General features: G+C 67.7%; 103 protein-coding genes, 2 tRNA genes and 1 pseudogene. 64 read left to right on the forward strand and 42 right to left on the reverse strand.

Annotated features, from left to right (window positions below; all coding sequences use genetic code 11):
* Window positions 1-185: 185 nt before the first annotated feature.
* The 3 genes from ACQY9P_RS08845 to ACQY9P_RS08855 all read left to right on the forward strand — a co-directional run bounded on the left by ACQY9P_RS08845 (window position 186) and on the right by ACQY9P_RS08855 (window position 3,682).
* Complete coding sequence (locus tag ACQY9P_RS08845; RefSeq protein WP_421739624.1) at window positions 186-2,069, forward strand: ribonucleoside-diphosphate reductase subunit alpha; 1,884 nt, start codon at window positions 186-188, stop codon at window positions 2,067-2,069.
* A 226-nt stretch (window positions 2,070-2,295) separates the two neighbouring features.
* The gene (locus ACQY9P_RS08850) at window positions 2,296-3,246 is read left to right on the forward strand and encodes a lipid A-modifier LpxR family protein (protein WP_421739623.1); all 951 of its coding nucleotides are present in this window, start codon (window positions 2,296-2,298) and stop codon (window positions 3,244-3,246) included.
* 109 nt (window positions 3,247-3,355) lie between these two features.
* Window positions 3,356-3,682: a hypothetical protein gene (locus ACQY9P_RS08855; protein ID WP_421739622.1), complete on the forward strand. Its 327-nt coding sequence runs from the start codon at window positions 3,356-3,358 to the stop codon at window positions 3,680-3,682.
* A gap of 95 nt (window positions 3,683-3,777) precedes the next feature.
* Here ACQY9P_RS08855 and ACQY9P_RS08860 read toward each other — a convergent pair whose 3' ends face one another.
* The 4 genes from ACQY9P_RS08860 to ACQY9P_RS08875 form a co-directional block, all read right to left on the reverse strand.
* The gene (locus tag ACQY9P_RS08860; protein ID WP_421740127.1) at window positions 3,778-4,953 is read right to left on the reverse strand and encodes a patatin-like phospholipase family protein; all 1,176 of its coding nucleotides are present in this window, start codon (window positions 4,951-4,953) and stop codon (window positions 3,778-3,780) included.
* A gap of 73 nt (window positions 4,954-5,026) precedes the next feature.
* Window positions 5,027-5,686, reverse strand: a complete 660-nt coding sequence (trhA, locus tag ACQY9P_RS08865; protein ID WP_421739621.1) for a PAQR family membrane homeostasis protein TrhA — start codon at window positions 5,684-5,686, stop codon at window positions 5,027-5,029.
* Between the two features lie 70 nt (window positions 5,687-5,756).
* Window positions 5,757-6,527, reverse strand: coding sequence for a sulfite exporter TauE/SafE family protein (locus ACQY9P_RS08870; RefSeq protein WP_421739620.1), 771 nt, complete (start codon window positions 6,525-6,527; stop codon window positions 5,757-5,759).
* A 165-nt stretch (window positions 6,528-6,692) separates the two neighbouring features.
* Window positions 6,693-7,736 (reverse strand): aspartate-semialdehyde dehydrogenase, encoded by a 1,044-nt coding sequence (locus ACQY9P_RS08875; protein ID WP_421739619.1) that lies wholly within the window; start codon window positions 7,734-7,736, stop codon window positions 6,693-6,695.
* Between the two features lie 461 nt (window positions 7,737-8,197).
* On the opposite strand from ACQY9P_RS08875, the gene ACQY9P_RS08880 reads away from it, so the two are divergent.
* Entirely contained in the window at window positions 8,198-8,290 is a 93-nt protein-coding gene (locus ACQY9P_RS08880; protein ID WP_421740126.1) for a hypothetical protein, read from the forward strand.
* Between the two features lie 153 nt (window positions 8,291-8,443).
* Here the strand turns inward: ACQY9P_RS08880 and ACQY9P_RS08885 are convergent, their stop codons facing one another.
* Together ACQY9P_RS08885 and ACQY9P_RS08890 are read right to left on the reverse strand one after the other, a co-directional pair.
* Complete coding sequence (locus ACQY9P_RS08885) at window positions 8,444-8,869, reverse strand: hypothetical protein (RefSeq protein ID WP_421739618.1); 426 nt, start codon at window positions 8,867-8,869, stop codon at window positions 8,444-8,446.
* 59 nt (window positions 8,870-8,928) lie between these two features.
* Window positions 8,929-9,603, reverse strand: coding sequence for a glutathione S-transferase family protein (locus ACQY9P_RS08890; protein ID WP_421739617.1), 675 nt, complete (start codon window positions 9,601-9,603; stop codon window positions 8,929-8,931).
* Between the two features lie 133 nt (window positions 9,604-9,736).
* Between ACQY9P_RS08890 and ACQY9P_RS08895 the strand changes: the two genes are divergently transcribed.
* Window positions 9,737-10,777: a ribonucleotide-diphosphate reductase subunit beta gene (locus tag ACQY9P_RS08895; RefSeq protein WP_421739616.1), complete on the forward strand. Its 1,041-nt coding sequence runs from the start codon at window positions 9,737-9,739 to the stop codon at window positions 10,775-10,777.
* 164 nt (window positions 10,778-10,941) lie between these two features.
* Window positions 10,942-11,820 carry a 2-dehydropantoate 2-reductase gene (locus ACQY9P_RS08900; RefSeq protein ID WP_421739615.1) on the forward strand — a complete coding sequence of 293 codons (879 nt, stop codon included), beginning with the start codon at window positions 10,942-10,944 and terminating at the stop codon, window positions 11,818-11,820.
* A 208-nt stretch (window positions 11,821-12,028) separates the two neighbouring features.
* On the opposite strand, the gene ACQY9P_RS08905 is transcribed toward ACQY9P_RS08900, so the two are convergent.
* From ACQY9P_RS08905 to ACQY9P_RS08915, 3 genes are all read right to left on the reverse strand, one after another.
* Window positions 12,029-12,448 carry a DUF6491 family protein gene (locus ACQY9P_RS08905; protein WP_421739614.1) on the reverse strand — a complete coding sequence of 140 codons (420 nt, stop codon included), beginning with the start codon at window positions 12,446-12,448 and terminating at the stop codon, window positions 12,029-12,031.
* Between the two features lie 251 nt (window positions 12,449-12,699).
* The gene (locus ACQY9P_RS08910; protein ID WP_421739613.1) at window positions 12,700-13,101 is read right to left on the reverse strand and encodes a hypothetical protein; all 402 of its coding nucleotides are present in this window, start codon (window positions 13,099-13,101) and stop codon (window positions 12,700-12,702) included.
* A gap of 70 nt (window positions 13,102-13,171) precedes the next feature.
* Entirely contained in the window at window positions 13,172-14,428 is a 1,257-nt protein-coding gene (locus ACQY9P_RS08915; RefSeq protein ID WP_421739612.1) for a dicarboxylate/amino acid:cation symporter, read from the reverse strand.
* A gap of 303 nt (window positions 14,429-14,731) precedes the next feature.
* Here ACQY9P_RS08915 and ACQY9P_RS08920 point away from each other — a divergent pair, with 303 nt between their 5' ends.
* Window positions 14,732-16,186: an AMP nucleosidase gene (locus tag ACQY9P_RS08920; protein ID WP_421739611.1), complete on the forward strand. Its 1,455-nt coding sequence runs from the start codon at window positions 14,732-14,734 to the stop codon at window positions 16,184-16,186.
* Window positions 16,187-16,314: 128 nt separating this feature from the next.
* On the opposite strand, the gene ACQY9P_RS08925 is transcribed toward ACQY9P_RS08920, so the two are convergent.
* From ACQY9P_RS08925 to ACQY9P_RS08935, 3 genes are all read right to left on the reverse strand, one after another.
* On the reverse strand, window positions 16,315-17,553 hold the full coding sequence (locus ACQY9P_RS08925; RefSeq protein ID WP_421739610.1) for an acetyl-CoA C-acetyltransferase: 1,239 nt from the start codon (window positions 17,551-17,553) through the stop codon (window positions 16,315-16,317).
* A 93-nt stretch (window positions 17,554-17,646) separates the two neighbouring features.
* On the reverse strand, window positions 17,647-18,738 hold the full coding sequence (locus tag ACQY9P_RS08930; RefSeq protein ID WP_421739609.1) for a glycosyltransferase family 4 protein: 1,092 nt from the start codon (window positions 18,736-18,738) through the stop codon (window positions 17,647-17,649).
* Window positions 18,738-19,562: a UDP-2,3-diacylglucosamine diphosphatase gene (locus ACQY9P_RS08935; RefSeq protein ID WP_421739608.1), complete on the reverse strand. Its 825-nt coding sequence runs from the start codon at window positions 19,560-19,562 to the stop codon at window positions 18,738-18,740. Before ACQY9P_RS08935 ends, ACQY9P_RS08930 begins: the two co-directional genes overlap by 1 nt.
* A 274-nt stretch (window positions 19,563-19,836) precedes the next feature.
* Between ACQY9P_RS08935 and ACQY9P_RS08940 the strand changes: the two genes are divergently transcribed.
* Both ACQY9P_RS08940 and ACQY9P_RS08945 read left to right on the forward strand, forming a co-directional pair.
* Window positions 19,837-20,466 (forward strand): TetR/AcrR family transcriptional regulator, encoded by a 630-nt coding sequence (locus ACQY9P_RS08940; protein ID WP_421739607.1) that lies wholly within the window; start codon window positions 19,837-19,839, stop codon window positions 20,464-20,466.
* Between the two features lie 173 nt (window positions 20,467-20,639).
* Window positions 20,640-20,815, forward strand: a pseudogene (locus tag ACQY9P_RS08945) (hypothetical protein); the annotation flags it as partial.
* A 667-nt stretch (window positions 20,816-21,482) separates the two neighbouring features.
* Here ACQY9P_RS08945 and ACQY9P_RS08950 read toward each other — a convergent pair.
* The gene (locus ACQY9P_RS08950) at window positions 21,483-22,592 is read right to left on the reverse strand and encodes a pyridoxal phosphate-dependent aminotransferase (protein WP_421739606.1); all 1,110 of its coding nucleotides are present in this window, start codon (window positions 22,590-22,592) and stop codon (window positions 21,483-21,485) included.
* Window positions 22,593-22,640: 48 nt separating this feature from the next.
* On the reverse strand, window positions 22,641-23,108 hold the full coding sequence (locus ACQY9P_RS08955; protein WP_421739605.1) for an Lrp/AsnC family transcriptional regulator: 468 nt from the start codon (window positions 23,106-23,108) through the stop codon (window positions 22,641-22,643).
* Window positions 23,109-23,231: 123 nt separating this feature from the next.
* Here ACQY9P_RS08955 and ACQY9P_RS08960 point away from each other — a divergent pair, with 123 nt between their 5' ends.
* The 5 genes from ACQY9P_RS08960 to ACQY9P_RS08980 all read left to right on the forward strand — a co-directional run bounded on the left by ACQY9P_RS08960 (window position 23,232) and on the right by ACQY9P_RS08980 (window position 29,022).
* Window positions 23,232-23,480, forward strand: coding sequence for a DUF6356 family protein (locus ACQY9P_RS08960; RefSeq protein ID WP_421739604.1), 249 nt, complete (start codon window positions 23,232-23,234; stop codon window positions 23,478-23,480).
* On the forward strand, window positions 23,477-24,493 hold the full coding sequence (locus ACQY9P_RS08965) for a putative sulfate exporter family transporter (RefSeq protein ID WP_421739603.1): 1,017 nt from the start codon (window positions 23,477-23,479) through the stop codon (window positions 24,491-24,493). Before ACQY9P_RS08960 ends, ACQY9P_RS08965 begins: the two co-directional genes overlap by 4 nt.
* A 100-nt stretch (window positions 24,494-24,593) precedes the next feature.
* Window positions 24,594-26,015 (forward strand): amino acid permease, encoded by a 1,422-nt coding sequence (locus ACQY9P_RS08970; protein WP_421739602.1) that lies wholly within the window; start codon window positions 24,594-24,596, stop codon window positions 26,013-26,015.
* A 106-nt stretch (window positions 26,016-26,121) separates the two neighbouring features.
* The gene (locus ACQY9P_RS08975; protein WP_421739601.1) at window positions 26,122-27,270 is read left to right on the forward strand and encodes an acyl-CoA dehydrogenase family protein; all 1,149 of its coding nucleotides are present in this window, start codon (window positions 26,122-26,124) and stop codon (window positions 27,268-27,270) included.
* A gap of 162 nt (window positions 27,271-27,432) precedes the next feature.
* Window positions 27,433-29,022: a methyl-accepting chemotaxis protein gene (locus ACQY9P_RS08980; protein WP_421739600.1), complete on the forward strand. Its 1,590-nt coding sequence runs from the start codon at window positions 27,433-27,435 to the stop codon at window positions 29,020-29,022.
* A 141-nt stretch (window positions 29,023-29,163) separates the two neighbouring features.
* Here ACQY9P_RS08980 and ACQY9P_RS08985 read toward each other — a convergent pair whose 3' ends face one another.
* Window positions 29,164-29,475 carry a hypothetical protein gene (locus ACQY9P_RS08985; RefSeq protein WP_421739599.1) on the reverse strand — a complete coding sequence of 104 codons (312 nt, stop codon included), beginning with the start codon at window positions 29,473-29,475 and terminating at the stop codon, window positions 29,164-29,166.
* 287 nt (window positions 29,476-29,762) lie between these two features.
* Between ACQY9P_RS08985 and ACQY9P_RS08990 the strand changes: the two genes are divergently transcribed.
* The 13 genes from ACQY9P_RS08990 (at window position 29,763) to ACQY9P_RS09050 (ending at window position 42,649) form a co-directional block, all read left to right on the forward strand.
* Window positions 29,763-31,775: a methyl-accepting chemotaxis protein gene (locus tag ACQY9P_RS08990; RefSeq protein WP_421739598.1), complete on the forward strand. Its 2,013-nt coding sequence runs from the start codon at window positions 29,763-29,765 to the stop codon at window positions 31,773-31,775.
* Window positions 31,775-32,059: an STAS domain-containing protein gene (locus ACQY9P_RS08995; protein ID WP_421739597.1), complete on the forward strand. Its 285-nt coding sequence runs from the start codon at window positions 31,775-31,777 to the stop codon at window positions 32,057-32,059. The genes ACQY9P_RS08990 and ACQY9P_RS08995 overlap by 1 nt, the downstream gene beginning before the upstream one ends.
* Window positions 32,056-32,421, forward strand: a complete 366-nt coding sequence (locus ACQY9P_RS09000) for a response regulator (protein WP_028038734.1) — start codon at window positions 32,056-32,058, stop codon at window positions 32,419-32,421. The genes ACQY9P_RS08995 and ACQY9P_RS09000 overlap by 4 nt, the downstream gene beginning before the upstream one ends.
* Window positions 32,422-32,465: 44 nt before the next feature.
* Window positions 32,466-34,751: a chemotaxis protein CheA gene (locus tag ACQY9P_RS09005; protein ID WP_421739596.1), complete on the forward strand. Its 2,286-nt coding sequence runs from the start codon at window positions 32,466-32,468 to the stop codon at window positions 34,749-34,751.
* Between the two features lie 3 nt (window positions 34,752-34,754).
* Window positions 34,755-35,222, forward strand: coding sequence for a chemotaxis protein CheW (locus tag ACQY9P_RS09010; protein WP_421739595.1), 468 nt, complete (start codon window positions 34,755-34,757; stop codon window positions 35,220-35,222).
* Window positions 35,222-36,100: a CheR family methyltransferase gene (locus ACQY9P_RS09015; protein WP_421739594.1), complete on the forward strand. Its 879-nt coding sequence runs from the start codon at window positions 35,222-35,224 to the stop codon at window positions 36,098-36,100. Before ACQY9P_RS09010 ends, ACQY9P_RS09015 begins: the two co-directional genes overlap by 1 nt.
* On the forward strand, window positions 36,100-37,128 hold the full coding sequence (locus tag ACQY9P_RS09020) for a protein-glutamate methylesterase/protein-glutamine glutaminase (RefSeq protein WP_421739593.1): 1,029 nt from the start codon (window positions 36,100-36,102) through the stop codon (window positions 37,126-37,128). Before ACQY9P_RS09015 ends, ACQY9P_RS09020 begins: the two co-directional genes overlap by 1 nt.
* Window positions 37,129-37,132: 4 nt before the next feature.
* On the forward strand, window positions 37,133-37,522 hold the full coding sequence (locus ACQY9P_RS09025; RefSeq protein WP_010918325.1) for a response regulator: 390 nt from the start codon (window positions 37,133-37,135) through the stop codon (window positions 37,520-37,522).
* A complete protein-coding gene (locus ACQY9P_RS09030) occupies window positions 37,519-38,085 on the forward strand; it encodes a chemotaxis protein CheD (RefSeq protein ID WP_421739592.1) in 567 nt (188 codons plus the stop codon). The genes ACQY9P_RS09025 and ACQY9P_RS09030 overlap by 4 nt, the downstream gene beginning before the upstream one ends.
* Before the next feature lie 5 nt (window positions 38,086-38,090).
* Window positions 38,091-38,477 carry a chemotaxis protein CheU gene (locus tag ACQY9P_RS09035; RefSeq protein ID WP_421739591.1) on the forward strand — a complete coding sequence of 129 codons (387 nt, stop codon included), beginning with the start codon at window positions 38,091-38,093 and terminating at the stop codon, window positions 38,475-38,477.
* Window positions 38,478-38,486: 9 nt separating this feature from the next.
* Window positions 38,487-39,086 (forward strand): response regulator, encoded by a 600-nt coding sequence (locus tag ACQY9P_RS09040; protein ID WP_421739590.1) that lies wholly within the window; start codon window positions 38,487-38,489, stop codon window positions 39,084-39,086.
* Complete coding sequence (locus ACQY9P_RS09045; RefSeq protein WP_421739589.1) at window positions 39,083-39,556, forward strand: chemotaxis protein CheE; 474 nt, start codon at window positions 39,083-39,085, stop codon at window positions 39,554-39,556. Before ACQY9P_RS09040 ends, ACQY9P_RS09045 begins: the two co-directional genes overlap by 4 nt.
* A 297-nt stretch (window positions 39,557-39,853) precedes the next feature.
* Entirely contained in the window at window positions 39,854-42,649 is a 2,796-nt protein-coding gene (locus tag ACQY9P_RS09050; protein ID WP_421739588.1) for a TonB-dependent receptor, read from the forward strand.
* A gap of 81 nt (window positions 42,650-42,730) precedes the next feature.
* Here ACQY9P_RS09050 and nagA read toward each other — a convergent pair whose 3' ends face one another.
* Genes nagA through ACQY9P_RS09065 form a run of 3 tightly spaced genes read right to left on the reverse strand, consistent with a single transcriptional unit; the run spans window position 42,731 to window position 45,715 of the window.
* Window positions 42,731-43,870, reverse strand: a complete 1,140-nt coding sequence (nagA, locus tag ACQY9P_RS09055; RefSeq protein WP_421739587.1) for an N-acetylglucosamine-6-phosphate deacetylase — start codon at window positions 43,868-43,870, stop codon at window positions 42,731-42,733.
* Complete coding sequence (locus tag ACQY9P_RS09060) at window positions 43,870-44,958, reverse strand: SIS domain-containing protein (RefSeq protein ID WP_421739586.1); 1,089 nt, start codon at window positions 44,956-44,958, stop codon at window positions 43,870-43,872. The genes nagA and ACQY9P_RS09060 overlap by 1 nt, the downstream gene beginning before the upstream one ends.
* Before the next feature lie 13 nt (window positions 44,959-44,971).
* Window positions 44,972-45,715, reverse strand: a complete 744-nt coding sequence (locus ACQY9P_RS09065) for a GntR family transcriptional regulator (RefSeq protein ID WP_421740125.1) — start codon at window positions 45,713-45,715, stop codon at window positions 44,972-44,974.
* 257 nt (window positions 45,716-45,972) lie between these two features.
* Between ACQY9P_RS09065 and ACQY9P_RS09070 the strand changes: the two genes are divergently transcribed.
* The 4 genes from ACQY9P_RS09070 to nagE all read left to right on the forward strand — a co-directional run bounded on the left by ACQY9P_RS09070 (window position 45,973) and on the right by nagE (window position 55,535).
* Window positions 45,973-48,651: a TonB-dependent receptor gene (locus tag ACQY9P_RS09070; protein ID WP_421739585.1), complete on the forward strand. Its 2,679-nt coding sequence runs from the start codon at window positions 45,973-45,975 to the stop codon at window positions 48,649-48,651.
* Between the two features lie 233 nt (window positions 48,652-48,884).
* On the forward strand, window positions 48,885-51,173 hold the full coding sequence (locus ACQY9P_RS09075) for a beta-N-acetylhexosaminidase (RefSeq protein WP_421739584.1): 2,289 nt from the start codon (window positions 48,885-48,887) through the stop codon (window positions 51,171-51,173).
* A 24-nt stretch (window positions 51,174-51,197) separates the two neighbouring features.
* Complete coding sequence (ptsP, locus tag ACQY9P_RS09080) at window positions 51,198-53,738, forward strand: phosphoenolpyruvate--protein phosphotransferase (protein ID WP_421739583.1); 2,541 nt, start codon at window positions 51,198-51,200, stop codon at window positions 53,736-53,738.
* Window positions 53,739-53,741: 3 nt separating this feature from the next.
* Entirely contained in the window at window positions 53,742-55,535 is a 1,794-nt protein-coding gene (gene nagE / locus ACQY9P_RS09085; protein ID WP_421739582.1) for an N-acetylglucosamine-specific PTS transporter subunit IIBC, read from the forward strand.
* Here nagE and ACQY9P_RS09090 read toward each other — a convergent pair.
* The 6 genes from ACQY9P_RS09090 to ACQY9P_RS09115 all read right to left on the reverse strand — a co-directional run bounded on the left by ACQY9P_RS09090 (window position 55,521) and on the right by ACQY9P_RS09115 (window position 60,718).
* A complete protein-coding gene (locus tag ACQY9P_RS09090; protein WP_421739581.1) occupies window positions 55,521-57,215 on the reverse strand; it encodes a sulfotransferase in 1,695 nt (564 codons plus the stop codon). The genes nagE and ACQY9P_RS09090 overlap by 15 nt on opposite strands.
* Window positions 57,216-57,242: 27 nt before the next feature.
* Window positions 57,243-57,332: transfer RNA gene (locus ACQY9P_RS09095), tRNA-Ser, on the reverse strand.
* A 106-nt stretch (window positions 57,333-57,438) separates the two neighbouring features.
* Window positions 57,439-57,858, reverse strand: a complete 420-nt coding sequence (locus ACQY9P_RS09100) for a PaaI family thioesterase (RefSeq protein WP_421739580.1) — start codon at window positions 57,856-57,858, stop codon at window positions 57,439-57,441.
* Window positions 57,859-57,925: 67 nt separating this feature from the next.
* On the reverse strand, window positions 57,926-58,771 hold the full coding sequence (locus tag ACQY9P_RS09105) for an MBL fold metallo-hydrolase (RefSeq protein WP_421739579.1): 846 nt from the start codon (window positions 58,769-58,771) through the stop codon (window positions 57,926-57,928).
* A 117-nt stretch (window positions 58,772-58,888) separates the two neighbouring features.
* Entirely contained in the window at window positions 58,889-59,608 is a 720-nt protein-coding gene (locus ACQY9P_RS09110) for a hypothetical protein (RefSeq protein ID WP_421739578.1), read from the reverse strand.
* 93 nt (window positions 59,609-59,701) lie between these two features.
* Complete coding sequence (locus tag ACQY9P_RS09115) at window positions 59,702-60,718, reverse strand: RluA family pseudouridine synthase (protein WP_421739577.1); 1,017 nt, start codon at window positions 60,716-60,718, stop codon at window positions 59,702-59,704.
* 99 nt (window positions 60,719-60,817) lie between these two features.
* Here ACQY9P_RS09115 and ACQY9P_RS09120 point away from each other — a divergent pair, with 99 nt between their 5' ends.
* Window positions 60,818-63,169: a TonB-dependent receptor gene (locus ACQY9P_RS09120; RefSeq protein ID WP_421739576.1), complete on the forward strand. Its 2,352-nt coding sequence runs from the start codon at window positions 60,818-60,820 to the stop codon at window positions 63,167-63,169.
* Window positions 63,170-63,219: 50 nt separating this feature from the next.
* Here ACQY9P_RS09120 and ACQY9P_RS09125 read toward each other — a convergent pair whose 3' ends face one another.
* Complete coding sequence (locus ACQY9P_RS09125) at window positions 63,220-63,534, reverse strand: ferritin family protein (protein WP_421739575.1); 315 nt, start codon at window positions 63,532-63,534, stop codon at window positions 63,220-63,222.
* A 77-nt stretch (window positions 63,535-63,611) separates the two neighbouring features.
* On the opposite strand from ACQY9P_RS09125, the gene ACQY9P_RS09130 reads away from it, so the two are divergent.
* Window positions 63,612-65,327, forward strand: a complete 1,716-nt coding sequence (locus ACQY9P_RS09130) for an alkaline phosphatase D family protein (protein ID WP_421739574.1) — start codon at window positions 63,612-63,614, stop codon at window positions 65,325-65,327.
* Here ACQY9P_RS09130 and ACQY9P_RS09135 read toward each other — a convergent pair.
* The gene (locus ACQY9P_RS09135) at window positions 65,324-65,950 is read right to left on the reverse strand and encodes a LysE family translocator (protein ID WP_421739573.1); all 627 of its coding nucleotides are present in this window, start codon (window positions 65,948-65,950) and stop codon (window positions 65,324-65,326) included. The two genes, ACQY9P_RS09130 and ACQY9P_RS09135, sit on opposite strands and share 4 nt — an antisense overlap.
* 64 nt (window positions 65,951-66,014) lie before the next feature.
* Between ACQY9P_RS09135 and ACQY9P_RS09140 the strand changes: the two genes are divergently transcribed.
* Window positions 66,015-67,079, forward strand: coding sequence for an acyltransferase family protein (locus tag ACQY9P_RS09140; RefSeq protein WP_421739572.1), 1,065 nt, complete (start codon window positions 66,015-66,017; stop codon window positions 67,077-67,079).
* Here ACQY9P_RS09140 and hisI read toward each other — a convergent pair.
* A complete protein-coding gene (gene hisI, locus ACQY9P_RS09145) occupies window positions 67,037-67,435 on the reverse strand; it encodes a phosphoribosyl-AMP cyclohydrolase (protein ID WP_421739571.1) in 399 nt (132 codons plus the stop codon). The two genes, ACQY9P_RS09140 and hisI, sit on opposite strands and share 43 nt — an antisense overlap.
* Before the next feature lie 46 nt (window positions 67,436-67,481).
* Window positions 67,482-68,117 carry a GTP cyclohydrolase I FolE gene (gene folE / locus ACQY9P_RS09150; RefSeq protein ID WP_421739570.1) on the reverse strand — a complete coding sequence of 212 codons (636 nt, stop codon included), beginning with the start codon at window positions 68,115-68,117 and terminating at the stop codon, window positions 67,482-67,484.
* Window positions 68,118-68,310: 193 nt separating this feature from the next.
* On the opposite strand from folE, the gene cysS reads away from it, so the two are divergent.
* The 7 genes from cysS to ACQY9P_RS09185 all read left to right on the forward strand — a co-directional run bounded on the left by cysS (window position 68,311) and on the right by ACQY9P_RS09185 (window position 75,484).
* The gene (cysS, locus tag ACQY9P_RS09155; protein WP_421739569.1) at window positions 68,311-69,702 is read left to right on the forward strand and encodes a cysteine--tRNA ligase; all 1,392 of its coding nucleotides are present in this window, start codon (window positions 68,311-68,313) and stop codon (window positions 69,700-69,702) included.
* 180 nt (window positions 69,703-69,882) lie between these two features.
* Window positions 69,883-70,644: a 3-oxoacyl-ACP reductase gene (locus tag ACQY9P_RS09160; RefSeq protein ID WP_421739568.1), complete on the forward strand. Its 762-nt coding sequence runs from the start codon at window positions 69,883-69,885 to the stop codon at window positions 70,642-70,644.
* Between the two features lie 699 nt (window positions 70,645-71,343).
* Entirely contained in the window at window positions 71,344-71,805 is a 462-nt protein-coding gene (locus ACQY9P_RS09165; RefSeq protein ID WP_421739567.1) for an SRPBCC family protein, read from the forward strand.
* A 5-nt stretch (window positions 71,806-71,810) separates the two neighbouring features.
* Entirely contained in the window at window positions 71,811-72,272 is a 462-nt protein-coding gene (locus tag ACQY9P_RS09170; RefSeq protein ID WP_421739566.1) for an iron-sulfur cluster assembly scaffold protein, read from the forward strand.
* Window positions 72,273-72,324: 52 nt separating this feature from the next.
* A complete protein-coding gene (gene yidD, locus ACQY9P_RS09175; RefSeq protein ID WP_421739565.1) occupies window positions 72,325-72,579 on the forward strand; it encodes a membrane protein insertion efficiency factor YidD in 255 nt (84 codons plus the stop codon).
* Window positions 72,576-74,558, forward strand: a complete 1,983-nt coding sequence (gene thrS / locus ACQY9P_RS09180; RefSeq protein ID WP_421739564.1) for a threonine--tRNA ligase — start codon at window positions 72,576-72,578, stop codon at window positions 74,556-74,558. The genes yidD and thrS overlap by 4 nt, the downstream gene beginning before the upstream one ends.
* The gene (locus ACQY9P_RS09185; RefSeq protein WP_421739563.1) at window positions 74,558-75,484 is read left to right on the forward strand and encodes a glycosyltransferase family 2 protein; all 927 of its coding nucleotides are present in this window, start codon (window positions 74,558-74,560) and stop codon (window positions 75,482-75,484) included. Before thrS ends, ACQY9P_RS09185 begins: the two co-directional genes overlap by 1 nt.
* Before the next feature lie 44 nt (window positions 75,485-75,528).
* Here ACQY9P_RS09185 and ACQY9P_RS09190 read toward each other — a convergent pair whose 3' ends face one another.
* The 3 genes from ACQY9P_RS09190 to ACQY9P_RS09200 are packed head-to-tail and all read right to left on the reverse strand — an operon-like array spanning window position 75,529 to window position 78,481.
* Window positions 75,529-75,894 (reverse strand): hypothetical protein, encoded by a 366-nt coding sequence (locus tag ACQY9P_RS09190; protein WP_421739562.1) that lies wholly within the window; start codon window positions 75,892-75,894, stop codon window positions 75,529-75,531.
* Complete coding sequence (locus ACQY9P_RS09195) at window positions 75,891-76,790, reverse strand: hydroxymethylglutaryl-CoA lyase (RefSeq protein ID WP_421739561.1); 900 nt, start codon at window positions 76,788-76,790, stop codon at window positions 75,891-75,893. The genes ACQY9P_RS09190 and ACQY9P_RS09195 overlap by 4 nt, the downstream gene beginning before the upstream one ends.
* Window positions 76,787-78,481, reverse strand: coding sequence for an ArnT family glycosyltransferase (locus tag ACQY9P_RS09200; RefSeq protein WP_421739560.1), 1,695 nt, complete (start codon window positions 78,479-78,481; stop codon window positions 76,787-76,789). Before ACQY9P_RS09200 ends, ACQY9P_RS09195 begins: the two co-directional genes overlap by 4 nt.
* Before the next feature lie 56 nt (window positions 78,482-78,537).
* Between ACQY9P_RS09200 and ACQY9P_RS09205 the strand changes: the two genes are divergently transcribed.
* From ACQY9P_RS09205 to ACQY9P_RS09225, 5 genes are all read left to right on the forward strand, one after another.
* Window positions 78,538-79,275, forward strand: a complete 738-nt coding sequence (locus ACQY9P_RS09205; protein ID WP_421739559.1) for a glycosyltransferase family 2 protein — start codon at window positions 78,538-78,540, stop codon at window positions 79,273-79,275.
* A 109-nt stretch (window positions 79,276-79,384) separates the two neighbouring features.
* Window positions 79,385-79,807 carry a hypothetical protein gene (locus ACQY9P_RS09210; RefSeq protein ID WP_421739558.1) on the forward strand — a complete coding sequence of 141 codons (423 nt, stop codon included), beginning with the start codon at window positions 79,385-79,387 and terminating at the stop codon, window positions 79,805-79,807.
* Window positions 79,808-79,877: 70 nt separating this feature from the next.
* The gene (locus ACQY9P_RS09215) at window positions 79,878-80,048 is read left to right on the forward strand and encodes a hypothetical protein (protein WP_421739557.1); all 171 of its coding nucleotides are present in this window, start codon (window positions 79,878-79,880) and stop codon (window positions 80,046-80,048) included.
* A gap of 165 nt (window positions 80,049-80,213) precedes the next feature.
* The gene (locus ACQY9P_RS09220; RefSeq protein ID WP_421739556.1) at window positions 80,214-81,482 is read left to right on the forward strand and encodes an acetyl-CoA C-acyltransferase; all 1,269 of its coding nucleotides are present in this window, start codon (window positions 80,214-80,216) and stop codon (window positions 81,480-81,482) included.
* Window positions 81,483-81,631: 149 nt separating this feature from the next.
* Complete coding sequence (locus ACQY9P_RS09225) at window positions 81,632-81,943, forward strand: DNA-binding protein (RefSeq protein ID WP_421739555.1); 312 nt, start codon at window positions 81,632-81,634, stop codon at window positions 81,941-81,943.
* On the opposite strand, the gene ACQY9P_RS09230 is transcribed toward ACQY9P_RS09225, so the two are convergent.
* On the reverse strand, window positions 81,940-82,260 hold the full coding sequence (locus ACQY9P_RS09230) for a hypothetical protein (protein ID WP_421739554.1): 321 nt from the start codon (window positions 82,258-82,260) through the stop codon (window positions 81,940-81,942). The genes ACQY9P_RS09225 and ACQY9P_RS09230 overlap by 4 nt on opposite strands.
* Window positions 82,261-82,309: 49 nt before the next feature.
* Window positions 82,310-82,981: a polyhydroxyalkanoate synthesis repressor PhaR gene (gene phaR, locus ACQY9P_RS09235; RefSeq protein WP_421739553.1), complete on the reverse strand. Its 672-nt coding sequence runs from the start codon at window positions 82,979-82,981 to the stop codon at window positions 82,310-82,312.
* A gap of 217 nt (window positions 82,982-83,198) precedes the next feature.
* Here phaR and ACQY9P_RS09240 point away from each other — a divergent pair, with 217 nt between their 5' ends.
* From ACQY9P_RS09240 to ACQY9P_RS09250, 3 genes are all read left to right on the forward strand, one after another.
* On the forward strand, window positions 83,199-84,374 hold the full coding sequence (locus ACQY9P_RS09240) for an acetyl-CoA C-acetyltransferase (protein WP_421739552.1): 1,176 nt from the start codon (window positions 83,199-83,201) through the stop codon (window positions 84,372-84,374).
* Between the two features lie 101 nt (window positions 84,375-84,475).
* The gene (locus ACQY9P_RS09245; protein ID WP_421739551.1) at window positions 84,476-85,201 is read left to right on the forward strand and encodes a beta-ketoacyl-ACP reductase; all 726 of its coding nucleotides are present in this window, start codon (window positions 84,476-84,478) and stop codon (window positions 85,199-85,201) included.
* A 195-nt stretch (window positions 85,202-85,396) separates the two neighbouring features.
* A complete protein-coding gene (locus tag ACQY9P_RS09250; protein WP_421739550.1) occupies window positions 85,397-86,167 on the forward strand; it encodes a DUF4908 domain-containing protein in 771 nt (256 codons plus the stop codon).
* Between the two features lie 65 nt (window positions 86,168-86,232).
* On the opposite strand, the gene ACQY9P_RS09255 is transcribed toward ACQY9P_RS09250, so the two are convergent.
* The 3 genes from ACQY9P_RS09255 to gloB form a co-directional block, all read right to left on the reverse strand.
* Complete coding sequence (locus ACQY9P_RS09255; protein ID WP_421739549.1) at window positions 86,233-86,673, reverse strand: hypothetical protein; 441 nt, start codon at window positions 86,671-86,673, stop codon at window positions 86,233-86,235.
* A gap of 118 nt (window positions 86,674-86,791) precedes the next feature.
* On the reverse strand, window positions 86,792-87,268 hold the full coding sequence (locus tag ACQY9P_RS09260) for a cupin domain-containing protein (protein ID WP_421739548.1): 477 nt from the start codon (window positions 87,266-87,268) through the stop codon (window positions 86,792-86,794).
* Window positions 87,265-88,011, reverse strand: a complete 747-nt coding sequence (gloB, locus tag ACQY9P_RS09265; RefSeq protein WP_421739547.1) for a hydroxyacylglutathione hydrolase — start codon at window positions 88,009-88,011, stop codon at window positions 87,265-87,267. The genes ACQY9P_RS09260 and gloB overlap by 4 nt, the downstream gene beginning before the upstream one ends.
* An 81-nt stretch (window positions 88,012-88,092) precedes the next feature.
* On the opposite strand from gloB, the gene ACQY9P_RS09270 reads away from it, so the two are divergent.
* The 3 genes from ACQY9P_RS09270 (at window position 88,093) to ACQY9P_RS09280 (ending at window position 90,899) form a co-directional block, all read left to right on the forward strand.
* Complete coding sequence (locus ACQY9P_RS09270; protein WP_421739546.1) at window positions 88,093-88,869, forward strand: class I SAM-dependent methyltransferase; 777 nt, start codon at window positions 88,093-88,095, stop codon at window positions 88,867-88,869.
* 72 nt (window positions 88,870-88,941) lie between these two features.
* Window positions 88,942-89,286, forward strand: coding sequence for a P-II family nitrogen regulator (locus tag ACQY9P_RS09275; RefSeq protein ID WP_421739545.1), 345 nt, complete (start codon window positions 88,942-88,944; stop codon window positions 89,284-89,286).
* Window positions 89,287-89,387: 101 nt separating this feature from the next.
* Entirely contained in the window at window positions 89,388-90,899 is a 1,512-nt protein-coding gene (locus ACQY9P_RS09280) for a phospholipase D-like domain-containing protein (protein ID WP_421739544.1), read from the forward strand.
* On the opposite strand, the gene ACQY9P_RS09285 is transcribed toward ACQY9P_RS09280, so the two are convergent.
* Genes ACQY9P_RS09285 through metX form a run of 3 tightly spaced genes read right to left on the reverse strand, consistent with a single transcriptional unit; the run spans window position 90,835 to window position 93,472 of the window.
* Entirely contained in the window at window positions 90,835-91,632 is a 798-nt protein-coding gene (locus ACQY9P_RS09285) for an endonuclease/exonuclease/phosphatase family protein (protein ID WP_421739543.1), read from the reverse strand. The two genes, ACQY9P_RS09280 and ACQY9P_RS09285, sit on opposite strands and share 65 nt — an antisense overlap.
* The gene (gene metW / locus ACQY9P_RS09290) at window positions 91,629-92,309 is read right to left on the reverse strand and encodes a methionine biosynthesis protein MetW (RefSeq protein WP_421739542.1); all 681 of its coding nucleotides are present in this window, start codon (window positions 92,307-92,309) and stop codon (window positions 91,629-91,631) included. Before metW ends, ACQY9P_RS09285 begins: the two co-directional genes overlap by 4 nt.
* A gap of 8 nt (window positions 92,310-92,317) precedes the next feature.
* Entirely contained in the window at window positions 92,318-93,472 is a 1,155-nt protein-coding gene (metX, locus tag ACQY9P_RS09295; RefSeq protein WP_421739541.1) for a homoserine O-acetyltransferase MetX, read from the reverse strand.
* 77 nt (window positions 93,473-93,549) lie between these two features.
* On the opposite strand from metX, the gene ACQY9P_RS09300 reads away from it, so the two are divergent.
* Genes ACQY9P_RS09300 through ACQY9P_RS09320 form a run of 5 tightly spaced genes read left to right on the forward strand, consistent with a single transcriptional unit; the run spans window position 93,550 to window position 97,701 of the window.
* Window positions 93,550-94,062, forward strand: coding sequence for a SixA phosphatase family protein (locus tag ACQY9P_RS09300; RefSeq protein ID WP_421739540.1), 513 nt, complete (start codon window positions 93,550-93,552; stop codon window positions 94,060-94,062).
* Window positions 94,059-94,403, forward strand: a complete 345-nt coding sequence (locus ACQY9P_RS09305; protein ID WP_421739539.1) for a DUF952 domain-containing protein — start codon at window positions 94,059-94,061, stop codon at window positions 94,401-94,403. Before ACQY9P_RS09300 ends, ACQY9P_RS09305 begins: the two co-directional genes overlap by 4 nt.
* Window positions 94,400-95,458: a quinone-dependent dihydroorotate dehydrogenase gene (locus tag ACQY9P_RS09310; RefSeq protein ID WP_421739538.1), complete on the forward strand. Its 1,059-nt coding sequence runs from the start codon at window positions 94,400-94,402 to the stop codon at window positions 95,456-95,458. The genes ACQY9P_RS09305 and ACQY9P_RS09310 overlap by 4 nt, the downstream gene beginning before the upstream one ends.
* A complete protein-coding gene (locus ACQY9P_RS09315) occupies window positions 95,455-96,192 on the forward strand; it encodes a TVP38/TMEM64 family protein (RefSeq protein WP_421739537.1) in 738 nt (245 codons plus the stop codon). Before ACQY9P_RS09310 ends, ACQY9P_RS09315 begins: the two co-directional genes overlap by 4 nt.
* Before the next feature lie 9 nt (window positions 96,193-96,201).
* Window positions 96,202-97,701 carry a sensor histidine kinase gene (locus tag ACQY9P_RS09320; protein ID WP_421739536.1) on the forward strand — a complete coding sequence of 500 codons (1,500 nt, stop codon included), beginning with the start codon at window positions 96,202-96,204 and terminating at the stop codon, window positions 97,699-97,701.
* Window positions 97,702-97,771: 70 nt separating this feature from the next.
* On the opposite strand, the gene ACQY9P_RS09325 is transcribed toward ACQY9P_RS09320, so the two are convergent.
* Together ACQY9P_RS09325 and ACQY9P_RS09330 are read right to left on the reverse strand one after the other, a co-directional pair.
* Window positions 97,772-98,497, reverse strand: a complete 726-nt coding sequence (locus ACQY9P_RS09325; protein ID WP_421739535.1) for an ABC transporter permease — start codon at window positions 98,495-98,497, stop codon at window positions 97,772-97,774.
* Entirely contained in the window at window positions 98,497-99,441 is a 945-nt protein-coding gene (locus tag ACQY9P_RS09330) for an ATP-binding cassette domain-containing protein (RefSeq protein WP_421739534.1), read from the reverse strand. The genes ACQY9P_RS09325 and ACQY9P_RS09330 overlap by 1 nt, the downstream gene beginning before the upstream one ends.
* Window positions 99,442-99,537: 96 nt before the next feature.
* On the opposite strand from ACQY9P_RS09330, the gene ACQY9P_RS09335 reads away from it, so the two are divergent.
* Both ACQY9P_RS09335 and ACQY9P_RS09340 read left to right on the forward strand, forming a co-directional pair.
* Complete coding sequence (locus tag ACQY9P_RS09335; protein ID WP_421739533.1) at window positions 99,538-100,038, forward strand: DUF2975 domain-containing protein; 501 nt, start codon at window positions 99,538-99,540, stop codon at window positions 100,036-100,038.
* Window positions 100,038-100,277, forward strand: a complete 240-nt coding sequence (locus tag ACQY9P_RS09340; protein ID WP_421739532.1) for a helix-turn-helix domain-containing protein — start codon at window positions 100,038-100,040, stop codon at window positions 100,275-100,277. The genes ACQY9P_RS09335 and ACQY9P_RS09340 overlap by 1 nt, the downstream gene beginning before the upstream one ends.
* An 830-nt stretch (window positions 100,278-101,107) precedes the next feature.
* On the opposite strand, the gene ggt is transcribed toward ACQY9P_RS09340, so the two are convergent.
* A complete protein-coding gene (gene ggt / locus ACQY9P_RS09345; RefSeq protein WP_421739531.1) occupies window positions 101,108-102,856 on the reverse strand; it encodes a gamma-glutamyltransferase in 1,749 nt (582 codons plus the stop codon).
* A 255-nt stretch (window positions 102,857-103,111) separates the two neighbouring features.
* On the opposite strand from ggt, the gene ACQY9P_RS09350 reads away from it, so the two are divergent.
* From ACQY9P_RS09350 to ACQY9P_RS09370, 5 genes are all read left to right on the forward strand, one after another.
* Window positions 103,112-103,188, forward strand: a tRNA-Arg gene (locus tag ACQY9P_RS09350).
* Window positions 103,189-103,595: 407 nt separating this feature from the next.
* Entirely contained in the window at window positions 103,596-104,180 is a 585-nt protein-coding gene (locus ACQY9P_RS09355; protein WP_421739530.1) for an RNA polymerase sigma factor, read from the forward strand.
* On the forward strand, window positions 104,146-105,105 hold the full coding sequence (locus tag ACQY9P_RS09360; protein WP_421739529.1) for a FecR family protein: 960 nt from the start codon (window positions 104,146-104,148) through the stop codon (window positions 105,103-105,105). The genes ACQY9P_RS09355 and ACQY9P_RS09360 overlap by 35 nt, the downstream gene beginning before the upstream one ends.
* Before the next feature lie 201 nt (window positions 105,106-105,306).
* Entirely contained in the window at window positions 105,307-108,114 is a 2,808-nt protein-coding gene (locus ACQY9P_RS09365) for a TonB-dependent receptor domain-containing protein (RefSeq protein ID WP_421739528.1), read from the forward strand.
* Window positions 108,115-108,174: 60 nt separating this feature from the next.
* Window positions 108,175-111,348, forward strand: a complete 3,174-nt coding sequence (locus ACQY9P_RS09370; protein WP_421739527.1) for a DPP IV N-terminal domain-containing protein — start codon at window positions 108,175-108,177, stop codon at window positions 111,346-111,348.
* The last annotated feature ends 213 nt before the right edge of the window (window positions 111,349-111,561 follow it).

Below are 111,561 nucleotides of genomic sequence, written 5' to 3' on the forward strand. Positions count from 1 at the left end.
TGCCCAGCAAGTTCAGGGCGTTCACAGCTTGTTAACGAAAAACTCGCCCCGGAGGCGCATCTCGCCGTTGACGAGTCATTAGCCACTGTGGCCCCATATGTGGGCTGAGGGGGCTCCTCGGCCACAAGATGTAGCGGCTGGGCGGGGCGTTCCCTTCTCCGGAACACGCTGATTGATTATGGATTTTGGTCATGAACGGCAGTGAAGCGGCGAAGACGACTGCGCTCCCCCAGGGTCGCACCGAGGGCATGCGGGTCTCCGAGCGTCCGAAATTGGCGCTGGTGCGCAAGGTCGAGGTCGATCGCTCGCGCGACGCCCTGCTGACCGACTTCGGCAAGACCACGCTGGAAGATCGCTATCTGCTGCCGGGCGAGTCTTATCAGGACATGTTCGCCCGCGTGTCGACGGCCTTCGCCGACGACGCCGACCACGCCCAGCGCGTCTATGACTACATGAGCAAGCTGTGGTTCATGCCGTCGACCCCGGTGCTCAGCAACGGCGGCGCCGAGCGCGGCCTGCCGATCAGCTGCTTCCTGAACTCGGTCTCCGACAGTCTGGACGGCATCCTGAGCGTCTGGAACGAGAACGTCTGGCTGGCGGCCAATGGCGGCGGCATCGGCACCTACTGGGGCGGCGTCCGGTCGATCGGCGAGAAGGTCAAGGGCCAGGGCCAGACCAGCGGCATCATCCCCTTCATCCGCGTGATGGACAGCCTGACCCTGGCCATCAGCCAGGGCAGCCTGCGCCGCGGTTCGGCGGCCGTCTATCTGGACATCCACCACCCGGAAATCGAAGAGTTCCTGGAAATCCGCAAGGCGTCGGGCGACTTCAACCGCAAGTCCCTGAACCTGCACCACGGCATCTCGATCACCGACGAGTTCATGCACGCGGTCCGCGACGGTCTGAAGTTCGGCCTGCGCTCGCCCAAGACCAATGAAGTGCTGCGCGAGGTCGACGCCCGCGCCCTGTGGCAGAAGGTGCTGGAGCTGCGCCTGCAGACCGGCGAGCCCTATCTGATCTTCTCCGACACCGTGAACCGCGCCATGCCCCAGCACCAGCGCGAGCTGGGCCTGAGCGTGCGCCAGTCCAACCTGTGCAGCGAGATCATGCTGCACACCGGCGTCGACCACCTGGGCAATGACCGCACGGCCGTCTGCTGCCTGTCGTCGGTCAACGCCGAGACCTTCATGGAATGGCGCGACGAGCCGATGTTCATCGAGGACATCATGCGCTTCCTCGACAACGTCCTGCAGGACTTCATCGACCGCGCGCCGGACGCCGCCGCCACCGCCGCCTACGCCGCCATGCGCGAGCGTTCGGTGGGTCTGGGCCTGATGGGCTTCCACAGCTTCCTGCAGAGCCAGAACGTGCCGTTCGAGAGCGCCCTGGCCAAGAGCTGGAACATGCGGATGTTCAAGCACCTGCGCCGCGAGGCCGACAAGGCGTCGATCACCATCGGTCAGGAAAAGGGCCCTTGCCCCGACGCCGCCGACCGCGGCTCGATGGAGCGCTTCTCGCACAAGCTGGCCATCGCCCCGACCGCCTCGATCTCGATCATCTGCGGCGGCACCTCGGCCGGCATCGAGCCGATCCCGGCCAACATCTATACGCACAAGACCCTGTCGGGCTCGTTCGCGGTCAAGAATCCCTATCTGGAAAAGCTGCTCGAGGAAAAGGGCCACAACACCGACGCGGTGTGGGGTTCGATCCTGGAGAACGAGGGCTCGGTCCAGCACCTGGACTTCCTGAGCCAGGACGACAAGGACGTCTACAAGACCGCCTTCGAGCTGGACCAGCGCTGGGTGGTCGAACTGGCCGCCGACCGCACGCCGGAAATCTGCCAGAGCCAGTCGGTGAACATCTTCCTGCCGGGCGATGTCGATAAGTGGGACCTGCACATGCTGCACTGGCAGGCGTGGGAGCGGGGCGTCAAATCGCTGTACTATCTGCGCTCCAAGTCGGTGCAGCGCGCCGCCTATGCCGGCGCGGACGTGGCGATGGCGGGACCGGTCAACGGCTTCGACGCGCCCGACAAGACCGACTACGAGGAATGCCTCGCCTGCCAATAGGCCAGGCCTTTCCCTGAATAGTCCGGCGGCCGCGCGAACAATGTTCGCGCGGCCGTTTGCTTGAGCGGAACTGTTCGGTCCGGGCGCTGTTCACCATGCGGGCTTTCGTCGCGGTAGACAGCCGCGAATTACCCGATAGGCTGAACTTCAGAGGATTGGGGAATCCAACGTGCGCGTCGTGGGAACTGGGACTTCCGCGCTTTGCCTTACGGTCATGACGCTGGTCATGGCGGGAGCGTCCACATCCGCCGCGCTCGCCGCCCCAAAGGCCGGCAAGGCTGTTTCGTCTTCCAAGCCCTCAGATAAGGCCGCCGCGAAGCCAGGCAAGGCCCAGGCCGTCAATTTCAAGCTGACCCCGCCCGAGCCGATCAAGCTGACCCTGCGCGACGTCGCGCCCTCCGGCGCCGGCTTCGCGCCACGCGAGGTCGGCTCGCCCCAGGCCCAGGTCGAGGGTGAGTTCGCCCTGTCGCCGGCCGCCGCCTTCGGCGACGCCCGCCTGCTGGACGCGGACCGCTATTATGGCGGCCGCGGCCCGGTGACCTGGCGCTCCAACGCCTTTGTCGTCGCCCAGAACGGTCGCGCCGTCGATTCCGTCCGCGTCTCGATCGCCGAGGTGGCCCGTAACGCCACGATCACGCCCCTGGCCCTGGTGCGGCCCGACAGCGACGCCTTCGACGCCGAGAACATCGATGTCACCCTGACCCGCGGCTGGCCCTCGGCCGTCAAGTTCGCGGCCGGCAAATACGCCCTGGATGTCACGCCCCACGCCGGTTTCGGCTTCGGCGACGCCGGCGGCTCTGCCGAGGCCGGCGCCACCGTGCGTCTGGGCAAGAACGTCGAGGATCGTGTCGCCAGCTCCCTGGGCCTGCGCGATGGCGACGAGGCCTTTGGCCAGCGCGGTCGTTGGTACGTGTTCGCCGCCGCCAGCGGCCGGGCCGTGGGCCTGAACATGCTGCGCGGCCAGAACGGCGACTGGAGCCGGGCGGGCATGACCTCCGACGTTTCCAGCAAGCTGATCGGCGACTCCCAGGCCGGTGTCGCCTGGCGGCGCGGTCCGATGCAGGCGTCGCTGGGCTATATCCATCGCGAGATGAAGGCCAAGGATCAGATCATGGGCATGGCGACCCAGAAGGATTCGATGGTCGCCCTGTCGTTCAGCCTCAAGCCGCACTGGTAGACGGGGCCGGTTTCGGTCTCCGTCGAGGCCGTGAATGTCTGACGGCGCTTGAGTTTAGCGCCGCGATCATGCAGCTAACGCCCGTCCTGTCCACGAACTGTCTGCCGTCATGAGCGAGAGCGAGCCCCCGCGCCGCAAGATCCTGAGCCTCAAGAGCGGCGTCGCCGCGCCGGGAGGCCCCCCGCCGCTTGAGCGACTGGCCAAGCCCGCGCGGGCGTTCATGGCCGAGCCCGCGCCGCCGCCGCCTCCGCCGCCCGTGGGCGACTGGAAGTGCAAGCCGTGCGGCACGCGCTTTGACCCTTCGCCGGATCTGGCCGACGAGGACTCGGTCCGCTGTCCGTCGTGCAACGCCCGCCTGGGCCTGGCGTCCGACTTCCGCGCCGACCCGCCCAATGTCGAGAAGCTGCGCGCCCGTCACCTGAAGAAGCCGGCCTAGAGCATTTTCGAGCGAAGTGGCTTCCGGTTCGCGTGAAGAAAATGCGTTGAAAATAGAGCTAGAGCTCCGAACTGACGCAGTCAGGACGGAAAGCTCTAGGCTTCAGGCTCTTCCAGGTCCGGGGCGATGGCCACGCGGGTCGGCTGTCGCTTGAACAGCCCGCGCCAGCCGGTCGGTTCGGCCGAGGGGCTGGACCACAGGGCCTCGCCCAGCGCCAGGCCCGCGCCCACGTCGAAGATCTGGCGCATGGTGGCCGTGTCGAACTTCAGCATGTTGAAGTGGTCGAAGCTCGATGGGATCGACGCCACGCTGAGCGGCAGGTTGTGGCGGGCGCAGAAGCCCGAGGCCAGGCTCAGGGCCTGGCGATACGAGAACCGCAGCATGGTCTCGAAGCTGCGGCCCATGATCGAGGCCACGCCCGGCGGGGTCGAGCGGGGCGAAGGCTCCAGCACCGTATTGACGATCACATAGACCCGGCCCCGCCGCAGACGGGCGCCCAGATTGCGCCAGTGCAGCAAGGCCTCGGGCATCAGGAACAGGGGCGCGGCGACGCCGCCGTCCACGTGCATCTCCTGATAGGTCTCGGTCCCGGCCTCGACGTCGAACAGCTTGGGCGGAAACAGGCCCGGCACCGTGGCCGAGGCCACCAGCACCTTGCGAAACAGCTGCACGGCCGCGTCGCCGCCCTGGGCGGCGATGGCGCCCATGTCCCAGATGGTGGCCTTTTGGCTGTCGAGATTGGTGGTGGCGATCAGCAGCCGGCGACCCCGGGCGTGCTCGCGGGCCACGGCGTTGATCAGGATCTCGTCGATGAACGGCGCGACCAGCGCGTCCAGGCCCTCGCCCTTGAACAGGCTGGGGCCCAGTCCGCCCGAAAAGCCCTTCAGGCTGAGCAGCTCGGCCGCGTGGCCGCCGACATAGGCGTCGGTCAGGCGCTCGTCCCAGGCGGGGCCGAGGAAGGCCATGGGGGCGATCAGGGCCCCGGTGCTGACGCCGGTGACGATGGCGAACTCGGGCCGCTTGTCGGCCTTGGACAGGCCCACCAGCACGCCGGCCCCGAAGGCGCCGCCCGCCGCGCCGCCCGACAGGGCCAGGATGTTGAACTCGTCGCGGCCCAGCAGAGACCGCGTCGGGGCCAGGCGGTCGGCGACGGCGTTGAGGGCCTGGTCGGCCTGGTCGACGGTCAGGCGGACGCCCGGGAAATCGACGGCCTCGGCCTGAATGTCGCCCGGCGGCGCGGTCAGCCGCTTGCCGCGCATCGGGTCGGGCATCTTGCGGTCGCGGAACAGGGCCTGGATCGAGATGCGGTTGGGGTCGAGGATGGGCGGCTTGCTCAACCGGGCCTCACCCGTGGGCTCCGGCCAGGACCACGCCCACCAGCACGGCGGCGTAGTGCAGCCCAGCGCCGCCGATCACATGGCCGTGCCAGATGGCGCGGCGGAACTTCAGGCGACGCATCAGGTAGAAGATCGTGCCGGTCGAATAGACCACGCCGCCGATCGCCAGCAGCAGCAGGGCCACCCACGACATGCCGTTGAACATCGGCTTGATGGCTACCAGCACCAGCCAGCCCAGGGCCAGGTACAGGCCGACCCAGAAACGCTTGTCCAGGCCCGGCAGCAGCAGCTTGGCCAGCACGCCGATCGTGGCCACGGTCCAGACCGCGCTGGTCATGCCGATGGCCCACCAGCCATGCAGGTTCTGGGTGGTGAAGGGCGTGTACGAGGCGGCGATCATCACGAAGATGCCGGCGTGGTCGAAGCGGCGCAGCAGCGGCCGCCAGCGGGCCTTGGCGAAGTTGTAGGCGGTCGACAGCGACAGCATCAGGATCAGGCCGACGGTATAGACCGACACCGCCGCCACCTGGCCCAGCGACCCCAGGCCAAAGGCCAGGCCCAGCAGGATGCCGCCGCCCAGCAGGGCGCAGGCCAGTCCGGCCAGGTGGACCACCAGATCGGCGCACTTGGCGGCCGGCGTGGGGTAGTGGGTGGCAAAATCGGTCATGAGCCCAGTCTAATCGCGTGGCGTGACGTATGAACGACGATAATCATGGCGCCGAAAGGGCGGCCGGTCGTCAGGAAAGCAGACCTCGGGCCCCGTCGAACACCAGCTTTCCGCCGACCGCGACCAAAAGGACATAGATCACCTTGTAAAAGCCCTCGGCCGGAACCCGTCGCACCAGCCAGACCCCGGCCCAGGTCGAGGCGATCGCCAGCGGCAGCAGCACCCCGGCCGTCGCCAGAACCTTGGGCGTGAAGGCCCCGAGCGCCAGATAGGCCGGCGCCTTCATCCAGTTCACGACCGCGAAGAAGATGGCGCTGGTGCCGATGAAGGCGTCGCGCGGTAGGCGGCGCGGCAGCACATAGATCTGGAAGGGCGGGCCGCCGGCGTGGGCGATCTGGCTGGTGAAGCCGGCCGCCAGTCCGCACAGGGCCCCCAGCCACGGCCGGCCCGCCGTCTGCCCAACCTGCTCGGCCGCCCTGACCGCCCGCTCGGCCCACAGGCGCTGCAGGGCGAACAGCACCGCGATCAGGCCCACGGCCAGCTCGATCGCGCTGGTCGAGACAAAGGCCGCCAGGGCCCAGCCCAGGAAGACGCCGACGGCGGCGGCCGGCAGCATCAGGATCAGCAGCCCCTTGTCCCAGCTTTTCCGGAACGCCCAGACGCTGACCACGTCCTGCACGATCAGGATCGGCAGCAGGATCGCCGCGGCCATGACCGGCGAGATGGCCAGGGCCATCAGCGGCGTCGCCACCACCCCGATCCCCGCGAACCCGCCCTTGGCCAGGCCCAGCAGGATCACGGCGGGGATGGCGACGGCGTAGAAGAAGGGATCGGTCAACATGGCGGGGAGCCTTAGCAGCTTGGGCTTTGCGGGGCCACTTGCCCCCTACGGACCGCTTCGCGGTCGTCTTCCCCCGGAGGGGGAAGATGGGATCCGCGTTTCATCTTCCCCCTCCGGGGGAAGACGGCTGCGCAGCAGCCCGTAGGGGGCAAGTCTGGCGTACGGCTATCCCAGCATCACCTCGGCGATCTGCACCGCGTTCAGCGCCGCGCCCTTGCGCAGGTTGTCGCCGGTGACGAACAGCGCCAGGCCGTGGGCCACGGTCGGATCGGGGCGAACGCGGCCCACGAAGACTGGGTCCTGGCCCGTGGCGGCCAGGGGGTTGGGCACGTCGTCCAGCACCACGCCCGGCGCGGCGGCCAGCAGGGCGACAGCCTGCTCGACCGAGAGCGGCCGCTCGAACTCGGCGTTGATCGACAGCGAGTGGCCGGTGAACACCGGCACCCGCACGCAGGTGGCCGAGACCGGCAGGCCCGGGATCTCGAGGATCTTGCGGCTCTCGTCGCGCAGCTTCAGCTCTTCCTCGGTGTAGCCGTCCTCATCGAGCACATAGTTCAGCGGTACGACGTTATAGGCCAGCGGCACGGCCCACTTCTCGGGCGGGGGCAGGGGGGCGGCGTCGCGGCTCAGGGCCAGGCCCGCCACATCGCCCTGGGCGCCGGCGGCCAGTTGCCTGGCCAGGACCTCGATGCCGGCCACCCCGCCGCCCGAGGCGGCCTGATAGGTGCTGACCGTCAGGCGCTTGAGGCCGGCGGCGTCGTGCAGGGGCTTCAGGGCCGGCATGGCGGCCATGGTGGTGCAGTTGGGATTGGCGACGATGCCCTTCTTGATGTGGTTCAGGGCGTGCGGATTGACCTCCGACACCACCAGCGGCACGTCCGGATCGCCGCGCCAGGCCGAGGAATTGTCGATCACGATCGCCCCGGCCGCGGCGGCCTTCGGGGCCAGGACGCGCGAGGTGTCGCCGCCGGCCGAGAAGAACACGATGTCGAGGCCGGTGAAGTCGGCCGTGCCTGCGTCCTCGACCACCACCTCGGTGTCGCCGAACGCCAGGCTCTGGCCGGCCGAGCGGGCCGAGGCGAACAGGCGCAGCGAGGCCAGCGGGAATTTCCGCTCCGCCAGCAGCTCGCGCATCATGCCGCCCACCAGACCGGTGGCGCCGACGACGCCGACATGGGGGGGATTGGAACGGGAAAACCTGAAGCTCACGGGGATACGTCTCCTGAAGGGGCGGAGGCGCGGGGAGCTTTGGATCTCTGGAAGATGAGAGCCGCCCCGCGCATCGGCGGGGCTGAGTTCGGATGCTGGCTAGATCGCGCGCAGACCCGAAGACGCCCCACCGAAGCGGGTCGTTTTTGGGGTCATAATAATGGTCGCGGCGATGGACATCGGCGGGGTTCTTAGCGGTGAAGGTTGGCGGCGTAAAGTGGGGGTTTGGGGAATATTGGTGCGGGGAGAGCCTGCCGCTGCGCACTGACGGGCATGGATGTGCTTGTGGGCGCCCTTTTCTCCGTCATCCCGCGCTTCATGCGCGGGACCCATCTATCCGCCGCGCGGACGGCGCCAGAACGATCTCTCACGCGAAAGCTGAACCATGGGTCCCGTGCATGAAGCGCGGGATGACGGGGATTTGTTGAGGCCCTTCTCCCTGGAGAAGGAGCCCTCCCTAAATCTCACGGCGAGACGATCGCAGGGCTGGTCGGGTTGCTCAAGGACGGCGCGCAGCGCCGCCGCGCGGCGGCCGCCCGGAGGGCGGTCCTTGACCAACCCGCCCAGCCCTGCACGCTGCAGCCTCCAAGAGATTTAAGGATCGCACCCGACCGGGGCGGTCGGCATTCAACTACGATGGACCGGAGCGCAAGTTCTGATGCCAAGCAAATGCGGAGCTTAACTTCGGGCTGAAAGTCGTAATAGGCTCACTTCGAATCATAAAATATCCCGGGCGGCTCTGCCTTGAGCTGACGGATATGTTCCTCTTGAAGCTCCGCCGTGGCGCGCATTTGCGCGAGGATGCTTCGGCGTAACGGCTCCTCCTCAGGCTTGACGTCTGTACGGTCTTCTAGGTCTGCCATTGCTAGACGGACGGAGGCGCCCACGCGGGTTGCGGCGATGATGCCTGCATCAACAAGGGAAGCTCCGGTTCGGGCTTGGGGTGAGTAGGTAGCGATCAGTCTGTCGTAATCCGCAATAGCCTCTTGATCCCGTTCAGTGGTCGCATCACGCTGCTGAAGAAGCGACTGCCGCGCAACGCGCCACACTTCGACAAGATGTTCCAAACCGGTGCGGTCATCCCGCAGTTTGCGCCGGAAACGCGCTTGGCGCTCTGAGTTCGAAAGGGTCATGGTCGTTACGTAACGCAAGGGGGGTGGAGGTGTCAACCGGCGTTACGTAACGATCGCCCTCAGGCCGGCTGCCCCAACCGCTCCCACCCGTCAAAGAACGGGAACCGCTCCGCCCAGAACGCGGCCAGCCTCGGATCCGCGTCCACCCGCCGGACCACCTGCGCCATCCTCGGCGCCACCTCGTAGAACCGCACGCGGCGAGGGCCCCAGCGGCTGATCACCGTGACATAGAGGTCGAGCACCGTCATCTGGTCGCCCAGCAGGTAGCGCCCCGGCGTCAGCTGGCTTTCCATCATCGCCCAGCAGTCGGCGATGCGGTCGGCGGTGGCGGCCTTGACCCGAGCCTGCATCGCCGCGTCGTCGCCGACCAGCCGCGAGGGCTCATCGCGCACCCAGAACAGCGAATAGATCGAGGCGGGGATGAAGGTCATCCAGCGCAGGAACTGGGCGCGCTCGGGCGCGTCGAGGGCGGGGGACAGGCCGGCGTCCGGATGGCGGTCGGCCAGCCAGATCAGGATGGCGGCGCTCTCGGTGATCGTCTCGCCGGCCGGGGTGATCAGGGCCGGGATCTGTTTCAGCGGGTTGACCACGGCCACCTTGGCCGCTTGCGACTCGCCTTCCCAGGTCGGCGCCTCTATGACCGCATAGGGCTGCCCCAGCAGGGTCAAAGTGGCCTCGACGGGCACGGAACCCGAGCCAAGCGCGCCGTAAATGGTGTATGCTGCGTTAACCATCGATTAGCAATCTACCCACAACATGTTGTGTGCTGCGACCAACTGACCACTAGATGAACCTGCTGGCTGCGGTACCAAGAGAGCCTAACTCGTCCGTCCGATTCGTGTCCGTCCGTCCCTGGAGCCGCTGCCGATGTCCGCCAAGCTTATCACCCTTCCTGGCCTCCTGACGCCCTCGGCAGCCTACAAGCCTTTCCGCTATCCGTGGGCTCACGAGTTCTGGAAAAAGCAGCAGCAGGTCCACTGGATGCCCGAGGAAATCCCTCTGGGCGAGGATCTCAAGGACTGGGCCGTCAAGCTCAATGACAAGGAACGGAACCTGCTGACGCAGATCTTCCGCTTCTTTACCCAGGCCGACATCGAGGTCGCCGACAACTACATGGAACGCTACGGCCGGGTGTTCAAACCCACCGAAGTGAAGATGATGCTGTCGTCGTTCGCCAATATGGAGACCATCCATATCGCGGCCTACGCCCTGCTGCTGGAAACCATCGGCATGCCGGAAAGCGAATTCGGCGCGTTCATGGAATACCAGGCCATGCGCGACAAGCACGACTTCATGCAGAAGTTCGGCGTCGACACCAATGCCGACATCTGCCGCACCCTGGCGATGTTCGGCGGCTTCACCGAGGGCCTGCAGCTGTTCGCCAGCTTCGCCATGCTGATGAACTTCCCGCGCTTCAACAAGATGAAGGGCATGGGCCAGGTCGTCTCGTGGTCGATCCGCGACGAGAGCCTGCACTGCGAAGGCATCATCAAGCTCTACCACGCCTTCAACGCCGAGACCGGCGCGGTGACCAAGGCCGTGGCCGACGACATCGTCGACTGCTGCAAGACCGTGGTGGGCATGGAAGACGCCTTCATCGACCTGGCCTTCGAGGCCGGCGACGTGCAGGGCATGACCCCGGAAGACATCAAGACCTATATCCGCTTCATCGCCGACTGGCGCCTGCGCCAGCTGCACCTGCCCGAGGTGTATGGCGTGAAGGAAAACCCGCTGCCGTGGCTGCAGTCGCTGCTGTCGGGCGTCGAGCACGCCAACTTCTTCGAGGCCCGCGCCACGGAATATTCCAAGGCCGCGACCAAGGGTCAGTGGCACGGCGGCGAGGGCGTGTGGTCCAGCTTCGACCAGATGATGGCCAAGCGCTCGGAACAGTCGCTTCCGGCCGAGTGAGTTCCCTGAACCTTCTCCCCTTGCGGGAGAAGGTGTCAGCCTGGGGCTGACGGATGAGGGGTCGAAAGGCTTGTCATGATCGGCGGGCGCGACCCCTCATCCGACCCGCTTCGCGGGCCACCCTCTCCCGCAAGGAGAGGGTTTTGTTTTGACCGGAGCTCCTCATGACCAGCATCGCCCTGATCGGCCCCGGCGCGGTGGGCGGCGCGGTCGCCGCGTGGCTGGCCCAGAACCCGGCGCTGTCGGTCACCGTCTGCGCGCGGACGCCGTTCCAGGGGCTGGCGATCCAGACGCCGGGCGGCGCGATCTCGGCCGACCCCGTGGTGCTGACCGACCCCGCGAAGGCCACGCCCGTCGACTGGGTGCTGATCGCCACCAAGACCTACGACACCGCCTCGGCCGAGGGCTGGCTGGACGCCCTGGTCGGACCGGAAACGCGGCTGGCGGTGCTGCGCAACGGCGTCGAGCATGTCGAGCCGTTCCTGGATCGCCTGCCGGCGACGCGGATCGTGCCGGCGGTGGTCGACATCCCGGCCGAGCGCCGGGCGCCGGGGCGGATCCTGCAGCGCCGGGACGGCTGGATCCGCGTGCCCGACGACGCGGCCGGTCGCGATTTCGCCGCGCTGTTCGCCCACACGCCGATCGCGGTCTCGACCACGCCGGACTTCAAGACCGAGGCGTGGAAGAAGCTGGCTCTCAACTGCGCCGGGGCGGTCAACGCCCTGGCGCTGAAGCCCGCCGGGATCGCCCATGACGAGGGCGCGGCCCAGGTCATGCGGACCCTGGTGGCCGAGTGCGTCGCCGTGGGCCGGGCCGAGGGCGCCGACCTGCCCGACGACCTGCCCGACGCGGTGATCGCCGGCTATCGCGCGGGCGCGCCCGACGGGATCAATTCGCTGCACGCCGACCGTCTGGCCGGACGGCCCATGGAACTGGACGCCCGCAACGGGGTGATCGTGCGGCGCGGCGCGATCCACGGCATCCCCACCCCGGCCAACGCCATGGTGGTGGCGTTGATCAACGCGGCGGCGAGCGCGGCCTAGAGCGGATCGACATTCATTTGAGACGTCTGATTTTCAGATCAAAGTTACCCAAAACACCGCTCATCCCCGCGAAAGCGGGGACCCAAGCTGAGTCTCAGGACAACCCTGCGTCGTTCTAAAATCTGTAAGCCCCGCTTGGGTCCCCGCTTTCGCGGGGATGAGCGGTGAGAAGTATGCCCACCCGCTGAATGTCGATCCGTCCTAGAGCCTACGGCCGGTCCTTCTTGGGGATCGCCGCGATCTCTTCGGGCGTCAGCTTGGTGATGGTCTTGGCGCGGATCGGGATGCCCATGCCGAAGCCGTCGGAGACCCGCAGGTCCAGGTCGATCGGCGCGCAGACGCGGTCGCTGCCGCGCACGACGCTGACGATGTGCGAGCCCGGCCAGTTCAGCTGGCTGGAGCCGTAGGCCAGGTCCAGGCGATAGACGTCCTTGTTGCGGACCTTCATGTAGAGGATGTCGCGGCTGGGCGAGCTCCAGCCGTGCCAGTCCGACAGCGAGAAGCATGGCCGGTCGGCGCGAGCCGGCTTGGCGGCGGGTTGGGCCTGGGCGGAGGCCGCCGAGGCGATGAGACCGGCCGCGGCCAGAGCTGTCAGGGTGGCGCGGGCGATAGGCATGATCGTGCTCATGATGTGATCCTAACTTGTCCCTGCCTTGAAGATTGGCCTTCGGCGGCGACCTGTCAATGGCTTATACAGTAATTACTGTATGTGCGGATGGTCGGATATCAACGAGGACGGCCCGCATCGCGGTGCGAGGCGGGCCGTTCGATCTGGCGGGCTGGCTTCGGCGTCAGGCCGTGGCGGCGCCCTCGTCGGGGACGAGGTCGTCCCGTTCGCCTTCCCACGCCGAAGCCAATGCGGGAGAGTCGCCGAAGCGTTCAGCGACGACCGCGATAGCGTCGGCCCGGCAGGTTCTCGGGGCCCAACGCGGTGACTTCCTCGGACGAGAGCCGGCTGATCCTGGTCGCGCCCAGCGGCACGTTGAAGGACGGCGTCAGGAACAGGGTCATCCGCAGGTCGCCGGCGTCGCAGACCCGGCTGCCGCTGGAGCCCACCACCAGGTTGGTCGAGCGGGAGTCCATCTGTCTGACCGGCGTGGGCAGGTCGACGCGGTAATAGTCCGCCGTATTGACCTGCAGATAGACCGCCTGATCACCGGCGGAGACCCAGTTGCGAACCTGGCCGGCGTCGAAACAGGCGCGCTCTGCGGACGCGGCGGTCGAGGCCATGGCGGCGGCGGCGAGGAACAGGGCGGAACCAAGGGCGAACTGACGGGTCATCTGGAGCTCCTGTGGGGCGGGTTCAATCAGAATGAACCTCGCGCCACAGGAGTCAACCTTTGCGTCAGCTTCAGGCCGTGGCGGTGTCTTCGTCCGGCGCGATGTCGTCCAGTTCGCCTTCCCACTTGGCGACCACGGCGGCGGCGACGCTGTTGCCGACCACGTTGGTGGCCGAGCGGCCCATGTCCAGCAGGTGGTCGACGCCCAGCACCAGGGCGATCCAGGTTTCAGGCAGGCCGAAATAGGTGAGGGTGGCCATGATGACGACGAGCGAGGCGCGCGGCACGCCGGCGATGCCCTTGGAGGTCACCATCAGCAGCAGCAGCATGAAGATCTGCTGCTGCACGCTCAGATGCACGCCGTGGGCCTGCAGGATGAACACGGTGGCGAAGGTGCAGTAGAGCATCGAGCCGTCGAGGTTGAACGAATAGCCCAGCGGCAGCACGAACGAGACAATGCGGCGGCGGACGCCCAGCTTGGGCAGGGCGTCGAGGATGCGGGGATAGGCGGCTTCGGAGCTGGCGGTCGAGAAGGCCAGAAGGGCGGGCTCGCGGATCGCGGCGAACAGCGGGACCACCCGCTTGCCCAGCACCAGCCAGCCGGCGATGAACAGCAGCACCCACAGCGTGCCCATGGTCGCGTAGAAGCCCAGCACGAACTTGCCGTAGACGGCCAGCATCGACAGGCCCTGCGTGGCGATGGTCGAGGCCAGGGCGCAGAAGATCGCCAGGGGGGCCAGCTTCATGACGAAGTTGGTGACCTTCAGCATCACCTGGGCGCCCTGTTCGGCCAGTTCCAGGATATGCGGGGCCTTGTTGTCCAGCGAGGCGACGGCGGTGCCGACGAACAGGCTGAAGACCACGATCTGCAGGATCTCGTTCTTGGCCATGGCGTCGAAGATCGAGGCCGGCACCAGGTGGGTCAGGAAGCCCTGCAGGGTGAAGGTTTCGGTCGAGGCGGCCGGGGCGCTGGCGGCGCTGGTCACTTCGGTCAGGTTCAGGCCCGCGCCGGGGTGCAGCAGGTGGACCATCAGCAGGCCCAGCAGCAGCGACACGGCCGAGGCGCTGATGAACCAGCCCATGGTCTTGGCGCCGATCCGGCCCACGGCGGCCGCGTCCTCCATGTGGGCAATGCCGGCGACCAGCGTCGTCAGGACCAGCGGGGCGATGATCATCTTGATCAGCCGCAGGAACAGGTCGGTCCCCATCTTGAACCACTTGACCGCTTCTTCGGTCTGGGCCGGGTCGAGGAACTGGTTACAGGCCCAGCCGACCGTGACCCCGAGGATCATGGACGCGATGATCAGATAGGCGAAGCGCTTGTTCATGCAGTTTCCTCGGGCGCCGGGCAGGCGCGAACAGTCTTTTTCGGCGCCCGGCGGTAGGTATGACGTACGAGGGCGGGCGATCCGCACCCTCTGGGCATTTCAACCCTTTTGGCCGACGCGCGCGGGTTCGTCCATGCCCTTGAGAGAGGCGGCGCAGGCCGGCGTTCGTCAAGCTGGAGAAACAGGCTGGGTTTGCGGGCAGGAGAGGCGGTCCGGCGCCCTCAATCAAGCTAAGTAATAAATCATTCCCATTTGCGCGGCGCCCCATCTCGCAAATGTCGCGAAACGCCGCTATAAGAGCCCATGTCAAACCAAGAAAAAGCAATCGCTGTCGTCGAACAGCTGAACCAGGAATACGAGCGCGCCGTGGGCGCCCTCCGGACCGCCCTCAAGGCCTATCTCGAAACCGGCGCGCGGCCTGATCCGCAACAGCGCTTCGATGGGACCTTCGCCTATCCCGAACTGCGCCTGATCTATGATCCCGAGGCCCTGCCGCCCAAGTTGGCGCGATCCTACGCCCGCGTCAGTCGCCCGGGGATCTATGCGACCACGGTCACCAAGCCGGCCCAGTTCAAGGACTATCTGGTCGAGCAGCTGACCCTGCTGCTGAACGACTTCGACGTCGAGATCGAGGTCGACCGCTCGCGCCAGGAAATCCCCTATCCCTACGTGCTGGACGCCAGCATCGACCTGAACCAGGCCGATGTGCGGTCCGAGGACATCGCCCGGTTTTTCCCGACCACCGACCTGGCCTTCATCGGCGACGAGATCGCTGACGGCGTGTGGGACGCGGCCCTGGAAGAGACCCGGCCGCTGGCCCTGTTCGACGGCCTGCGCACCGACTTCTCGCTGGCCCGTCTGAAGCACTACACCGGCGCCCCGGCCGAGCACGTGCAGCAGTTCATCCTGTTCACCAACTATCACCGCTATGTCGACGAGTTTGTCCGCTGGGGCATCGAGCAGCTGGCCTTGCCCGACAGCCCCTATGAGGCGCTGTCCTGCTCGGGCGGGCTGGTGATCACCGCCGACACCGTCAATCCCGAACTGGCGGTGGCGGAGTCGACCTGGCGCAAGCACCAGATGCCCGCCTACCACCTGATGGCCAAGGGCGGGAACGGCATCAGCCTGGTCAATATCGGCGTCGGTCCGTCCAACGCCAAGACCATCTGCGACCACCTGGCCGTGCTGCGTCCCCAGGCCTGGCTGATGATCGGCCACTGCGGCGGCCTGCGCGACACCCAGACCATCGGCGACTATGTGCTGGCCCACGCCTATCTGCGCGACGATCATGTGCTGGACGCCGTGCTGCCGCCGGAAATCCCGGTGCCATCGATCGCCGAGGTGCAGCGCGCCCTCTATGACGCCTCCAAGGCGATCAGCGGTGATTCCGGCGACCAGCTGAAGAAGCGCCTGCGCACCGGCACCGTGGTCACCACCGACGACCGCAACTGGGAGCTTCGCCACAGCCTGTCGGCCCTGCGCTTCAACCAGAGCCGCGCCGTCGCCATCGACATGGAATCGGCCACGATCTCGGCCCAGGGCTATCGCTTCCGGGTGCCCTACGGGACCCTGCTGTGCGTGTCCGACAAGCCGCTGCACGGCGAGATCAAGCTGCCGGGCCAGGCCAACGCCTTCTACGAGCGGGCGATCAGCCAGCACCTGCAGATCGGCATCCTGGCCTGCAAGCTGCTGCTGGAAGAAGGCCCCAACCTGCACTCGCGCAAGCTGCGGGCGTTCGACGAGCCGCCGTTCCGTTGATGAGATCCTCCCCCTAGCGGGGGAGGGGGTCGCGTAGCGACCGGAGGGGGAAGTGTTGCTGAAATTCTCCAGCGACTTCCCTCTCCGTCGCCTGCGGCGACACCTCTCCCGCTAGGGAGAGGGTCTTTCTACATCCGCTCGATAATAATCGCCGGCGCCATGCCGCCGGCGGCGCACATCGTCACCAGGCCGCGCTTCAGGTCGCGCCGCTCCAGCTCGTCGAGCAGCGTGCCGATCAGGATCGAGCCCGTCGCGCCGATCGGATGGCCCAGGGCCATCGCGCCGCCGTTCACATTGACCTTGTCGCGGTCCAGCTTCAGGTCGCGGATGAACTTCTCGGCCACCACCGCGAAGGCCTCGTTGATTTCCCACAGGTCGATGTCGTCGACGGTCAGGCCGGCCTTGGCCAGGGCCTTGCGGGCGGCGGGGACCGGGGCGTTGAGCATAAGGGTCGGGCTGTCGCCGATATTGGCCATGGCCAGCACCCGGGCCCGGGGTTTCAGGCCGTGCTTGCGGGCGTAGTCAGGCGAGGCCAGCAGGATCGCCGCCGCGCCGTCCACGACGCCCGACGAGTTGCCGGCATGGTGGATGTGCTCGATCTTGAGGTCCGGATAGACCTGCCGGATCAGGCCGCCATAGGTGGTGCCGGCGTCGTCCAGGGCGAACTCGGCCATGGCGGTGAAGGCGGGCTTGAGGCCGGCCAGGCCTTCCATCGTGGTCTGCGGGCGGGGGAATTCCTCGTGATCGAGGGCCAGGGTCCCGTCTTCCTTGAACACCGGCACCAGGCTCTTGCTGAAGCGGCCTTCGCGGATGGCCACATCGGCGCGCTGCTGGCTGACCAGGGCCAGCTCGTCGACGGCCAGACGGCTGATGCCTTCCAGGGTGGCGATGGCGTCGGCGCAGACGCCCTGGTGCGACTGGGGATGGCGGGCCCGCAGGCGCAGGTTGCCGTTGTCCATCATCGGGATCGCGCCCGGCGTCGCCGTGGCGGCGGTGTAGGACATCATCTCGGTGCCGCCGGCGATGACCAGGTCTTCCATGCCCGACATGATCGAGGCGGCGGCCAGGTTGACCGTGGTGATGCCCGAGCCGCAGAAGCGGTCCAGGGTCATGCCGCTGGCGCGGACGTCATAGCCGGCGTCCAGCGCCGCCATGCGGCCCAGGTCGCCGCCCTGCTTGCCGCGCTGGCTGGAGGTGCCCCAGATGATGTCGTCGACATCGGCGGTGTTGAGATCGTTGCGCGCGGCCAGGGCGGCCAGGACCGAGGCGGCCAGTTGCTGCGGATGGATGTCGGCCAGGGCGCCCTTGCCGACCTTGCCGATGCCGCGCGGAGTCCGGCAGGCGTCAATGATGTAGGCTTCGGCCATCTGGCCCTCCCAATGCTGTCCGCCGATCGAGCGCCGGCGGCTTGGCAGGATTAGAAAGGCGCTGCCGTCGCGGCAGTCTCTAGAAAATTTCGGTCAGGCCGCCGTCTTCTTGCGCAGCCGCGCCAGCCGCCGCAGCCGCCGCCAGAACCGGGTCTTTTCCGGCTCGGGATAGGGCTGCAGGTTGCGGAAGAATTCCTCGGCGCAGGCGCGCCACGAGAAGCCCTCGGCGAACTTGCGAACGACCGTCTTGTCCAGGTCCAGGCACGCCAGGCAGGCTTCCTTCAGCCCGTCGGTCTGGCCGGGCGCCAGGGCGCCGGCGTTGGAGCCGGGGATGATGTCGATCGGGCCGGGGGCCGAGAAGGCGGCCACGGGCACGCCGGCGGCCATGGCCTCCAGGATCACCAGGCCGAAGGTGTCGGTCAGGGACGGGAAGCAGAACACGTCGGCGCAGCCGAAATAGCGGCCCAGTTCGTCGCCGAACTTGGCGCCCAGGAACTTCACCTCGGGATATTTCTCGGCCAGCTCCTCGCGTTGCGGGCCGTCGCCGATCACCACCTTGGTGCCGGGCAGGTCGAGGCACGCGAAGGCCTCGATGTTCTTCTCGACGGCCACGCGGCCGACATTGAGGAAGATCGGCCGCGGCAGCCCCTCGAACAGGTCCGGTTCGCCCTCGGCGCGGGGGCGGAAGATGTCGGTGTCGACGCCGCGCGACCAGGGCGAGAGGTTGCGGAAGCCGTGCTTGGCCAGCTCGTCGCGCATGGTCGGCGTGGCCACCATCAGGCGGCCCGACGGCTTGTGGAACCAGCGCATGTAGGTGTAGCCGGCGGCCAGCGGCAGCGGCAGGCGGGCCGAGACATATTCCGGGAACTTGGTGTGATAGCTGGTCGTGAACGGCAGCTTCCACTCCAGGCAGATGCGGCGCGCGGCCAGGCCGATCGGCCCCTCGGTGGCGATGTGGATCGCCTCCGGCTCGAACGACTTGAAGCGATCCTGAACGGGCTCGTAGGCGCCGATCGCCAGCTTGATTTCCGGATAGGTCGGCAGCGGGAAGGTCGGGAACTGGTCGGGGCTGACGACATCGACCTCGTGGCCCATGGCGCGCAGTTCGTCGACCACCCGGGTGAGGGTGCGAACCACGCCGTTGACTTGAGGTTCCCAGGCGTCTGTGGCGAGAAGTATCCGCATCAGGCGGCGGCAGGCTCCGGCAGGGCCTCGTCTTGCGGCGCGCGCAGGGCGCGGTCGATCACCGACCACGAGCGCATCTTCGCCCATTCGAGGATTTCAAGTTGGCCGTCGGCGTGTTCGACGAGGGCGGTGCAGCTTTCCACCCAGTCACCATCGTTGACGTAGGTGATTCCGTCGATGTCGCGCATTTCAGCCTTGTGAATGTGTCCGCAGATCACGCCGTCCACCCCCCGGCGGCGCGCTTCATCGGCCACGGCGGCTTCGAAGTTCTCGATGAAATGCAACGCGTTCTTCACCTTGACCTTCAGATAGGCCGAGAAACTCCAGTAGCCGAATCCCATGCGCCGCCGAGCGCGGTTGAGCAAGGTGTTCAGCATGAGGATGGTTCTATAGGACCAATCCCCGAGGAAGGCGAGCCACTTGGCGTGCTGCACCACGCCGTCGAATTCGTCGCCGTGCACCACCAGGTAGCGCTTGCCGTCGGCGGCCTCGTGGATCACGTCGCGGGCCACCACCACGCCGCCGAAATGGACGCCGCAGAAGTCGCGGATGCGGTCATCGTGGTTGCCGGGCACATAGATCACCTCGACCCCCTTGCGGGCCAGGCGAAGGATCTTCTGCACCACGTCGTTGTGGGCCTGGGGCCAGTGCCAGCCGCTGCGCAGCTTCCAGCCGTCGATGATGTCGCCGACCAGATACAGGCGCTCGCACTCGATATGGCGGATGAAGTCCAGCAGCAGTTCGGCCTGGCAGCCGCGCGTTCCCAGGTGAAGGTCGCTGATGAAGATGCTGCGATAGCGGCGGACGGCGATTTCGGCGCTCATGCTAGCCCCCGGCTGTCTCGCCTGATCGATCCGCCCCCGGATTGGTCGCGACCTCGGCGAGTGCCTTCGCGCTTAAGCCGATTGCATGTCGCTTTAATGAAACCCTCGCCGGCCGGAGGTGGGGCGGGGTTCCGCAAGGTCAGCCCTGAAAGCGCGCAGTCTGCTCACCAGGCGGGCAGACGGGAACCCTGATCGCCCCGCCCAGGCCGCGCCTTGTCGGACCGGGGCGCGAACGGCTGTTGCGATGCAGCATGGCCCGCACTAAGTCAGGGCCATGGACGCCGCCCGCCTCGCCAAGGACACCCCGAAATCGTTGAAGACGCGGGCGCGGATTCTCGATTGCGCGATGAAGCTGATCGCCGAGGTCGGCTATCACGCCGCCACCAACCCGGTCATCGCCGACGCGGCGGGGCTGACGCGCGGGGCGATGCTGTATCACTTCCCCACCCGCGAGGCGCTGGTCGAGGCCGCCGTGGCCCATGTCCAGGCCGAGCGCTCGGCCCTGTTCCGGGCCGCCGCCGAGAACCTGCCGTCGGGCGCCGACGTCACCGAGCACGCCATCGACAGCTACTGGGACCTGCTGCACAGCGTCCCGTTCATGGCCTTCGCCGAGCTCGAGGCCGCCGGTCGCACCGATCCGGCCATCCAGGCCCTGCTGGCCCCGGCCCAGGCCGAGTTCGACCGCGCCCAGGCCGGCGACCACTTCCTGAAGATTCTGCACGCCGGCGCCGGCCCGCGCTTCCAGGCCAGCCGCGACCTCGCCCGCTTCATGCTGGAAGGCCTGGCCCGCACCACCCTGACCTATGACCGGGACGGCCGGAAGGAACGCCTGCTGGCGGTGATCAAGCGGGCCACGCACATGCTCAACCGCAAGGGCGATGTGCAGGACCTCTGGCCGGACTAGGGCGCGCTTGGAGCAGGCGTTTCGGATGTCTGTTCGGGGTGGGGAGTCGGACCAAACCCTTACCCGTCTCCCCGGCGAAGGCCGGGGAGACGGATGAAATGGAGCCTAGCGCGGACCTCCACAGCGTCCGACTGAGGTCGTACCGTCCTCAAGATCAGTATCGAAAGCCGACACTGGCGCGATGGTGGCTTGGGCCCATCCCATACCTCCCGTCATTCCCGCCCTTGTGGCGGGAACCCCTCTGTCCGCCGCAGGTGCGGGAGGGGCGAAGTGCGCGCGCACTTCGCTTGCGCTTCACGTGTCAGCTGAAACAGGGGTTCCCGCCACAAGGGCGGGAATGACGGGAGGTATGGGGATGCAGGGCGCCAAATCCCCGTTCTTTCCAGAGCAAACCCTAACCTAATCAATACCTTGTAAAATAGTTGATCGCGCCAATCCTCCGCGCTGAAACCGCCCGCATAATCAATCTCACCTGACAGCACGGGAAGGGCGTCCGGCCGGCGACCAGAGGCGGCTGTCAGGGGTGATCGAGCGGGGCCACCGGAGTCGCGTGAGCGGGACCGGGCTGGGCTTAAAGGAGGACAGAGGACGTAAACCTGTCCATCGGGGAACTCTCGTCGGAGGTCCCCGCCCGTCCGAAGGTACGTTCCGGGTCCTCCGGAATCGGCGTGGCTGCAGCTTGAGGGCTGGGTCCGTCGCGAGGAGGAGCGCTCGGATGGGGGTGAAGGGTTGAACCAGACCCGCGCGCCCCGGCCAGAGGGATAACGATCACGCGGAGCGTTCGTCTTCGTCGAAACGGTACTTAGAACTCACACATTCCGGGCGAGGCCCGGACGCTCCGCGACCCTTCCCAATAACTCGGCGGATTCCGCGCGAGGACGCTGACACTTGCCCCCTACGGACCGCTATCGCGGTCGTCTTCCCCCGGAGGGGGAAGATGGGGTCGGCGCTTTTCATCTTCCCCCTCCGGGGGAGGACGACCTGCGAAGCAGGTCAGGGGGGGGGGGCGAGTGGTCTCAGGCCTTCAACGCCTTCGGCAGCACTTGCGCGAAATAGTCCAGCTCCGCCGGGCTCGCCGTGCCCACCCGGATCCAGGTGGGATGGGCCGGGCTGTCGAACACCCGCACCTCGACGCCCATCGAGGCCAGGGTCTTCTGGAAGGTCAGGTTGGGTCTGCCGCTGTCGACGAACACATAGGTCCCGTGCGACGGCAGGGAGTTGAGCCCATTGGCCTTGCAGATCGCATAGATCCTGGCGCGGCAGCCTTCCAGATAGGCCTTGGCTCCGGCCAGATAGGTCGCGTCGCCATAGCAGGCCGCCGCCGCCGCCAGACCGGGTCGGCCCTTGTGCGTGGGGATCATGCTCTTGAGCGTCTTCACCCGATCGGGGCGGGCGACGATGAAGCCGACCCTCAGCCCGGCCATGCCGTAGACCTTGGAAAAGGTGCGGGCCACGATCACGTCGTGGCCGGCGCGGACCAGGTCCATCATCGAGTTGCGCTCGGGATCGGGGCTGATCTCGATATAGGCCTCGTCCACGATCACCGGGCAGGTCTTGGACATCTCGACGCAGAAGGCCCGCAGGGCGTCGGCGTCCAGCAGCAGGCCGGTCGGATTGTTGGGGTTGCAGATATAGACGGCCCCCGCGCCCACCGCCTTGGCCCGCGCCGCCAGGGCGGCGAGATCGATCTGCTGGTCGGCGCCGACCGGAACCCAGTCCAGCCTGGCCCCCTGGCGCTCGGCATAGAGCAGGGGCGTGGCGTAGGTCGGCACGGCGGCGACGATCGGGCCGGCCTTGGAAAAGGCGGTGGGCAGCAGCGACAGGGCTTCCAGCGAGCCGTTGCACAGCCCCACCTGCTCGGGCCGCACCTGGTCGCGCTTGGCGATCAGCGCCACCAGCGGCGGCTCCAGCGCCCAGGCGTAATAGGGCGTCTCGTCCAGCGCCTTCATGGCCGCCTTGCGGGCGGCGGGGCTGGGTCCGAACGGATTTTCGGTGACGCCGAGATGGGCGCGGATGGCCGGCGGCGGGGCGGGATCGACCGAGGTGTCGGCGGCGGCGGCGATCCCCGGCGCGAGGGCCGCGCTTCCGATCAACAGGCCAAAGGCTTCTCTGCGCGTCGCGTCCATGGTCGCTCTCCGATTCCGCCCGCTATTGAGCCGCCGTCGATGACAGGATCAAGACGTGGTGATCGGCAGCGCCGTGGTGAACTTGATCTGCTCCATCGCGAAGCTGGAACTGACGTCGGTGAGCGGGGCGGTGGCGATCAGCCGCTTGTAGAAGCGGTCATAGGCGGCGATGTCGCGCACCACGACCTTGAGCAGGTAATCGACCTCGCCGCTCATCCGATAGAACTCGACCACCTCGGGCAGGGCCCGGGCCCCGGCGGCGAAGGTGGTCAGCCAGGCCTCATCATGGCGGCCGGTTTTCACGGCCACGAACACCGTCAGGGACAGGTCCAGGGCGTCGCGGTCCAGCAGGGCGACGCGGGCGGTGATCACGCCGGCGTCCTGCAGGCGCTTGATCCGCTTCCAGCAGGGCGTCTGGGTCAGGCCCACGCGCTCGGCCAGGTCGGCGATGGCGACCGTGGCGTCCTCCTGCAGGATCGACAGGAGGCGGCGGTCAATGTGGTCGAGATCAATCATCTTCGGTTCAGGCCAATTCGAGAATGAGATTCCCCATACCGCCGAAATGACAGGTGATCCAGTAATGCCATTCTCCGATTCACCGTCATGCTTGGACGCCTGAAGTTGAATCGGGGACCCCTCATGCTGAAGTCGTTCACGCGCCATCCGGAAGCCGTCGGCGAGACCTATGGTCAGCACATGGGCATGGCCTGGAGCTTTGGCTTCACCCTGATCGGCGCGGGCCTGGCCTGTCTGGTCCACGGCCTGCTGCCCTTCGCCTTCGAGCGCACCGGCAGCAATACCGTTCGCGGCCTGCACGACCGCCTGAGCCGCCGCTGCGCCATGGCGGACAAGGCGCTGGGCCTCGACATCACGCCCGTCCAGGGATGAACACCGCCGTCGCCCGCCTGGGCGGTGCGCGGTTCGAGATCGGCAAGCTCTGGCCGGGTCTGATCGCCGGCCTCGCCATCGCCCTGCTGGCCAGACCGCTGGCCCACGGTCTTCACGCGCCGGCGCCGCTGATCGCGGTGGTCCTCGGCATGGGCGTCGGCGCCCTGGGGCTGGGCGCGCGACTGGCCGCTGGTCTTGATCTCTGGGCCAAGCCCGGCCTGCGTCTGGGCGTCGCCCTGATGGGCGCCCAGATCACCTGGAGCGAGTTCGCCCTGCTGGGCGGCCCGGCCATCCTGGCCAGCGGCGCGGTGGTGCTGGGCGGACTGACGGTGGGCGCGGCCGTCGGCATGGCGCTTGGACTTCCGCTGGCCGAGGCCCTGATCGCGGCGGCCGCCTGCTCGATCTGCGGCGCCTCCGCCGCCCTGGCCGCGTCCCAGGCCGCGCCGCCCAGTCCCGCCAACCAGCGCACGACCGCCCTGGTGATCATCGGGGTCAATCTGCTCTCCACCGTGGCCATGCTGGCCTATCCGCCCATCGCCCACGCCCTGGGCTTCACGGCCCATCAGGCGGGAGTGTTCTTCGGCCTGTCGATCCATGACGTCGCCCAGGTGGCCGGCGCGGGCTCCTCGGTCTCGCCGGAGGCTGCGGGCGCGGCGGCCCTGGCCAAGCTGGCCCGGATCGTCTGGCTGGGCCCGGCGGTGGTGCTGATCGGCGTGCTGCTGAGCCGCTCGGGCGACGGCGCGGCGAAGGCCGGGCTGAAGGGCCCGCCGGCCTTCGTGCTGGGCTTCGCCGCCCTGGCCGCCGTGCGTGGCCTCGGCTGGCTGCCGCCGATGCTGGTGACCACCCTGGCGACGGTCTCCAGCTTCCTGCTGCTGGCCGGCGTCGGCGCGATCTCGGCCAAGCTGGGACCCGCCGCCCTGCTGCAGGTCAAGCCGAAGCTGGCGGCGGCGCTGGGACTTTCGACCCTGGCGGTGGCGCTGTTCGCTTATGGCCTGACGCGCCTTTTCTTCTGACCGACGATCTTTGGCAGGAAATGCCCCGGCCAATGCCGCACGTCTTGGCGACGCACGTTGCCCAGCCCATGGTTGCGGCGGAGTATGAAGTCGGGAGGACATGACCTTGAGTTTCTGGACGCGGCGCAAGTCGATCGACGCCATGGCGGCGGGCCATGACGGCCACCAACTGAAGAAGACGCTGAGCTGGCCGCATCTGGTGGCCCTGGGCGTCGGCGCCATCGTCGGCACCGGCATCTATACCCTGACCGGCATCGGCGCGGGCCTGGCCGGTCCCGGCGTGATCCTGTCGTTCCTGATCGCTGGCGCGGTCTGCGCCTGCGCGGCGCTGTGCTACGCCGAACTGTCGACCATGATCCCCGCCTCGGGCAGCGCCTATACCTACAGCTATGTCGCCATGGGCGAGCCTGTGGCCTGGTTCGTCGGCTGGAGCCTGATCCTCGAATACACCCTGGTCTGCGCGGCCGTGGCCGTCGGCTGGTCGGCGCACGCCACCGGCCTGTTCCGGATGATCGGCACGCCCGAGGCCCTGCTGGCCGGTCCGCACATGGGGGGTCTGGTCAACCTGCCGGCCGTGATCATCTCCTTCGCCGTCGCCGGCCTGCTGGCCCTGGGCACCAAGGAAAGCGCCACGGTCAACATGGTGCTGGTGGCCGTCAAGATCATCGCCCTGGCGATCTTTGTCGTGCTGTGCATCCCGGCCTTCGACGCCAGCCACTTCACGCCCTTCATGCCCCAGGGCTTTGCCGCTACCCCCGACGCCAACGGCATCAAGGTGGGCGTCATGGCCGCCGCCAGCCTGATCTTCTTCGCCTTCTACGGCTTCGACGCGGTCTCGACCGCCGCCGAGGAGACCAAGAACCCCAAGCGCGACCTGACCATCGGCATCGTCGGCTCGATGGCGGTCTGCACCCTGATCTACATGGTCGTCGCCGCCGTCTCGATCGGCGCCTCGCGCACCGAGATCTTCTCCAAGAGCGAAGCGCCGCTGGTCTTCATTCTGGAGAGCCTGAAACATCCGAGGGTGGCGCAGCTGGTGGCCCTGGCCGCCGTGGTCGCCCTGCCCACCGTGATCCTGGCCTTCATGTACGGCCAGAGCCGGATCTTCTTCGTCATGGCCCGCGACGGCCTGCTGCCCAAGACCTTGGCCAGGGTCAACGCCAGGACCGGCACCCCGGTGCTGATGACCCTGCTGACCGGCGCGCTGTCGGCCCTGATCTCCGGCTGGCTGTCGCTGAAGGACATCGCCGAGTTGGCAAACGCCGGCACCCTGGCGGCCTTCATCGCCGTGGGCCTGTCGGTGATCATCCTGCGGGTCAGGGATCCGGGCCGCCAGCGGGTGTTCTCGACCCCAATCTGGCCGGTCGTGGCGTCGGGCGCGATCCTGGGGTGCCTGTACCTGTTCTCCAGCCTGCCGACCAAGACCCAGCTCTATTTCCTCTACGCCCACCTGATCGGCGCGGCGGTCTATGTGCTGTTTGGCCTTCGCAACAGCGTGCTGGCCCGGGCCGAGCGGACGTAGCGGCAAGGCGATTTAGGGCCGGCGTGTGGCGCGCCGGCCCTTCCATTCCTGAGCTTGGCGGCTACAGTCCGCGTCAAAACAAGTGTTTGACGCTGGAAGGAACGCCATGGCCCTGGATCTCGAAACCCGCGATCAACTGATCGACATGGTGGCCCGTTTCGTGGCCGAGCGCCTGCGCCCGATCGAGGCCAAGGTGTCCGAGGACGACGCGGTTCCGCAAGACATCGTCGAGGAGATGAAGGGGCTGGGCCTGTTTGGCCTGTCGATCCCCGAGGAATTCGGCGGTCTTGGCCTGAACATGGAAGAGGAATGCCTGGTCGGGATCGAGCTGGGCCGCGCCTCGCCGGCCTTCCGCTCGGTGTTCGGCACCAATGTCGGCATCGGCAGCCAGGGCCTGGTGATGTTCGGGACCGACGACCAGAAGGCCAAGTGGCTGCCCGGCATCGCCTCGGGCGAGATCATCACCAGCTTCGCCCTGACCGAGCCGGAAGCCGGCTCCGACAGCGGCTCGGTCCAGACCCGCGCCACCCGCGACGGAGACGACTATGTGCTGAACGGCTCCAAGCGCTACATCACCAACGCGGGCAAGGCCTCGCTGTTCACGGTGATGGCGCGGACCAATCCTGACTCCAAGGGCGGGTCGGGCGTCTCGGCCTTCCTGGTTCCCGGCGGCCTGCCGGGCCTTATCGTCGGCAAGCCCGAAAAGAAGATGGGCCAGCAGGGCGCCCACATCCACGACGTCACCTTCGACAACGTGCGTGTGCCGGCCTGGAACCGCCTGGGTGAAGAGGGCGAGGGCTTCAAGGTGGCCATGCAGGTGCTGGATCGCGGCCGGCTGCACATCGCTGCCGTCTGCGTGGGCGTGGCCGAGCGGCTGATCAAGGACTGCGTGGCCTATGCCGGCGAGCGCAAGCAGTTCGGCCAGGCCATTGCGAACTTCCAGCTGGTCCAGGGCATGCTGGCCGATAGCAAGACCGAGGCGCTGGCGGCCCGGGCCCTGGTGCTGGAGACCGCCCGCAAGCGCGATGCGGGGCAGGGCGTGACCCTGGAGGCGGCGGCGTCCAAGCTGTTCGCGTCCGAGATGGTGGGCCGGGTGGCCGATCGGGCGGTGCAGATCTTCGGGGGCGCCGGCTATGTCGCCGACTACGGAATCGAGCGGCTGTATCGCGACGTCCGTATTTTCCGAATCTATGAGGGCACCAGCCAGATCCAGCAGGTGGTGATCGCCCGGGAGACCATGAAGCAGGGCGGATAGCCGGGTTTCCCCAGGCAAGCCGGGCGTGCGTCAGCCCGGCTTGCTGGTGCGACCTTTAGGCGAGTGCGTCAACCTGCCGCGTCTGAGGCGCGAGGATTTAAGGTCGCATTAAGCATGCGAGCAGAGGGTCGAACCCGTCTTATCAAAAGGGGATTCGGCCATATGGATCAGGATCATGGGCTAGGTGATCGGTTGGCCTTCATCGGGCTGGACGACAGCGCGCGAAAGGCCCTGCGGGATCTTCGTCCCCTGATCCGCAAGGAGATCGGCGGCGCGCTGGGGGCCTTCTACGCCAAGGTCAAGGCCACGCCCCATACCCGCGCCTTCTTCAAGAACGACGCGCATATCGACGCCGCCAGTGATCGCCAGGCGGCGCACTGGGACGTGATCGCCCAAGGCGATTTCAGCGGCGACTATGTCGACACCGTTCGCACCATCGGCCAGGTTCACGCGCGCATCGGCCTGGAGCCCCGCTGGTACATCGGCGGCTACGCGGTGGTGATGGACAGGCTGCTGCGCACGACCATCGATTCGCTTTGGCCCCGGGGCATGATGTCCAAGGGTGATCCGGGCAAGGCCGGCGACGCGGTCAGCGCCCTGATGAAGGCGGCCATGCTGGACATGGACTTCGCCATCTCGATCTATCTGGAGACGATCGAGGCCGAACGTCAGCGCCTCGAAGCCAGCCGGCTCGAAAACGAGAAGTGCCAGAACGTCATGGTGGCCGCCCTGGGGGCGGCCCTGGATCAGCTGGCCCAGGGCGATCTGATGGGGCGCCTGGAGGTCGAGGTGAAGCCCGAGTTCCAGAAGCTCAAGGACGACTTCAACAACGCCGTCGGCATCCTGGAACAGGCCATGTCGCGCATCGCCGTGGCCACCGACGGCATCCGCTCGGGCTCCGACGAGATCGGCGTCGCCGCGGACGACCTGTCGCGACGCACCGAGCAACAGGCCGCGAGCCTGGAGCAGACCGCCGCCGCGCTGGACGAAATCACCTCGACGGTCCGCCGCTCGGCGGCCGGGGCCAAGCAGGCCTCGGAGGTCGTCGCGGGGGCCAAGACCGAGGCCGAGCGTTCGGGCGTCGTCGTCGACCAGGCCGTGGCGGCCATGGGCGAGATCGAGGGATCCTCGCGCGAGATCTCCAACATCATCGGGGTGATCGACGAGATCGCCTTCCAGACCAACCTGCTGGCCCTGAACGCCGGGGTCGAGGCGGCCCGGGCCGGCGAGGCCGGCCGAGGCTTCGCGGTGGTGGCGCAGGAAGTGCGGGCCCTGGCCCAGCGCTCGGCCGACGCCGCCAAGGAAATCAAGGCGCTGATCAGCGCCTCGACCCGTCAGGTCGAGGCCGGGGTCGGACTGGTGGGGCAGACCGGCGCGGCCCTGCGCGGCATCGTCGACAAGGTCGCCGAGATCGACGACCTGATCGTGCAGATCTCGTCTTCGGCCCAGGAGCAGGCCACGGGCCTTCACCAGGTCAACACCGCCGTCAATCAGATGGACCAGGTGACCCAGCAGAACGCCGCCATGGTCGAGCAGACCACGGCCGCGACCCACTCGCTCAAGGGGCAGACGGCCGAACTGGTGAACCTCATCTCGACCTTCCAGGTCGGGGCGAGCCGCGCCGCCACGCCAGCGCCCACGCGCCGGGCTCCCGTCGCGCCGGCCGCGCGTCCGGGCGGCGGCGCCGCCCGGCTTGTCGCGCGAAGCGGCGCCGCGACGGCGGTCAGGCGCGAGGAGTGGGAGGAGTTCTGAGCCCCGCGAGGGGCTGACCCTCCCGCCGACGTCCAGACACGACAATACGCCCCCGCCAGCCAGACGCGAAGCGCTCCATCCGGAACGCTTCGGCCCTGGCCAGCGGGGGCGTATGGGTCCTAGAAGTCTAGGAAATAAGGCTTACGCGCCGCCCGGGAAGCGGAAGGGAACCTTCACGGTGCCCGACTTGGCGCCCATCGGAAGCTTTTCGGCGATGCACATGGCCGCCTTGTCGAAACCCTTGCCGGCGGCCGAATTCTCAACGACCTTGCAGTCGCCCAGCTTGCCAGCGTCGGCGGTGCATTCGAGCATCACCTGAGCGGCGTCGCGCGTATTGGCGTACTGCTGCAGGCAACGGCCCATTTGGTCTTCAAAACCACCAGCCGCCGAGGCGGCCTGGGCGATGAAAAAGCTGCCAGCGATTCCCGCGGCAAAAGCGATCGGATATTTCATCCCGCTGCTCCTAGTAATGAATTCACGTCCTGTGGACGATGCGCCAACCGGACGCGTACTGAAAGTCGCAGGTTCAAGTTAAAATATTCTGAGTCAGCGAGCAGTATTCAGAATTTACTTCATAGTAACCTTGCCTGAACCTTAACGCCCTGGGGGCGATTCCTGGCCGCTTTATAGATTCAGGTGCGACCAATCGTCCCTCCTTGGGACACTTTGGGTACGCAAATCCAGTTTCCCTTAACCAAGGTCAGAGTCTGTTAGGAATCTATCGTGATGATCACCCTGGCTTGATGGCGCTCCGTGGGCACGGATCGCTACCTGGAGGGGACCTTGCGATGAAGCGCTTTCGGCTTGTCGATCTACCGTTGATTATCAAAATCGGCTTCGCGCCGGCTTTCGCGCTTTTGATGCTGGCCCTGATGGCCGGCGGAGCCGTGGTCGTGCAGCGCAGCCAGTCCGCGGCGCTGCGTCAGGTCGTTGAGACCGACATGCGCGAGAACATGGAGATCCAGGCGCTGTCCAAGCGCATCTCCAACGTCAACGGCGAGCTCTACACCGTGCTGACCCACAAGGCCGGCAACATCGATCTCGAAAAGAACGAGGCGCGCATGGCCGCTGTCCTCACCGAGACCGACGCCATCAAGAAGGATCTGATCGCGCTGAAGGCTCACCTTCCCGCGGCCGAACAGCCGAAGATCGTCGAGCTGATCAAGTCGCTCGATGAATGCCGCAGCGCCATCGATACGGTCAGCGGCATGATCGGCGTCGACTTCGGCATGGCCGTGGGCTTCATCGCGCCGTTCGAGGAACAATACGCCAAGATGACCGGTCAGCTCGACGCGGTCGTCAACGCCGCCAACAAGCGGACCGCCGAGACGGCCGCCAAGAAGCAAGCCGAAGCCACCGCCGCCATGAGCGCCACGATCATCATGTCGCTGATCACGCTGGCCTCCGTCGCGGCCCTGGCCTTCTTGACGGTGATGAACGTTCGCAAGTCGATCTCCGACATCGCCGGCGCGACCGAGAAGCTGTCGCAGGGCGACAACAGCATCGACCTGGAGAAGATGACCCGCCTGGACGAGCTGGGCGCCATCGTCCGCTCGCTGAAGGTCTTCCGCGACAACCAGCTGCACCTCGAGCAGATGCGCGCGGAGCAGGAAAAGAACGCGGCCATGACCGCCGACGAGCGTCGCTCGAAGGAAGAAGCCGCCGCCGCCATGGCGCGCGAAAGCGCCCTGGTCGTCACCAGCCTGGCCGAGGGCCTTGAAAAGCTGGCCTCGGGCGACCTGACCTTCCGCGTCAGCGCCGACTTCCCGGGCGACTATCGCAAGCTGAAGGACGACTTTAACGGCGCCATGGGCTCGCTGCAGGAGACGATGAAGGTCATCGCCGCCTCGACCGACGGCCTGAGCACCGGCGCCGACGAGATCGCCCACGCTTCGGACGACCTGTCGCGCCGCACCGAGCAGCAGGCCGCTTCGCTCGAACAGACCGCCGCGGCGTTGGATGAACTGACCGCCACGGTCCGCCGCACCGCCGGCGGCGCCCGCCAGGCCTCGGACGTGGTTTCGACCACCCGTGGCGAAGCGACGCATTCCGGTCAGGTCGTGCATCAAGCAGTGTCGGCGATGGGCGAGATTGAAAACTCGTCCAAGCAGATCAGTCAGATCATCGGCGTCATCGATGAAATCGCGTTCCAGACCAACCTTCTGGCTCTGAACGCCGGTGTCGAGGCCGCCCGCGCGGGTGAAGCGGGTCGCGGCTTCGCCGTCGTCGCTCAGGAAGTGCGGGCCCTGGCCCAACGCTCGGCCGAAGCCGCCAAGGAGATCAAGACCCTGATCTCGTCCTCGACCCAGCAGGTCAGCCAGGGCGTGAACCTGGTCGGACAGACCGGCGAGGCGCTGCAACGGATCGTCGTCAAGGTGGGCGAGATCGACGCCCTGGTGACCGAGATCGCGGCCTCCGCCGCGGAACAGGCCACTGGTCTGAACGAAGTGAACACGGCCGTGAACCAGATGGATCAGGTCACGCAACAGAACGCCGCCATGGTCGAACAGTCGACCGCCGCGACGCACTCGCTGAAGGGCGAGACCGCCGAGCTGGTCCGACTGATGGCCCGCTTCCAGGTTGGTCAGGGTCAGACGGGCTACCGTCCGACCGCGGCCGATCCGGTCCAACACGCGCCGGCTCGCAACCCGGTCGCTGAACAACGGGCTCGACTGGGCGCTTTCGCCCGGCCTGGCCGCGCCGCAACCGCCACGGCCGCCGCTCCGGCCGCCGAGGGCTGGGAGGAATTCTGATGGCCGCACTCGCGCTGCCTGAAACGCTCGACCTGAAGGCCGCCGGCCCGCTGAAGGCCGCCTTCCTGCAATGTCGGGGCGAGCCTATCGAGGTCGAGGCCGGACAGGTCCGTCGCCTCGGCGGCCTGTGTCTGCAGATCCTGCTCGCGGCCAGCAAGGCCTGGGCTCAGGACGGCAAAGCTTTTTCGATCAAGGGGCCTTCGGAGGCCTTTCTAGAAACCACCCGTCTTTTCGGCGCCGACGGGGCGCTGCTTTCGGCGGATATCCATGGAGCGAACTCGTGACGCGTACTGTCCTCACGGTCGATGATTCCCGCACAATGAGGGACATGCTCCGCATGGCTCTGGCTGGCGCCGGTTTCAATGTGGTCGAAGCCGTCGACGGCGAACATGGGCTGGAGGTTCTCTCCGCTCACCGCCCCGATGTCATCATCACCGACATCAACATGCCCAAGCTGGACGGCTTTGGTTTCATCGAGGCGGTTCGCGTCGATGACGACTATCGCGCCATCCCGATCCTGGTGCTGACCACGGAAAGCGACCCCAGCAAGAAGCAGCGGGCTCGCGAAGCCGGCGCGACCGGCTGGATCGTCAAACCGTTCAATCCCGAAAAGCTGGTCGAGGCCATCCGCCGCGTCGCGGCCTGATCCTCGACCTTCATAGACGTCGGAAATTCTAAGGAACTACGGGAATGGACGAGCTAGAGGCCATCAAGGTCACCTTCTTTCAGGAATGCGAGGAACTGCTCGCCGACCTCGAAGGCGGGCTCTTGGCCATGCAGGAGGGCGTCGGCGACATTGAAACCGTCAATGCCGTCTTCCGCGCCGTGCATTCGATCAAGGGCGGCGCGGGCGCCTTCGGCCTCGAGCCGCTGGTCCGCTTCGCCCACGTCTTCGAGACCCTGCTGGACGCCGTTCGGTCGGGCGAGGTGCCTAACACCGTCGATCTGGCCGCCGTCATGCTGCGCGCCTCCGACGTCCTGGCCGACCACGTCAGCGCCGCTCGCGGCATGGGCGATGTCGACATGGCGGCCTCGGCCGCCATGGCCGCCGAACTGAAGGCCTGGACCGATCCGTCCGCCGCGCCTCCGGCTCCCGTGGCCGCGGAGCCCGAAGTTTCTGAAATCGCCGAGGTCGCCCCGGCGCCGGTCGCTCCCGTCGTGGCGCCCGACGATCTGGACGATGACGATCTGGGCTTCGACTTCCAGCCGATGACCATCACGATCGACGAGCAGGCGGCCGACGCCGAGCTGATCCCGTCGAACGTCTGGACGGTGTCGATCCGTCCCAAGTCGGACCTGTATCGCAAGGCCAACGAAACCGCGCTGCTCCTGCGCGAACTCAGCCGCCTGGGTCCGATCGTCGCCACCATGGACGACAGCGCCCTGCCGACGCTGGAATTCCTCGACGCCGAAGCCGCCTACTGCACCTGGAGCGTTCGCGTCGAAACCGACGAGGGCGAAGAGGCCATCCGCGAAGTCTTCGAATTCGTCGACGGCGACTGCGAGCTGGACATCGTCCGCGGCGAGGCGCCGGTCGAGGCGGCCCTGGCCAATCTTCTGGGCGCCATCGAGGCGCCGGCCGAGCCGGAACCCGCGCCGGCCGCCGTCGAGGCCGCTCCCGCCCCCGTCGAGATCGCTCCGCCGCCGCCCGTGGCCGTCGCCACGCCGGCTCCGGCGCCGGCTCCCGTCGCGGCCGCTCCCACTCCGGCTCCCGCCGCCCCCGCCGCGCCGACCAAGACCACCCAGGTCGACGTCCCGGGCCCTGGCCAGTCGGTCATCCGCGTCGATCCGGAACGCATCGACCGCCTGATCGATCTGGTCGGCGAGCTGGTCATCAATCAGGCCATGCTGGCGCAGCGCGTCGGCGAATATGGCATCGCCCCGTCCTCGAACCTGGCCATGGGTCTGGATGAGCTGGAACAGCTCACCCGCGAGATCCAGGACAGCGTCATGGCCATCCGCGCCCAGCCGGTGAAGTCGGTGTTCCAGCGCATGCCGCGTCTGGTCCGCGAAGTCGCCAACATGACCGGCAAGCAGGCTCGCCTGGTGATGGACGGTGAAAACACCGAGGTCGACAAGACGGTCATCGAGCGTCTGTCCGACCCGATCACCCACATGCTGCGCAACGCCATCGACCACGGGCTGGAAAGCCCCGAGGAGCGCAAGGCGGCCGGCAAGAATCCCGAAGGCGTCGTGCGTCTGGCCGCCCTGCACCGCAGCGGCCGGATCGTCATCGAGGTCCAGGACGACGGCAAGGGCATCAACCGCGAGCGGGTGCTGTCGATCGCCGTCAAGAAGGGCCTGATCGCGCCCGACCTGCAGCTGACCGACGAAGAGATCGACAACCTGATCTTCCTTCCCGGCTTCTCGACCGCCGACAAGATCTCGGACGTGTCCGGCCGCGGCGTCGGCATGGACGTGGTCAAGCGTTCGGTCCAGGCCCTGGGCGGTCGCATCTCGATCTCGTCGCGCCCCGGTCTGGGCTCGACCTTCACCCTCAGCCTGCCGCTGACCCTGGCCGTCCTTGACGGCATGGTGGTCGATGTGGCCGGCGAGACCCTGGTCGTGCCGCTGGCGGCGATCGTCGAAAGCCTGCGTCCCAAGCCCGAGGAAGTGCGCCCTCTGGGCCCGGTGGGCTCGGTGCTGGCCGTCCGCGACAGCTTCGTGCCGCTGATCGACGTCGGCCTGACCCTGGGCTACCGCACCACCTCGCCATCGCCGACCGAGGGCGTCGTCCTGCTGGTCGAAGGCGAGGACGGCTCGCGCGCCGCCCTGGTGGCCGACGCCATTCACGGCCAGCGCCAAGTGGTCATCAAGTCGCTGGAGCAGAACTACCAGCAGGTCGAGGGCGTGGCCGCCGCGACCATTCTGGGCGACGGCCGCGTGGCCCTCATCCTGGATGTCGACGCCGTGATCAACCTTCGCCGCCGCGAGACGCCCCGTCCCGTCGAACCCACACTCATTGCAGCGGAGTAAGTCATGACTGACGAAGCTACCGTCACCAGCACGGAGCGCAGGGAACTGATTTCTTTCCGGGTCGGAGACCAGGAATACTGCGTGAACATCATGGCCGTGCGCGAGATCCGGGGCTGGAGCCCGGCGACCTCGCTGCCGCAGTCGCCCAGCTACATGCGCGGCGTGATCAATCTGCGCGGCGCGGTCCTGCCGATCATGGACCTGGCCGCCCGCATCGGCATGCCGATGGTCGAGCCGACCGTGCGCAGCGTCTTCATCGTCGTTCAGGCGGGCGACCGCACGGCCGGCCTGCTGGTCGACGCGGTGTCCGACATCCTGTCGATCAATGACGACATGGTTCAACCCACGCCCGACGTGGCCTGCGACGCCGTTCGCAGCTTCGTGCGCGGCATCATTTCGATCGAAGGCCGCATGATCAGCGAAATCTCGCTCGACCGTATCCTCCCCGAACGCGAGGCCCTGGCCGCCTGATGACCTCAGCCTCAACAACAGAACGTCGCGAGGCCATCGTCGATGGCGAGTTCGCCTTCACGACGCAGGACTTCAAGCGGATCGCCGCGCTGCTTTACGATCAGGCCGGCATCAGCCTGCCCGAGACCAAGGCGACGCTGGTCTATTCGCGCCTGGCCAAGCGCCTGCGCTCGCTGGGCATGAAGACCTTCACCGAATACTGCGCCTTCGTGGCCCTGGAGAGCAGCGTCGACGAGCAGCAGGAAATGCTGCGCGCGCTGACGACCAACGTCACCCGCTTCTTCCGCGAGCCGCACCACTTCGACGATCTGCGCGCCAATATCCTCGAGCCGATGGCCGACAAGGTGCGCGCCGGGGGCCGTCTGCGCCTGTGGTCCGCCGCCAGTTCGTCGGGCCAGGAGCCCTATTCGATGGCCTTCACGGTGCTGTCGGTGTGGCCCAACGCGGCCGACCTCGACATCCGGATCCTGGGCACCGACATCGACACCAACGTCCTGGCGACCGGTCGCGCCGCCGTCTATGACGAGAGCCTGCTGGAAGGCATACCGGCGGCCGCCCGCAACCAGTATTTCGATCGCGACGCCAGCGACCGCCGCAGCTTCCGCGTCTGTGAAGCCGCTCGCAGTCTGGTGGCTTTCCGGGAACTGAACCTCAATGGTCCCAGCTGGCCGATGAAGGGGCCGTTTGACGCCATCTTCTGCCGCAACGTGGTGATCTATTTCGACGAGCCGACGCAGGAGCGGGTCTGGAACCGTTTCGCGCCTCTGCTGGCGCCCGGCGGCAAGCTGTATGTCGGGCACTCAGAACGAGTCGGAAGCTCGATCACGGCCTTTGAAAGCGCGGGGCTTACCGCCTATCGCAAGGTGGGAGGTCGCTGATGGCCAAGATTCGCGTTCTTGTCGTCGATGACTCCGCCACGATGCGGAGCCTGATCACGGCCGCCCTCAATCGTGATCCGGACATCGAGGTCTGCGGCGCCGCCGGCGACCCCTTCGAGGCCCGGGGCATGATCAAGGCCCTCAATCCCGACGTCGTCACCCTCGACATCGAGATGCCGAACATGAACGGCATCGAGTTCCTCGAGAAGATCATGCGCCTGCGGCCGATGCCGGTGGTGATGGTCTCGACCCTGACCCAGGCCGGCGCCGAGATGACGCTGCGGGCCCTGGAACTGGGCGCGATCGACTGCGTCGCCAAGCCCGCCGACGCGCTCGGCACCCAGGACGCGCTCAACGAGATCGTGGTCAAGGTGAAGATCGCGGCCCGCGCCTCGGTGCGAACCAAGGCCGACGCCGCCCCCGCCGCGGCCCGCACCAAGAGCTACATGCCCTCAGGCGACATCGTGGCGATCGGCTCGTCCACCGGCGGCGTCGAGGCGCTGCTGGCGATCCTGACGATGTTCCCCGACACCTGCCCGCCCACGGTCATCACCCAGCACATGCCGGCGACCTTTACCGCCAGCTTCGCCGCGCGGCTCGACCGCGCCAGCGGGGCCAAGGTGCAGGAAGCCTCCGACGGCGCCCTTCTGGAGCCGGGCAAGATCTATGTCGCCCCGGGCGGCGCCACGCACCTTGAGGTCGTTCGCTCGGCGGGGCTCCGCTGCCGCCTGGTGGCCGGCGACCCGGTCAGCGGCCACCGTCCGTCGGTGGACGTGCTGTTCAACTCGGTCGCCAACGCGGTCGGCGACAAGGCGGTCGGCGCGATCCTGACCGGCATGGGGCGCGACGGCGCCCAGGGCCTCCTGGCCATGCGCAAGGCGGGCGCCAAGACACTCGGACAGGACGAGCAGAGCTGTGTCGTTTACGGCATGCCCCGCGCGGCCTTTGAAATCGGCGCCGTGGAGAAGCAGGTTTCCCTGTCCTCCATGGGCCAATCCATCCTCGATCTGGCCTCCGCGAGGCGATGAACCCATGCCCCAAGCAAGCACCATTTCCGTTCTCGTCGTCGATGACCAGCTGACCATGCGGGCCTTGATCCGCAATGCGTTGCAGCAGATCGGGTTCAAGGACATCCGTGAGGCGCCGGACGGCGAGGAGGCTCTGAAGAACCTCCTGGCCAAGCCGGCCAACCTCGTCATCTCGGACTTCAACATGCCGAAGATGGATGGCCTGGCCCTGCTGCGCGCCGTGCGGTCACACCCGCCGATCCGCCAGACGGCCTTCGTCATGCTGACCGGCCGGGCCGATCGCGAGCTCGTGCAGCGCGCGGTGCAGTTCGGCGTCAACAATTATTGCGTCAAGCCGTTCACGGTTCAGGGTCTCAAGGAAAAGATCGAACAGGTCTTTGGGCAGCTCACATGACGACAGGTCACCACTCCGAAGATCTCGAACGCTCGGTCAAGGTCCACGTGACGCAGGGCGAAAGCCATGTGTCGTCCGATCCCAACGTGGTGATGACCACGGTGCTCGGCTCGTGCATCGCCGCCTGCATCCGTGATCCCAGCACCGGCATCGGCGGGATGAACCACTTCCTGCTGCCCGACTCCGGCGATGGTCGCCGCGACGGCGACGCGGTGCGTTACGGCGCCTACGCCATGGAGCTGCTGATCAACGGCCTGCTCAAGCGCGGCGCGCGTCGCGAGCGCATGGAGGCCAAGATCTTCGGCGGCGGCAAGCTGTTCGACGGTCTTTCCGACGTGGGCGCCAGCAACGCCGCCTTCGCCGAACGTTTCCTGCGCGACGAAGGGATTCCGATCGTCTCGTCCAGCACGGGCGGCGTCTCCGCCCGGCGGGTCGAGTTCTGGCCGGCCTCGGGCCGCGTCCGTCAGCGCCTGGTGGCGGTCGACAACGCGCCGAGCGACGTTCGCCGTCCGACCCCCGCCCCCATGCCGGCCGACACCGGCGGCGATCTGGAGCTCTTCTGATCCGTATGACCGCCCAGCCGCAGCCGACATCCCCGATCGCCCTGCCGGAGAACCTGCTCCCGCTTGGCGAACTCTCGCGCCGTCTCGCGGCCGAGTTGATGTCGGCCGCCGCCGTTTGCCGCGACTGCGAACATATCGCCGGCGATCTGGCCAAGGGCGGCGCGGCGCTGGAGAGCATCTCGCGCCTCCAGGCCCTGGACGAACTGAGCCAGCGCCTGCATGGCCTGTCCGACGTTCTGCAACGCATTGGCCTGCACGCCTCCGGCGAATGGAGCCTGTCGATCGAACCGCTGCTCGAAGGACTTGGCCTTGCCGACCTGGTGGTGCGTCTTCGCGCCGCCGAGGCGCAAACGGACTGGGCCGTCGAGGCCGGCGAGCTCGATTTCTTCTAGGGACGTGGCATGGACGTTCTCCAGCCCTCGACCCGGATCAATCTGGAGAAGGCCACCGTCCTGGTGCTGGACGACAATGGCCCGTCGCTGGACATTCTCTCGCAGGTCGTGGCCGGCTTCGGCGTCAACCAGCTGCATCGGGCGGAGTCCGTCAAGGACGCCCAGGAGCTGGTGAAGACCAAGACCTTCGATCTGATCATCAGCGACGTGCAGATCCCCGAGGTCGACGGGATCGAGTTCATCAACTGGTTGCGGCGCGACGCGCCCGAGAACAACCGTTACGTGCCGGTGATCCTGGTGACCGGTCACACCCGCACCTCGGACATCTTTCGAACCCGGGACGCGGGCGCCAATTTCACCGTCGCCAAGCCGATCACGCCCAAGGTGCTCCTTGAGCGGATTTTCTGGGTGGCGCGGGAAGAGCGCGCGTTCATTGAATGCGACGCCTATGTTGGTCCCGACCGGCGGTTCAAGTACGAGGGGCCGCCCGTCGGAATGGACGGTCGTCGCCGGGACGATCTGCCAGCCGAGGTGGGCGACGCCCAAGAAGCAAACATGTCTCAGGATGAGATCAACAGTCTGATGAAGGTCGCGAAGGTGCAGATATGAGCGTCGTTCGCAAGTTCCGCCCGCCGAACCGCCTGGCCCGCCTGATCAAGGATCGCGGCGGCCTGATGGCCAAGGACGCCATCGCCGCCGCCGAACTGGGTGTCGAGGGCCTGCGCGACGTGTCGCTGGCCGCGCTCGACGCGGCCCTGACCGAGATCGAGGCCCGCTTCGGCCCGACCAGCGCCACGCGGGACGCCGAGAGTTTCGAGACGCTCTACGCCCTCACCCTCAGGATGATCGACGTCAGCATGTTCGTCACCGACTCCGGCGTCGACCAAGCCGCCATCTCGCTGGCGGCCCTGGCTGACAGCTGCATGGAGGCTGGGGTCTGGCGATGGGACGCGGTTGATGTCCACCTGCACGCCCTGCGCCTGCTGCGGAGCGTCGGCGCCAGCCTGCCCGAGGCCGATCGCCAGGCCATGCTCGAGGGGCTCTACAAGGTCAGTCATCGGAAGGCCGACGAGGCCTAAAGCCCCGGCGGGGCAGTCTTTTCGCGCGCGTCTCGCATGTCTTTCCGATGTGTCGGAAAAGCCACGCCACCGACTTCTCCTGAAATGCGGAACGATCACGCCTTGTAGGCCAATCGCGGGTTTGTTAGCCCTTTGCCACCGGTGTCACAGTTGCGCGCTCACGGGCGGGCTTATCTGACACCGGTGTCAAAAACATAGACGGCCTAGAAATGGCCGCGCGGGAAGAGAAGCGCGCTTCGTTTCGAAGTCGGCGATGCGAGAGCATCGTTACAAGTTTGTCGAACGGGAGGAGGATACATGTCTAAGGTTTCCAAGGGGCGTCTCGACGTCTTGAAGCTCGGCGTCTCCACCGGCGCCCTGGCGCTGGCGCTGGCGATCGCCGGCAACGCATCGGCCCAGACGGCGCCGGCCGCGCCCGCCGCCGATGACGGCGTCGTTGAAGAAGTCGTCGTCACCGGCTTCCGTCGCTCGCTCGACGCCGCGCTGAACGTCAAGCGTCAATCGGTTTCGGGCGTCGACGTGATCGTCGCCGAGGATATCGCCAAGTTCCCCGACCAGAACCTCGCCGAGTCCCTGCAGCGGATTCCGGGCATCTCGATCGTTCGTGACGGCGGCGAAGGTCGCGCCATCACCGTTCGCGGTCTGGGCTCGCAGTTCACCCGCGTGCGCGTCAACGGCATGGAAGCCATCGCCACCACCTCGGACGGCGCCAGCGCCAACCGCGAGCGCGGCTTCGACTTCAACGTCTTCGCCTCGGAACTCTTCAATTCGCTGGTCGTGCACAAGACCGCCGAAGCCTCGCTGGACGAAGGCTCGCTGGGTGCGGTTGTCGACCTGAACACCGGCAATCCGATCGCCGGCAAGGACGGCTTCACCCTCGCTCTGAGCGCGCAGGGCCAATACAACGACCTGAGCAAGACCGTGGGTCCGCGCCTGGCCGGGCTGCTCAGCTATCGCGCGCCCAGCGGCGTGTGGGCCGCATCGGTGTCGGCCGCCTATTCCAAGCAGGAGCAGGTCGAGGCCACCAACAACACCGTTCGTTGGGCGCAGGCGCGCTTCAACTCGGTGGGCGGCACCAACTGCTTCACCACCCAGAACTCGGGCGGCGTCTACGTGCCCAGCGCGTCCTGTAACCAGGCGGCCCTAGCCTTCCACCCTCGCATTCCGCGCTATGGCGAAGTCACCCACAATCGTGAGCGCCTGGGCCTGACCGGCAGCTTCCAGTACCAGCCCACCGACCGCACCAAGCTGTCGGTCGACGGCCTTTATTCGAAGTACAACGCCGTCCGTAACGAGAAGTGGGCCGAGGTCCTGTTCCGGTCGAACGAGCGCTCGATCAGCGTTCGCGACTTCACGGTCGACAGCGACAACAACATGATCAAGGGCACGTTCGACAACGCCTGGGTGCGCATCGAGCACTACGAGCGCGAACTGGACACCACCTTCTACCAGTTCAGCGCCAACCTGACCCACGAGTTCAACGACCAGTTCAAGATTCAGGGCCTGGCCGGTTTCTCGAAGTCGGACGCCGATATCCCTTACGAAACCACGGTCATCTATGACGACCGCGACGCCACCGGCTACAAGTACGACTACACCGACATGAAGAAGCCGGTGCTGACCTTCGGCACCAGCGTCAGCGAGCCGACGAACTTCCAGTTCGCCGAGTTCCGCGATCGTCCGTCCAACAACACCAACAAGTTCAAGACGGTCGCGCTGAACGCCGATTATGCGATCACCAGCGAACTGACCTGGAAGACCGGCGCGGTCTATCGCGAGTTCGAGTTCAACCTGCGCGAAGGCGCCCGCGACTCGACCTACTGCGCCGCCTTCACCTGCGCCGCCGGGACCTATGGCGCGCCGGTCACCGCGGCCCTGGCCAGCAACTTCAGCCTGTCGGGCGCCAATGCGCCGTCCGGGACGACGACCAGCTGGGTTGTTCCCAACCTCAAGGCCGCGACGGACCTTGTCGGTCTCTACAATCGTCCCCTGATCGTGCAGGCCGGCAACACCCGCGCCGTCACCGAGAAGGACACCGGCGCGTTCCTGCAGTTCGACGTCAAGAGCCAGTTCATGGATCTCGACTACGCGCTGAACGCCGGCGTGCGTTACGTGAAGACCGAACAGTCCTCGACGGGCATCAACAACAGCCAGAACGTCACGGTCGAGCGCACCTATGAAGACTGGCTGCCGGCCGCCAACCTGGCCCTCTATCCGATGGACAAGGTCATCCTGCGCGGCTCGATCGCCAAGGTCATGACCCGCCCCAGCCTGAGCAACCTGAGCCCCGGCGGCAGTGTCGACGGCTTCAACTACCGGATCACCTCGGGCAATCCGAGCCTGAACCCGTTCCGCGCCACGGCCTATGACGCGTCGGTGGAATGGTACTTCGCCCGCGAGTCGATCTTCTCGATCGCCGTGTTCCAGAAGGACATCGCCAGCTTCCCGATCACCGCCTCGACCACGGGCAGCTATGCTTCCACGGGTCTGCCGACCTCGCTGATCCTGGCCAGTTCGCCGGCCGCGGCCAATCCCGAAGGTCAGCCCTGGACGATCAACACGACCGTCAACGGTGAAGGCGGCAAGCTGAAGGGCGTCGAGTTCGCCGTGCAGGGGCCGTTCAGCTTCCTGCCGGGCCTGTGGTCGAACTTCGGCGGCATCGCCAACCTGACCCTGGTCGATTCCGATGTCGACTACACCGTGGCGGGTCCGGCGACCAATCCGCTGGGCACCTTCCCGACCCTGGTGAACCGCACTGAAACCGAGCGCCTGTTCAACCTGTCGCGCAAGGCGTTCAACGTCACCCTCTACTATGAAGCCGACAAGTTCAGCGCCCGCGCCTCGGCGGCCTATCGCAGCGGCTTCATCGACGCCACCAGCGGCACCGGCAACGTGTTCGAGGGCTATAACAGCTCGATCAACGTCGACGCCTCCATGCGTTACCGTCTGAACGACAACCTCGAGTTCTCGCTGGAAGGCGTGAACCTGACGGATGAGTATCGTGATCGCTTCACCGACCTCGAGGCTGATCGCAACTACGAATACAACCACTTCGGCCGCACGATCATGTTCGGCGTCCGTTACAAGATGTAGTAGTAGGTCACTGTAGCGACGAAGGCCGCCGGCTCGCGCCGGCGGCCTTTTTCTTTGCCCGCGCGCCACGCGGCGGCATGCTCAGGTCGGGAGCTTGCCGTCGATCCAGGTCTCGCGGACCTCAAGCGCCTCGTCCAACAGCACGAGATCCGCCGCCTGGCCCATGGCGATGCGGCCGCGCTGGCCCGTCAGGCCCAGGAAGTCGGCGGGCGAGGACGAGGCCATGGCGACGGCGTCGGGCAGGGACAGGTCCAGCATGGCGACGGCGTTGCGCACCGCGCCGATCATGTCCAGGTCCGAGCCGGCCAGGGTGCCGTGATCATCGACGCAGACGCCGTCGACCACGTGGATGCGGCGGCCCTGCAGGTCGAAGCTCTTGTCGACCATGCCCACGGTCGGCATGGCGTCGGTGACCAGCATGAAGCGGTCGCGGGGACGGGTGCGCAGGGCGATGCGCAGCACGGCCGGATCGACATGGCGGCCGTCGACGATCAGGCCGCACCAGGCGGTCTGGTTTTCCAGCGCCGCGCCGACCGCGCCGGGCTCGCGGCTGGTCAGGGGCGACATGGCGTTGAACAGGTGGGTGAAGCCGCTCAGGCCCGCCGCCAGCGCCTTGCGCATCGTGGCGTAGGCGGCGTTGGTGTGACCGGCCGCGACGATGACGCCGGCCTGCGTCAGCCTGCGGATCATCTCTGGGGTGGTGGTCTCCGGCGCCAGGGTGACCAGGGTCTTGCCCACCTTCAGCGAGCTCAGCAGAGCCAGGGCCGCCTCGTCGATGACCCGGAACTTGCCGGCGTCGTGGATGCCCTTGCGCTTGGCGTTGAGGAACGGGCCCTCGATATGCAGGCCCAGCACGCCGGGCACGCCGGCCGCGATCGCGGCCTCGGTGGCGCGCAGGGCCGCGTCGACCACGGCCAGGTCGTCGCTGATCAGGGTGGGCAGGAAGCCGGTGGTGCCGAACGGGCGGTGGGCCGCGCCGATGGCGGCGATGGTCTCCACCGTCGGGGCGTCATTGAACAGCACCCCGCCGCCACCATTGACCTGGGTGTCGATGAAGCCGGGAACCAGCAGGCCGCCGCGCAGGTCATACCGGGTCGCGCCGGCGGGCGCGTCGGCGGCCGGCGCGATCGCGGCGATCCGTCCAGCCTCGATCACGACGCAGCGGTCGAGGGCGACGCCGTCTTCCGTCAGGACGCGGCCATTTACGAGAACAGCCTGCATCAGACGGTTTCTGTGACCTTGTTGAGATGGGGCGGGCTGTCGGGATCATAGCCGCGCGCCACCGACAGGGCATTGGCCATCCGGTAGAAGCTCTGGATCATCAGGATCGGCTCGATGGCCGGGTGAGCGGCCAGGGCGGGGAGGGCGCCCTCACCCGTCTCCCCGGCGCGGGCCAGCAGCACCTCGGCGTCGCGGGCCGCCAGGCCGGCGGTCATGGCGTCGACGCTGTCGCGGCTCTCGTCGTTCTGGGCGAAGACCAGCACCGGGAAGCCGGCCTTCACCAGGGCCATCGGGCCGTGCAGCACCTCGGCGGCGCTGAAGGCCTCGGCGTGCAGGCCGCAGGTCTCCTTGAACTTCAGGGCCGCCTCCTGGGCGACGCCGAAGCCGACGCCGCGTCCCAGCACATAGAGGTTGCGGGCCGGCTTCAGGCGCTCGACGGCGGAGGTCCAGTCCAGGGTCCAGGCCTTGGCCAGGCCGGCGGGCAGGGCGGCCAGGCCGTCGGCCAGGTCGGCGTCGCCGGTCCAGGCCGCGACCAGATGGGTGATGGCCGACAGGGCGGCGATATACGACTTGGTGGCCGCCACGCTCAGCTCGGGACCGGCGTGCAGCGGCAGGACCTCGTCGACCAGCCGGGCCAGGGGCGAGGTCTCGTCATTGACCAGGGCGAGGGTGAAGGCGCCGGCCGCCTTGGCGGCGCGCACCGAGGCCAGCAGGTCGGGGCTCTTGCCCGACTGCGAAATGGCCAGGTACAGCACCCCGTCCATGGCCTGGGGCGCGGCATAGACCGAGCTGACCGACAGGGCGGCCGACGAGGTCAGGACGCCGACGCGGGTCTCGATCAGGTACTTGGCGAAGGTGGCGGCGTGATCGGAGCTGCCGCGAGCGCAGGTGACCACGGCGCGGGGCGGGCTGGCGCGCAGGCGCGCGGCGATGGCCTCGACCCGGGCGGCGTTGGCCTCCAGCTGGGTGGCGACAACCCGCGACGCCTGACCCGCTTCCAGGAACATCCGGGTCGATTCCGGCGTCAGCCGCGACGGGGCGGGCTCGGGCGCGGGGGCCTCGGGACGGGTCAAGATGGGCGCCTCCAAGGCCAGTTTTCCTTCAACTCAGGGCATTCAGTTCCGCGACGAAGTCGTAGGCGTCGCCGCGATAATAGGATTGGGTCACTTCCACCGCCCGACCATCCTTCAGGAAGCCGCGCCGCTCGATCAGCAGGCCGGCGTCCTTGGCGGGCACGCCCAGAAGGTCGGCGTGCTCGGCCGTGAACAGCACCGCGCGAAGGCGCTGGAGGGCCCGCACCGGTCGATGGCCCGTCGCCTCCAGGGCTTCATAGAGCGACGTCCCGACGGCCTCGGCCGACGGCAGGGCGAAGGCGGCGATGGTGGTGTATTCCACGGCCATCGGCGCGTCGTCGGCATAGCGGATCCGCGCGAAGCGATAGACCGGCGTGCCGGGCGACAGGCCCAGGGTCATCGACTCCTCGGGCGTGACCGAACCTTCGCTCTTGCTGATCCATTCACTGCGTGGCGCGCGGCCGCGCGAAATCATGTCCTCGGTAAAGGACGAGAGCTTGGAGAAGCTCTTTTCCACCCGAGCGGCGACGAAGGTGCCCGCGCCCTGGCGGCGGGTCAGCAGGCCCTCGCTGACCAGGCCGTCCAGCGCCTTGCGCACGGTGATGCGCGAGATGCTGAATTCCTCGGCCATGTCCCGCTCAGCGGGCAGGGCGTCGTCGGGCGCCAGGATCTTCTTGTGGATCGCCTCGCGCAGGGCGCGCTGCAGCTGCTTGTAGAGCGGGGCGTGCTCGGCGCCGCCGGCGTCCAGGCGGCCAATCCGTTCGGAAAACATCGTCAAATCAGCCTCCCCGCGCAAATCGGCGTCACCGTCTGGCCGCCTCGATAGCATATGACCATTTTCATACCAATATGTACTTGGTCTGCAATTGGTTTCTTTTTGGCCTTGTCATATGACAATTTTCCGTCACAGTCTGGCTCCGAGGCCTGAGAAGTACCGCAATCCACGACCTTCCGCGGAGAATTGGTACCAGATTGGGCTTGGGGTTCGGCTCCGGGCCCAGGCCCGGCGAAATGGGGAGAAGCCGAGTTATGAGAAGCTTTCACAAATCCATCCTGACCGCGTCCGCCAGCGCCCTGGCGGTGATGGTCGCAATGCCCGCCTTCGCGCAGGACGCAAAGCCGGACGCCGTCGACGCCGTTGTCGTCACGGGTATCCGAGCCTCGCTTCAGAAGGCGATGGAGCAGAAGCGTAACTCCGATCTCGTGTCGGAAGTCGTCACCGCCGAAGACATCGGCAAGTTCCCGGACAAGAACGTGGCTGACTCGCTGTCGCGTGTCTCGGGCGTCAATGTCGTCACCGGCTCGGCCGCGGCGGGCGGCTTTGGTGAAAACGAGCGTGTCAGCGTTCGCGGCACCGATCCCAACCTCAACCTGACCCTGCTGAACGGCCACAACATGGCCACCGGCGACTGGTTCGTCCTGGATCAGACCAGCGGCGGGCGCAGCTTCAACTATTCCATGCTGCCGTCGGAAGTCGTCGGTCGCATCGACATCATCAAGAGCTCGGCGGCCAACATCCCCGAGGGCGGCGTCGGCGGCACGGTGGACGTGCACACCCGCATGCCGCTGGACCTGCCCAGCATGACGGCCAACGCCTCGGTTCAGGGCCTGTACGCGACCCGCGCCGAAAAGTGGACGCCGCAGGTCTCTGGCATGCTCAGCTGGAAGAATGACGCCCACACCTTCGGCGCCCTGATCGGCGCCTTCTATCAGGAGCGGGAATTCCGTCGCGATGGCCAGGAAATCCTCGGCTACGCGTCGTACGACAACTTCGCCGGGACCGGGCAGACCGTGCTGGCGCCGAACCTGATCGGCAACGCCTTCTTCCAGCAGACCCGCAAGCGCAAGGGCGTCGACTTCGTCACCCAGTGGCAGCCCAGCGAGAAGCTGGAACTGGCGTTTTCGGGCCTCTACACCAAGATGGACGCCGACAACACCAACGTGAACCACATGGCCTGGGTCAGCAATCTGATCAGCGCCAACACGGGTCCCGCCGGTTCGGCGGGCAACGCCCTGACGTCCTACAAGATCAGCAACGGCATCCTGACCTCGGCCACCTGGGCGGCGGCCTCGCCGAACGGAACCAAGAGCCGCGGCCTGGTGCAGGACGACATCTTCCGCACCGCGCACTCGACCTCCTGGGACCTGAACCTCGACGGAACCTATCACGCCAGCGACAACCTGAAGATCAGCGGCAACATCGGCTACACCAAGGGCGAAGGCGCCACCGACGATACCGAGGCCTGGGAAACCTACTGGGAAACCGGCATGAGCTACGAGCTCGGCGCGCCGGTGACCAAGGTCAGCTATCCCGGCCTGGCCGCCGTCGGTTCGGCCGCCTACCTCAACAACGACTATAGCTGGTCGTGGGGCGGTAAGGTCGAGAGCCCAGACGAGGAATTCTACGCCAAGGGCGACGTCGAATACACGGTCGACAGTGGTTATCTGAAGACCCTGCTGTTTGGCGGCCGCTATACCGACCACACGCGCGAAGTGAACTACACGGCCTATTCCTGGGCCGGCAACGGCGTCAATAGCGGCACATCGCTGGTCGATCTAGGCACGGTGGCCGGCGGCATGACGCCGTCGAACTATGGCGAGGATATCGGCCTGTCGGGCCAGGGCTACACCGTGGCTGATCGCGCCAAGGTTCTGGCGACTCTGAACGGCACGAATGGCGGCCGCAACTTCGCCTACTACCCGCCGCTCAGCTTCGCGGTGCAGGAAAAGACCCAGGCCGTCTATGCGATGGCCAAGGTGGGCGGCGATCGCTGGCGCGGCAATGTCGGCGTCCGCGCCGTTCACACCGACCAGGACACCACCCAGTACTCGGCCTCGGTCACGCCTTCGACTGTCAGCAACCAGTTTGGCAGCTTCGGCGCCCGGAACGTCAAGCGCGACTACTGGGACGTTCTGCCTAGCGCGACGCTGGTGGTGAACGCCGATGACGATGTGGTGGTGCGCCTGTCGGCGGCCAAGGTGATGTCGCGGCCGGGCTATGCCCAGCTGGCGGGCGCCTTCAGCCTGAACGACACGGCCGTCACCGGCAGCGCCGGCGGCAACCCAGAGCTGGATCCCTTCCGCGCCTGGCAGTTCAACGCCGCCGCCGAGTGGTACTATGCCCCCGAGGCCCTGCTGTCGGTCGGCGTCTTCCTGCTCGACATCGACAGCTACATCACCAGCACGACGTACAAGGAATATCACGTCACCGAGCAGACCCAGAAGCGCCTGGGAACCGGCAAGGGTGACACCTTCACCATGACCGGGCCGATCAACGGGGACGGCGGCACCAACCGCGGCTTCGAAGTCACGCTGCAGCAGCCGATCGGCGGCGGCTTCGGCTTCATCGGCAACTACACCTATTCCGACGCCAAGACAGACCTGGGCAAGCCGATCGATGGCTCGTCCAAGCACACCTACAACCTGACGGGCTATTTCGAGAACGACCTGATCTCGGCGCGTCTGGCCTATAACTACCGGTCCAAGTTCAAGTCGGGCGTCGATCGCGGCACAGACATGTTCCAGGACAATTTCTCGTCCCTGGACGGATCGGTCAGCGTCAACATCAGCAAAAACGTCGCCCTGACGTTCGACGCCCAGAACCTGACCAACGAAAAGCTGAAGTACTTCGTGGGCACACCTGACGTGCCCCGGGCGATCTATGACAACGGCCGCACCTTCTATGCGGGCGCTCGCCTGAAGTTCTAAAGCCCGGATCGGGACTTCCGGCCCCTCTCCGGAAGTCCCGATCTATCTTTCCTGCGGCGATTGCATCGGCCACGGCATGGTTCAGGATCGCCTGATGACCCGCCCGCTCCGCGTCGCCCGACACATCCTCCTGACTGCAAGCATGGAGCTGGGGCGGAGCGCATCGCTCCGCCCGCTTTTTGCCGCGCCCTCGTCGCGCCCGTCCTCGTGTCCGTATCCGTGAGCGCCTGTCCATGACCCTCGCCCGATCCGCCGTCGCCGCCCTGGTGTCTCTCGCCGCCCTGACCGCCGCCATTCCTGCGCTGGCGGGGCCTCTGGCCCTGACGCCGGCCCCGGCCAGGCTGTCGACCGCCGAGGGCGCGTTCGCCCTGTCGGCGAAGACCCGGATCTTCGTCGCCCAGGGCGATGTCGAGGCCAGGGGTGTGGCCCAGCAACTTTCCGACCTGCTGTTCCGGGCGCGGGGCCTAAGGCCCGCCGTCGTCGAGGGCGCGCCGCTCGCCGGCGAGGCCGCCATCGTGCTGGCGCGCGGCGGCGCGACCGGCGAGGCCTACGCCCTGACGACCGGTCCGTCAGGCGTGACCATTACCGCCGCCAAGCGGGCAGGCCTGTTCTACGGCGCCATGACCCTGTGGCAGCTGGCGACGCAGGACGATGCGCGCGGCCCGGTCGCCCTTCCCGCCGTCAGCATCGAGGACGCCCCGCGCTTCGGCTGGCGCGGCCTGATGGTCGACAGCGCCCGCCATGTCCAGAGCCTCGAGACCCTGCGCGGCGTCATCGACGCCATGGCGGTCCACAAGCTCAACACGCTGCACTGGCACCTGGTCGACGATCAGGGCTGGCGGCTGGAGATCAGGAAGTATCCGAGGCTGACGCAGGTCGGCGCCTGGCGGAAAGATCCTGGCGCGGCGGCGAACTATCCCCCGTACGGCGGCTTCTACACGCAGGATCAGGCCCGAGAGCTCGTGGCCTACGCGGCCGCGCGCAACATCACCATCGTGCCTGAGATCGAGACGCCGGGCCACGCCCTGGCGCCGATCGTGGCCTATCCGCGACTGGGTGTGGCCCCGCCCGACGCCAGCAAGATGGGGGACTGGGGCGTCTTCCCCTGGCTCTACAACACCGACGACGCGACCTTCGCCTTTCTCGACGACGTGCTGAACGAGGTGATGGACATCTTCCCGTCGACCTTCATCCACGTCGGCGGCGACGAGGCGGTCAAGGATCAGTGGAAGGCCAGCCCCGGCATCCAGGCCAAGATCAAGGAACTGGGTCTCAAGGACGAGCATGACCTGCAGAGCTGGTTCATCCAACGCGTCGGCAAATCGCTGGAGGCGCGCGGCCGCCGCCTAATCGGCTGGGACGAAATCCTGGAAGGCGGTCTCGCGCCCAACGCCACGGTGATGTCGTGGCGGGGAATCGACGGGGCGATCGCCGCCGCCAGGCAGGGTCACGACACGGTGCTGTCACCGCATCCGGTGCTCTATCTCGACAACCGCCAGAGCCCCTCGCCCGACGAGCCGACCGGCCGGGGCAAGGTGATCAGCCTCAAGGACGTCTACGCGTTCGATCCCGCGCCGGAGCAATTGTCGGCCGAGGAGCGCAAGCACATCCTCGGCGTCCAGGCCAATGTCTGGACCGAGCACATGCAGACCGACGAACGCCTGCAGCAGATGGCCTTTCCCCGCGCCGTGGCGCTGGCCGAGCGCGCCTGGACGCCGGAGACGGTCGTGAGCTGGGACGATTTCGCCCGCCGCATGCCCGCCGACATGGCCCGGCTGAAACTCCTGGGCGTGGCGGCCAACACCGTACCCTTCGAACCGCAGGCGACCCTGTCGGCAGGCGAGGGCGGCAAGACCCGGCTGGCCCTGTCCAACGGTCTTGGCATCGGCGAGATCCGGTACACCACGGACGGCAGGGCGCCGACCGCGACCTCGACGGCCTATGCGGGCGCCCTCGAGTTGCCCAAGGGGACGGTGGTCAAGGCGCGCGCCTATGTGGACGGCAAGGCCCTGGGCCGCGAACGCGCCGTAACGATCGATCCCGCCGCGCTGTGGACCCGTAGCAGCGGCCAGCTGAAGCGCTGCACCGACAAGGTCACGCTCAAGCTGATCGACGACGCGCCGCGCGACTTCAACAAGCGGGCGATGTTCGACGTCGACATCTTCAATCCCTGCTGGATCTGGGAAGGCGCGGACCTGTCGAAGGGCGCGGCGCTGACCGCCCGGATCGGCCAGATCCCGTTCAACTTCCAGGTGGGCAAGGATCGCGACCATATTCCGCTGCGTCCGCCGGCCACGCCCGAGGGCGAACTGGAGGTCCGGCTGGCCCGGGCGGGGGTCTGCGACGGCGAACGCATCGCCGCCCTGCCGCTGGGCAAGGCCGCGCTAAATCCGGCGGTCTCGACGATTGCCGGACGGCTGCCGGCGAAGACGGGCAAGGTCGATCTGTGCCTGACCTTCACGTCCAGGACCCTGGATCCCTTCTGGGTGATCGACCAGGTCACCGTGAAGCCCGCGAACTAGGTCTCGAAAGAAAGTTTGAAGCCCGTGTCCAACCTTGTGCTCTCATCGCCGCTGAAGGGCTGGATAGCGCCGCTTGAGGAGACGCCGGACGCGGTGTTTGCGGGTCGGATGCTGGGGGACGGGCTGGCGATTGATCCGACGGGGTCGGTGCTGCACGCGCCGTGCGACGCGGTGGTGTTGACGGTGCACCGGGCGCGCCACGCGGTGACCCTGCGGGCGGCCAACGGGGCCGAGATCCTGATGCATCTGGGGCTGGACACCGTGGCCCTGGCGGGCGCGGGCTTCGAGGTTCTGGTCGGCGAGGGCCAGAGCGTCAGGGCCGGCGAGCCGCTGATCGCCTTCGACCTGGATTTCCTGGCCCAGAACGTCCGTAGCCTGATCACGCCGATCGTGGTGACCAATCTGGACGCCTTCCGCATCGTGCGCCGCCAGCAGGATCGCGCCGCCGAAGTGGGCGACGAGCTGATGGCGCTGTCGCCGATCGCCGCTGAGACTGCCGAGTCCGCCGCCGGCGCCTCGACTGTGGCCGAGGCTGGGGGCGAGATCGTCCGCCGGGTGGTCGTGCCGCTGGTCCATGGCCTCCACGCCCGCCCCGCCGCCCGCATCGTCGAGACGGTCCGCGCCTTCACCGCCGAGGTCGCGCTGGTGGCCGGCGAGCGCCGGGCCAGCGCCCGCAGCCCGGTCGGGGTGATGGCCCTGGCCGTGCGCCATGGCGACAGCCTGTCCATCACCGCCAGCGGCCCCGACGCTGAAGCGGCTCTGGCCGCCGTCGCCGAGCTGATCGAGGGCGGCATGGGCGAGGGCGGCCCGGTCGCCGCGCACGTCCCGACTCCGTCCCCGGCCCCCTCTTCGGTCGAAGCCGGCCCCGTCACCCTGCCCCGGGACGGCGTGCTCAAGGGCGTGCTGGCCGCGCCGGGCCTGGCCATCGGCAAGGCCGTGCGCCTGTCGTCCAGCGAGATCACCGTCCGCGAGTTGGGCGACAATCCTGGCCATGAACACACCGCCCTGACCCAGGCGCTGGAGACGGTCCGCGCGCGCCTGGAGGCGGCGGCCGCCAGAAGCGACAAGGCCCGCCAGGCGATCCTCAACGCCCACCTGGCCTTCCTCGACGATCCGGAGCTGTCGGCCGTGGCCCGCGCCCTGATCGACCAGGGCAAGAGCGCCGGCTTTGCCTGGCGCGGCGCGGTGGGCGGCTATGTCGACGCCCTGCGCGGCCTGGGCGATGCGCGCCTGGCCGAGCGGGTCGATGACCTGATCGATCTGGAACGCCAGGTGCTGCGCGCCTTGATCGGCGAAGAGGAAAGCGCCGCCGCCCTGCCGGCCGGCGCGATCCTGCTGGCCGACGAGCTGCTGCCCTCGCAGCTGATGGGCGTGGATCCGGGCCTGGTGGCCGGGTTCTGCACCGCGCGCGGCGGACCCACCTCGCATGTGGCCATCCTGGCCGCCGCCATGGGCATACCGGCCCTGGTCGCGGTGGGCGGCGCGGTGCTGACCGTGGCCGACGGCACGGCCCTGATCCTCGACGCCGACAGCGGCCAGCTGCGCGTCGCGCCCGACGCCCCGGCCCTGGAAGCGGCCCAGACCCGGCTGGCCCAGCGCCAGGAGCGCAAGGCCCGCGCCAAGGCCTCGGCCCATCAGAGCTGCGTGACCCTGGATGGCCAGCGCATCGCGGTGTTCGGCAATGTCGGCGCGCTGGGCGACGCCGTCGCCGCCGCCGCAAACGGGGCCGAAGGCTGCGGCCTGCTGCGCACCGAGTTCCTGTTCCTGGAGCGCGACACCCCGCCCGACGAGGACGAACAGGCCCGCCAGTACCAGGCCATCGCCTCGGCCCTGGACGGCAAGCCGCTGATCATCCGCACCCTGGACGTGGGCGGCGACAAGGCCGCGCCCTACCTGCCGATCCCGGCCGAGGAGAACCCGGCCCTGGGCCTGCGCGGCGTGCGGGTCAGCCTGTGGCGGCCGCATCTGCTGAAGACCCAGATCCGCGCCATCCTCCGCGCGCGTCCTGTTGGCCAGTGCAGGATCATGGTCCCGATGATCGCCAGCCTCGACGAGCTGCGCGCCGTCCGCGCCGTGCTCGACGAGGCCAAGCGCGAGCTGGGCGTCACCGAGCGCGTCGAGCTGGGGGTGATGATCGAGACCCCGGCCGCCGCCGTCACCGCCGACCTGCTGGCCGCCGAGGCCGACTTCCTGTCGATCGGCACCAACGACCTGACCCAGTATGTGCTGGCCATGGACCGGGGCAATCCCGAGCTGGCCGCCCGCATCGACGCCCTGCACCCGGCCGTGCTGCGGATGATCGCCCAGACCTGCGCCGGCGCCGCAAAACACCAGCGCTGGGTGGGCGTCTGCGGCGGGGCGGCCTCGGACCTGGCGGCCGTGCCGATCCTGCTGGGCCTGGGGGTCACCGAGCTGTCGGCGACCGCCGCGATCCTGCCCGAGGTCAAGGCCCTGGTCCGCGCCCTGGATCTGGCCGCCTGCCGGACCCTGGCCGCCCGGGCGCTGGAGCTGACCTCCTCCGAGGCGGTGCGTGACGCCGCTCAATCCTTCCTGGCCGGAGTTTAAGCGATGCGGTCGCCGCTCGAAGTCCTCCAGCCCCTGGGCCGCGCCCTGATGCTGCCGATCGCGGTGCTGCCGGTGGCGGCCCTGCTGCTGCGCGTGGGCCAGCCCGACCTGCTGGGCGCGCCGGCCCTGGCCGCCCTGACCGGCGGCCTGTCCCTGACCATCGCCAATGTGTTCGCCGCCGCCGGCGGCGCGATCTTCGGCAGCCTGGGCCTGATCTTCGCCATCGGCGTGGCCGTGGGCCTGGCGCGCGAGAACCACGGCGCGGCCGGCCTGGCCGGGGTAGTGGCCTATCTGGTCGCCACCAAGGGCGCCGACGCCCTGATCGCGGTTCCGCCCGAGGTGGCGGCCAAGGCCGTCGAAGGCGCCAGGGACCTGGTGGTCGCCGCCTGGAAGGCCAAGGAGATCAGCAAGCTGTCGATCCCGGTCGGCATCCTGTCCGGGCTGATCGCCGGCGGGCTCTACAATCGCTACAGCAACATCAAGCTGCCCGAGTATCTGGCCTTCTTCGGCGGCCGCCGCTTCGTGCCGATCGCCGCCGGCGTGGCGGGCGTGGGCCTGGCCCTGGTGTTCGGCTTCGGCTGGGGCTTTCTCGAGGCCGGGGTCGACGGCCTGAGCCATCTGGTCACCGCCTCGGGCGATGTGGGCCTGTTCGTCTATGGCGTGCTCAACCGCCTGCTGATCGTCACGGGCCTGCACCACATCCTCAACAACGTGGTCTGGTTCATCCTGGGTGACTTCAACGGCGCGACCGGCGACCTCAACCGCTTCGCGGCCGGCGACCCCACCGCCGGGGCGTTCATGAGCGGCTTCTTCCCGGTGATGATGTTTGGCCTGCCCGCCGCCTGCCTGGCCATGCTGCACACCGCCCGGCCCGAGCGTCGCAAGGCCGTGGGCGGCATGCTGACCTCCCTGGCCCTGACCTCGTTCCTGACCGGCGTGACCGAGCCGATCGAGTTCTCGTTCATGTTCCTGGCCCCGGCGCTCTATGCGGTTCACGCGGTGCTGACCGGCGCGTCGATGGTGATCATGAACCTGCTGGACGTGAAGCTGGGCTTTGGGTTCTCGGCCGGGCTGTTCGACTATGTGCTCAACTTCAACAAGGCCACCCGGCCGTTGATGCTGATCCCGGTGGGGCTGGTCTATGGCGCGGTCTATTACGGCGTCTTCCGCTGGGTGATCGTGCGCTTCGACCTCAAGACCCCCGGCCGCGAGCCCGACGAGGCCCTGGCCGCGCCGGCCGCCGACGCCCCCGGCGGACGCGGCGAGGACTTCCTGATCGCCCTGGGCGGCGCGGCCAACCTGGCCTCGGTCGACGCCTGCACCACCCGCCTGCGTCTGGTGGTCACCGGCCAGGGCGCGATCGACGAGCCGCGCCTCAAGGCCCTGGGCGCGCGCGGCATCGTGCGGCCTTCCGACCGCGCCCTGCAGGTCGTGCTCGGCCCCATCGCCGACCAGGTCGCCAGCGAAATCCGCGACGCCATGGGCGGGAGGCAGGCTCAGGTTCAAGCCCCGGTCTCGGTCCCGACCCCGGTCGTCGCCCCGCCCGTTCTGGCCGGCGACACGGCCCAGGCCGAGCGTCTGGTCGCCGCCCTCGGCGGCGCGCGCAACATCGAGACGCTGAGCAGCTGCACCAGCCGCCTTCGCCTGGTGGTCCTCGACCCCTCGGCCATCGACGAAGCCGCCCTCAAGGCCCTCGGCGCCCGGGGCCTCGCCCGCATCGGCGAACGCACGATCCATGTGGTCATGGGTCCGCAGGCGGACGCCCTGGCGGAAGCGATCAGGCTACTGCCGGCCTGATCCTTCTACCGCACGGGGAGCAGCGTACCCCAGGTCCGCGATCACCCCCGCCAGCGCTGCGGCCTGTGGGGCAAGTTGCTCGGCATACTGTCGCCACCGCCCGATCGACCGATCGTTCAGCGGTTCGCTGACCTGGGCGTAGCTGGGCGTCGGGGCATAGCGGCGGTTCTCGTGGAAGCGCAGGCACGCGGCCTCGAACGGCAGGTCCAGATGCGCCAGCAACCGCCGCGTCCAGTCCTCCTGGTCAGCCACCAGATCCTCGTAGCGCACGGCCAGCGCCGTATCGCCCAGCGCCGCCCGATAGCGCCCGGTCAGGGCGTGGACCGCCAGCATGTGGCTGGCGATGTCCTCGATGCGATAGCCGCAGAACTCGCCATGGGTCAGGTTGTGCGACAGCATCGACACCGCCGTGTCCAGCGGATGGCGGACCATGCGGATCAGCCGCGCCTCCGGGAAGGCCGCGCGGATCACCGGCGTCCAGACCTCGCTGAGCGGCATCTTGTCGGTGAAGACCGGCTGGCCGCCGTCCATCAACCCGAAGGCCCCGGCGCGGTCCAGATAGAGATCGCGCAGGGTCTCGCTCACGCCGGGTTCCCACAGCGCCGGCAGGCCGCCCAGCGCCCCCTCAAGGGCAGAGACCATCTCGGTGACGAACTGCAGCTCGCCGCCGGCCGCGATCGCCGAATGGCTGGACAGGATCTGCTCGACCATCGTGGTGCCGGAACGGGGAAAGCCGAACACGAACACCGGCTGTGGGCCCTCGCGCCGCGCGGCGCCAGGGGGCAGGCCTCTGGCCTCGACCAGGCGCGCCAGGGCGTCGAATTCGCGGGTCACCGCCGCGCCGTCGTAGGCGAAGCCATCGCGCGCCGCGAGCCGCGCCTTGCCGGCCACGAAATCGGCGAAGGCCTCGGCGGGACGGTCCAATTTCTCCTTCAGCCGGCCGCGCTCCAGAAGGGCGTCGCCGCCGGGCTGGCCGGGAACCGCCTCGATCACCGCCAGCGCCTCGGCGTGGCGTTTCTCGCGGCCCAGCTGCACGGCGCGGCGCAGGGTGACGTCGAAGCCGGCCGCCTCGGCGCGGTCCAGCAAGGCGCGGCTGGCGGGCAGGTCGCCCATCGCGTCGCGCAGGCGCGACCAGTGGGCCAGGGTCTGGCCGTCGCGCGGCGCCAGCTGGTCGGCGCGGGCCAGCAAGGGCTCGGCCGCTTCCAGCTTGCCCTGTTCGATCAGGTTGGCGGCCAGGGCCACCTGGGTCGGCGGATGCTCGCCGGCCAGGGCCAGGGCTCGCCTGAAGGACGCCTCACCGCCCGGCAGGTCGCGCCGCTGCGTCAGCAGGGTTCCGAGCATGGCGTGGGCCTGGGGATTGTTGGCGTTGAGCGCCAGCGTCGCGCGGACGGCGACCTCGGCCTCGGCCCCGCGACCCAGCCCCGCCAGCAGGATCGCCAGGTCATCGCGCGGCCAGTCCAGGCTCGGCGCCAGGGCGATGATCGTCTCCAGCACCGCGATCGCCTCGACCGCCTGACCGCGCCGCTGATGGACCAGCGCCACGATCTCCAGCGCATCGACATCCGCCGCCGCTTCGGCCAGTCGCCGCCGCGCCGCCGCCAGGGCCGACTCGGCCTGACCCTGATTCAGCAGCCCGCGAGCCTGCTCGATCAGAGGGTGGGGCGGGCGCTCCATGCTCATTGGCCGGACGGTCTGATCAGGGGGTAGTGGCGGAGAGGGTGGGATTCGAACCCACGGTGCCCTTCCAGGCACGCCGCATTTCGAGTGCGGTACATTCGACCACTCTGCCACCTCTCCATGGGTGCCTTTCGGGAGCATTTTAGCGCCGCCCGAGGTCGAGGGCGCGATACCTAGCGGTGTCGTCGCGGTAACGCAAGTCCCTGTTTCAGGCTTTCTGTCGCGGCTAGGCCGTGGGTCGCAAAACCATCTGGGTGCAGCGGAAAAGGGCGACGGTCTTGCCCGTCGCCTCGGCCGTCACGACGGCGTCCCAGACCTGGGTCTGGCGACCGCCGTGCACCAGCCTGGCCTCGCACAGGACGCCGCCTTCGCGGACGGTGCCCAGGAAGTTGGACTTCAGTTCGATGGTGGTGAAGCCGCTGGCACCGTCGGGCAGGGAGGCCACGCAGCCATAGCCGCAGGCGCTGTCGGCCAGGGCGATGACGCTGGCGGCGTGCAGGAAGCCGTTGGGCGCCATGTGATGCCGGGCGACGGTGAAGCGGCCCTTTACATAGCCCGACCGCGCCTCGAGCCACTGCAGGCCCAGGAGGTCCGGCAGATGACCCGCCTGGCGTTCGGTCAGGGTCGCGGTGAAATCCTCGGCCACGCTGTGCTCCATATGTTTCGTGCGCGAAGCATATGGCTGGCGATCCAGGGTGGACGCAAGTGGGTTTTTAAAGAGAACCGATATCGATGGGCGGAAAGCGCAGGCCGTTCTCGCCTTGCGGCGGCAGCTTGCCCGAGCGGATCGCCACCCGCAGGGCCTGGGCTGGATAGGGCAGGGGCGCGAGCGCCGAGTCGGCGGTCTGGCGCGCGGCGACGAAGGCGGAGGCGTCGATCCCGTCGCGTAGCTGGATATTGCCGGCGCGCTGCTGGGCGATGGTCGAGGTCTCGTGGCCGGCGGCGTCTTCCCAGCCGGCCAGCAGACGGGTGTCGTCGGGCAGGGACAGGAAACGGCGGGCGGCGGCGTACAGACCCTGGGCGTCGGCGCCGGGCAGGTCGCAGCGGCCGGCGCCGAGCTCGGGCGCCAGCACGGTGTCGCCGGTGAAGACCACGTCGCCGATCTGGTAGGCGCACGCGCCCGGCAGGCGACCGGTGATGGCGTGGGCGGTGATCTCAAGGCCGCCCATCGGCATGACTTCGCCGTCCTGGGCCAGCTTGTCGAAGTCCCAGCCCTCGAGATCGACGCCGTCCTCGCCCATGGCCGGAGCCAGGCGTCGGAGGCTTTCGATCACGCCGGCCCCGATGCAGACCGACGCGCCGGTCTCGTATTTCAGATGGCCGGCCGCCGACATGTGCGCCGCGTGCAGGCCCGTTTCCAGAATCCAGGTGGGGCCCATGTCGCGGGCGCGGATCTCCGCGATGATCCCGTCGACGAAGCTGGTGTCGATGCTCTGCGTCACCGGATCGAAATCCAGCACGGGATCGACGATCGCGCAGAGCAGCGTGGCCGGATCTACGACAAGGTAGGTCACCGTCCCCGTGGCGGGGTGATGGTGAGCGATAATTTCCGGCTGCATGCGAACGCCTGATGGTCCCCGATAGCGCCACCATGGCGGCGAAGCCGTTAAGCATCAGCGAACGGCGCGGACGTCCAAACGAATTATTGTCCGGTCCGGCGGGGCTGCGACATCTTGTCAGTGTACGTCGGTGAGGTCGCAAGGATTGCGGTCGCCGCGCATCTGGGTGGCCCACGGGGGTTCGACATAGCGGCCGTCGGCGCGGAAGGCCGGCGCGCAGCCCTCGGGCGGACGCGCGTCGCGATCGCCCACGGCCAGGGAGACGGCCACCGACTGGCTCTTGCCGCCGCGGCTCCAGCGGCCGGGACGACCCGGGCCATAGCCTTCGCCGCTCAGGCTGTCATAGCCCCAGCCGCGATCGGCGCCATAGCCGAAGCCGTCATAGTAGGGGCGGTAGACGGCGTTCTTGCCGTGGTCGGTCTGGGACAGGGCGATGCCCAGGGTGGCGGTTTCGCCGATCGGGATCAGGGTCGAGACATAGGCGCTGCGATAGCCGCCCGTGCCGATGGTGACGCCGGCCGAGCCGTGGATCTTGCGCTTTTCGTCCTCGGACGGACGCGCGCCGACCAGACCCTCGCCGCGCTCGATGGCGGGCGAGGTCGCCAGGAAGGCCGCGATCTGTTCCTCGGTGGTCAGGGCGCGCGGGGCGGGCGTGGCGGCGGCCCTGGCGGCCAGCTCGGCCTGGATCTTCTCGGCCTCGGCGGCGGTCTTGGCGTCGACACGGTGGGCGGCGGTGGAGACGGCCTCGTCGGCGCCCGTCGTCGGGGTCTGGGCCAGCGCGGGGGCGGCCACGGAAAGCGCGGCCAGCAGGGCGAGGATCGAACGCGTCGCGGTCATCGGGGCTTTCCGGAATGCTACGCCTCGACCCTTAGGCCGTTACGTCAGCCTAATTAGGGCGCGATTGTTGCGGGGCCGCAAGGCGCTGTTGTCTCACAGCGTCTTCAGACCCGCTTCCAGGGCGGCCATGTCGGCGGGCAGCGGCGTCTCGAAGCGCAGGGTTTCGCCGGTGATCGGATGGACAAAGCCCAGCACGGCGGCGTGCAGGGCCTGGCGGGCGAAGCCGATCTCTTCCATCACCGCCCGCACGCCGGCGGCCGGCGGACCGCCGCCATAGACGGGGTCACCCAGGCACGGCGCGGTCTTGCTGGCCATGTGAACGCGGATCTGGTGGGTGCGGCCGGTCTCGAGGCGGCAGGCGACCCGCGCCGCCACCGGCTTGTCGGCCGGACCGAAGCTTTCCTCGACCCGGTAGTGGGTGATGGCTTCGCGGCCCCCGCTCTTGAGGATCGCCATCTTCTTGCGGTCGTGCGGCGAGCGGCCCAGCTGGGTGTGCACCGTGCCGCTGGCCGGATGGGGCGCGCCGCGCGTCAGGGCGATATAGAGCCGGTCGATGTCGTGCCGGGCGAACAGGGCCGACAGGCCCTGGTGGGCGGCGTCGGTCTTGGCCGCCACCATCACGCCGGAGGTTTCCTTGTCCAGTCGGTGGACGATGCCGGGTCGCGCCACGCCGCCGACGCCCGACAGGCTGCCCCGGCAATGGTGCAGCAGGGCGTGGACCAGGGTGCCGGTATAGTTGCCCGGGGCAGGATGGGCGGCCATGCCGGCCGGCTTGTCGACCACGATCAGGTGGGCGTCCTCGTAGAGGACGGTGAGCGGGATGTCCTCGGGCGCCGGCTCGGCGGCGATCGGGGCGGGGATCTGCAGTTGGTAGAGGCCAACGCGAGCCTTCTGCGCGCCGTCGGTGATCGTCGCGCCGTCCAGGCTGAGCCGCCCGGCGGCGATCAGGGCCTGCAGTCGCGCGCGGGAAAGGCCCTCGAGCCGGGTCGCCAGCACCTTGTCCAGACGCTCCCCGACGTCCTCCGCGGCAAGCGCAACCTCAAGCCGCGCCTCGGCTTGCGGCGTCGGCGCCTCATCTTCGATCTCGTCGATCTCGTCGGTCGGGCTCAAGGGGTGTTTCACGGCTCCGTCGCAAACCTGTCGCGTGTCCGACATGGGCGGCGCCTATCCGCCGGGCCTTGTCCAGCTTGTCGTCGAAGGGGATAATCGATGCGCGCGATCCACACCACCTTGCTTCTGTCCGCCGCCAGTGTCCTGGCGCTGAGCTCCGCCTCCATGGCTGTCGCCGCCGAAGCCGATGCGCCGGCGGATTCCTCGCAGGTCGAGCAACTGATCGTCACCGCCCAGAAGCGTGAGCAGAAGGCGCTGGATGTCCCGGTCTCGCTGACCGCCTATTCGGGCGCCATGCTCGACACCCTGGGCATCCAGGAATTCGAGGAACTGTCGCTGTTCGTGCCGGGCTTCGAGGTGCAGAACCAGTCGCCCAACAACCCCGGCTTCGTGATGCGCGGCATCACCTCCGACTCGGGCGAAGCCACCAACGAACCGCGCGTCTCGGTCTATCAGGACGGCGTGTCGATCTCGAAGTCGCGCGGCTCCTATGTCGAACTGTTCGACCTTGAGCGCGTCGAAGTGGCCAAGGGGCCGCAATCGACCCTGTACGGCCGCGGCGCCCTGATCGGCGCGGTCAACATCATCCAGGCCAAGGCGCGGCCCGAGTTCTCGACCTCGGCCAAGATCGAAGCCGGCAATTTCGGCTACATGCTGGCCGAGGGCATGATCAACGCCCCGGTGAGCGATACGGTTTCGCTGCGCGTGGCCGGCCGGATCAAGCACCGCGACGGCTACGTCAAGAACCTGCTGGGCGGCGATGATTTCAACTCGACCCAGACCACGGCTCTGCGGGCCGCGGTGAACTGGCGTCCGAACGATCGCCTGAACGCCGACTTCGTGGTCAACTACCAGTCCGACAGCCCCTCGGGCACGTCGTTCAAGTCGCTGACCTATCTGCCGACCGACCCGAACACCGGCGCGGTCCTGGGCGATCTGGGCCGTAATTCCGGCGCCGCCCTGCAGACCGTCGCGGGCTTCGAAAACGACCAGAAGCTGGGCCTTGAGCGCGACGTGTTCAGCGCCACGGCCCTGGCCAGCTACAAGATCAGCGACGCCCTCACCCTGGCCTCCACGACGGCTTTCCGCCGCTTCGCGGGCGAGGAAGTGTTCGACGCCGACGGCTTCTCGCTGCCGCTGTTCACCTTCGCGGAAGACGCGACGGGCAAGTCGGCCAGCCAGGATCTGCGCCTGAACTATGACAACGGCGGCAAGATCACCGCCTTCGGCGGCGTCAGCTATTTCTGGGAAGACGGCAACCAGCGCGTTCCCCTGCTGTTCAACGAACGCGCCTATGCGGCTCGCCTGAACGGTCTGGGTGGCCTGTTCGCGGCGCCGAACGTCGCGGGCCTGAACGTGATCAACTCGATCGCGGGCTTCGCGCCCTTCAAGAGCCAACACCTCGAAAGCTACACCAACTACGGCACCACCAAGTCGTATGACGCCTATGGCGACGTCACCTGGAAGGCGACCGACAAGCTCGAACTCGCCGCCGGCCTTCGCTATACCTATGACGACAAGGAAAGCGGTTATGCCGCTCAGCTGCTGAACGGCGGCTCGGTCCTGGGCGGCAGCACCGCGACGGTGGCTCGCGGCCTGTTCGTGCAACCGACGGCGGGCGGCCTGCCCGAATATCGCAGCTTTACCGACAATGGCGTCACCTACCGCGTCGTCGGCCGCTATGCCGTCACGCAGGACGCCAATGTCTACGCCTCCGTCTCGACGGGTCGCCGTCCCAAGGTGGTGTCGGCCGGAACGCCGGCGACGCCGGGCGGCCCGGTGCGGTTCAGCGAAATCCCCGCTGAAGAAGTCACCTCGTACGAGACCGGCGCCAAGGGCGCGTTCCTGGCGGGTCATCTGATCCTGGAAGGCGCGGTCTATCACTACGACTACAAGAACTTCCAAACCTCCATCCGCACCGCCGCCGGTCAGATCGTTTCGACCAACGCCGGTGAGGCCAAGGCCACGGGTTTCGAAGGCCAGTCGACCTTCAAGATCACCCCCAACGCCTCGGTGTTCGGAACCTACGCCTACAGCCACGCCCGGTTCGGCAACGGTCTGTTCGAGGGCAACCATTTCCGCCTGTCGCCCGACAACAGCTTCTCGCTGGGCGCCAATGTCGGCTTTGACGCGCCGACCGGTCGCTTCACCCTGACCCCGACCTATACCTGGCAGTCGGAAGTGTTCTTCGACAACAACAACGACCTGGCCGCGCTGCAGACGACGGGCGACAAGATCCAGGATGAGAAGCAGAAGGCCTATGGCCTGCTGAACCTGCGCCTGGCCTATGAGCCCAACAACCGGCCGATGAAGTTCGAACTGTTCGCCAGCAATCTGCTGGAGCAGGACTACATCAAGGACGCCGGCAACACGGGCGACGCCTTCGGCATCCCCACCTTCATCGCCGGCGAGCCGCGCTATGTCGGTGTTTCGGTCTCGATCAAGCACTAGTCTACCGACCGCCACGGCCTTCTTCGCGGAGGCCGTGGCGGTCTCAATGCCTAGCTTTCGGCGCCTGTCGCCTTTTCCTCATGGCCGGCGATCGAGCCGTCCTTGAAGAGGTACTCCTTCAACTGCTCGTCGGTCTCCGGATCGTCGCGGCGCAGCCACTCCAGCACCATGGCCGCGTGCTCCAGTTCCTCGCGGGCGTTGTGCAGCAGGATCTTCTTCAGCTCGACATCGTCGCAATCGTCCGCTCGCTGACGATACCAGTCGACAGCCTCGAACTCCTCGATCAGTGAGGTGATGGCGTAGTGGCGGTTGAGGGTCTTGCGGCTGAGTTTTTCGCGGGGAACGTGAAGGCCTTCGCTCGACATGCGTCATCTTCCTGTTGTGGTATCGCCGTAACGCACGAGATGCTGAAGCGGCGCCGTGGATTTGAGGAAATAGGCCTATGAACATCGATCGTCGAGGGGCGCTTGCCCTTCTGGGTCTGGGCGCGATGACGCCGGCCGGGGCGATGGCCGCCCAGGGGCTGCATGACGGCGAGGCCCTGTTCGCTCATGGCGCCGCCTCGGGAGACCCCCTGGCTGACCGGGTGGTCCTGTGGACCCGCGTCACCGCGCCGGGGGCCACCCTGCCGGTCGCCGTGCGCTGGGATGTCGCCACCGACGCGGCGTTCACGTCGATCGTCAAGCAGGGCCAGGCGACGACGGACGCCGCGCGCGACCACACGGTGAAGGTCGACGTGACGGGCCTCAAGCCGGGCATGGACTATCACTACCGTTTCCGGAGCGTCGTGGGCGGCAAGCCCGTGGGCGCGGGGGTCTCCGGCCGGACGCGCACTCTGCCCGTAGGACCGATCAAGGACGTCGTCCTGGCCGTGGCCTCGTGCTCGCTCTATCCGAACGGCTATTTCAACGCCTATGACGCCATCGCCAAGCTGCCGCGCGTCGATGCGGTGCTGCATCTGGGCGACTACATCTACGAATACGGCGGGGCCCCTGGCGACTACGGCATGAACTCGCCGGTCGCGGCCCAGCGCATGCCCGATCCGCCGCACGAGATCGTCACCCTCGACGACTATCGCCGCCGCCATGCTCTCTACAAGACCGATCCGCACCTGCAGGCCGCCCACGCGCGCGCGCCGTGGATCGTGGTCTGGGACGACCATGAAGCCGCCAATGACAGCTGGCAGGGCGGGGCCGAGAACCATACGCCGGGCGATCCGGCCAAGGGCGGCGAAGGCGACTGGGCGGTGCGCAAGGCCGCCGCGCTGAAAGCCTATTATGAGTGGATGCCGATCCGCGAGCCCGAGGTCGGCGCCCTGGCCGAGGCCAGCTGGCGTGGCTTCCAGTTCGGCGACGTCGCCACCCTGTTGATGACCGAGACCCGCCTTACCGCGCGCTCGGTGCAACTGGACTACGCCCATGACCTGCCGATGGTCGACGGCAAGCCCGACGTGGCGGCGTTCTCGGCCAAATGGAACGCCGCCGATCGCCGTCTGCTGGGCGAGGCCCAGACCGCCTGGCTGGCCGGCCAGGTCAAGGCTTCGGTCAAGGCGGGAAGCGCCTGGCAGGTCCTTGGCAATCAGGTGGTGATGGCGCGCGTCGCCGGACCGAACCTGCAGAAGGCCATGGGGCCTGAGCGGTTCGAGGCGACCCTCGCCAAGCTGCCGGACTATATCCGCGGCCGTATCAAGCAGGGCGTGGCGCTGTCGGAACTGGGCCTGCCCTACAATCTCGATTCCTGGGACGGCTATCCCGCTGATCGCGAGCGGCTCTACGACCTTTTCAAGGACGCGGCCGCCCATCCGATCGTGCTCTCGGGCGACAGTCACTCGTTCTGGGTCAATGAGCTGTTCGACGCCTCGGGTCAGCATCGGGTGGCCGCCGAGTTCGGCGCGACGGGGATCACCTCGCCCGGCTATGGCGACATCCTGCCCGGCGTGCCGCTGGGCGAGGCGTTCGCCCAGCGCAACAAGGAAGTGCTGTACGCCGATCCTGCGGCCAAGGGCTTTGTGCTGCTGACGCTGGAGCACGGCCGGGCGACGGGCGAGATGGTCGCGGTCTCGACCATCTTCGACAAGGCCTACACGACCAAGGTGCTCAAGCGCTTCGTGGTGACGCCGACCAAGGGCGGCGGCGTCGAGGCGCTGGCGGAAGGCTAGCGCCGGTCCAGCGCCAGGCGCAGGCCGAAGGCGATAAACACGCCGCCGGTGATCCGGTCCAGCCACCGGATCACCGAGGCCTCGCGCAGCAGGCCGGCCAGGGGCGCGGTGGCGGCGATCAGCAGGCCGGCCCACATCAGGCCCATCACCACATGCATCCCGGCCAGCAGCACGCCGAAGCTGGCCGGATTGGCCCCCGCCGGCACGAACTGCGGCAGGAACGAGATGTAGAACACCCCGACCTTGGGATTGAGCAGGTTGGTCAGCAGGCCCCGGCGTAGCGAAGCCGAGGCGCCGCCGCCGGTCGGGGACACGGCGCCGGGCTCGAAGCGGTCGCGGGGTTTGGCGATCATCTTGATCCCCATCCACAGCAGGTAGGCCGCGCCGGCCCATTTCAGGGCCGTGTAGGCCAGGGTCGAGGCGGTCAGCAGGGCTCCGGCCCCGACCGACGCCGCCACGCCCCAGACCATGCACCCGACGCCGATGCCCACGGCCGCCGCGAAGGCGCGGCGCGGTCCCTCTGTGGCCGCCGTGCGCAGCACCAGGGCGGTATCGAGGCCCGGGGTGATCGTCAGCAGGCCGGCGGCGAGGCCGAAGGCGAGCAGGGCCTGGAGCGTGGTCATGCGACGCGGCCTTTCGGTCGGGTGTTGGGGGCCTTTATCAACCAATGCATGGTCCGATGCGGCCATGACTTCAACCCGCCAGCGCTTGCCCGGACTGGACGCCCTGCGCGGGGTCGCCGCCCTGATGGTGCTGCTGTTCCACGCGCGCGGGCTGATCCTGCCGATGAGCGCGCTGAGCCACGGCTATCTGGCGGTCGACCTGTTCTTCGTGATCAGCGGTTTCGTGCTGGGCCGCGCCCACGACGCTGGCCTCGCGGCGGGCGGTGGTCGCGCGTTCGTCCGTCAGCGCATCGTCCGGCTCTACCCGATGGTTCTGCTGGGCCTGGCCCTGGGCGCGGGCTTGCTGTTGGCGCGCGGCCTGGACCTGGCGACCGTGGGGCTGCTGGCCGTTCTGGGCGCGCTGTTCATTCCCGTCACCGGCTCGGCCGATATCTTCCCGCTGAACGGCCCGCAGTGGTCGCTGATGTGGGAGCTGGCGGTCAATCTGCTCTACGCCCTGATCGCGCCGCGGCTGACCTTGCGCCGGCTTGTCCTGCTGACGGCGGGCGGCGGTGTGCTGTACGCGGCCCTGGCCGTGCTGTTCGGGACCGGCTCGCTGGGCTCGCATGGCGCCGACTGGTTCGGCGGCGCGCCCCGCGTGGTGTTCGGCTTCTTCGCGGGCGTGCTGCTGGCCAGGCTGGCGGCCTGCGGGCGCCTGAAGGTCCCGATCCTGCCGATCTGGGCCAATCTGGCGATCGTGATCGCCGTGCTGACGGCGCCAGGACTGGGCGCCGGAAACGCCGCGTTTGACCTGGTCGCGGTCCTGATCGTCATGCCGCTGCTGGTCGGTTCAGCCGCCGGGGCCGAGGTCGGCGCGTTTGGTCCGCTGCTGGATGGCCTGGCGGGGATCTCCTACGCGCTCTACGCCCTGCACATCCCGATCCTGGTGTCGGCCGCCGATCTGGCGACGCGCGGCGCCCTGCCCGGCGCGCCGAGGGGTCTGGTCGGCGCGGTCGCGGTGATGCTGGCGCTGAGCCTGGCGACCCTGGCGCATCGCTATTTCGAGCCCTGGGCGGCGCGCCGCCTGCGGGGGTTCGGGCGGGAGCCTCAGTCGCGCTCGACCAGTTTGCCGTCTTCCATCACCCGGTAGAAGCACGAGCGGAAGCCGACATGGCAGGCGCCGCCGTCGCCCTGCGGCCGCACCTTGATCAGCACCGCGTCCTGATCGCAGTCGACCCGCAGCTCGCTGACGATCTGCAGCTGGCCGCTGGTCTCGCCCTTCTTCCAGAGTTCATTGCGCGAGCGGCTGAAATAGTGGGCGATCCCGGTGTCGACGGTCAGCTTCAGGGCTTCGTCGTTCATCCAGGCCAGCATCAGGATCTCGCCGGTGTCGGCGTGCTGGGCGATCGCCACCACCAGGCCGTCGGCATTGAAGCGCGGCGCCAGCTGGTCGCCGCGTTCCAGGGCGTGCTTGTCATGGGCGTGCGGGAAGAGGGGCGTGCTCATGGGTTTCCTATGGCGCCGACCGAGGTCGCGGGGAAGCGAGCCGCCCCTACTTCCGCGTCACCAGATCCATGAACCGCTGCTGCAGGACCTTGTCGGTCCTGAACACGCCGCGGAACTGGGTGGTGATGGTCGAGACGTCGTGGTGGTGGACGCCGCGGGTGCTCATGCACTGGTGCTCGGCGTCGATCAGCACGGCGACGCCGGCGGCGCTGAGGTGGTCCTCGATCGCGTCGGCCACCTGCATGGTCATGGTCTCCTGGGTCTGGAGGCGCTTGGCGTAGATCTCGACCAGGCGCGCCAGCTTGGAGAGGCCCACCACCTTGCCGGTCGGCATGTAGGCCACCCAGGCCTTGCCCAGGAACGGCGCCATGTGGTGCTCGCAATGGCTCTGCACATCGATGCCGCGCAGCATGACCATGTCGTCATAGCCCTGCACGTCCTCGAAGGTGCGCGAGAGCTCCTTGGCCGGGTCGCCTTCATAGCCGGCGAACCACTCGCCATAGGCGTCGACCACGCGCTGGGGCGTGTCGAGCAGGCCCTCGCGGTCGGGATTGTCGCCGGCCCAGGCCAGCAGGGTGCGGACGGCGGCCATGGCCTCGTCGCGGGTGGGGCGCTTGCCGGGTTCAAGATCAAGACCGGCATCAGAGCCGATCAGGGTTCGCTCGCGGGACAGGGCGTCCATGTGTTCGGGGGTCTTTCCACGGGCTGAGTTGCGCCAGGACGCCTGTCGCCCTGGAATGACGCGTGCCACCCGTTTCACAGCTACGACCGAGGGCGTCGAAAAGATGACGTGTCGTCGGCGTGTCCAATAGCTATATGGGACCCTCCCGATCCTCCGCAACACCCTCCCGTTACGTCAGGCAGACGCGTTTCTCATGACCTTGAAGCTCCACGACACCCTGACGCGCGAAAAGCGCGCCTTCGTTCCCGCCGATCCGGACCGGGTGACGATGTATGTCTGCGGGCCCACGGTCTATAACCACGCCCACATCGGCAACTTCCGGCCGGTGGTGGTTTTCGACGTTCTGTTCCGGATGCTGCGCCACATCTATGGCGAAGACGCGGTGGTCTATGCGCGCAACGTCACCGACGTGGACGACAAGATCAACAAGAAGGCCTTCGAGGAAGGCGTGCCGATCTCGGTGATCACCGAGCGCTACCTGGCCGCCTATCACGCCGACGCCGACGGCCTGCTGGCCCTGCGCCCGACCCTCGAGCCCAGGGCCACCGAGCACATCGGCGCGATCGTCGAGATGATCGGCAAGCTGGTCGAGAACGGCAAGGCCTACGCCGCCGAGGGCCATGTGCTGTTCGACACCCAGTCGTTCCCGGACTACGGCCAGTTGTCGGGCCGGCCGCTGGACGAGATGATCGCCGGGGCCCGCGTCGAGGTCGCCCCCTACAAGCGCCACCCCGCCGACTTCGTGCTGTGGAAGCCGTCCAAGGAAAACGAGCCCGAGTGGGACAGCCCCTGGGGCGCGGGTCGTCCGGGCTGGCACATCGAATGCTCGGCCATGATCGACAAGGCCCTGGGCAAGACCATCGACATCCATGGCGGCGGCATCGACCTGGCCTTCCCGCACCATGAGAACGAGGTGGCCCAGAGCCGTTGCGCCCATGACCTGCCGGTGCTGGCCAATTACTGGCTGCACAACGGCTTCCTGGATATGTCCGGCGAGAAGATGTCCAAGAGCCTGGGCAATGTCATCCTGCCCAACGAGCTGCTGAAGACCACGCCGGGCGAGGTGATCCGCTGGGCGCTGCTCAGCGCCCACTATCGCCAGCCGCTGGACTGGACGCCGGAACTGCTGGAGCAGTCCAAGAAGGCGCTGGACCGTCTGTACGGCGCCCTGCGCCGCGCCAAGGACGTGCCGATGGACCAGGCGATGGAGGCCCCCGAAGAGGTGGTCGCCGCGCTGGAGGACGATCTGAACACGCCCCAGGCGATCTCGTGCTTCTTCGAGGTCTCCAGCGCCATCGAGCGGGCCGTGACGGCCGGCGACACCGTCGCCATCGCCGCCAACAAGGCCCGGCTGATCGAGGCCGGCGCCCTGCTGGGCTTCCTGCAGGCCGATCCCGACAGCTGGTTCGAGGGCGACGCCTCCGATGACCTCAAGGCTCAGGTCGAGGACCTGCTCAAGCGCCGGGTCGAGGCCCGCGCCGCCAAGGACTGGACCGCCGCCGACGCCATCCGCGCCGAACTGGACGCCTTGGGCGTGGTGGTCATGGACGGCCCGGCCGGGGCGACCTGGCGGATGAAGGACTGAGTCCCGGGCGTCGCCATTTCCCCACCTTTGTCATCCCGGAAAGCGCGCAGCGCTTGTCCGGGACCCAGGTGAGCCGCAACGCCTTTGCCCAGTCCCCTGGGTCCCGGACAGCCTCTGCGAGGCTTCCGGGATGACAACTGAATTATTGCGTCACTGTTTGTACTCGTACGGATCCACCCGATGAACCTGAACCAACAGATCGTCCTGGTCTCCGGCGCCGGTCGGGGACTGGGCGCCGCCATCGCCCGAGCCTTCGCGGCGCAGGGCGCGTCGGTGGTCATCAACTATCGCCGCAGCGAGGCGGCCGCCCTGGCGCTCGCGGCGGAGCTTGGCGATCACGCCGTGGCGATCCAGGCCGATGTCAGCGATCGCGAGGACGTCCGCCGCATGGTCAACGAGGCCGCCGAGCACTTCGGCAGCCATGTCACCACGGTGGTCAACAACGCCCTGGGCGACTTCAGCTTCAACGGCGACGGCCGTGAGACCATCCAGTCGATCCCGTGGGAGGATTTCCAGGGCCAGCTGGACGTGTCGCTGCGCGGATCGCTGAACCTGATCCAGGCCACGGCGCCGGCCATGGAGAACGCCGGCTTCGGACGGGTGATCAATATCGGCACCAACCTCTTCCAGAACCCGGTGGTGCCCTATCACGACTACACCGCCGCCAAGGCCGCGCTGCTGGCGCTGACCCGCACGGCGGCGGCGGATCTGGGCCCCGGCGGCATCACCGTCAACATGCTGTCGGGCGGCCTGCTGCGCACCACCGACGCCAGTTCGGCGACCCCGGAAGCCATCTTCGACCTGATCGCCCAGAGCACGCCGCTGCGCCGGGTGACGACGCCGGCCGAGTTCGCCGACGCGGTGCTGTTCTTCGCCTCGCCCTGGAGCCGCGCCGTCACCGGCCAGAACCTGGTCGTCGACGGTGGTCTGGTGCGGGACTGACGGCGCGCGATCCTCCCCCTGAAGGGGGAGGCGGCCGAAGGCCGGTGGGGGAAGACCGCAATGACTCAGCGGATCACTTCCCCCTCCGTCGGCTTCGCCGACACCTCCCCCTTCAGGGGGAGGATCTATCCCCGTGCTCCCACGAGCATGGCCGCCCCTTGCCCCCAACGAATTCAACGCCCTATCCCCGCCACCCAGCGTCACGATGCAAAATCGACGCAACACCCTCCAAAACGGCCGCATACTTCTCCTCGCTCCATCGCATGGGGAGGGCGTCCAGCTGGCGACCTGACGGGTGGTGGGGGCGGTTGTACGGGTTCAAGAGGACAGGGGACGTAAACCTGTCCATCGGAGGAAGGCCAAAGCCTCCGCCCGTCCGAAGGTTCGTTCCGGGTCCTCCGGAATCGGCGTGGCTGCAGCCCAAGGCTGGGTCCGTCGCGAGGAGGGCAAGCCCGGGAGGGGTGCAAAGGGTTGAACGAGACCCGCGCGTGCCGGCCAGAGGGAAAACAACCGTGCGGAGCGCTCCGGCCACGGCCGAAACGGTACTCCTACACAAACTCATCCGGGCCTGGCCCGGACGCTCCGCCGCCTCCCCACACTTGCCGGCTTGAAACCGGCGAGGACGCGAACCCGTGTTCTATCGCCTCGCCGGCGCCTAGCGGGTTTATGTCCACCGCGCCCTGATGCTAAAAGCCCGCCATGCAACGAGCCGTAGAACATCGCACGGGCGTCCAGGCCCCCGCCGAGCTGATCTGGGAGATCATCTCGGACTTCTCGACCTGGGGTGAGTGGAACCCGCTCTACCGCAAGGCCGAGGGCCAGATGAAGATCGGCACGCCGCTGACGCTGGAGCAGGCCCTGCCGGGCGAGCCGGTGCGGGTGATCCAGCCGGTCGTCCAGGACTGGGTGCCCTATGAGCAGCTCCACTGGCGCAGCAGCCGCGCCGGCGGCTTTGTCACGGCCGTCCGCTATATCGAGATCGAGAAGATGGGCGAGACCAACTCGACCTTCTCGAACGGCGAGCTGTTCATGGGCATGCTGGTGCGCTGGATCAGCCGCGACGAGCGCCGCAAGTTGCGCGCGGCCTACACCCAGATGGGCGAGGCGCTGCGCGATCACGCCGAGGCCCTCTGGTCCAAGCGCCAGAACAGCCCCACCTAAGCCTGATGATCGACGAGCTCTACAGCGCCAAGATCCTGACCCTGGTCGCCAACATCCCGCGCGCCGGGCGTCTGGCCGCGCCTGACGCCTCGTCCGAGAAGACCGCCAAGCTGTGCGGCAGCCGGATCACGGTGGATGTGACGATGGCGGACGGCAAGGTCAGCGACTTCGCCCAGGAGGTTTCGGCCTGCGCCCTGGGCCAGGCCAGCGCCGCGATCCTGGGGGCCAATATCATCGGGGCCGACCTGGCCGAGATCGAGTTGGCGCGCGACGCCTTGCGCGCTATGCTCAAGGTGAACGGTTCGCTCCCCGCGGGCCGGTTTTCGGAGCTCGCCGTGCTGGAGCCGGTCAAGGCATACCCCGCCCGTCACGCCTCGACGCTTCTGGCGTTCGAGGCCGCGGTGGAGGCTGTCTCTCGGGCCACAGCCGCGGTGGAAACGCGAACTAGCAGCGCCGGCGCCGCTTGATCGAGCCTTTTCGCGGGTGCGATAACCACCCCGAAGCAATCGCTGCGCTGGCATGACTTTTTACGAACGCACCGTCGACCTTGGCCTCAGGGCCTACAAGTTGACGCTCTCGCCCCTTATCGGGCGTCAGTGCCGCTTCATGCCGAGCTGTTCGGAGTACGCGGCGCTGGCGCTCAAGGATCACGGACCCGCCAAGGGGTCCTGGCTGGCGTTGCGACGGATTTGCCGCTGCAATCCGTTAGGTGGATCGGGATATGACCCGCCGCCGCCGCGCGCCACGCCACGCAAGTGGAAATGTGAAGAATGATCGATCTGGTTTTCCCCGACGGCTCCTCCCGTCAGTACCCCGCCGGTTCCAGCGGGCGAGACGTGGCCGCGGCCATCTCCAAGTCCCTCGAGAAGAAGGCGCTGCTGATCAAGATCGACGGCGTGCTGCTGGATCTTGACCGCCCCCTGACCCCCGACCTGCTGACGGGCGATCGCCGGATCGAGATCGTCACGCGCGAGTCGCCCGACGTGCTGGAGGTGATCCGCCACGACACCGCGCACGTGCTGGCCCAGGCCGTGCAGGAACTGTTCCCCGGCACCCAGGTGACGATCGGCCCCAATGTCGAGGACGGCTTCTATTACGACTTCGCCCGCGACGAGCCGTTCAGCCTGGACGATCTGCCCAAGATCGAAGAGCGCATGCGCCAGATCGTGGATCGCGACGAGAAGATTCGCCGCGAGGAAGTCGACCGCGACGCCGCCATCGCCGACTTCGAGGCCATGGGCGAAAGCTACAAGGCCCAGATCATCCGCGATCTGCCGGCCAGCGACACGATCACGGTCTATCACCAGGGCGACAGCTGGAAGGACCTGTGCCGCGGGCCTCACCTGCCCTCGACCAAGGCGGTGGGCAAGGCCTTCAAGCTGACCAAGCTGGCTGGCGCCTACTGGCGCGGCGACCAGAACAACGCCCAGCTGCAGCGCATCTATGGCACCTCGTGGGCCAGCGACGCCGACCTGGCGGCCTATCTGCTGCGCCTCGAGGAAGCCGAGAAGCGCGATCACCGCAAGCTGGGCCGCACCATGGACCTCTTCCACCTGCAGGAAGAGGGCAAGGGCATGATCTTCTGGCACCCCAAGGGCTGGACGCTCTACCGCGTGCTCGAGGACTACATGCGCCGCCGCCTGGACGCCGCCGGCTATCAGGAAGTGAAGACCCCGCAGATCCTCGACCGCAGCCTGTGGGAACGGTCAGGCCACGCCGAGAAGTTCGGCCACGCCATGTTCATGTGCGAAAGCGCCGAGGGCGAGATCCTGGCGGTCAAGCCGATGAACTGCCCCGGCCACATCCAGATCTTCAATGTCGGCCAGAAGAGCTATCGCGAACTGCCGCTGCGCATGGCCGAGTTCGGCGCCTGCCACCGCTATGAGCCCTCGGGCGCCATGCACGGCATCATGCGGGTGCGGGCCTTCACCCAGGACGACGCCCACATCTTCTGCCGCGAAGAGCAGGTCACGGAGGAAAGCGCCCAGTTCATCGAGCTGTTGCGCAGCGTCTATAACGACCTGGGCATGACCCTGCATGACGTCAAGTTCTCGACGCGGCCCGAGCTGCGCGCGGGGACGGACGAGGTCTGGGACAAGGCCGAACACGCGCTGGCGACGGCCGCCGAGGCCGCCGGCGAGCGTCTGGTGGACCAGCCGGGCGAGGGCGCCTTCTATGGCCCCAAGCTTGAGTTCTCTTTGAAAGACGCCATCGGCCGTGTCTGGCAGTGCGGAACTCTGCAACTTGACTTCGTTTTGCCGGAACGACTGGACGCCGAGTACGTTTCGGAGGACGGTTCCAAAAAGCGTCCCGTGATGTTGCACCGGGCGATCTTGGGGTCCTTCGAGCGATTCATCGGTATTCTGTTGGAAAACTTCGCCGGTCACCTGCCGCTTTGGCTGGCGCCGACGCAGGTGGTGGTTGCGACCATTACCTCCGACGCCGATGATTACGCCCGCAAGGTCGTTGAGAGATTGACGTCTTTGGGGATACGCGCGGAGGTCGATCTGCGTAATGAAAAGATCAACTACAAGATTCGCGAGCACAGCCTCGCAAAGGTGCCGGTGATAGCCGTGGTCGGGCGTAAGGAAGCAGAGACGGGCCAGGTCGCCCTGCGTCGCCTGGGCGGAGAGGGGCAGAACATCCTGTCGCTCGACGAGGCCGTGCGTGTTCTGTCCGCCGAGGCCACGCCGCCCGATCTGGCGCGCCTGCGCGGCCTGACCGCCCCCGTGCCGGAGGCCGCGCTCGCCTGATGAACAGCATTCTCCCGTCCTTCACGACCCTTGCCGCCGGCGCTCGCCCGGCCAAGCCGAACATATCGGTGGTGATGGTCGTGTATCGGACGGGAGAGGCGCTGGCCGAAAGCATCCGCCACGTGCTGGACGAGCCGCTGGTCGATGAGTTCGTCATCGTCGACAACGGCTCGGCCCCTCGCGACGCCGAGATGCTGCGGGCCCTGGGCCTGACCGAACCTCGCGTGGTGGTCCTGCAGGGGCACGGCAATGTCGGCTTCGCGCGCGGGGCCAATATGGGCGCGATCACGGCCCGGGGCGAATACGTCATCTTCCTCAATCCCGACGCCAATCTGCAGCCCGGCTGCGTGGCGGCGCTGGTGACGGCCTTCCGCGGCCAGCCGACCCCGACCGTGGTCGGGGCACGGGTGATGAATGTCGACGGCACCGAGCAGCGCGGCGGCCGTCGCGGCGAGGTGACCCCGGTCTCCACCCTGCTCAGCTTCGGCCATCTGACCCGCCGCTACGCCAAGCTGGCCGGCTATGAGATCCATCGCGAGTGCGAGCCCCTGCCGCGCGCGCCGGTGCCGATGCCCACCATCTCGGGCGCGTGCTTCGCCCTGCGGCGCGGCGACTTCGAGGCCCTGGACGGCTTCGATGAAGGCTATTTCCTGCATGTCGAGGACATCGACCTGTGCTGGCGGGCCCGTCAGGCCGGCGGACAGGTGATCTTCCAGCCCAAGGCCCAGGTCGTGCATCTGGGGCACACCAGCCTGGAACACCCGGTCAAGGTCGAGTTCCACAAGGGCGTGGGTCTGTCGCGCTACTTCATCAAGCGCGCCGACACCCTGCAGCGCTACGCCCTGGCTGTGTTCCTGGCCCCGGCCATCATGCTGATGTCGGTCTGCCGGCCGCTGATCTGGAAGCTGACGGGCCGGCCGATCTAGGCTTCGGCTGGATCCCGGCCTTCGCCGGGATAGCGCCTAGGCCTCTACATCGGCGCCAGCGTCTCGAAGCTCAGTCCGTCGGGTCCGGTGATCGAGGTCGGCGCCTTCAGCGAGCGGGCCGGCAGGATCGCCTTGTAGCGCTCGAACATCGCGCGCGCGTCGCGGCCCGGCCTGGCGGTCAGGCACAGGTCGTATTCACCTTCCCGACCCCACGGCTTGCGCTCGACATGGGCGATGTCGCGATCGGCCTTCACGGCCCGGTCGACGCTGTCGGCCAGCGGCCGGTCGATGCCCATGCCGTAGCTGCCGAACTTCAGGGTGACGTCGCAGGCCATGGCGGTTTCCGGTGTCGTCGCGCAGGCGGCCAGCAGGACCAGGGCGGCGCCGGCGATGAGGGCGAAACGGGTCATGCGGGGAAGCCTCCGGCGCGGGCCAGGGACGAGGCGGGCGCCTTGCCCAGCCGCGCGCTGATCGCACGACCTGTCTCGATCAACGCGCCAAGGTCGTATCCGGTCTCGTAGCCGGCCCGTTCCAGCATGTAGACCAGATCCTCGGTGCCGATATTGCCCGTGGCGTTGGGGGCGAACGGACAGCCGCCCAGCCCGCCGACCGAGGCGTCCAGCACGTCGACCCCGGCCTCGACGCTGGCGAAGGCGTTGGCCAGGCCCGTGTTGCGGGTGTCGTGGAAGTGCATCCGCAGGCGGGCGTTCGGCGCGGCGGCGCGTACGGCCTCGATCCGCTTGCGGACGGTCCAGGGGTCGGCCACCCCGATGGTGTCGGCGATGGCGATCTCGGGCACGCGCAGGGCGGCGGCCTCGCGCACGATGGCCACCACTTGGTCTTCCGAGACCTCGCCGTCGAACGGACAGCCGAAGGCCACCGAAATCGTCGCGGTGATCGGCGGACCGCCCTCGACGGCCTGGCGCTCGACAATGCCCGCCAGGGCGTCGAGCTGCTGGTTGACGGTCGAGCCCTGGTTGCGGGTTCCAAAGCCGTCGGTGGCGCAGACCACCACATTGGCCTCATCGCACTGGGCCGCGACGCAGCGTTCCCAGCCACGCATGTTCAAGACCAGGCCGATCCGCGAGTGCTTCAGATCGGGCTCAAGCGCGGCCATGATCTCTTCGGCCCCGGCCATCTGCGGCACGCGGCTCGGATTGACGAACGAGACCACCTCCATGCGCCGGGCGCCGGCGGCTTCCAGCTGGCGGATCAGGGTGAGCTTTTCCTCGACCGAGAGGGACAGCTTCTCGTTCTGCAGGCCGTCGCGCGGACCAACCTCGACGATCTCGATGAAGCGGCTCATGGGCGATCCTCCGGCTGCGGCGCGGCGACAGGCGCCTGGGGCTCGCCGCGATAGACGGTCAGGCGCTCGGCGTCGCCGTCGGAATAGTTCTGGCCCGTGACCACGGTCACCGGACGGGGCGTCAGGCCCTGGCCGGCCAGGGCCTTGCGGAACACCGCGTCCTCGCGGGCCTCGACCACGGCGGGCCGGCCCTCGGCCACGGCGTCGGCGGCGTGCTCGCCGTCGGTCAGTTGGGTGGCCGTACCCAGCAGGAAGACCAGGCTCGGCTCGGAATAGCCGGTCACCGCCACCGGCCCCGGCGCGCCGGAGCGCGGCGACAGCCGGGCCTTGTCCAGCGCGTCGGCGATATCCTTGGACAGGAACAAGGGCTCCAGATGCGGCAGCAGGCCGCCGACCAGGCTGGCGTGGGCCAGCACGCCCAGGGCGGCGGAAAACACCAGCGCCCGGGCCGACTGGCGGCGCAGCAGCAGCACCGAACCCGTCGCGCCGGCCGCCAGCAGCAGAAGCACGGTCAGGACCGTCCAGATCAGGTCCATCCCCTGGCCAAACTGCGTCATGCCGTACACCGCCACGGCGCACAGCAGCAGGGAAACGAGAAGGGTCAGGCCCGCGCCGATCCAGCGGACCAGCGCGCCCAGCGGCGCACGCACGGCGGCGGCCATCAGCATCGCCATGCCGCCCATGGCCGGCAGGGTATAGTGGGCCAGCTTGGTGGGCAGGATCTCGAACATCAGCCAGGTCGGGATCAGCCAGCACACGGCGAAGCGGACGCCGGGCTCCTTGCGGCCGGTCCAGGCCAAGACCAGGGCGGCGGGCAGCAGCAGGGTCGCCGGATAGACCAGCAGCGGCGAAAGCAGGGCGTGATAGCCGAACGGTCCCGAATGGCCCTCCTGGCCGCCGGCCATCTTCGGGGCCAGGTCGCCGGCGATCGCCGTGCTCCAGAACGCGCCGTCGGTGGCGACGGTGATCATCATCGTCCAGGGCAGCACCACGCCGGCGAACAGGATCAGGCCCCAGCCCCAGCCAAGGTCCTTCAGCCAGGCGCCCTTGCGGTCCCAGGCCCACAGCGCCAGCGCCGCCATGATCACGGTCAGCAGCCCGACCGGACCTTTGATCAGGGCCGCGACGGCCAGGCCCGACCAGAAGGCCAGCTTGGTCCAGTTCGTGGGTTTTCGGCCCGCGAGGTGGTCGGCGTACATCCGGGCCAGGGCCGCCATGGCCAGGGTCGTGGAACCGCACAGCGCCGCGTCGGTCTTGGCGATGAAGGCCTCGGTCGACAGCAGGAAGGTCGAGCCCAGGATCGCGCCGGCCAGCAGGCCGGTGCGCGGATCAAACAGCGCCGCCGCGCCCCAGGCGCAGGCCGCCGCCGCCAGCATGGCGCCCAGCAAGGAGGGAATCCGATAGGCCCAGATGCCCCGGTCCTCCGGGGCCGAGACCAGCGACACGGCCGCCGCCTGCAGCCAGTGGATGCCGACCGGCTTCTTGAAGCGCGGCTGGTCCTGGAACTTGATCACCACCAGATCGTCGGTTTCCAGCATCTGGGCCGTGGCCTGGGCGAAGCGCGACTCGTCGCGATCCAGCGGCGGCATGGCCAAAAGGCCCGGCAAGCCGGCCAGAAACGCCAGCAGGGCGGCGAACAGGGGCCCGCGCCAACCGCGGCTCCACGCATCGAGGCGAGATTCAAGCGTCATGAGGCATGGAATAGCACGATCCTTTCGTGTGGCGACTTTTCAGGTATTAGAAGGCAATGACCACCCAAGCCGCCGCAATCCCTGACTATTCGATCGTCGTTCCCGTGTTCGACGAAGGCGGCGCCGCGCCGGCCCTGGCGCGCGAGATCGCCGCCGCCTTCGCGGGCGAAAGCTTCGAGATGATCTTCATCGACGACGCCAGCCGCGACGACACCAAGGCGCTGCTGGTGGCGCTGAAGGCCGAGATCCCGCAGCTGCGGGTGTTGTCGCATCGCAAGAACTCGGGCCAGAGCCGCGCGGTGCGCAGTGGCATCCTGGCGGCCCGCGGTCCGATCATCGTCACCCTGGACGGCGACGGCCAGAACGACCCCGCCGACGCCCCGCGCCTGGCCAAGGCCCTGGCGGCCGGTCCCGCCTCCCTGGCCCTGGTCGGCGGCGAGCGGGTCAAGCGCCAGGACAGCTCGGCCAAGCGCTTCGCCTCCAAGTTCGGCAACGGCGTGCGCAAGCGTCTGCTGAAGGACACGGCCAACGACACCGGCTGCGGCCTGAAGGCCTTCCGCCGCGAGGCCTTCCTGCGGCTTCCGTATTTCGACCACATCCACCGCTACATCCCGGCCCTGATGCTGCGCGAGGGCTATGAGGTGGCGTTCCAGCCGGTGAACCATCGCCACCGCGAGAGCGGGGTGTCGAAATACACCAACTTCGGCCGGCTCAAGGCCTCGGTGTCCGACCTGCTGGGCGTGATGTGGCTGCAGACCCGGGCCCGCAATCCGCTGGGCGTCGACGAGGCCTGAAGCGTCGCCTTTGGCCCCCTGGGGTTGAAGCGCCTTCTCCCGCCTCGAAAATGCGGTTAACCGTAGGGCGCGCGTTCTGACGGGCGCGCATCCTTGGGGGAGGCTGTCCATGTTCGCCGCTGTGCCGCTGCTGGCCCTGCCAGTGCTGGTCTACAATCTGATCGCCCTGACCCTGACCGGGGCCTTCAAGTCGACCGACGCCCACGCGCGGCTGACCGAGACCCTGTTCACCATCCACATGACCTCGCGCGTCGACTGGGCGGTCAGCCTCAGCGACCTGCTGCTGGCCGCCTCGCTGGTGGTGCTGTTCGTCGAACTGCTGAAGTCGACCACCAGCCGCAAGATCGCGATCATCAATCACTCGCTGTCGATGGTGCTGTTCATCGCCTGCCTGATCGAGTTCCTGCTGGCCCCGGCCTTCGCCACCTCGACCTTCTTCCTGCTGACCGTGATGGTGCTGCTGGACGTGCTGGCGGGCTTCATCGTCACCATCGTGGCCGCGCGGCGCGATGTGGACTTCGGCGACCACTGACTTCACGGGAACGTCACGGCCTCACCATAGTCTTCGACCGGGTCCCGGCTCAGCCGATTTAGGGAAATCCATGAAGCCGCCGATCAAACGCCTGGCAGACCTGAAGCCATCGTCCGCGCCGGCCGGCGCCTATGCGCGCCCCGCGCCCATGGTGGCGCGGCGCAAGTCGGCGAAAGTCCTGACCGATGAAGAGCGCGCGGCCTTTCTCGCCTCGCGGCCGGACCTCGCGCCCAAGCCCTGAACGGCGCGATCCTTCCCCTCGCCATCGCGGCCGTTGGTGAGGGAGAAAGGCCGTGCGTCCTTCTCCAGAGGCGCGAGGGGCCGGCGACGTCAGGGCGAATATCGACAAGACCGCGATGATCAGCCTTGATCCCCTGCGTCTCCCCGACGCTCAAGGATTCGACCCATGGCTGACAAGACCGACATCTGGCTCGCCGCCGGCGTGCGCACGCCCTTCGCCAAGGTGGACGGACCCCTGGCCGGCCATGACGCCATCGGGCTGTCGGTTCCGGTGGTGAAAGCCATGCTGGACAAGGCCCGCCCCGACTTCGCCGTCTGGGGTACGGTGATTCCCAACCTCACCTTCAGCAACCTGGCGCGGGAGGTGCTGCTGGATGCGGGCGCCGACCCGACCATCCCCGCCTTCTCGACCGTCATGGCCTGTTCGACCAGCATGATCGGCGTCATCGAGGCGGCCGGCATGATCGACGGTCGCGGCCGCGATCTGGCCCTGGTGGGCGGGGTCGAGAGCATGAGCCGCGTCCAGGTCGGCATGAGCATCGCCTTCTCCGACTGGCTCAAGGGCCTGCAGCAAGCCAAGACGCCGGGGGCCAAGCTGGCGCACCTGACCCGGTTCAAGCCGGGCGATCTGAAGCTGTGGATCCCCAAGGTGGCCAACCGCACCACCGGCCTGTCGATGGGCGAGCATACCGAGATCACCGCCAAGGCCTGGAAACTGTCGCGGACCGACCAGGACCAGATCGCGTTCGAAAGCCACCAGAGCGCCGTGAAGGCCTGGGACAGCGGCTTCTTCGACGACCTGGTGATCCCGATTGGCGCGGTGAAGCGCGACACGATCCCGCGCAAGGACTCGACGCTGGAGAAGCTGGCCAAGCTGGGTCCCGCCTTCGACAAGGTCAGCGGCCAGGGCACGCTGACGGCCGGCAACTCCTCGCCCCTGACCGATGGGGCGGCGGCGATCTGGGTGGCGTCGAAGGCCGGTCTGGCCCGATTGCCCGACACCACGCCGCGCGTGAAGGTGGTCGACTACGAGGTCACGGCCATCGACCTGCGCCACGAGGGCCTGCTGATGGCGCCGGCCTACGGCGTGCCGCGGCTACTGGCGCGCAGTGGCCTGACCCTTGGCGATATCGGCCTGTGGGAGATCCACGAGGCCTTCGCGGCCCAGGTGCTGTCGCACATAGCCGCCTGGACCACGCCGGCGTTCGTCAGGGACAAGGCCGGCGTCACGGCCGATCTGGGCGCCTTCCCGCGCGAGCGGATGAACCCCACCGGCGGCAGCCTGGCCATCGGTCATCCGTTCGGCGCCACCGGGGCGCGTATTCTGAGCCAAGCGGTCAAGGAACTGGCCTCGCGGCCCAGGGGCGAGAAGGCCATCGTCAGCATCTGCGCCGATGGCGGCCAGGGTACGATGATGCTGCTGGAGAATGCCTAGCCCGGAGGGCCTAGGTCAGCGCCGTGAAGATCAGGGTGACCACGGCGATGTCGAGGAAACGGATGGCGGCGGTCAGCATGGGAGCTCTCGTCGGCGATGAATTCACCAACGATTAAGCAAGACCGGCGCCAAGCCGGAGAGGGCGGCTGATGGCCCTGTTCTTCGACCGGGCCTGGTATGATGAGCGGCTGGGCGAGCGCGGGCTGAGCCGCGCGGTCCTGGCGGCGGTCGCCCATATGGACGAGGCGTCGCTTGATCTGGCGTTCAAGGATCAACGCGAGCTGTCCTGGAGCGAAATCACCGCTTTCGCTGAGCTTTTGGGCGTGACGCCGCCCGAGGCTGCGCTGCGGGCCGGGGTCAGGCCGCCGCCGGATCCCGCCGATGCGCGAGATCGGCGGATCGCGATGCTGGAGGCCCGGGTGGCGGCGCTGGAGGCGCGTCTGGCCCGGCTGGAGGGCTAGATCTCGGTCTTCTTCAGCAGGCCCGCCCTGGGACGGCGGTCGGCTTCGCCGGAATATTCCGTCCCGAGATAGGTCGATCGCGCCGAGTCGAGCACTTCCTGCCCACCACGCAGGCCGCGCTTCTGGCCGCTCTGACCCATCAGGTGGGCGGCGAAGGTGGCGAAGCCGTTCCGGCGAGGCGGCGGCGCGGGCGCGGGCTCCTCGTCGCGAACGAAGACGATCTCGTCTTCCTCGTCGCGACGATCGGAGTCCCGAGGCGCTGGCAGCGCCCGACGCGCCGGTCCGGCGCGGCGGATAGGATCGATGGGGCCGTTCATGGTGAAGACCCTAGGGGCCCTACCGTTAAGAACGGCTGTGTCGGCGTGGTTAAGGCTTTGTAGCCAGCTTCTCGATCTGCTGCTGCATCGCTTCCAGCTGACGCTTCAGATCGGCCAGGGAGTCCTCGCTGGGGTGGGGCGCCGGCGGGGCGGCGGGCGCGGGTTCGGCGGGAGCGGTTCCCGCCGCGGCCGCGGCGTCTTCCGGGCGGGCATAGGCGAAGGGCGAGAACATCTTCATGGCGCGGTCGAACAGCGCCATGTTCTGGCGGATCTGCTCCTCGTAGACGCCGATGCCCAGCGGCGGGATCTTGCCCGGGGTGACGCCCGCGAACTGGGTGCGCATCCGCTCCTGCTGCTTGGTGAAGCTTTCCAGCGACATTTCGAGATACGAGGGCAGGAAGGCCTGCATCGAGTTGCCGTAGAAGCCGATCAGCTGGCGCAGAAACTGGATGGGCAGCAAATTCTGGCCGCCGCCCCGGTTTTCTTCCTCGAAGATGATCTGGGTCAGCACCGAACGGGTGATGTCGTCGTTGGACTTGGCGTCATAGACCACGAAGTCCACGCCCTCCTTCACCATGTCCGACAGGTGTTCGAGAGTGACATACGAACTGGAGGCCGTGTTGTAGAGGCGACGGTTGGCGTATTTCTTGATGATCACGCGTTGGCCGGCGGCCTTTTCACGACCGGCGGTCGTTTCGCCTTTTTCAGGGTTCTCGGACATTTCGTTCCCTAGACAGCGGTGTCGCCCACTTTTCGCAACGCACTATCGCGAATGCTAAGGCATGACGCCAGTCTCCAGAACGCTTGGAGGCCGCAACAAGCCGTGAAAATGTGGCCGTGACGAACGCGGTTCGTTTATGCTTGATATTGCTGCACTGCAAAAAACACGGGCGCCGCATCGCGAAGGCGTCACGTCAGATCGTCACGGGAGCTTCGCCATGAGCGACATCGTCATCGTCTCCGCCGCCCGCACGCCGGTCGGCTCGTTCAACGGGGCGCTTTCCAGCCTGCCCGCGTCCGAACTGGGCAAGATCGCCATCGAGGCCGCCATCGCGCGGGCCGGCATCACCGCCGCCGATGTCGACGAGGTGATCCTGGGTCAGGTGCTGCAGGCCGGCGCCGGCCAGGGCCCCGCCCGCCAGGCCGCCGTCCGGGCCGGCATCCCGGTCGAGAGCCCGGCCTGGAGCCTCAACCAGCTGTGCGGCTCGGGCCTGCGCGCCGTGGCCCTGGCGGCCCAGCAGATCCAGACCGGCGACGCCAGCATCGTGGTGGCCGGCGGCCAGGAAAGCATGAGCCAGGCGCCCCACGCCCAGAACCTGCGTAACGGCCAGAAGATGGGCGACCTGTCGTTCGTCGACACCATGATCAAGGACGGCCTGTGGGACGCCTTCCACGGCTACCACATGGGCCAGACCGCCGAGAACATCGCCAGCCGCTGGCAGATCACCCGCGCCGACCAGGACACCTTCGCCGTCGCCAGCCAGAACAAGGCCGAAGCCGCCCAGAAGGCCGGCCGGTTCGACGCCGAGATCGCGCGGGTCACCGTCAAGGGCCGCAAGGGCGACACCATCGTCGACAAGGATGAGTTCATCCGTCACGGCGTGACGTTGGACGCCATCTCCGGCCTGCGTCCGGCCTTCACCAAGGACGGCTCGGTCACCGCCGCCAACGCCTCGGGCCTCAATGACGGCGCCGCCGCCCTGGTGCTGATGAGCGCCGATGAGGCCAAGAAGCGCGGCCTGACCCCGCTGGCCCGCATCGCCTCGTGGGCAAACGCCGGCGTCGAGCCCGAGATCATGGGCACCGGCCCGATCCCCGCCAGCAAGAAGGCCCTGGAAAAGGCCGGCTGGACCGTCGCCGACCTCGACCTGATCGAGTCCAACGAAGCCTTCGCCGCCCAGTCGCTGTGCGTCGTGCGCGAACTGGGCCTGGATGCGACCAAGGTCAACGTCAACGGCGGGGCCATCGCCATCGGTCACCCGATCGGCGCTTCGGGCGCGCGCATCCTCACCACCCTGCTGCACGAGATGAAGCGTTCGGGCGCCAAGAAGGGCCTGGCGACCCTGTGCATCGGCGGCGGCATGGGCGTGGCGATGTGCGTCGAGGCCGTGTGAACAAAGATTTCGCGATGACGACGCGCCGGGCGCTTGCCCCGGCGCGTCGATCACGCGAACCATAAGAAAAATCGGGCCAGCAGGACCTTTGGGAGAGACAGATGACCAGAGTAGCATTCGTGACCGGCGGCACCCGGGGGATCGGTCGCGCGATCTGCGAGCGTCTCGTGGCCGACGGCATGAAGGTCGCGGCCGGCTATTCCGGCAATGAGGAAGCCGCCGCGGCCTGCGCCAAGGATCTCGGCGTGATGGTGGTGAAGGGCAATGTCGGCTCGTTCGACGACTGCGCGGCCGCCGTGAAAAAGGTCGAGGCCGAGTTGGGCCCGATCGACGTGCTGATCAACAACGCCGGCATCACCCGCGACGGCATGCTGCACAAGATGACCTATGAGCAGTGGTCCGAAGTGATCCGGGTCAACATGGACAGCGCCTTCAACATGACCCGCCCGGTCATCGAGGGCATGCGCGACCGCAACTGGGGCCGGATCATCAATATCAGCTCTATCAACGGCCAAAAGGGCCAGATGGGCCAGACCAACTATTCGGCCGCCAAGGCCGGCCTGATCGGCTTCACCAAGGCCCTGGCCCTCGAGAACGCCAAGAAGGGCGTCACGGTGAATGTGATCTGCCCGGGCTATATCGACACCGAGATGGTCGCCGCCGTGCCGGAAAACGTGCTGGCCCAGATCATCGCCGGCATCCCGGTGGGCCGCCTGGGCAAGGGCGAGGAGATCGCCGACATGGTCTCGTTCCTGGCCGGCGAGCGCGCGGGCTTCGTGACCGGCGCCACCCTGACCCTCAACGGCGGGCAATACATGGCGGCCTAAAAGCCGCCCCTGCTGGCATGTTTGCAACGGCCCGGCGCGCATGCGACCGGGCCGTTGTCGCGACGGTTGACGACCCGGGGCGTTTCGTCGTGAAAACCATCGGTGTGAGGATGGTTGGAGCCGGACTTCATTGGCCTCGGGTCCGTCCAAGATTCGCCCTAGTCAGCGGGCATTACGGAATACATGAAGCGTTTGATGGCGGAGACAGGCGGATGGGGGGGCAGGTGCGCCCTCGCGATCATCGCCATTCTCGCGATCGCCTCCCCGTCTCACGCCCAGCAGACCGTCCAGTCGCTTCGCGACGCCCTGCTGGGTCATCATGGCCTGGCCACCTCGCGCCGGCCGCCGCCGCCGCCGGTGGCCCGCTATGTGTCCGAGAGCGGCAGCGCCTTCGTGCTGGACCGCGCCTCGCCCCTGCCGCTGCTGAAGTTCGACAACAGCACGGAGGTCTGGGTGCTGTCGTCGCAGCCCGCCTCGCGCGGCGACGTGATCTATTTCAACGAGCTGGGCGAGCCGGTCCTGCGCGCCACCAAGCTGGGCGGCATGATCCTCTTCACCGAGGAAAATCCCAACGGCGCCGCCGCAGCCCTCAGCGGCAGGGCCTCCTCGCTACAGCCGCCGGCGGTGCTTTCCGTCAGCGCGCTGTTCCTGCGCATCTACCAGGCCAGTACGCGCGTCAGTCGGGTGGCGCAGCGGCAGGTGCCGTTCGAGACGGTCCAGAACGCCCGCCCCGAAACCTCGGTGCTGATCGCCGAGACCGCGCTGATCACGGCCGAGGCCTTCGAGCGCATGGCGCGCAAGGGCGACCGCTCGAAGATCGACAAGGTGACCAAGGTGCTGTTCGCCGAGGGCGACAAACCCGGGGCGTCGCTGAAGAATGGCGCCCTGACGGTCACCTACGCGCCCAATCAGGGCATGGCCGGTCGACCCTCATCCAAGCGCATCGTCAAGGTCGTGAACCGCTGACCTGAGGTCAGGGCCGGACCTCGACCGTGTCTCGCGCCCTGGCCGGCAATCGGGCCTGCGAGCGATCAGGTCACTTCGATGCCCAGGCCCTTCAGGTCCTTGAGGAACCGCAGCAGGCTGCCGTGCGAGCGCTTGAGGCTGTTGACCATTTCCGGCCGGCTGAGCGCTTCGCCGGGGACAATGAAGCCCTCACGGCCGACCTTGCGCGCCATGCCGCGCTTGAGCATCTCGACAACCCTGCGGCGGACGGTCTCGTAGGGCAGGCCAAGGGAGTCCGCGACCTGCCGGATCGTGATCGGACGGCGCTCCTCGTCGGGCGGGACATCGTCGAGCTCGGCATAGGTCCGCCCGCGCAGATGCGAGACATTGCCCGCCCACAGCGTCGTGAAGACGAGTGAGTAGACGATGTCGACACCGTGCGTTTCGTTCGCGATTTCCACCCAACGCAAGATGTAATCCGTGGCGCTGCGCACCGCGGCGCGCGCGTCATGGTATTCGTCCGACATATTTGTTCCCACAACCCGATTCACCGAACCTAGGTACAGCGGGCGGACCTAAAATGGGTTGTGTTCGTTGCTCAGAATGGGTGCGGTAAATCGTCTCGGGGGTTGACCCCGGCGGGATTCAGGGTGCGACGCGGGATGTGGGTCGCCACTCGGGCGGCGCCATCTCGAAGCCTTCGAATCGGAAGCCGGGCGCGACCGTGCAGCCCACGAGGGTCCAGGCGCCCAGGCTGACGGCGGTCTGCCACCACAGCGTCGGGACGATCACCTGCGGCCTGCAACCGGCGCGAAGGTCGGGACCCAGGACATGGGCCTGCGCGCCGTCGCCGTCGGGTGGCGACAGGGTCAGGGAGAGCGGGGCGCCGGCGTGATAGTGCCAGATCTCGACCGCATCGACCCGGTGCCAGGCCGACATCTGCTCGGCTTCCAGAAGATAGTAGATCGCCGTCGAGGCCGGTCGGGCGCCATCGGCCGCGACGTCCTGGAAGGTCTGGCGATACCAGCCGCCCTCGGGATGCGGCTGAAGATCCAGCATCCGGATGATTTCCTTGGCGCCCAGGTCGCCGGAGATGCCCAGGGGCGTGTTCTGGCCGCTCATCCCTTGAAGCCGTCCTTGGCGGCGCGGATCTCGGCGAACGCCATGGCCGGCGACAGGCCCGGGCGCAGCAGCGGCGCGCGCAGGAACGGGTTGGTGGCCTTTTCCAGACCAATCGAGGTCGGCACCGTCGGCTCGCCGCGTTCGCGCAGGGCGAACACCTGCTCGGCCCGCGCCTTCAGCGCCGCGTCGCCGTCGACCGACAGGGCGAAGCGCGCGTTGGACGCGGTGTATTCGTGGGCGCAGTAGACCGTGGTCGTGTCGGGCAGGGCGGTCAGGCGCTCCAGAGAGGCCCACATCTGCTCGGCCGTGCCCTCGAACAGTCGACCGCAGCCCAGGGCGAACAGGGTGTCGCCGACGAAGGCGATGGCGTCGGCGGCGTCATGATAGGCGATGTGGCCCAGGGTGTGGCCGCCGGTGTCGATCACCGTGAAGCGGGTTTCGCCCAGCGCGACAACGTCGCCGTCGCCAACCTCGCGGTCCAGGGGCGCGATGCGGGTAACCTCGGCGGGACCGACGATGGTCGCGCCCGTGGCGGCCTTGATCGCCGCGTTTCCACCGGCGTGGTCAGGGTGCCAGTGGGTGTTGAGGATCAGGTCCAGCGTCCAGCCCAGCCTGGCCAGTTCCGCCAGGATGGCGTCGGCGTCGGGCGTATCGATGGTCGCGGTCTTTCCCGTGGCCTCGTCGCGCACGAGAAAGCCATAGTTGTCGGACAGGCAGGCGAACTGGTGGACGGTCAACGGCATGGGCGAGCTTGTTCTCGTTCTGGACAGTGACGCGGACGGCGCCACCGCCTACATAGATGACCTCACCGCCTCGGAGACTCAATGCGTCGCGACGTGCTCGATCTGAGAGCCTTCTACGCCACGCCCCTCGGGCGCGCGGCGCGGCTGATGCTGGAACGCAAGGTCGAGGAGGCGTGGGGCGACACGCGGGGGCTCGACGTTCTGGGCCTGGGCTATGCGACCCCCTTTCTCGATGCCGCCCGCCACAGCGCCCGGCGGGTCGTGGCGGCCATGCCGGCCACCCAGGGCGTCGAGGTCTGGCCGCAGGGCGGCCGCAACCAGGCCTGCCTGGTCGAGGAAACGGCCCTGCCGCTGCCCAACGCCATGTTTGACCGGGTGCTGGCGGTCCATGCCCTGGAAGAGGCCGATGATCCCGCCGCCGTCCTGGCCGAGATCGGCCGGGTCATGGCCCCGACGGGCCGGCTGATCGTGGCGGTGGCCTCTCGCGACGGCGTCTGGGCCGGGGCCGAGAGCACGCCCTTCGGCCATGGCCGTCCGTTCAGCCGCAGCCAGCTGGAGCGCCTCATCCGCGACGCCGAGCTTGAACCGGCCGGCTGGACCCGGGCCCTCTACGCGCCGCCGATCGCCATGGCGGCGGGTTGGGCCGAGGGTTTCGAGCAGGTCGGCGCGCGACTTTGGCCGCGTTTCGCCGGCTTGATCCTGATGGAGGCCGTCAAGCAGACCTTCGCCGTCAAGCCGCGCGGGCATCGCGCTAGGGTCCGGGTCTTCGCGCCCGGCGTCCTGGCGCCCAGTCCGGCCGGACCGGCCTCGGCCCGCAAGGCGCCTGTTCGTGAGGCGCCAGGCCGTGTCGAAGACTGAACGCTCTTGGAGGCTTCGCGTTGGAAGCCTAGCTTAGACTGCGTAACCACTGTCAGCCGCGGGAGCCGCGCCATGAAAATGATCGTCGCCATCATCAAGCCGAGCCGCCTGGACGCGGTTCTCGAGGCGGTCACCGAGGCGGGCGCGTCCGGGCTGACGGTCACGGAAGTCCGTGGCTATGGCCGGCAGAAGGGCAAGACCGAGGTCTATCGCGGCGCCGAATACGAGGTGAAGCTGCTGCCGAAGGTCAAGCTCGAGATCGCCGTGCCTACCGATGTGGTCGAGTCGGTGGTCGAAGCCCTGCAACGCACGGCCAACACCGGCAAGATCGGCGACGGCAAGGTTTTCGTCATGGACCTGGAACAGGCACTGCGCATTCGCACCGGCGAACGCGACGCCGCCGCGATTGCGGGCTAGGGTCCCGCCCGAAGCGTCGGCGACTGTCGGGAAGTAGACGCGCAAGCGGAGCCACAACGGGGCTCCGTGCGTTGTCGAGTCTCACCACGACTAGGAGCGTCATGGACGAGCGTGCCTCCGTCTTGAAACCCGGCCAGAATTGCTGGCGCGTCGAGACCGCCGACCGACTGGCCCTGTTCATCGACAATGACGAGGCCTTCGACGCGCTCAAGCCCCTGCTGCTGGCGGCCAAGCGCTCGATCTGGATCCTGGCCTGGGTGTTTGATCCCCTGACCCGTCTGGATCCAGACCGCGTCAGAAAAAGCCGTGATCCCGAAACCGCCGACCGCATAGGCCTGATCCTGCGCCGGCAGGCGGCGCTGAACCCGGCGCTCGACGTGCGGATCCTGACCTGGGCCATGCCCTTTCCGATCGCCGCAGCCCAGTTGTTCGGGCCCCAGCGCGGCGCGGCCTTCTTCGCCGGGTCGCGCGTCAAGTATCACCTCGACAACACCCTGCCGGCTTCGGCCTGCCATCATCAGAAGGTGGTGGTGATCGACGGCGCGACCGCCCTGCTCAGCGGCGGCGATATCGGCGTCGATCGTTGGGACACCTGCGAGCATCTGGACGACAATCCCATCCGTCGCCTGCCCACCGGCCGCCACTATCCCGCGCGCCATGAAGTGGCGATGCTGGTCGACGGCCGGGCCGCCCAGGCCTTGGGCGACCTGTTCATCGACCGCTGGCGCAACGCCACGGGCGAGGCCCTGATCGCCCCCCAGCGGCCGGATGAGACGCCGTGGCCGGAGGGCCTGCTGCCCGACCTGCGCCGCGCCAGCGTCGGGATCAGTCGGACCCAGGCCGCCTGGAAGCACCTGCCCGAGATCACCGAAAGCCTGATGCTGCATCTGGCCGGCATCCGCGCGGCGAAGACACTGATCTATCTCGAGAACCAGTACCTGACCTCGCCGATCATCGTCGAGGCGCTGGCCGAGCGTCTGGCCGAGCCCGACGGACCCGAGATCGTGACGGTCGGCCCGGCCCGCAGTCCCAGCTATTTCGACCAGATCACCATGGACAGCGCCCGCACCTCGGCGATCAACCGCCTGCGATCGGTCGATGTGAACAAGCGCTTTTCGGCGTTCAGCGCCCGCACCCCCAACGGCGGACCGATCATCGTCCACTCCAAGGTGGCGATCATGGACGACTGGATGCTGCGCGTCGGTTCAGCCAATCTGAACAACCGCTCGATCGGCCTGGACACCGAGTGCGACCTGGCCTTCGAGGCGAAGGACGAGCAGGACAGCCAGGTGATCCGCGCCTTCCTGGGGCGCCTGATCGGGCACTTCATCAACCGCGAGGCGGTCGATGTCCTGGCCGCGATGGAGAGCGAGGGGGGGCTGGCCGCCGCCATTCATGCGCTGGACGTCAAGGGCGGTCCGCCGCGTCGTCTGCAGCCCGTGCCGGTGCGTCACCTGACCGGCGTTCAGCAGTTCATCGCCGACTGGAACCTGGGCGACGCCATTTCGCCCGACGACGCCTGGCGGCCCTGGGGTCGCCGCGAGCGCCTCAGGCGCGATCTGGAACGTCTTGCCAAGCCGCCGCCGTCCCTGCCGGACTACCTGCAGCCGTGATCTCCAGGTCGACGACCAGCGGCAGGTGGTCGGAAGCCACCCTGGCCCTGGCGTCATAGGGCGAGCGCACGCCGACGGTCTCCAGGCCCTTGGTCAGGAAGACATGGTCGATGCGCATGAACGGGAAGCTGGACGGGAAGGTGGCGGTGGCCGGCTTTGTCCAGGCGCCGCCGGTCGTCTGGGCGTCGCGCAGGGCGGCCTTGAGCATCCGATAGGTCGCCGAATAGGGCGTGGCGTTGAAGTCGCCCAGCAGCACCCCCGGCGCGGTCCACTCGTCCGACGCCATCCAGCGGTCGCCCAGCAGGGCGGCGGCCTGGCGCTTCTGCTCCTGGGGAACGAGGCCCAGATGGGTGTTGATGATCTGGACCGGCGTGTCGCCGACCATGACCTCGACCCACAACGCCCCGCGCGGCTCCAGGCCCGGCACGCGCCGATACAGCGGCAGGCCTTCGGCTCGGATCCGGCGTTCGGGCAGGGCGGTCAGGATGGCGTCGCCGTAGAGTTCCTCTTCCACGGCCATGGCCGGATGGAAGTGGAACTTCATCTTCAGCAGTTCGGCCAGGCGATGGGCCTGGTCCACGGTCTTGGTGCGGCGACGCAGGACGTCCAGCTCCTGCAGCGCCACCACGTCCGGATTTTCGGCGGCGATCACCTCGGCCACGCGCTCGACGTCAAGCGCGCGGTCCGTGCCCACGCAGCGGTGGACGTTGTAGGTCATCAGGCGAAGCTTCATCCGTCGAAGAGATCGCCTGAAACCGCCGGAGGTTCCCTCGCCGCAGCCTGCCCTGCGTCCTCGCCCTGCGGATGGCGGCTGAGCATGAAGAGGCAGGTCTCGGCCCGCCAGTTCTCGAGCGCGCTGGAGGGATCGATCGCGCGGGCCGGGCCCTTGCCGGCGAACGCGGCGCAGGCGTCGACCCGTACGTTCAGGTCGTCGGTCAGGGCCAGGAAATCGACCAGGGTGCACAGGTGGATGTTCGGGGTCGACCACCAGGGCATCGGCAGGGCCTTGGTCTCGGGCATCCGGCCCCGACTCAGCAGCGACCAGCGAACTCGCCAGTGTCCGAAATTGGGGAACGAGACGATGGCCCGGTCGGCGATGCGCAGCAACTCGGCCAGCACGTGACGCGGCTGGCGCGTGGCCTGCAGGGTCTGCGACAGGATTGCATAGTCGAAGGTCTTGTCGGGGAAGTGGTCCAGGTCCTGGTCGGCGTCGCCCTGCACCACCGAAAGGCCGCGCGCCATGCAGGCGGCGACGCCGCTGGCGCTGATCTCCAGGCCCCGGCCGTCGACCTGCTTGTCATGGGTCAGCAGATCGAGCAGCGCGCCCTCTCCGCAGCCCACGTCCAGCACGCGCGAGCCCGGACGGACCAGGCGCAGGATCTCCCGGAAGTCTTCGCGGGTGGTGGTCATGTTCGCCGTCACGCCAGCCCCCGTTCTCTCTCCACCGATCCCAGGAACCCGGCCAGGGCGGCGTCCATCACCGGCTCGTCCAGCAGGAAGGCGTCATGGCCCTTGTCGCTCTCGATCTCGACGAAGGCCACGCGGCAACCGGCCGCCGTCAGGGCGCGCACGATGTGGCGGTTTTCGGCGGTGGGATACAGCCAGTCGCTGCTGAAGCTGAGCACGCAGAAGCGCATGTGCCGGGCCCGGGTGAAGGCGCTGGCCAGCACCCCGCCGTGGCTGGCGGCGATGTCGAAATAGTCCATGGCCCGGGTGATGTAGAGATAGCTGTTGGCGTCGAAGCGGTCGACGAAACTGGCCCCCTGGTGGCGCAGATAGCTTTCCACCTGGAAGTCGGCGTCGAAGCCCCACGAGAGGCCGTCGCGCTGCAGTTCGCGGCCGAACTTCCGCTGCAGGGCCGGCTCGGACAGATAGGTGATGTGGGCGGCCATCCGCGCCACGGCCAGGCCCTTTTCAGGACGGGTCCCGTGGTCGGCATAGGCGCCGCCGCGCCAGTCGGGGTCGGCCATGATCGCCTGGCGGCCCACCTCGTGGAAGGCGATGTTCTGGGCCGAGTGCCTTGAGGCCGAGGCGATGATCACTGCGCTGGCCAGGCGCTCGGGATAGTCCACCGCCCACTGCTGCACCTGCATGCCGCCCATCGAGCCGCCGACCACGGCGAACAGGGTCTCGACGCCCAGCGCCTTCACCAGCATCGCCTGGGCCCGAACCATGTCGGCGATGGTGATCACCGGGAACGACAGGGCCCAGGGCTTGCCGGTCGCCGGATTGATCGAGGCGGGCCCCGTCGAGCCCATGCAGCCGCCGATGACGTTCGAGCAGATGATAAAATGCCGTTGCGGATCCAGCGGCTTGCCCGGTCCCACCAGGCGCGGCCACCATCCCGGCTTGCCCGTCACCGGATGCGGCGAGGCCACATGCTGGTCCATGGTCAGGGCGTGGCAGATCAGGACGGCGTTGGATCGGTCGGCGTTCAGCTGGCCATAGGTCTGATAGGCGACCTCGAGGCCCTCGATCACGCCGCCCGAATCGAGGCGCAGCGGCTCGCTGGCCGGGAACCGCCAGGCGCCGCCGCCGACAGGTGTGGATGTGACCAGATCCGGATCAGTCATGTCGCCTTGGACCGCTTGACGCACAAGGTGTCAACCGCCGGCTTCCGGTGTGACCGCCTGAAGGCTATGGAGGGCGCATGGACTGTCTGATCCTCATGCGCCACGGCAAGGCCGAACGGCAGGCCGCCACGGGCGGCGACTTCGAGCGTGGCCTCACCGAACGAGGTCGCGACGACGCGGCCCTGATGGGACGGCTGCTGGCCAGGACCGGCGTCGCGCCCGACCTGATCCTGTCCTCCAGCGCTCGCCGCACCCGCGAGACGACGGCCGCCGTCGTCGACGCCTTTCCCAAGGCGCGCGCCGATTTTCGCCGCGACCTCTATCACGCCGAGGCCGAAGAGGTGCTCGCCGTGCTCGAGGACGAGGGCGAGGCGGACCGGGTCGTGATGATCGTCGGCCATAATCCCGGCCTGCACGAGCTGGCCCTGCGCCTGGTCATCCAGGGCGGGGGCGAGCCGGTGGCGCTCAATAGGATCCGGGGCCGGTTCCCCACCGCCACCACCGTGGTCTTCGCGTTCGGCTCTGGCGGCCCGCCGGTGCTGGAGCATCTGTTCTACGTGTCCGAGCATGGCGGAGTCGGCGGCGAATGACCCTCATCTACAAGATCCTGCCCCGCGCCGACTGGGAGGCCGCCGAGGCCGCCGGCAAATTCGAGGGTTCGCCGGTCGACCTGGCCGACGGCTTCATCCACCTGTCCGGCGCCGACCAGGCCCAGGAAACGGCGGCCAAATGGTTCGTCGGTCAGCAAGGCCTGCTGCTGCTGGGCGTCGAGGCCGAATTGCTGGGCGAGGCGCTGAAGTGGGAGGCCTCGCGCGGCGGGGCGCTGTTTCCGCATCTCTATCGGCCCCTGCTGCCCGCCGAGGTGGTGACCCGCAAGGACCTTGACCTCGACGCCGACGGCATTCCCCAGTTGGGCGTTCTCACCGCATGAGCCTTCACGATCTCGCCGCCCGGGCCCTGCACGCCCTTGATCCGGAAGACGCCCACGGCCTGGCCATCAAGGGCCTGAAGGCGGGCCTTGGTCCCCGCGAGGGCGGGCCGTCCGATCCGGCGCTGTCGATCAGCCTGGCCGGCATGCACCTGAGCAGCTGCGTCGGCCTGGCCGCCGGCTTCGACAAGAACGCCGAGGTTCCCGACGCCATGCTGGCCGCCGGCTTCGGCTTCGTCGAGGCGGGCACCGTCACGCCGCTGCCTCAGGCCGGCAATCCGCGTCCGCGCCTGTTCCGGCTGACTGAAGACAAGGCGGTGATCAACCGCATGGGCTTCAACAACGAAGGCCTGGAGGCCTTCGCTGACCGCCTGGCGAAGCGCGCCGGCCGCCATGGCTTCGTCGGGGCCAATATCGGCGCCAACAAGGACGCCACCGACCGCATCGAGGACTATGTCACCGGCCTGACCCGCCTGTGGGGGCTGTCGGACTATTTCACCGCCAACATCTCCTCGCCCAACACGCCGGGCCTGCGCGCCCTGCAGACCCGGGCGGCGCTGGAGGACCTGCTGGGCCGGATGGCCCAGGCGCGGGCCACGCTGAAGGCCAGTTCGACCAGCGACTATCCGATCTTCCTGAAGGTCGCGCCCGATCTGGAGGACGGCGAAGTCGAGGCCATCGTCGAGACCGTTGTGGCCAATGGCCTGGACGGGATCATTGTCAGTAACACCACCATCGCCCGCCCCGAGTCGCTGATGTCGGCGGACCGGGGCGAGGCCGGCGGCCTGTCGGGCGCGCCCCTGCTGGAGCCCTCCACGGCCGTTCTCAGGCGCTTCCACGCGGCGGCCGCCGGTCGCACCACCCTGATCGGGGCCGGCGGGATCGCCGACGGGGCGGGCGCCTACGCCAAGATCCGGGCCGGGGCGCGGGCCGTGCAGCTGTATTCGGCGCTGGTCTATGGCGGGCCGGGCCTGGTGGTCCGCATCAAGCGCGAGCTGTCGGCGCGGCTCAAGGCGGACGGGTTCGCCTGCGTCGAGGACGCGGTCGGCGCCGCATGACGACCGATCGCGCCCTGATGCTGCTGCGACGCTTCGGGCCCGTTGTCGTCCTTGTCGGTCTGTTTGCCTGGGCGCTGGCCAGCGGCGTGGCGGGCCATCTTTCCCTGGAAGAGCTCCGGGCCCGGGGCGAGGGCCTGCAGGCCTTCGCCCGCGAGAAGCCGCTGCTGAGCGCCCTGATCTATGTCTGCGTCTATGTGGCCACGGTCTCGATCTCGCTGCCGGGAGCCCTGATCCTGTCGCTCAGCGGCGGATTTCTGTTTGGTCCCCTCTTTGGCGGAGCGGCGGCGGTCACCGGCGCCACCGGCGGCTCGACCGTGGTGTTCCTGGTCAGCCGAACGGCCTTCGGCGACTTCTTCCGGCGCTGGAGGAACCCCCTGCTGCTGCGGATCGAGCGGGGTTTCGAGAACAACGCCTTTTCCTACCTGCTGACCCTGAGGCTGATCCCGGCCTTTCCCCTGCTGATCGTCAATGTCGCGGCCGGGCTGATGGCCGTCCCCGCGCGCACCTTCGTGCTGGCCTCGTTCCTGGGCATGGTGCCCAGCTCGTTCGTCTATGCCGGCATCGGCGCGGGCCTTGGCCATGTCTTCGCCCAGGGCGGGCCGGTGTCGCTGCACACCCTGCTGTCGCCGCGGATCTATCTGCCCATCGTCGGCATGGGCGTGCTGGCCTTTCTGCCGCCGCTGTGGCGCCTTTGGCGACAGGGGCGCGTTGCTCCAGCGCCCGACGTGAAGTAACCCAGTTCCATGACCGAGACGGTCTCGCCGCCGGAGAACCCGACACCGCCGGGCAAGCGCCGCTTCCCCTGGCCGCGCGGCCTCTCGGCGCGTCTGCTGCTGTTCACCGCCTTCGTGGTCACCGTCGCCGGCCTGTTCGCCCTGCCGCCCACGCTCGCGGCCTATGAGGAACAGTGGCTGCTGGATCGAGTGCGGGCCGGCGAACTGGCCTCGACCATCGCCGAGTCCGATCCTGAATTGCGGGTCAGCGACGCGGTCGCCGCCCAGATGTTCGACCAGGCCGGAGCCGTGACCGTGGCCGTGCAGGTCGACGGCGCCCGCCGGCTGGTGCTGCCGCCCAAGGCGCCCATGGCCACGCCCTATCTGGTCGACCTGCGCCGCCAGAACCCCGGCTCGTGGATCGCCGCCCCGTTCTTCACCCTGACCAGCCCGCCCGGTAGCATGGTCCGCGTGATGGCCGAGCCGCGCTTCCGCAAGGCCGAGTTCGTCGAAGTGGTGCTGCCCGACGCCCCGCTGAAGGCGCTTCTGGTCGGTTATTTCTGGCGCCTGGCGGGCATCACCATCTTCGTCGCCGGCCTGGCGGGCTTCTTCGTCTATCTGTTCCTCAACATCTTCCTGGTGCGGCCCATGCAGCGCATCACCCGCGCCATGGAGCAGTTTCGCGCCGACCCCGATGATCCCGAGGCCCGCATCGTGGTCTCCAAGCGTCGCGACGAGATCGGCCGGGCCGAACTCGAGCTCGACCGTATGCAGACCGACCTGCTGACCGCCCTGGCGTCCAAGGCGCGGCTGGCGGCGCTGGGCGAGGCGGTGGCCAAGATCAATCACGACCTGCGCAACATGCTGACCAGCGCCCAGATGGCCTCCGACCGCCTGGCCGCCCTGGGCGATCCCAAGGTGGCCCAGGCCCTGCCGCGGCTGGAACGGGCGCTGGACCGCGCCATCACCCTGGCCAGCGACGTCATGGCCTATGGCAAGTCCAAGGAGCCCGCGCCGGTGGCCCGGCCCGTCCCCCTGCGCGCCGCGCTCGACAGCGCTGCCGAGGATTCCGGCCTGACGCCGGGCGGCGTGGCCCTGGAAACGGTGATCGACCCGCGCGAGCAGGTGCTGGCCGATCCGGACCAGCTGCATCGCATCCTGACCAACCTGCTGCGCAACGCCCGCGAGGCCGTCGAGGGCGCGCCCGACCGGGGCGGCAAGGGCCGGGTGTTCGTCGAGCTGCATCGCGGCGACGGCGTCAGCATCCTGCGGCTCTCCGACGACGGCCCCGGCGTGCCGGCCCGCGCCCAGGCCAACCTGTTCCAGCCCTTCGTCGGCTCGGTGCGGCGCGGCGGCACGGGCCTTGGCCTCGCCATCGCCCGCGAGCTGGCCCAGGGCCATGGCGGCGATCTGGTGTTGGTCGAGACCGGGCCGGGCGGCTCGGTGTTCGATCTCAGCCTGGCGGGGGTTCCCGAGCCGCTGCCGGAGGCGGCCGTGGTCTCGACGCCGAGCGGCGACGCCGCGTCCTAGGGGCGGCGAACCCGGCTAGCGGCGGAGGAAGCGGACCTTCGGCGCGACCGAGAGGGGTGGGCGTCAGACGCTACAGCACCTCGCGGCGGGCGAGATGCATGACGGCCAGTACGAGGACCACAGACCCTACGCCACCGCCCAGAAACAGGGCCGTGTCCACGCGCCAGGCTTCCTTGGCCAGCATGTTGACCGGCATCTGCCAGGGAAAGAACACCCCCTGCTTGGCCGAAGTGGCGACCACCGAAAAGAAGGTCCCGCCAATGCCGAGGGCCAGGGCCGGTACGAAGCTGGAAAAGCGCAGGGCGGTCCACAGTTGAATGGCGGTGAGCAAGATTGCCGCCACCATCACCTTGCCCACAAGCAGCAGCGGCGTCGCCAGATGCAGCGCGTCGGTCGGGGCAACGGCCGGCTTGATCGCGCCCGCCAGAATGACAGCGCCCACGGTCACCAGCAGGTTCAGGAGGCTCATGGCGGTGATGACGGTTAGCACGCATAGCGCCTTGGCGGCGTAGATCTTCCACCGCGCGATCGGCAAGGCCCGCAAATGATCCCAGGCGCGCGGTCCGTGCTCCATGTGGGCGACCAGAGCCGTCAGGGCGGTGACGCTCATGGGCAGCATGAAGAAGGCCCAGACGCCGGTCGAGGCCTCTGTCCAGTTCTCCCACGGCATGGCCCTGCGCCCCCGCAGCATGTTGAAGAACACGAAGACGGCGATCAGCGCCGGCGCGGACACCGCCAGCAGGGCGGCCATCGAACGGTTCAGCTTGCGAGCTTCGACGGACAGGGCGGCGAGCATCAGGCGATCTCCGTTTGGGGCTGGGGCTGAGCGACGGGCGTGGTGACCTGGCGATAGATCTCTTCCAGCGACCGCTCGCGCGGGCCGATGGCGAACACCGACAATCCGACCTCGACCAGGGCGCGGTTCAGTTCGGCGGCGGTCTGGTCGGCGTCGCCGCCAGGCCGCAGGCGCACCAGCAGTCCGTCGCCGCTGGCGGTCGCGATCAGGTCGTGGACGGCCAGTATCTGAGCGGCGCGGGCATTATCGTCGGTGCGCAGGATGATTTCCGGTGCGAGGTCGGCCTTCAGCCGCGCCAGCTCACCTTCCAGCACCAGCCGGCCCTCGTTGATGACGCCGATATGGGTGGCGGTCTGCTCGATCTCGCCCAGCAGGTGGCTGGAGAGCAGCACCGTCGCGCCAGTGCGCGCGGGCAGGCTCTTGAGAAAACGGCGCATGTCGGCGATGCCGTCTGGGTCCAGGCCGTTGGTCGGCTCGTCGAGCACCAGCACCGGCGGGGCGCCCAGCATGGCGCGGGCCAGGCCCAGGCGCTGGCGCATGCCCAGTGAATAGTCCGACACCCGCCGCCCGCCCTCGGCGCGCATCTCGACGACCTCCAGCACCCGGTCGATCTCGCGGCTGGGCGCGCCCATCAGGGTCGTGGTCAGGGCCAGGTTCTCGCGGCCGGTCAGGTTGCCGTAAAAGCCGTGCGCCTCCAGCAACGCCCCGAACTTGCGGGCCGCCCCGATGCGGTCGCGCGCGACGTCGATCCCGCAAACCCGGGCGACGCCGCCACTGGGCCGGATCAGGCCCAGCACCATCTTCAGCGTGGTGGTCTTGCCCGCGCCGTTACGGCCCAGAAAGCCATATACGGCTTGTTCGGGGACGGTCATCGACACGGCCCTGACCGCCAGGCGGCGGCCGAAACGGCGTGTCAGGCCCTGGGTCTCGATAGCGGCGGACATCTGCTCAGCGAGCCCTTTCGTTTAAGTCAGATATAAAGTTGCAAAGCGCGCATCTTTAAGTCAAGATTAAAGATAGGACAGGATCCGGGGGGCGTGGTGAGCCAGAACGACATCGACAAATTCCGCCGCATGTGCGGCCAGTTCCGCTGGCTGGCGATGTTCATGGTGATCAGCGTCGGGGCCCTGCTGGCGCTGATGGCGTGGGTCGCGCCGCTGCTGTTGCTCTTGTTCCACAAGGCCTCACCCACGCCCGCCATCATACTGGCGGTGACCATCCAGAACCTGCCGGCCGTCTGTTATCTGTTTGGCGTCTGGTCGATCGGCCAGGCCATGGGCGAACTGGCCAGGGGGCGGCTGATTCAGCCAACCCTGGCCTCGGCCCTGCGTCGGGTCGGGATCGCCCTCGGCGTCGGCGGCGTGACCAGCGTATTTGTGGTCAGCAACCTGATCCGGCTGGTCCAGCACGGCAAGGGCGGCTATCTGCACTTCGACGTGCCCGGCATGACGCTGGGCATGATCGGCGGCGCGCTGTTCCTGCAGGGCCGGGTGGTGGACCAGGCCAGCCGGATCCAGTCCGAACTTGATGAGATGATCTGATGCCGGTCCGCGTGACCCTCGACGCCCTGATCGTGAAGAAGGGCCTCAAGGCGCGCGATCTGGCGGCCGAGGTCGGTCTCAGCGAGACCCAGCTGTCGCTGTTCCGCTCGGGCAAGGTCAAGGGCATCCGCTTTCGCACCATGGCGCGGCTCTGCGCGGCGCTGGATTGCCGACCAGGCGACCTGCTGGACTACAGCTTCGATCCCGCCGACCTGACGGCGCCCGACGAGCCGGAATAGGCGATACAGGTCAACGCCTCTGACGCCGTTCTCGGGTCAAGATTGGCCATGCGCCCCGGCGCGCTGACAGCGGACCGTCCCATCGTCTCGCCGTGAGATTTAAGCCTGGCTGACTTCGACGCGACGGTGAGCCTGCGCCCCCAAGATCCTCCCCCTAGCGGGGGAGGTGTCGCCGCAGGCGACGGAGGGGGAAGTGACTGCTGACTCACTGCGGACTTCCCCCTCCGGCCTCCGGCCGCCTCCCCCTTCAGGGGGAGGAGCTGTCGCGCTCTATCCTCCGCGTTCAGCGACTCGAACGCAGCAAAATCAATCGCTTCCAACTTTCTCGCCCTTCTGTATCCCCGGGTCCAAAAACTGGTGGATACTTCTTCTTGTCCCCGTCGCAAGGGGAGGGCGCCTGGTACCGGCCCAAAGCGGCGACGGGTGATGAAGCTGAGCGGGGCCGCGACGCCCTGGGCGGCGGGTCGAAGCGGGCGGACCGTCTCAGAAGGACGGACCGCGCGCCGAGGGGCCCGTCGGCAGAGCGAGCGCGGGTTGAAGAGGGCGGGGATCAGAGTCCGCCTATCGCACATCGTCGGCGTCGAGACGGATTAGCCGATCGACAAGATGCGCGCCCGTCCGGGGGCTAGTTGGGAATCAGAGCTGAAACTCACGCTCGTGTGCCCCAATCCTCACGGTCAAGAACAGCTTGGCGAAGCGGACAGGTCGAGCCGAAACGCACAAAACACATCACGGTCATCCGGGTTCGTCCCGGCCGCTTCGCGCCTCCCCACTAAACTCAGCGAGAAGTCGCGTGAGGCGGCTCAATCATGTCTGTTTGTCGGCCGCCCCTACAGCCCCCGGGCCACGCCCTCGCGGCGCGGATCGGCGCCGCCCTCCAGCACGCCGCCCGGCCGTACGATGACGCCGTGCAGGCCCGAGCCTTCGTACTGGCCGGTGTGGATCATTACGCCGCGCGCGTTCAGCGCCGCGACCATCTCAGGGCCGAACATCTCGGCGTCGCCCGAGAAGTTATCGCCGCGCGAGACGATGTTGGGCAGGGCGATGGCGTCCTGCATCGACAGGTTCCAGTAGAACAGCCCGACCATGGCCTTGAGGTTATAGGACAGGATGGCGTTGCCGCCTGGCGAGCCGACGGCGGCCAGGAACTTGCCCTTGTCGTCCAGCACGATGATCGGCGCCATCGACGAGCGCGGCCGCTTGCCGCCGGCCACGGCGTTGGCGGCCGGCGCGCCGTCCTTCTCGACCGGCGAGAACGAAAAATCCGTCAGCTGGTTGTTGAGGAAGAAGCCGCCGACCATCCGGCCCGAGCCGAAGATGCTCTCGACCGTGGTGGTCATCGACACAACGTTGCCGGCCGGGTCCTTGACCACGAAGTGGGTGGTGCCGCCCGGTTCCTTGGTCGCGTCCACGCCGACCTTGGGCGCGCCCTTGGGGTAGCCAAAGGCCGGGGCGGGACCGGCGATGTCATGGATCAGCTTGGCGCGCTGCGCCACATAGGCTGGGTCCAGCAGACCCTCGACCGGCACCTTCACGAACGACGGATCGCCCACATAGCGGTCGCGGTCGGCGTACATCACCCGCTCGGCCTCGGCCAGCAGGGTCCAGGCGATCGGATCCTTGGGGCCGCGCGCGCCGATGTCGGTGTGCTCCAGCATCATCAGGGCCTGGATCACCGCCAGGCCGCTCGACGAGGGGTTGGGCACGCAGACCGTATAGACCTTCCACGGCCGGCACAGGGCGTCGGCCGAGCGCGGGCGGTAGGTCTTCAGGTCGGTCAGGGTCATGGCGCTCTGCAGGCCTGCCGGCGCGTCGTGCAGCTTGTCTACGATGGCCTGGGCGATCGGGCCTTCATAGAGGGCGCTGGGGCCCTCGGCGGCCACCCGCTTGAGCGTGGCGGCATAGGCCGGGTTCTTCAGCGTGTCGCCGGCCTGGTAGAGCTGGCCGTCGGGCTTGGTGAAATAGGCCCTCACGTCCGGCATGGTGTTCTGCGGCACGCGTGGATTGTTGATCATGCCGGCCAGTCGGGGGCTGACGGTGAAGCCGTCGGTCGCCAGCTTTTCGGCGTCGCTGAACAGCGTGCTCCACTTGGCCGTCCCGTGCTCCTTCTGGGCCTGGGCCAGCATGGCCACCGCGCCGGGCACGCCGGACGAGCGGCCCGACAGCAGGGCGGTGACGAAGGGCAGGGGCTTGCCGTCGGCGCCCATGAACAGGTCGGGTGTGGCGCCGGCCGGGGCCTTCTCGCGACCGTCATAGGCCGTCACCTTGCCGGTTTTGGCGTCGTAGTAGGTGAGGAACGATCCGCCGCCCAGGCCCGAGCTCTGCGGCTCGACCAGGCTCAGCACCGCCTGGATGGCCACGGCCGCGTCGACCGCGCTGCCCCCCTCGCGCAGCACCCTCAGGCCGGCCTCGGCCGCCAGGGGATTGGCGGCGGCGACGAAGCCGCGCGGCGTGGTCGCGGCGGGGCTCGAGACGGCGGGCTTCGGGGGCGGCGGGGCGGTCAGGGCCACGGTCTGGCTTTGGGCGCAGGCCGAGACCGCGAAGGCGGAGACGAGGGCGATCAGGGGCAAACGACGCATGCGAACCGATTCCATGAAGGCGCGACGGCCCTTGGGGGGCGTCGATGGCAAGGTGAACATGGACAACAAACCAGCGGCGCTGTCACGCAAGGACGACGCTTCAGCGCGCCGAAACCGCCACCCCGCCCGGATCCGCGCGTCCGGCGCCTGACGAGGGGGCGCTGGTCGGAGAAATCTTTTCTCGATATCGACCAGACCGGGCTTGCGTCCCCGGAATGAACGGGCTATCTCCCCCGCCTCGCCGAAAGGCAGTGCGCGCCCGTAGCTCAGCTGGATAGAGCATCAGACTACGAATCTGAGGGTCGGACGTTCGAATCGTTCCGGGCGCGCCATTTTCTTCCAATCACTTAGCCGGTTTCGGCTTCGTCAATTGCCGTTCTAGTACGGTGATTAGGACGGTGGTTGCGATTTGGTGCAGCGGTCGCTGCGCCTTCCTCGATCAGAAAAAATCGAATGGGGCCCGCTTTATTGCTGCGGGCATAAATCCCGCCGTCAGAACGGGCGAGGGCCGTTAGTTCGAATCGTATCGGGCGCACCTACGCCCTGAGATTGGGGAATGCACGGATACTGGCAAACCAGCCCCGCGCCCTGGGCGCCTTGAGCTTGGCGGAGCGCCCCCGCGATCTGACCGCTGCAGGGCGCCGCGCCGTCAAACGGTGAATCGCACTCCCGCGCTGTTGCTTTGCAGGCAAGCGCCGCTGAAGCCTGTTCTATGTTGATGTGTCTTCCCGAGACCGAAGTGAAACAGAGTCGCGCTGAAATCGTCGCTTTCGTCGGGGGCCAGATCCTACCGCATGAGGCGGATGTTCGCGCGTGGCTTCGCAGCTCGGGCAGCTATCCCACCGACATCGACGATATTGTTCAGGAGACCTATTGCCGGCTGGCGGCGATGGACGGAGTCAGCCACATCCTGAATGGTCGGGCCTATTTTTTCCGGACCGCCCGCAACATCGCCATCGAGAAAATTCGCCGCGCCCGCATTGTTCGCATCGACTGCGTCACGGAAATCGACGCGCTGAACGTCGTAGATGATGAGCCCTCTCCGGAACGCATCGTCGCGGGACGGCGCGAACTGCGGCGGGTGCAGCATTTGATCGAAGGGTTGCCAGAGCGTTGCCGACAGATCTTTACACTACGTCGGATCCACGGCCTTTCGCAGCGCGAGGTGGCCGCGCGGCTTGGGGTGACGGAGAATGTCGTCGAAACACAGTCGATGCGAGGCTTGCGTTTAATCCTGCGAGCCTTAACGGAAGCCTCCGACAAAGATCAGACACCAGTCGACAAGGGTCATGACCTCCATTCCGTCCGCAAAAGAGATCGATGACGAGGCCGCCGACTGGGCCTCGCGCGTCGATGGTCGCGAACTGGACACGGATCATGATGTCGAGTTCCAGGCCTGGCTGGCCGGCGACCCTCGCCGCTCGGGCGCTTTCCTGCGCGCCCAGGCCGCCATCAGCTTCCTGGATCGTGGACGGGCCCTGGCCGGCTCCGATAGTCGCGCCGACGAACCCCAGCGTCCCAGTCGCCGAACCCTGTTGACGGGCGCAGGCGGCGCGGCGGCGGCGGCCTTAGCCGGCGGCGCGGTGTTCCTGGCCCCGGGACATCAGCGTCTTGACACCCAACTGGGCGAGATCCGTCGGGTGCCTCTTGCCGACGGCTCCCTGGTGGCGATCAACACCACCTCTGCGCTGGACGTGACGATGAAGCCCAAGTCACGCCAGATCTCGCTGCGTCGGGGCGAGGCTTGGTTCCAGGTCGCAAAGGACGCCCAGCGCCCCTTCGTGGTGTCGGCGGGTCTGGTGCGCGTACGCGCCGTGGGGACAGCCTTCGCTGTGCGGCGCGACGGCGACGGTGTCGACGTGATGGTCACCGAGGGTGTGGTTGAGACCTGGGTCGAGGGACAAACCGGTCCGCGCCAGCGCCTGAGCGCCGGAAACCGTGTTCAGCTTGTCGGTTACAGCGCGCCCGTCGTGGCCGAGAGCCCGTCACTGATCGAGCGCAGCCTGGCTTGGCGGAATGGCGAGATCGCCCTGGACGGCGACAGCCTGGGCGACGCCGCAAGCCAGTTCAATCGCTATAACAGCCGCCAGATCATCATTGAGGACGCCGACCTCGCACGTGAGCGTTTCGTCGGCCTGTTTCGCACAAATGAGCCGGAAAGCTTCGCTGCGGCTGTGGCGGCGACGATCGGCGCCAAGGTCCGTGAGGATGACAAGGTCATCCGACTGAGCCGCGACCACTCGTCATAGCCCCCCGCGACCTTGTCGACCTCAACGGCGACAGCATTGGCGCATTCGAAACGGGCGCCGGCTTTCGTGAATGGCGCAAAATCGAGCGTGTTCGGCCGGGGTCGGATCATTCTTTGGATCAACCACCGGAAATCCCTCCAGCGCCCCTCGTCCTATCAGAAGGCCGTGTTTGGCGGACTTCGTATCGATGGGGGATTGTCGATGAACGAGTGGAAACGGGCCGCGAGCAGAAATTTGCTGTTCGCCGCTTCGGCGATGTGGGCGCTGAGCGCTGGGGCCGCCTTGGCCCAGGCCGTGCCATTCAGGATCGACTCCCAGCCGGCCGCAACGGGCATTCCCCAGTTCGCCCGCCAGGCCGGCGTGCAGATCCTGATCCAGGCCGAGGCTGCGCAAGGCCGGCGCACCGCGCCGGTGCGCGGCGATCTGCCGGTGACGGTGGCGCTGGACCGACTGTTGGCCGGAACGGGGCTGGTGGTGATCTCCAATGACGGCAAGACGATCATCCTGGCCCCGCCTCGCGCCGGTCTGGTCAAGGCGCGCTGGTCGGCCGGCGGCGCCGAGGTGGCTCCGGCGCCCGCCGCGCTCGATCCGGTCGCGCCAGAGACGCCCAGCGTCATCGAGGAACTGATCGTCACTGGCACCCGCTCGACCTCCCGCACGGTCACGCAAAGCATGGCGCCGATCGACGTGCTGTCCTCCGTCGAACTGACCAAGAGCGGCAAGCAGTCCACGCGAGACCTCATCTCGACCTTGGTGCCTTCGGCCAATACGTCCAACAGCGGCGCCGGCGCCAGTTTCGCGGTCAAGACGGTCTCGTTGCGAGGCCTCAGCGCCGACCAGACGCTCGTTCTCGTCAACGGCAAGCGCAGACACAACACCGCCGTCCTGTTCGTCAATGGAACGACCCAGAACGGTCAGTCGCCGCCCGACCTCGATCTGATCCCGGCCGCTTCCATCGAACGTATCGAGGTGTTGCGAGACGGCGCCTCGGCTCAATACGGGTCGGACGCCCTGGCGGGCGTCATCAACATCATCCTCAAGGACGACGCCGAGGGGGGCTCGATGTCGGCCCTCTACGGCAAGACGGGCGAGGGTGACGGCGAGACCGGCCAGATCTCTGGCAACTTCGGCCTGAAGCTGGGCGAGACCGGCTATCTGAACCTGACCGGCGATGTTCGGATCACCGACCTGACCGATCGCGGCGACCTGACGCCCAACACCACGGTCATGTACTTCCCGCTCAACGCCCTGGGCCAACCGGTCAAGGTCGGCACGGCTGGCTCCAAACCCGATCCGCGCGAAGCGACCGCCAACCGCCATACCAGCCACCCAGGCTCGCCGGCCGTGCAGCTCTTCTCGCTCGGCTACAGCGCGGGATCGCAGGTCACGGACGACATCAAGGTCTACTCGTTTGGCACCTTCTCCAGCCGCAACACCGCAGCCTGGCTGACCTTCCGCAACCCCAACGCGTCAAACAACAACATCGCCGTCACGCCTGACGGCTACACCCCGCGCCTGTTCCTGAAGGACCGCGATTTCCAGGTGGCGCTCGGCGCGAAGTGGGCGGGCGTTCTTGGTTTTGACTGGGATCTCAGCTCGACCTTCAGCCGCAACGACGTCGGGTACTATGAGAATTCGCTGAACGCATCGATGGGACCGGCCAGCCCCACCCGCTTCTATATCGGCACGCTGAAATTCCAAGAGTGGACGACCAACCTCGACCTGACCCGCGAACTGGATACGGGTCTGTTCGAACGGCCGACCTTTGTGGCCCTGGGCGCCGAGTATCGCGACGATCAGTTCCAGATCGAAGCCGGCGAGCCGGCCTCCTACATCAACGGCGGCTATGTCGCCCCGGTCGGCAGCCCGCAAGCCGGCATTGTGTTCGCGGGCGGTTCGCAGGGCGTGACCGGCTTCCCGCCGTTCTCGGCCGGGGTCTTCTCGCGCAACAACACCAGTGTCTATGCCAATGTTGAGCAGAAGCTGACCGACAAGTGGGAAGTGGCCCTGGCCGGCCGTTTTGAACGATATTCGGATTTCGGCGACGCCAAGACCTTCAAGCTCTCAACCCGCTACGCCATCATCCCCGGCCTGGCGGTTCGCGGGACGGCCAGCACGGGCTTCCGCGCGCCGTCGCTGCAGCAGCAGCACTACGCGTCTTCCAGCACCATCGGCGTCATCGTTCCGCCAGCCACCACCACCCAGCTGTATCCTGTGCAGTTGCTTCCGCCGGACAACCCGGCGGCCATCGCCCTGGGGGCAAAGCCGCTGGAGGCCGAGAAGTCGACCAACTATTCGTTGGGCATCGTCGCCCAGCCCTTGCCTCGGATGAACGTCACGCTCGACGTTTATGAAATCAAGATCGAGAACCGCATCCTGCAAAGCGGCACCCTGGGACCGAACACGGCGGTCAGCACGGCGCTCGCCAGCCAGGGGTTAAACCCCCAGCAGGCGGCGTTCTACTACGGAAACTTCGCCGATACGACGACCCGGGGCATCGATCTGGTGGCCGACTACCGGACCGACTTTGGCGACTTCGGCGCGGTGCGCTGGACGGTTTCGGCCAACTTCAACAAGAGCAAGTTTGACCGCATCGTATCGCCGCCCGCAGCGCTGGCGGCCGCCGGTATCGTCTATATCGACCGGGTGAAGATCGGCGATCTGACGGTCGGCACGCCCAAGGACAAATACATCGCCGGCGCGGACTGGACCCTGGGCAAGTTCGACACCAACCTGCGGCTGACCCGCTATGGCGAGGTGATCCAGCGCACCTCGCTGGCGGCCAATGACGAAACGGTCAGTCCCAAATTGATCGCCGATCTTGATGTGAGCTACGCGGCCACCGACCACATCACGGTCAGCCTTGGGGCCAACAACCTGCTCAACGCCTATCCCGACAGCGTCAGGGCCGCCAATCGCGGCACGCCCGCTTTCGCCTACTACAATCAGTACTCTCCCTACGGGATCAGCGGCGGGTTCTACTACGCCCGGGTCGCCGCGAGGTTCTAACCTTGGTTCGCCGGTCCGGGCCCCTGGTCCGGACCGGCCCTTTCTTTGGCGAGCAGGCACATGACGCAGGATTCCTCGAACGGCGTGAGCCGTCGTCGGTTGTTTTCCCTCGGCGGCGGAGCGATCGCTGTCACGGGCGCCGTCGCCCTTCTTCCTCCCCTGGAGGCCGCCGCTGCAACGGCGGTCAGCGACGACACCCGCTTCGCCACGGCCGTCGAGGGCACCAATATCTGCGCCGTCGTCTCGCCCGACGGCTCGACCGTTGCTTTCGACATCTACGCCATGTTGTGGCTGCAACCCCTCGCCGGGGGGCCGGCCAGGCGCTTGACCGACGACATCTTCGAAATCGCTCAGCCCGACTGGTCGCCGGACGGTAAGACCCTGGTCTTCCAGTCCTATCGCGACGGGAATTTCCACATCTGGTCGATTGACGCGGATGGCTCCAACCTCAAACAGCTGACCAAGGGCGCCTTCGACTGCCGCGAGCCCCGCTACAGCCCCGACGGCCGCAAGATCGCCTTCGCATCCGACAGCCACGGCGGTCGCTACAGCATCCAGATCCTTGACCTGGAGACCGGCGCGATCGCGCCATTCAGCAACGGAACCACGGACGAGTTCGAGCCGTCGTGGTCGCCAGACGGCAAGGCCATCGCCTTCACCGTCGACAAGGTTCGCATCGACGTCCAGGACGCCACCGGCGCGCGGCGCACGGTGGCCCGGGTCAAGCCTTCAAGCGACCGCTTCAACGCCGCTTCGGTGGCCAGTCCCGCGTTCACGCCAGACGGCTCGGACGTGATCTACACCGCCATCGAGGGCGGAAAGGCCGAGTTGCGCAGCGCGGCTTCCGGCGCGATCGTCAGGGACGAGGATGTGTTCCCGTTCCGCGTCTCGTGGCTGCCCTCGGGCGAATTCCTCTACACGGCCGACGGCAAGATCCGCCGCCGCAAGCCCGGCGCCCCGGCGACGGCCATCGCCTTCTCGGTCACCGTGCCGGTGATCCGCCCGCGCTATGACAAGAAGAGCCGCGACTTCCTGTCGGCCAAATCCCGGCCGGTGGTCGGTATTGGCAGTCCGGCCCTGTCACCGGACGGAACTCGGATCGTATTCCGGGCTCTGAACGACCTCTACCTGCTGCCGATCGGCGGCAAGGCCGCCGCCCTAACCCGGGACCAGTTCAGCAAGGTCGATCCGGCCTGGTCGCCTGACGGCAAGACCTTGGCTTATTCCACCGACAAGGGCGGCAGTCTCGACATCTGGCTGCGCGACATGGCCAGCGGCGAGACCCGCCAGCTGACCCATTTCGACGGCGCGGCGGTGTCCAGCGCCTGGTCGCGGGACGGCAAGAGCCTCGCCTTCCTCAGTCAGAACGGCGGCCTGTTCATCGCAGACGCCATGACCGGCGAGACCCGCCGTCTCTATGCCGACCTATGGGAGCCCGGCAAGCCGACCTGGGGCCCGGGCGACAAGGCCATCGCCTACGCCGCCTTCAAGCCCTATTCGGCCCGCTTCCGCGAGGGCCTCAGTGAGATCCTCACGGTTGATGTCGAGACCGGCAAGGGGACCTATGCGCCCGTGGCGCCGCATCGCTCGCTGGGCACGCGCGGCGACGACGGCCCGGTCTGGTCTCCGGACGGCGCCCAGCTCGCGTTCGTCTTCGCCAGCCGTCTTCATGTTGCGCCCGTAGACGCCGCCGGCAAGTTCACCGGCCCGCCCAGACCGCTCAACGACGAGGTCACCGACGCGGTCAGCTACAGCGGCGACGGCAAGTTGTTGCTCTACATCTCGGCCGGCCAGCTGAAGCTGATCCCGGCGACCGGCGGCGCGCCCCGCGTCGTGCCGCACGGTCTGACCTGGACCAACCTCAAGCCCAAGGAACGCCTCCTGGTCCAAGCCGGCAAGCTGTGGGACGGCCGCTCGCCCGAACTGCGCCATGACGTCGACGTGCTGATCGAGGGCGGCAAGATCGTCTCGGTTTCGTCGCGCGGCGCGACCGTCCCCGACGGCGTTCAGGTGGTCGACGCCCGGGCCTCTACGGTGATGCCCGGTCTGATCGACATGCACACCCACCGCCAGATGCAGGGCTATGGCTATGGCGACCGCGAGGGACGCCTGTGGCTGTCGCTGGGCGTCACCACCACTCGCTCGCCCGGCGGTCCGGCCTATCACACGGTCGAGGACCAGGAGGCGATCGAGAGCGGCGCGCGCGTCGGCCCGCGCTACTACGCCACCGGCGAGGCCATCGACGGCTCGCGGATCTTCTACAACTTCATGCGGCCGGTGACCGAGCCCGGCCAGATGGCGCTGGAGATGAAGCGGGCCGAGGCCCTCTCCTACGATCTGATCAAGACCTATGTCCGTCTTTCGGGAGAGCGCCAGAAGGAGGTTGTTGACTGGGCGCACGCCAAGGGCCTGCCTCTGACGTCGCACTATCACTATCCGGCCCTGGGTCTGGGCATGGACGGCATGGAGCATCTGGGGGCGACCAGCCGCACCGGCTACTCGCGCACGGTCAGCGCGCTCGGAAACATCTATCAGGACGTCAATGCGGCCTTCCTGGCCAGCAAGGCCGCCCGCACCCCGACCCTGTTCACCTCGACGGCCCTGTTTGGCGATGATCGCTCGCTGGTCGACGATGAGCGCGTGCGCGCGCTCTATCCGCCTTGGGAGTATGCTCGCCTGCTGGAGCGCGCCAAGCTCATGGCGGCGACTGATCGGACGACCATTCTGGCCTCGCTGGAGCGCAATATCGCCGAGGTCGCGCGCACCGTCCGCGCGGGAGGGCGCATCGTCACCGGCACCGACTCGCCGATCGACTTCAACGCCGTCAGCCTGCACATGAACCTGCGAGCCATGGTGCGCTTTGGCCTGTCGCCGTTCGAGGCCCTTGTCACCGCCACCAGCGCCTCGGCCGACTATCTCGACGAACCCCTGGGTGTCGTCGCGCCTGGCGCCTATGCCGACCTGATCGTGGTGGACGGCGATCCTCTGGTCAGGATCGAGGACGCGGCAAAGGTCCAGACGGTGATCAAACACGGTCAGATCTATACGATCGCCGACCTGATGGCGCCCTTCGCGTCTCACGCCATGCATGCGTCCCTGAGCCAGCAGCGTCGTTTTGTTTGCGAGGCCAGCGCGGACTATTGGTGGCACGAACCGGCCTATCTTGCTCAGGCAAAGGCCTCATGTTGCGATGGTGCCTGCGGGTTCACGCCAAATCTTGGCTCCTGGGCCTAGACGGGTTCACTTCCAGGGCATTGTGTCGTTGGGTCGAGGGCCTGATCAGGGCCGCGCGACTCTGCCATTGGCTGCCAGTATAGGCGCCCCTAGCGGCATCCGTGTTGATGGTAAACGAGGGTGTCGCGGCCAGCCCCCGCTAACTGGAAATGCGCCAATGTTGTAAACCGCCCAAAACAGCTCATGTCGTATGCTATATCGCCGCCGATATTG

The organism is Caulobacter sp., from assembly GCF_965279145.1.
In the GTDB taxonomy this organism is placed as follows: domain Bacteria; phylum Pseudomonadota; class Alphaproteobacteria; order Caulobacterales; family Caulobacteraceae; genus Caulobacter.

Bases quoted from the DNA above. Each gene is read 5' to 3' on its own strand.
- ACQY9P_RS08850 (WP_421739623.1), top strand. From the start codon at position 2,296: ATGGCGGGAGCGTCCACATCCGCCGCGCTCGCCGCCCCAAAGGCCGGC.
- ACQY9P_RS08855 (WP_421739622.1), top strand. From the start codon at position 3,356: ATGAGCGAGAGCGAGCCCCCGCGCCGCAAGATCCTGAGCCTCAAGAGC.
- ACQY9P_RS08860 (WP_421740127.1), bottom strand. From the start codon at position 4,953: ATGCCCGACCCGATGCGCGGCAAGCGGCTGACCGCGCCGCCGGGCGAC.
- trhA (WP_421739621.1), bottom strand. From the start codon at position 5,686: ATGACCGATTTTGCCACCCACTACCCCACGCCGGCCGCCAAGTGCGCC.
- ACQY9P_RS08870 (WP_421739620.1), bottom strand. From the start codon at position 6,527: ATGTTGACCGATCCCTTCTTCTACGCCGTCGCCATCCCCGCCGTGATC.
- ACQY9P_RS08885 (WP_421739618.1), bottom strand. From the start codon at position 8,869: ATGACCCTTTCGAACTCAGAGCGCCAAGCGCGTTTCCGGCGCAAACTG.
- ACQY9P_RS08890 (WP_421739617.1), bottom strand. From the start codon at position 9,603: ATGGTTAACGCAGCATACACCATTTACGGCGCGCTTGGCTCGGGTTCC.
- ACQY9P_RS08895 (WP_421739616.1), top strand. From the start codon at position 9,737: ATGTCCGCCAAGCTTATCACCCTTCCTGGCCTCCTGACGCCCTCGGCA.
- ACQY9P_RS08900 (WP_421739615.1), top strand. From the start codon at position 10,942: ATGACCAGCATCGCCCTGATCGGCCCCGGCGCGGTGGGCGGCGCGGTC.
- ACQY9P_RS08905 (WP_421739614.1), bottom strand. From the start codon at position 12,448: ATGAGCACGATCATGCCTATCGCCCGCGCCACCCTGACAGCTCTGGCC.
- ACQY9P_RS08910 (WP_421739613.1), bottom strand. From the start codon at position 13,101: ATGACCCGTCAGTTCGCCCTTGGTTCCGCCCTGTTCCTCGCCGCCGCC.
- ACQY9P_RS08915 (WP_421739612.1), bottom strand. From the start codon at position 14,428: ATGAACAAGCGCTTCGCCTATCTGATCATCGCGTCCATGATCCTCGGG.
- ACQY9P_RS08920 (WP_421739611.1), top strand. From the start codon at position 14,732: ATGTCAAACCAAGAAAAAGCAATCGCTGTCGTCGAACAGCTGAACCAG.
- ACQY9P_RS08925 (WP_421739610.1), bottom strand. From the start codon at position 17,553: ATGGCCGAAGCCTACATCATTGACGCCTGCCGGACTCCGCGCGGCATC.
- ACQY9P_RS08930 (WP_421739609.1), bottom strand. From the start codon at position 18,738: ATGCGGATACTTCTCGCCACAGACGCCTGGGAACCTCAAGTCAACGGC.
- ACQY9P_RS08935 (WP_421739608.1), bottom strand. From the start codon at position 19,562: ATGAGCGCCGAAATCGCCGTCCGCCGCTATCGCAGCATCTTCATCAGC.
- ACQY9P_RS08940 (WP_421739607.1), top strand. From the start codon at position 19,837: ATGGACGCCGCCCGCCTCGCCAAGGACACCCCGAAATCGTTGAAGACG.
- ACQY9P_RS08950 (WP_421739606.1), bottom strand. From the start codon at position 22,592: ATGGACGCGACGCGCAGAGAAGCCTTTGGCCTGTTGATCGGAAGCGCG.
- ACQY9P_RS08955 (WP_421739605.1), bottom strand. From the start codon at position 23,108: ATGATTGATCTCGACCACATTGACCGCCGCCTCCTGTCGATCCTGCAG.
- ACQY9P_RS08960 (WP_421739604.1), top strand. From the start codon at position 23,232: ATGCTGAAGTCGTTCACGCGCCATCCGGAAGCCGTCGGCGAGACCTAT.
- ACQY9P_RS08965 (WP_421739603.1), top strand. From the start codon at position 23,477: ATGAACACCGCCGTCGCCCGCCTGGGCGGTGCGCGGTTCGAGATCGGC.
- ACQY9P_RS08970 (WP_421739602.1), top strand. From the start codon at position 24,594: ATGACCTTGAGTTTCTGGACGCGGCGCAAGTCGATCGACGCCATGGCG.
- ACQY9P_RS08975 (WP_421739601.1), top strand. From the start codon at position 26,122: ATGGCCCTGGATCTCGAAACCCGCGATCAACTGATCGACATGGTGGCC.
- ACQY9P_RS08980 (WP_421739600.1), top strand. From the start codon at position 27,433: ATGGATCAGGATCATGGGCTAGGTGATCGGTTGGCCTTCATCGGGCTG.
- ACQY9P_RS08985 (WP_421739599.1), bottom strand. From the start codon at position 29,475: ATGAAATATCCGATCGCTTTTGCCGCGGGAATCGCTGGCAGCTTTTTC.
- ACQY9P_RS08995 (WP_421739597.1), top strand. From the start codon at position 31,775: ATGGCCGCACTCGCGCTGCCTGAAACGCTCGACCTGAAGGCCGCCGGC.
- ACQY9P_RS09005 (WP_421739596.1), top strand. From the start codon at position 32,466: ATGGACGAGCTAGAGGCCATCAAGGTCACCTTCTTTCAGGAATGCGAG.
- ACQY9P_RS09010 (WP_421739595.1), top strand. From the start codon at position 34,755: ATGACTGACGAAGCTACCGTCACCAGCACGGAGCGCAGGGAACTGATT.
- ACQY9P_RS09015 (WP_421739594.1), top strand. From the start codon at position 35,222: ATGACCTCAGCCTCAACAACAGAACGTCGCGAGGCCATCGTCGATGGC.
- ACQY9P_RS09020 (WP_421739593.1), top strand. From the start codon at position 36,100: ATGGCCAAGATTCGCGTTCTTGTCGTCGATGACTCCGCCACGATGCGG.
- ACQY9P_RS09025 (WP_010918325.1), top strand. From the start codon at position 37,133: ATGCCCCAAGCAAGCACCATTTCCGTTCTCGTCGTCGATGACCAGCTG.
- ACQY9P_RS09030 (WP_421739592.1), top strand. From the start codon at position 37,519: ATGACGACAGGTCACCACTCCGAAGATCTCGAACGCTCGGTCAAGGTC.
- ACQY9P_RS09035 (WP_421739591.1), top strand. From the start codon at position 38,091: ATGACCGCCCAGCCGCAGCCGACATCCCCGATCGCCCTGCCGGAGAAC.
- ACQY9P_RS09040 (WP_421739590.1), top strand. From the start codon at position 38,487: ATGGACGTTCTCCAGCCCTCGACCCGGATCAATCTGGAGAAGGCCACC.
- ACQY9P_RS09045 (WP_421739589.1), top strand. From the start codon at position 39,083: ATGAGCGTCGTTCGCAAGTTCCGCCCGCCGAACCGCCTGGCCCGCCTG.
- ACQY9P_RS09050 (WP_421739588.1), top strand. From the start codon at position 39,854: ATGTCTAAGGTTTCCAAGGGGCGTCTCGACGTCTTGAAGCTCGGCGTC.
- nagA (WP_421739587.1), bottom strand. From the start codon at position 43,870: ATGCAGGCTGTTCTCGTAAATGGCCGCGTCCTGACGGAAGACGGCGTC.
- ACQY9P_RS09065 (WP_421740125.1), bottom strand. From the start codon at position 45,715: ATGTTTTCCGAACGGATTGGCCGCCTGGACGCCGGCGGCGCCGAGCAC.
- ACQY9P_RS09070 (WP_421739585.1), top strand. From the start codon at position 45,973: ATGAGAAGCTTTCACAAATCCATCCTGACCGCGTCCGCCAGCGCCCTG.
- ACQY9P_RS09075 (WP_421739584.1), top strand. From the start codon at position 48,885: ATGACCCTCGCCCGATCCGCCGTCGCCGCCCTGGTGTCTCTCGCCGCC.
- nagE (WP_421739582.1), top strand. From the start codon at position 53,742: ATGCGGTCGCCGCTCGAAGTCCTCCAGCCCCTGGGCCGCGCCCTGATG.
- ACQY9P_RS09090 (WP_421739581.1), bottom strand. From the start codon at position 57,215: ATGAGCATGGAGCGCCCGCCCCACCCTCTGATCGAGCAGGCTCGCGGG.
- ACQY9P_RS09105 (WP_421739579.1), bottom strand. From the start codon at position 58,771: ATGCAGCCGGAAATTATCGCTCACCATCACCCCGCCACGGGGACGGTG.
- ACQY9P_RS09110 (WP_421739578.1), bottom strand. From the start codon at position 59,608: ATGACCGCGACGCGTTCGATCCTCGCCCTGCTGGCCGCGCTTTCCGTG.
- ACQY9P_RS09120 (WP_421739576.1), top strand. From the start codon at position 60,818: ATGCGCGCGATCCACACCACCTTGCTTCTGTCCGCCGCCAGTGTCCTG.
- ACQY9P_RS09125 (WP_421739575.1), bottom strand. From the start codon at position 63,534: ATGTCGAGCGAAGGCCTTCACGTTCCCCGCGAAAAACTCAGCCGCAAG.
- ACQY9P_RS09130 (WP_421739574.1), top strand. From the start codon at position 63,612: ATGAACATCGATCGTCGAGGGGCGCTTGCCCTTCTGGGTCTGGGCGCG.
- ACQY9P_RS09135 (WP_421739573.1), bottom strand. From the start codon at position 65,950: ATGACCACGCTCCAGGCCCTGCTCGCCTTCGGCCTCGCCGCCGGCCTG.
- ACQY9P_RS09140 (WP_421739572.1), top strand. From the start codon at position 66,015: ATGACTTCAACCCGCCAGCGCTTGCCCGGACTGGACGCCCTGCGCGGG.
- hisI (WP_421739571.1), bottom strand. From the start codon at position 67,435: ATGAGCACGCCCCTCTTCCCGCACGCCCATGACAAGCACGCCCTGGAA.
- folE (WP_421739570.1), bottom strand. From the start codon at position 68,117: ATGGACGCCCTGTCCCGCGAGCGAACCCTGATCGGCTCTGATGCCGGT.
- cysS (WP_421739569.1), top strand. From the start codon at position 68,311: ATGACCTTGAAGCTCCACGACACCCTGACGCGCGAAAAGCGCGCCTTC.
- ACQY9P_RS09160 (WP_421739568.1), top strand. From the start codon at position 69,883: ATGAACCTGAACCAACAGATCGTCCTGGTCTCCGGCGCCGGTCGGGGA.
- ACQY9P_RS09165 (WP_421739567.1), top strand. From the start codon at position 71,344: ATGCAACGAGCCGTAGAACATCGCACGGGCGTCCAGGCCCCCGCCGAG.
- ACQY9P_RS09170 (WP_421739566.1), top strand. From the start codon at position 71,811: ATGATCGACGAGCTCTACAGCGCCAAGATCCTGACCCTGGTCGCCAAC.
- yidD (WP_421739565.1), top strand. From the start codon at position 72,325: ATGACTTTTTACGAACGCACCGTCGACCTTGGCCTCAGGGCCTACAAG.
- thrS (WP_421739564.1), top strand. From the start codon at position 72,576: ATGATCGATCTGGTTTTCCCCGACGGCTCCTCCCGTCAGTACCCCGCC.
- ACQY9P_RS09185 (WP_421739563.1), top strand. From the start codon at position 74,558: ATGAACAGCATTCTCCCGTCCTTCACGACCCTTGCCGCCGGCGCTCGC.
- ACQY9P_RS09190 (WP_421739562.1), bottom strand. From the start codon at position 75,894: ATGACCCGTTTCGCCCTCATCGCCGGCGCCGCCCTGGTCCTGCTGGCC.
- ACQY9P_RS09195 (WP_421739561.1), bottom strand. From the start codon at position 76,790: ATGAGCCGCTTCATCGAGATCGTCGAGGTTGGTCCGCGCGACGGCCTG.
- ACQY9P_RS09200 (WP_421739560.1), bottom strand. From the start codon at position 78,481: ATGACGCTTGAATCTCGCCTCGATGCGTGGAGCCGCGGTTGGCGCGGG.
- ACQY9P_RS09205 (WP_421739559.1), top strand. From the start codon at position 78,538: ATGACCACCCAAGCCGCCGCAATCCCTGACTATTCGATCGTCGTTCCC.
- ACQY9P_RS09210 (WP_421739558.1), top strand. From the start codon at position 79,385: ATGTTCGCCGCTGTGCCGCTGCTGGCCCTGCCAGTGCTGGTCTACAAT.
- ACQY9P_RS09215 (WP_421739557.1), top strand. From the start codon at position 79,878: ATGAAGCCGCCGATCAAACGCCTGGCAGACCTGAAGCCATCGTCCGCG.
- ACQY9P_RS09220 (WP_421739556.1), top strand. From the start codon at position 80,214: ATGGCTGACAAGACCGACATCTGGCTCGCCGCCGGCGTGCGCACGCCC.
- ACQY9P_RS09225 (WP_421739555.1), top strand. From the start codon at position 81,632: ATGGCCCTGTTCTTCGACCGGGCCTGGTATGATGAGCGGCTGGGCGAG.
- ACQY9P_RS09230 (WP_421739554.1), bottom strand. From the start codon at position 82,260: ATGAACGGCCCCATCGATCCTATCCGCCGCGCCGGACCGGCGCGTCGG.
- phaR (WP_421739553.1), bottom strand. From the start codon at position 82,981: ATGTCCGAGAACCCTGAAAAAGGCGAAACGACCGCCGGTCGTGAAAAG.
- ACQY9P_RS09240 (WP_421739552.1), top strand. From the start codon at position 83,199: ATGAGCGACATCGTCATCGTCTCCGCCGCCCGCACGCCGGTCGGCTCG.
- ACQY9P_RS09245 (WP_421739551.1), top strand. From the start codon at position 84,476: ATGACCAGAGTAGCATTCGTGACCGGCGGCACCCGGGGGATCGGTCGC.
- ACQY9P_RS09250 (WP_421739550.1), top strand. From the start codon at position 85,397: ATGGCGGAGACAGGCGGATGGGGGGGCAGGTGCGCCCTCGCGATCATC.
- ACQY9P_RS09255 (WP_421739549.1), bottom strand. From the start codon at position 86,673: ATGTCGGACGAATACCATGACGCGCGCGCCGCGGTGCGCAGCGCCACG.
- ACQY9P_RS09260 (WP_421739548.1), bottom strand. From the start codon at position 87,268: ATGAGCGGCCAGAACACGCCCCTGGGCATCTCCGGCGACCTGGGCGCC.
- gloB (WP_421739547.1), bottom strand. From the start codon at position 88,011: ATGCCGTTGACCGTCCACCAGTTCGCCTGCCTGTCCGACAACTATGGC.
- ACQY9P_RS09270 (WP_421739546.1), top strand. From the start codon at position 88,093: ATGCGTCGCGACGTGCTCGATCTGAGAGCCTTCTACGCCACGCCCCTC.
- ACQY9P_RS09275 (WP_421739545.1), top strand. From the start codon at position 88,942: ATGAAAATGATCGTCGCCATCATCAAGCCGAGCCGCCTGGACGCGGTT.
- ACQY9P_RS09280 (WP_421739544.1), top strand. From the start codon at position 89,388: ATGGACGAGCGTGCCTCCGTCTTGAAACCCGGCCAGAATTGCTGGCGC.
- ACQY9P_RS09285 (WP_421739543.1), bottom strand. From the start codon at position 91,632: ATGAAGCTTCGCCTGATGACCTACAACGTCCACCGCTGCGTGGGCACG.
- metW (WP_421739542.1), bottom strand. From the start codon at position 92,309: ATGACCACCACCCGCGAAGACTTCCGGGAGATCCTGCGCCTGGTCCGT.
- metX (WP_421739541.1), bottom strand. From the start codon at position 93,472: ATGACTGATCCGGATCTGGTCACATCCACACCTGTCGGCGGCGGCGCC.
- ACQY9P_RS09300 (WP_421739540.1), top strand. From the start codon at position 93,550: ATGGACTGTCTGATCCTCATGCGCCACGGCAAGGCCGAACGGCAGGCC.
- ACQY9P_RS09305 (WP_421739539.1), top strand. From the start codon at position 94,059: ATGACCCTCATCTACAAGATCCTGCCCCGCGCCGACTGGGAGGCCGCC.
- ACQY9P_RS09310 (WP_421739538.1), top strand. From the start codon at position 94,400: ATGAGCCTTCACGATCTCGCCGCCCGGGCCCTGCACGCCCTTGATCCG.
- ACQY9P_RS09315 (WP_421739537.1), top strand. From the start codon at position 95,455: ATGACGACCGATCGCGCCCTGATGCTGCTGCGACGCTTCGGGCCCGTT.
- ACQY9P_RS09320 (WP_421739536.1), top strand. From the start codon at position 96,202: ATGACCGAGACGGTCTCGCCGCCGGAGAACCCGACACCGCCGGGCAAG.
- ACQY9P_RS09325 (WP_421739535.1), bottom strand. From the start codon at position 98,497: ATGCTCGCCGCCCTGTCCGTCGAAGCTCGCAAGCTGAACCGTTCGATG.
- ACQY9P_RS09330 (WP_421739534.1), bottom strand. From the start codon at position 99,441: ATGTCCGCCGCTATCGAGACCCAGGGCCTGACACGCCGTTTCGGCCGC.
- ACQY9P_RS09340 (WP_421739532.1), top strand. From the start codon at position 100,038: ATGCCGGTCCGCGTGACCCTCGACGCCCTGATCGTGAAGAAGGGCCTC.
- ggt (WP_421739531.1), bottom strand. From the start codon at position 102,856: ATGCGTCGTTTGCCCCTGATCGCCCTCGTCTCCGCCTTCGCGGTCTCG.
- ACQY9P_RS09360 (WP_421739529.1), top strand. From the start codon at position 104,146: ATGACCTCCATTCCGTCCGCAAAAGAGATCGATGACGAGGCCGCCGAC.
- ACQY9P_RS09365 (WP_421739528.1), top strand. From the start codon at position 105,307: ATGAACGAGTGGAAACGGGCCGCGAGCAGAAATTTGCTGTTCGCCGCT.
- ACQY9P_RS09370 (WP_421739527.1), top strand. From the start codon at position 108,175: ATGACGCAGGATTCCTCGAACGGCGTGAGCCGTCGTCGGTTGTTTTCC.